This window comes from Chitinophaga solisilvae (genome assembly GCF_009928525.1).
GTDB lineage: Bacteria > Bacteroidota > Bacteroidia > Chitinophagales > Chitinophagaceae > Chitinophaga > Chitinophaga solisilvae.
Genome location: NZ_JAABOK010000003.1, coordinates 461,372 through 576,714, shown reverse-complemented (window position 1 = coordinate 576,714; position 115,343 = coordinate 461,372). Strand labels below are relative to the sequence as shown.

Here is a 115,343-nt window from a genome sequence, read left to right as displayed (position 1 = left end):
GTAAAACAGAGCCATATATACAATAATAATATATTTGCCACAGTACCCAAAACAGGAACCCGCTCTATTATATGCGAAATTAACCTTTTCTGTGAAAGATTAGTCCGAATCAGGCCCCGCAGGTCAGTTAATTGTGTATTTTTGCCGCTGTTTAAAAGCCAAGCGTAAAAGCATCAGGAATGAAGACTTTCAAGCGGTTACTCGGATACGCCACACCATTACATCATTATATTCCGGAATATGTTATCTATACACTCGTAGGTATCATCTTTGGCATGGTCAATTTTGCCATGCTGATTCCCCTGTTAAACGTGATTTTCAACCAGGTAGGAGATTCTCCGCCAACACTTACCCAACCTACCTTTTCACTGACGATCACTTATTTCATTGATCTGTTTAACTACTACTTTTACTATTTCATCAAAGCCAGCGGCACCAAACAGAGCGCCCTCTATTTTGTATGCGCCGTTATCGGCGTGTGTATCACTATTGCCAACCTCGGCAGGTATATGAGCACCCGCGTGGTAACCCGCATGAAAATGACCATGCTGGCCAGGTTGCGGTCAGACATCTACCGAAAGTTCACCACACAGTCCCTGAAATTCTACAGCGAGAAACAAAAGGGAGACCTGCTTTCTGTCATGACCAACGATGTACAGGAGATAGAAGGCAACGTGGTCAATGCCATTCAGATATTACTGCGCGATCCTTTTATCATTATCGGCTATTTCGCCGCCCTGTTTTATCTATCGGTTAAACTGACGCTGTTTACCATCGTATTTTTTCCGTTGTCAGGATTTATTATTTCGTATATCTCCAAAAAATTAAAACAGAAAGGCTGGTACAGCCAGGAATTATTAGGTAAGATTTTAAATGTTACTGAAGAAACCCTGGGCGGTATCCGTATCATACAATCCTTTACAGCAGCACGTTTCATGCAGGGAAAATTCGGCGAGGTGAACCAGCGCTTTGTAAAGGTGAGCAAGTCTATGTTCAATCAGCGTGAACTGGCATCCCCGGTATCTGAAATACTGGGCGTAGTAGTGGTTATTGTGCTCGTCATCTATGGCGGCACGCTGGTACTAAACGGCAGCGATCTGCTTACAGGGGCCACTTTCATGACTTATCTCGTTTTTTATTCACAGATCATGCAGCCGGCCAAAAATATTTCTACTGCGATCACTACCATGCAACGCGGTATGGTGGCCAGCGAGCGCATCTTCAATATACTGGATGCCCCGGTGGAAATCAGGGAAAAAGCGGCTGCTGTAGCGTTAACCGGCTTCCAGGATAAAATTACGTATAACCATGTTTCCTTCAGATATGAACAGCAGTATGTACTGAAAGATATTAATCTCACTATCAGCAAAGGCCAGATGATAGCCCTGGTAGGGCGCAGCGGCGCAGGTAAATCGACCATGGCAGATATACTTCCGCGGTTCTATGATGTGAATGAAGGTAATATTCGTATAGACGGCACCGATATACGCGATGTAAAACTTGATGACCTCAGAGGGTTGATAGGCGTGGTTTCGCAGGAAGCCGTATTGTTCAATGATACCGTATTCAACAACATCGCATTTGGTCATCCGCAGGCCGACCGCGATGCCGTTATACGCGCTGCGAAAATTGCCAACGCGCATGAATTCATTGAGCAACTGGAAAACGGTTATGATACGCCCATTGGCGACCGCGGCCTGAAACTCAGTGGTGGCCAGCGTCAGCGCCTCACCATCGCAAGAGCGATCTTTAAAAATCCACCTATACTTATCCTGGATGAAGCAACATCTGCACTGGATACTGAATCAGAAAAACTGGTACAGGCAGCATTGGATAAACTGATGCAACACCGCACCACTATTGTTATTGCACACCGGCTGAGCACCATTCAGCACGCCAATGAAATCATTGTGATGGATCAGGGAGAGATTAAAGAACGTGGCACACACGATCACCTGCTCGCGCAGCAAGGCATCTACCATAAACTGGTTGAGATGCAGGAGTTTAAGTAAATCTGCTGTGGTACTGTTTTTGTTAAGGGGTTCATGATAAATGCCAACCAGCTCTTTGTATTCATTAACCTTTTAACATAGCGAACTCCTATGATTTCTGTCGTAATTCCGGTATTAAACGAAGGGGCAACCATACGCCAGGTAATAAAGACCGTAAAGAAAACAACCCGCAAAATTGAAATTATCATTGTAGATGATAACTCTACGGATAATACCGTAGAAGAGGCGATGAAGGAAGATGTGCGGGTGATTACCAGCAGCCAGCGCGGCAAGGGAATATCTATGCGCGAGGGCATGATGGCGGCCAAACACGAGATCATCGCCTATGTAGACGGCGACATCCTTACATATCCTGATAATATTATTGACTTACTCACTGGTCCTATTGAACGCGGCGAAGCAGACTTCGTCAAATCCTACTTTGAAAGGCAGGCAGGCAGGGTCACACAATTAGTGGCCAAGCCGCTGCTGAGTATTTTATTTCCTGAACTGGCGCATTTTCAGCAGCCGCTCAGTGGCATGATTGCGGGCCGTAAATCACTGTTGTCAAAAGTATACTTTGAGAATGATTACGGCGTGGATATCGGCCTGCTGATAGATATGCACCAGCAGGGCGCACGCATTACGGAAGCCAATATCGGCAAAGTAGAAAATGCTATGCAGACGTGGGAGCAGCTGAGTAAAATGTCCAGGGAAGTATCCCGGACTATTCTTAAAAAAGCAGAAAACATTCCGCAGGAAAACCTGGAAACACTGGGGAATATCAATATGATCCGGGAACAGATGGAATATTCCATCCTGGAGTCGATTGACAAACTGCAGAAGATGGTCATCTTCAACCTGGACCATGCCGTATTTACACAAAACTATCTGCAGTGGGCAGCCATTGCATTCGACCGCGAAGCGGAACTGCAGCGTATCATGGCTGATGAAACGGATATGGTGAGCCGCATACAGCAGACAGCCGCCATATTTGAAGGCCGCAATATTGCCGAATTACTCGAGGTAGCAGATGCTATTCCACTGGTACCAGGCATCCGGGAAGTGATACAGGAATTAAAGAAACGTGGTTACGCATGCGGACTGATTACAGATGGTTCCGGCATGGTAGCCCGTCATATTAAAAACAAGCTGGGAATGGACTTCGTATTTGCGAATAAACTACACCTGGTGAACAGTGTAGCAACCGGGGAAGTAACCATTGCGGATTATTTCCTGAAAGATGGCAAATACTGTAAAAGTTGCGTGCTGCCATACATTGCGGAGCAATACAAGGTAAATGCGCAGAATATTATCTATGTGGGCGATGGCAAGCTGGATACCGCACTGCTGACGGCTGCCGGGATAGGTGTAGCTTTTTGTCCACAGTATCAGCGGGCATATGTAGAAAAGGTTGCCGATAAAATTATAACAGGCCTTTCTCTGGCGCCACTGCTGGATATTGCACCGGTTGGGCCTTCTAAAAAATTCAGTATTAAATTGCCGCCCATCAGTAAAAAACAGGCCAGGAAAATAGGTATCGGCAGCCTGATCGGGCTGGCAGGAGCGGGGTTGGTTTATTATGCGGTGAAGCAGATGCGTAATAAACAGCAGGCCTCCTGTTAAAAAAAATTGGGATTCAGTTGTATAACTGAATCCCAAAAAATTTTATCCTGAAAGGTACTATTTGCTTTTTGCCAGTTTGGCTTCGATGCTCAGTGTAGCGTGAGGTACAGCTCTGAGACGTGCTTTATCTATCAGTTTACCGGTTACGCGGCAAATACCGTAGGTTTTGTTTTCGATACGCATCATGGCTTTTTCCAGGTGGTCAATAAATTGTATCTGGCGGCTGGCCATCTGGTTCAGCTGTTCCCTTTCCTGGGAGCCGCTGCCATCTTCCATGCTCATGTATTTATTTTCGGTATCGTCGGTACCCGCTTCATCTTTACGGGTGATCAGTCCCTGCAGGTAAATTAATTCTTTCTTGGCTGACTCCAGTTTTTTCTGGATCAGCTCCCGGAATTCCTGTAAATCTGCATCGCTATATCTGTAAACCGGACCTGCAGAGGCTTCGGGTTGGTCCAGTACTGATTTTGTGAATTCGGGCTGATAAGTTACCAGGGCAGACTTACCGCCTTTCTTTTCGGATTTTTCAGTTTTTTCGGGTTTTTCAGATTTCTCAGACTTAGCTGATTTCTCTGCCTTAACAACAGGTTTTTCGGCTGCTTTTTTAGTGGATTCTTTCTCCTTAGCAACTTGTTCCTTTGTATCTGCTTTCTTTACTGCCATCGTTTTAAGTTCTTTTTCTTCTGACTTAGAAATTAATGGTTTCTCTTTAACAGCGGAAACACTTTTCGTTACCACTTGCTGCTTTACAGCAGGCTCTTTTTTAACGGTCGATTTTGCAGGTACAGCAACTTTCGGGACGGACGATGTTTTACTGTTTTTTGCGGCTGGAACCTTTTTAACTATGGGTTTTACGACTGGAGCCGGCTTTTTGGCTGCGGCGGGCTTTGCTGCCCTGGTAACAGAAGCTACCACGGCTTTTTTGGCTGCTGGCTTTGCTGCTGCCACTGCTTTTTTTGCCGGCGCTTTTTTAGGAGCGGGCGCGGCCTTTTTGGCCGGTGCAGGTTTAGCGGCACTTTTAGCAGTCGCTGCCTTTTTCACCACAGTTGTTTTTTTAGCCTGAGCTGCCTTTTGGGTCGATTTACTAGCAACCTTCTTTTTTGTTGCCATGGGGGATTAGCTTTTTTTGTTAACTAATACGTTAAGTTTAAGGTCGTTCACCTCTATCTCTGTTCCGCCCTGTAATTGCTCCACTAAATCCAAGCTATCTGCCAAAATTTCCGTGCAAATATAGTCATTAAAGTTTATAATCGCCGATTTGAGGGTCGCTACATCCTCTACTGCCACGTTAATTCTGTCAGTTAATTCAAACCCGCTGTCCTTGCGGATTTTCTGGATTCTGTTCACCAGTTCCCTGGCGTTTCCTTCATCCTGCAAAGCTGGTGTAATAGTAATATCGAGCGCTACCGTTAAAGCACCTTTATTTGCAACTGTCCAACCGGGAATATCTTCGGAAATGATCTCAACATCAGAGAGTTGTATTTGCAACTGCTCGTCTTCCACATTCAGATTGAAATGTCCATCACGCTCAATAGCTGCGATGTCTGCCTCTGTAAACGCATTGATGAGGGCGGCAACGGCCTTCATTTTAGCTCCCATTTTGCTTCCGAGCGACTTGAAGTTCGGTTTGATCTTTTTCTTGATAAAACCTTCCGTTTCGGTAAGATAATCAATCCCTTTGACATTTACCTCACTTTTTATCAGGTCTGCTACTTTTTCAATCTGTTCCTGCATGTGCGGGTTGGAAACCGGAATCAGTATTTTCTGTAACGGCTGACGCACCTTAATATTCACCTTCTTACGCAAGGATAATACCAGTGATGAGATATCCTGTGCCAGTTGCATCCTTTCTTCCAGGTCGGTATCGACCGCAGCCGCACTGACAGCAGGAAAATCGGTATGGTGGATGGACGCGGCGGCAGAACGCCCGGTTACCTTGTTGAGGTTACTGAACATCCAATCGGTGAAAAATGGCGACACCGGGGCCATCAATTGTATAACTTTTTCCAGACATTCGTAAAGTGTCTGGTAAGCACTTATTTTGTCATGCGCATATTCACCTTTCCAGAACCGGCGACGGCAGAGACGCACGTACCAGTTGCTCAGGTGCTCATCCACAAAGCGTTCAATAGCCCTGCCTGCCTGCGTAGGCTCATAATCGTCAAAATTGGCCGTTACGTCCTTTATCAGGGAGTTGAGCACAGAAATGATCCAACGGTCAATTTCCGGCCTTTCTTCCAGCGGAATGTATGCTTCACTGAATGTAAACTTATCCAGATTGGCGTACATCGCGAAGAAGTTATAGGTGTTGTACAGGGTACCAAACAGCTTGCGCTGCGCTTCACCGATACCTTTTATATCGAATTTCAGGCTGTCCCATGGGGAAGCGTTGGTGATGAGGTACCAACGGGTGGGGTCGGCGCCATACTGCTCAATGGTTTCGAATGGGTTCACCACGTTTCCGAGGCGCTTACTCATCTTATTTCCCTGGCTATCCAGTACTAATCCATTAGAAACCACTGTTTTATAAGCCACGCTATCAAACAGCATCACACCTAATACGTGCAAGGTATAGAACCAGCCACGGGTCTGATCCACGCCTTCTGCAATGAAATCGGCCGGGAATGCCTTACCGGACTCGATCATTTCCTTATTCTCAAACGGATAATGCCATTGTGCATAAGGCATAGCGCCGCTGTCAAACCAAACGTCCACCAGATCCGGCTCACGACGCATGGGTTTTCCGGAATCGCTCACCAGGATAATATCATCCACATAAGGCTTGTGCAGATCCAGGATACCTTCATGTAAATAAGAAGTATTCACATCTCCTCCCAGTACTTCATTAGCCCTGCGGATTTCCCTGTTCAGCTCTTCTATGCTTCCGATACATTTTTCCTCAGTACCATCTTCCGTGCGCCATATCGGCAGGGGAGTACCCCAGTAACGGCTACGGCTCAGGTTCCAGTCAACCATGTTTTCCAGCCAGTTGCCAAATCTGCCGGTTCCGGTAAAGGCAGGTTTCCAGTTAATGGTTTTATTCAGTTCTACCATCCTGTCTTTCAGTGCAGTAGTCTTAATAAACCAGGCATCCAGCGGGTAATATAAAACAGGCTTATCAGTACGCCAGCAATGCGGATAAGTATGTTCATACTTTTCTACCCTGAAGGCGCGGTTCTCTTTTTTCAGCTTCACCGCGATGTCCACATCTACGTCTTTGTAGTCCGGATCATCTTTATAGTTCTTAACAAATCTTCCGGAAAACTCTCCTACATTATCCGTGAACTTACCTTCTCTGTCCACCAGCGTCAGGATACCTATGCCATTTTTCTTACCCACGCGGTTATCATCCGCGCCGAATGCCGGAGCGGTGTGAACAATACCGGTACCATCTTCAGTGGTAACAAAGTCGCCGAGGATTACGCGGAACGGATCACCTTCTTCAGGCTGCGCGTATGGCAGCAGCTGCTCATAGCGGATATTCTCCAGCTGGCTTCCCTTGAAGCTGGTTACAATTTTCCAGGGGATGATCTTCTCACCGTCCTTATAATTTTCAAAGTCTCCGTTTTCTCCTTCTGCTTTAAAGTATTTGCCAAGTAATACTTTCGCCATCACCACGTTAACCGGAAGATGGGTATATTGATTGAAAGTCTTTACCAGTACATATTCTATATTAGCGCCAACTGTCAGACCCAGATTGGAAGGCAGGGTCCAGGGAGTGGTGGTCCAGGCCAGGAAAAATACCTCTTCATTTCCGGCAGCGTCAAACAGGAAACGGGATTTTTCAGACTGTTGCGCCTTGAACATGGCTACTACAGTGGTATCTTTCACATTCTTATACGTACCCGGCTGATTCAGTTCAGCAGAGCTGAGGCCGGTACCGGCAGCGGGAGAATAGGGCTGGATACTGACACTTTTATATAAGTATCCTTTTTTATATAATGTTTGCAGACACCACCAGAGTGTTTCAATATAGTTATTGTCAAAGGTGATATAAGGATTCTTCAGGTCAACCCAGTAGCCCATTTTACGGGTCAGGTCATCCCATTTATCCTTATATTTCAATACTTCCTTTCTACAGGTTTCGTTATAGTCTGCAATGGATATTTTGGTGCCGATATCTTTCTTGGTAATGCCCAGGCTCTTTTCCACGCCCAGTTCTACCGGCAGGCCATGGGTATCCCAGCCACCCTTGCGTTTCACCTGGAAACCGCGCATGGTTTTATAACGGCACACCAGATCCTTCAGGGTACGCGAAATAACGTGGTGAATACCTGGCAGACCATTGGCACTTGGAGGACCTTCATAAAAGACAAAAGGAGTAGCGCCTTCGCGCACTTCCACGCTCTTTTCAAAAGCCTGGTGAAGCTCCCATTGCTGCAGTATATCTTTCTCGATCTGAGGTAAATTCAGTTGGTTGTATTCCTGATATTTGCTGGACATAAAACAATTCCCCGCCCTTTGATGTTATTTAGACAATAATTGATTAAAATTGTGCGAAGTTAAGAAAATACGCCGGCACCTGAGAAGTGAACTTTTTCAAAAAGCAGTTTTAAATAATTTCTCTAAATTTTTTTAGTAATTTGCAATAAAGAGCTTTTATTTTACGTTTTTGGCATTGTTTTAGCTCTTTGCCGATGAAGATTTAGAAAAACCTAGTAATTAATTTTAACCCAACACGGATAAACCATATCTGATTATGAAAAAGTTGACGTTAATTTTTTGTGCGGTACTATTCACTTCCGGCATAACTTTTGCACAGCAAAAAAAATCAGTTAAAAAAACAAAAGTGGTTGCAAAAAAGGTGGAAGCACCTGCAACTGTAAAGAGTTCTTTTGATCAGAATTTTGCTGGTACGACTGACGCGAAATGGACGAAAACAAGCGCCGGACACTGGAACGTAAGTTTTACCAAAGAAAATATAAAAACAGTTGCAGCATACGATGCTGATGGTAAATGGATTTCTACCAAAAGCGCATATGATGCACAAACACTGCCGGAATCAGTGGCTGGTACACTGAAAACAAAATATCCGGCTGCCACCATAAAAGATGGCTGGAAAATTGAAAGAGCAGATGTAGCTGCTTATTACAAAGTAAATATTCAGGACAATGGTGCAGATAAAGCAGTGCTGTTAAATGAGGCTGGCACCGTCACTGAGTAACACAAATTAGTATTTCATAGGTATAGGGATAAATAGGACAGACCCTGCTCTTTTGGGCGGGGTTTTTCTTTGCCCCTAAGCGAAGCATCAGCCGGGTATACCCCAATAAAAATCGCCCCGCAGATGCGAGGCGACTTTATAAAATCTGGTAGAAAACTTTTCTGGCAATTTGCACTTTGTTCAATTGGTGTTTGATAAAGAACGAAAGTTATTTTTTTATGGCTTTACTTACTATTGCCAGCCAAGCATCTCCCATGGTCAAATCTAATAAGGAAGCTTATAGGATCTACAGATAGATATCTGCCCATCGTGATACAAAGAAACGACGATATTTTTTCCTGCATTTCTCAATTCGGGAAAAGAAATGATCGAAAAAGGAAAACCCCTCCGTCATCCTGGCCTACACACAAGCAGGCGCTGCCAGCCATTCTGACAGAAATGACTAAAAGACAATTATTTACAGATAATAAACTTATCGAAGGAGTAATTCACAAGGCTTCAACCCTGTATGCTTCTTGAAAGCAGTGGAAAAATGAGAGATACAGGAATATCCCATCAGCATGGCTACCTCAGATACAGACATCCCCTTTTCGTACAGCAACCCTTTAGCCTTTTCCATTCTTTCCTTCTGGAAATAGTCATAAATAGTGGTACCATACATAGCTTTGAAGCCTTTCTTCAGGTAACACTCATTCATAGCTACTTTACGGGCCAGATCACGGATGGTAATAGGTGAATCAAGCTGTTCGAGCAGGATGCTGCGGGCCTTTTCAATTTTTTCACGGTCTTCCAGGTGGGTCAGGAAGCGGCAGCCGTAGCGCTCGTCCGTGTCATTCTGCATAAACTGGTCAGAACTGTACAATAACAGATCCAGTGCCCGGCTTTGCAGGAATATGTTTTTCAGCATGCCTTCATAATCGTGATGCACCATTGTTTCCAGCACAGACTTAGATTTTGTGCAGGGCTGGATGGTTTTCACAAAAGGCTTGCGGGATTGATTCTCAAAAATGGAAAAACTGGTGGTATTCTTCTGAAGTGACTGAATAAAGGCAGGCTGGAAACGCACGGTAATCAGATCTACAGAAGGCACCCGGTCAATGCAGGCTTCCTTGTTTCCTTCAGCACACAACTGATCTGTACAGGAAGGATTTTTACAGTATTTGCTGCCGGCCACGCAATAACGCAGCTCAATAGCAGCAGATTGCCCCCTTTTGGCAGGCTGGTACACCACCATTGCCACATCCTCCACAGGAAGCGGCTTGTCATAAACAAAACGCTGCAACGTAAAGTCCAGACAGTCCGGAACAATTACACTATCCTCCTCCGCCAGCCGTAACTGGTCGCTCATCGCGGGTTGCGGAATGGCCAATGCTAATATTTCCTGAACTTCTTTCACCTTTCGCTATAATTTTGTTAAAACAGGACAAATTTAGTCATTCGTAATTAAACGAAATACATTTTGACAATACACTTACAAAGCATTCCTAACATAAGCATTAATCTCTACATGTGTGATTGCAACCAATTGGTATAAATTTCGTTTATTCATAGACGATGGAAAAGAGAACATTCAACTTCCGCAGACTGGCCAGGATTGTTTTGTCCGTAATCGCTGTACTTATTATGGCAGTCCTCTGTACCGGATGGTACCTTAACCGGCACTGGAACAAGATGTTACGACAGGAATTACAGGGATACGTAGCCGACCTGTCCGACAGCCTCTATACGGTACAGTTCAGCGATCTGCAACTGAACGTGCTTTCAGGCAGCGTTACGCTCACCAAAGCCTCCATGACACTGGATTCTGCCGTATATCAGCGGATGCGGAACTCCCACCGCGCGCCCTCCAGTATTTATCTTGTCAGCGTGGAAAAGCTGCAGCTCCGCTACTTCAAACCCTGGCGCTACTTCATGAAAAAGGAACTCAACGCCGGCGCCCTTGTGGTAACTGCCCCCAGCATTGTTATGCTGCAGGATGCCACCGTGAAAGATACCACCCACCCACGCACAGCTTATGAAAATATCTCCACAAAAATGAAATCCATTTTCATTGGCCGGTTTCAGCTGGACAGTACCAACTTCAAATATATTTTCACAAGAAAAGATTCTTCCCGGGTCATCCACCAGTTCCGCGACCTACGGGTACGGGTAAACGATTTTCTGATAGACTCCCTGGCACTCAAAGACCCCAGCCGCTTTTTATATGCCCGTAACTATGAAATAGGGATGAAAGATTATCTGCACCGGACCAAAGACAGCCTGTACTGGATGCACCTGCGGCGTATCAGCTACGATGCGGCGGAACAGACATTCAATATCGGGCAGTTTGAAATTGAACCCCGGTATGATAAAGCTACCTTCCAGCAAAAAACCGGGTATCAGCAGGACAGATATGATGTGACCTTTAACGACATTAAGGTACATCACCTGAATCCCCGGCTGCTGCTGCAGGAGCAGCAGATATGGGCGCAGCAGGTGACGATCCGCGGAGGCAAGGTGAATATTTACCGTGACCGCACGCTCCCCATGCCACCCGGCAATAAACTGGGGCAATTCCCCAACCAGCAGCTGGAAAAGGTGCAGGTGCCCCTGAAAATAGACACGCTGACCGGTAGTAATATAGGTATCACCTATACCGAGTTAAGCCCGGTTTCCGGGCAGACAGGCACCATCAGCTTCAGCAATGTTTTCGGGCGGTTCAGGAATATTACCAATATAGACAGCCTGGTCCGGAAAAACGGGCATTGTACAGCCGATCTGGACGCCATATTCATGCAAAGCGGCAAGCTCAGGGCCCGTTTTGATTTTATGCTGCATAATAAGGCCGGGCAGTTTGCCGTATCCGGCGATCTGAAAAATATGAACGGACGGGACCTGAATGCAGTCACCCAGCCACTGGGCAAGGTAGAAATCAAATCCTGCAATATCCGGCACCTGTCTTTTAATATTAAAGGAGATGAACGAAAAGCTGCCGGCAAGGTTACCCTGTTGTACGACAACCTCAAAATTGCCCTGCTGAAGCAGGACAAGGACCACAAAGGCTTTACCCGTAAGGGGCTGGTCAGCTTTGTAGCCAATATCCTGGTCATTAAAGACAGTAACCCGTTAAAAGGAGAGGCTGTCAGGGTAGCTAATCCAACCTATAGCAGGGATATTCAGAAGTCATTTTTTAACCTGGTGTGGAAAACATTATTTACCGGCGTAAAGGAAACGGCGGGGGCGGGGAATATATAGACTAAAAAACGCGGATCCATCCCATTGAAAAACCCGGTTTCTTTTATGGAAATAAGGCTTATTTTTCGTATTTTTGCATGATTGTCTACCATTTTTATTTCTAATAGATTTTACACCAACATATGAGCGAAGAATTAGTGCAAGCACCCAGCCCCAGCAACAGTTATGATGCGGGGAGTATTCAGATATTGGAAGGACTGGAAGCCGTGCGCAAGCGTCCGGCCATGTATATTGGCGACATTGGCATCAAAGGGCTTCACCACCTGGTATATGAGGTTGTAGATAACTCGATAGATGAGGCGCTGGCAGGGTATTGTAAAAATATTGAAGTGACCATCTGCGAAGACAACTCCATCCGTGTGCAGGATGACGGACGTGGCATTCCCACCGGTATCATCCCCAAGGAAGGACGCTCTGCACTGGAAGTGGTAATGACCGTACTGCATGCCGGCGGTAAATTTGACAAGAATACCTATAAGGTATCAGGTGGTTTGCATGGTGTGGGTGTGAGCTGCGTGAACGCGCTCAGCGACCGACTGCATGTAACCGTTCAGCGCGAAGGCAAACAGTTTGAACAGGAATACCACCGCGGGATACCCCAGTATGCCGTGCGTGAAATCGGCGTGAGCGATACCACCGGTACCACCACGCACTTTAAACCGGATGGCGAAATTTTCAAGGAAACTACCTATAACAGGGAAATCCTGGCCGGTCGTTTAAGAGAGCTTTCCTACCTGAACCGTAAAATTAAGATCACTTTATCCGACGAGCGCGAGAAAGACGAAGCTGGCAACATCTTCTCTGAAACTTTCTACAGCGAAGGCGGTATTAAGGAATTTATCCAGATGCTGGATAAAAGCGGCCGCCGTAACCCGTTGTTACCGGCGCCTATTTATGTGGAAACACATGACTCCGCTTCCAATGTAGCCGTGGAAGTAGCGCTGGTATATAATGATGCTTTCTCTGAAAACATCTTCTCTTATGTAAATAATATCAACACCATAGAAGGAGGTACACACGTAGCAGGTTTCCGCCGCGCTATCACCCGTGTATTCAAATCCTATGGCGATAAAAATAAACTGTTTGAAAAATCGAAGGTAGAAGTTACCGGAGATGACTTCCGCGAAGGGCTGAGCGCAATCATCAGCGTTAAAGTACCGGAGCCTCAGTTTGAAGGACAGACCAAAACCAAACTCGGTAACTCCGATGTGATGGGGGTGGTAGACAGCTCCGTAGCTGCCGTGCTGGATGCCTTCCTGGAAGAAAATCCGCGTGAAGCGAAAACAGTTATCAACAAGGTAGTATTGGCAGCGCAGGCCCGTGAGGCCGCCCGCAAGGCGCGCCAGCTGGTACAGCGCAAAAGCGTGATGACCGGCAGCGGTTTACCCGGTAAGCTGGCAGACTGCTCCGATAATGATCCTTCAAAATGTGAACTGTACCTGGTAGAGGGTGACTCCGCGGGTGGTACCGCCAAACAAGGCCGTAACCGTAACTTCCAGGCCATTCTGCCGCTGCGCGGTAAGATCCTGAACGTGGAAAAAGCCATGGAGCACAAGATCTACGAGGATAATGAAATCAAGAACATCTTTACGGCACTGGGCGTAACCATTGGTACAGAAGAAGATGACAAAGCGCTGAACCTGTCCAAACTGCGTTACCACAAGCTGATTATCATGACGGATGCCGACGTGGACGGCAGCCATATCGCTACACTTATCCTGACCTTCATATTCCGCTACATGAAAGCCATGGTGGAACAGGGTTATGTATACATTGCACAACCACCGCTGTACCTCGTGAAAAAAGGCAAGGAACAGATCTATGCCTGGACAGAAGAGCAGCGTAAAGCCGCCATTGCCAAACTGGCTGCGGGCGGAAAGGAAGACAACGTCAATGTTCAGCGTTATAAGGGTCTTGGTGAGATGAACGCAGAGCAGCTGTGGGATACTACCATGGATCCTGAAACACGTACACTGAAACAGGTGACCATTGAAAGCGCTGCGGAAGCAGACCGTGTGTTCAGCATGCTGATGGGCGATGAAGTACCTCCGCGCAGGGCCTTCATTGAATCCCATGCGAAGTATGCGAAAATCGATGCATAATAAGCAATACCATTCTATAAAAAGCGAAGCCCGGAGAAATATCTCCGGGCTTCGCTTTTTTAAAACAGATGAAATACCAGGTCAAAAACGGCCCCTATACATAAAATGGGAATCAGTCCCGTCAACAGGAAGAATATCAGGAATACCCGGTGACGATATCTCTTTACAATAGTCAGCACCCCAAAAATGCAGCATAACAGTACTGATGCCAGAAAGCCGGTTAAATAAGGTTCCGCAACAACTACATAAGTGTCATGCATATGGATATCTACCAACTTCGTATCCATAAAAACAGCCAGCCCCACCCATACAAGAAGTACGCTGGCAACACATATTATCAGGGCAATTTTAAGCGCCTGTTTAACAGACATTGCAGATAATTTCATACCCAATAATGAATGTTTCAGATAAAGACTATTTCATTATTCTTTAGAGATCACATAATTCGCCAGGAACTGGTACAGAAATACGCCGATCAGCATAACGGTAACGAATATATTAAACGGATCGCCGGTTACAATAGTAAAGGTAATACCTGCCAGTCCCATTACGGCAAGAGACAGCGTATAGATCAGGAATATCCGGCGGCCTTTCGGCGATTCCGGCGCATACATACTGGATACCGGCAGCAGCAGCACACCTGCACAGATACAGGTACTCAGCAGCGCAGGAATACCGGTGAGCCAGAATACACCTGCTGCCAGCAATGCTATCAGCAGCAGGATACCTATGAGGTTGGATATTTTTGTCTGCTCCCGCGTAAGTGCGTAGCGGCCGTAAGGATTCAGGCGCAGGAAAAGGTTGCTTACCGGCACTATCAGCCAGGTAGACAATGCCAGCAGCGCCAGTAGTACGTATACGGGGAAAAACACTCTGCTGGCAATCTGTGTCAGCACAAATATGGAAATGATGATGATCCATTGTGTACGGGCTTTCTGGCGGCCCATAAAGAATGCGTAGTTCAGGAACTGCCGGTAGAGCCAGTACCTGGCTTTCATGGCTTGTACCATACCGCTTTTAGCCCATTGCTGGTTAGGATCTATTTTCAGGGATTCGCGGAAATGTTCCAGTGACTTACGGTGATCGCCCGCCTCGAGCCATTTCCAGCCGAGGTTGGCATGCGTATAGGCGTTCTCCGGATTATGTTCCAGCGCTTCGTGCAGGTCTGAAAATGCTTCTTCCTTTTTACCGAGGTTGAACAGGGCATTGGAGCGGAGATTGAGGCATACCAGGTTCTCCGGATCTATTGCCAGCCCTTCTTCCGCTTTATGCAGGGCTTCCTGGTAGTCTTTTTTAAAGAGGAGTATCTGGCTCCACATGCCGAAGTAGTCCGCATGATGCGGGTTGATGGCTACCGCTTCCCTGATGGCTTCCAGTGCCGTGTTCAGCTGGTTTTTATTGAGTGCCACGCGGGCGCGCAGGTAGAAGAAGCGGTCATCATCCGGAGCCAGGCTCAGGGCGTTGCTGATAACTGCTTCCGCATCGTCCTGGCGGTCCAGTTCCATATAGCAGATAGCCAGGAGGAAAAGCGCATCCGGGTCGTTGGCGCTGGTATGGAGATATTGCCGCAGTGCAGTAAGCGCATCCTGAAAACGGCCCTGTTGCAGTAGCAGCTGGGCGCGCTGAATAAGTACAGCCATAAATTATTTCTTAATATCCAGGTATTTCAACACATCGTCATACAGGCCGGCGTCGTTTGCATAGAGGGCGTAGTTGCGGGCAGTATTAAACCATTCCCTGGTAGTAGGTTTATGTGATTTGATGGCTTTCACCAGTTCTTTCTGTGATACCGGCTGCGGAACGCCTTTCTGCAGCGCTTCCATCAGTTTATCTTCCACGGCCATGTCAACGATGGCCTTGATGTCTGCGCCGGAATATCCTGCAGTGGCTTTTGCCAGTGCCTTATAATCCAGGTCGGCCAGTGGTTTATTGCGGAGCTGCAGTTTCAGTATTTCCTCGCGCCCTTCTGTATCCGGGGGCGCCACGAAAATAATGCGGTCGAAACGGCCGGGGCGGCGAAAAGCCGGATCCAGGCTCCAGGGCGCGTTGGTAGCGCCGATAATGAGTACGTTTTCATTGTTGGCAGCGATGCCATCCATTTCAGCGAGAAACTGATTAATCAGGTGACTGGCGCCGCTGTTGCGCATAGAGTTACGGTTAGCGCCCAGTGCATCCACTTCATCAAAAAACAGTACGCATGGTTTACGCTGACGGGCCAGTTCGAACAGGCTGTGCAGGTTCTTTTCACTGTTGCCTATCCACATGTCCAGTACGTCGTGAATGCCGACATTAATAAACTCCGCCTGTATCTGTCCGGCAGTGGCGCGGGCCAGGTAGGTTTTACCACAACCCGGAGGGCCGTATAATAATATACCACCGCCAGCTTTTTTCCCGTAGGCTTTATAGAGATCGGGGAACTGCAGTGGTTTAATTATTTTCAGGTCTATTTCCTGTTTTTCTCTTTCCATGCCACCTACATCGGAGAAGTTGATATCCGGTTTCTCCATAGAGAAGATTCCTTCCTGGTCTTCTTCTTCCAGATCATCTTCAGCAGAAAGGGATGACTGCTGTGGCATGCGGAACTGAGCGTCCAGTGCTTCATCACGGAAGCCGGGGTTCAGCTGCAGCAGGTGCTGATAGATATCCCTGGCTGCCTGCAGGGAGTTTTCCTTCACCAGGATGCGGCAGTGGAGCAGCAATCCATCGAAATGATCGGGTTCATGATGTTCCAGTTGTTCCAGCACCACGATGGCGGCAGAATATTTTTGCTGATGATAGAAGGTACGGGCTAATCCCAGTTGTGCGGCGGCATTATCCGGCGATAGCTCCAATACCTTGCGGTATTGTTCTTCTGCCTGTGTGTATTGATAATCCTGCAGCAGCACCTGGGCGAGATGCAGACGTAACGGCACATTTTCCGGCGAAAACTGCACGGCTTCCTGTAATTGTTTTACTACTTCCGATGACATAAATGTGCTTTAATGTTAAAACTCACAAAGGGTAATAATACGGAATGCCCCACAAAAATATTGTTAATATTAGTATTTCCGCCCGCTGCCGGCCCTTCTGCGGTGTTAACTTTTGTTCATACTTATTATTATTTTATTTAATTTAAAATTATAAACATATATTGCACCTGATTTTATCCCTATGCCAACAAACAACCTGGTAAATCTTTGCAATGCGGCCGGCCGGGGGAATTGTTTCCGGGCCGGCGCGGGTTGTTGATAAATATAATGGCAGGACCTATACCTAAAAAACCAATAAGAATATGCGTTTAAGACATGTAGTGCTTGCCGTTATTGCAGTATTAACGGGCCTTACAGCATGTAATAAAAAAGATAAAGAAGTAACGCCGGAAGGCTACTTTTCCTTCAAACTGGATAATGTGGAATATAAATCCAATTCCACCCAGGGTTATATCACCGATACCATTATTAAGGGGAAGAAAACACTGATTGTAGATGGTGTTACCAACAATTTCGGTAAGCATATGGAATTGCTGGTTACTTTCCCGGACGGCGTAAAAGCGGGTCAGTATGCAGAGAACATTGAAATGTCTCTGATGGATATCCAGCAGAAAGAGCCCGGTTATTTCGGGCGCGCCGTCACTGTCAAAATTTCGAGCATTAATAGTAAAGATGCGGAGGGTACATTCTCCGGCACATTAACCAGTGGTGAAATAGAAAAACCTTTAACGGACGGAACTTTCAAAGTAAATTTTTAAAACGGGAGACCCCGTTTTCATTTCGAAATTAACTGCACCCTGTCTGTTCAGACAGGGTTTTCTTTTCGTATATACGTTAAGGTTACTTTAAATCGATTATTGTTCATCTTCAGTTAACAATCATTTTCTAGCTCATTTACTGCAAACTCTTAACATTGTTTTCATACAACTTCATGAACATAATATTATTTTAACCCATAAAACTCCATTTAACATAAGTTTAAGGCAGTTTTAAGCAGTCCTTAACAATTTCGTAATGATCTGTTAACATTCTGGTTGTTTTGGAGTGCGTGCTTTGCACCTGTAAATACTTACAGGCTTTATGAAATCTTTTGTCACGCTAATAGCGAGCTTTATTGTCATTTTATTTTTTAATGCTGCCCAGGCGCAGGTCACAACCTCGGTTATATCCGGAAAGGTGGCTGATCCGGGTGGCCAGGCCATTCCTGGTGTTACCGTAGTAATTGTAAACACCAGCACCGGTACCAGAAGCGGTACACAAACCAACGAAGACGGCCGTTATATTCTGCCGAACCTCAATCCCGGTGGTCCTTATACCATCACTGTATCTTTTATCGGATACAAGAAAGAAATTAAAGATAATGTTAACCTGGGATTAGGTGCTACCAGCTTCAACTTTAAATTACAGGAAGAATCCACTGCATTAAGTGAAATAGTTGTTACCGGTAATACCGGCAGCAAAACGGGTGGTACCAAGATAGGACAGGAGCAGATCAAAGCCTTGCCTACACTGAGCCGTAGCCTGCAGGACCTCACCAAGGTTACTCCGCAGAGCAACAACAACTCCTTCCTCGGTACCAACTACCGTTATAACAACGTAACCCTGGATGGCGCCATCAACAATGATGCGATCGGCTTCAGCCCGTCTCTCGGTGGCCAGAGCAGCACCAGCGGTCAGCCGGGAAGCAGCACCCGTACCAACCCCGTATCGCTTGATGCGATCCAGGATGTACAGGTATTACTGGCTCCGTTCGATGTGAAAGTAGGTAACTTCCTGGGAGGCAGCATCAACGCTGTAACACGCAGCGGTACCAACGAAGTACACGGTTCCGTTTATGGTTATGGCCGTAACGCCTCTATGATCGGTAAAAACAAAGCCGGCGACGGTTCCAAACTGCCCAGCGACTTCCACGAATATCAGACTGGCGCACGCATTGGCTTCCCTATCATCAAAAACAAACTGTTCTTCTTCTCCAACGCAGAAATCACCCGTCGTGTGGATCCTGTTATCCTTGCTGCTGGTTCTGCTGATGGCGGCGGTATCCTTACAGAAAAAGATGCAGCAGATATCACTGCCCTGATGAAGAGCTATGGTGTAGACGCAGGCACAGCCGGCAACACCAGCATCTACTCCAACTCCAACAAATTCTTCAACAGAATTGACTGGCATATCAACGACAAACACCAGTTGTCTGTTCGTAATAACACCATCACCTCCGAAGCAACCAACCTGGAACGCGATCAGCAGAACTTCCGTTTCAAAGGCATCGACTTTAAACAGGTAAATAACCAGACTTCTACCGTTGCTGAACTGAAAAGTAACTTCAACAACAGGATTTCCAACAACCTGATCCTGGGTTACTCCAATGTTCATGACTACAGAGATCCGCTGTCTGACCCCGCTGTTCCTCAGATTCAGATCGGTGGCCGCGCTCCGGGTTCTACCATCTTCCTTGGTACTGACCGTGAAGCCAGTATCTTCAACATGAAACAGAAAACCTTTGAGATAACCGATAACGTGACCATCTTCAAAGGCAAACATACCATCACCCTGGGAACACACAACGAGTTCTATAACATCACCTACGGTTTTGTGAACTCCTGGAACGGCCGTCTGGACTACAAAAACATTGACTCCTTCCTGGCTAACAAACCATCACGTGTTCGCGGTAACTTTAACTACGCCAACAACTCCCGTGATTTCATCATGAACAATCCTCCTGCACAGTTCAGAGCTAACCTGCTGAGCGTATATGCACAGGATGAAATTCAGCTGACAGACCGTTTCAAAATCACACCGGGTATCCGCGTTGATTACACTGGTATACCTAACAAACAACCGCTGAGCGACAAGACTATCAAAGCACCGGTAGATCCGAACTACGGTAACACCTATACGTACACTAAACCACAGGATATCAAAAACGACTTCCTGAACAATGTACAGATCTCTCCGAGATTAGGTTTCAACTGGGATATTCAGGGTGATAACAGCCTGGTATTACGCGGTGGTACCGGTTTCTTCACCGGCCGTATTCCTTTCGCCTGGTTAGGTTATGCCTATTACAACAATGGTGTTAACTACGGCGCTTACGATCAGCGTTCTACCACGCCTTTTGTTAACGGTCCTAACCCTGCTGCCAAACCATCTCCGAATGGTATCGCCGATTTCGCACAGCAGAACGGCGTAGATGTACACAATGCAGGTGGCGCTACCCAGGTGGATCTGATCGATAACAACTTCAAAATGCCACAGGTATGGAGAAGCAGCCTGGCACTGGAATACAGCACCCGCGACCAGTGGAAATTCAGCATCGAAGGTATCTATACCAAAGTGATCAAAGACCTGATGTTCCAGCAGATTAACCTGGTTGATAACCCAACCTACTATGCATATGATGTGAACAAACAACAGCCTATCTGGTCCGGTAAAAAGATCAATCCTTTATATACCAACGCGTACTTGCTGTCTAACACCGACAAGGGTTACCGTTACAGCATCACTGCACAGGTTTCCAAAACCTTCCCGTTTGGTCTGAACTTCATGGCAGCCTACACTTACGGTCAGGCAAAAGATATCACCAATGGTATCCGCAACTCCATGGAATCCAACTGGCAGCTGAACCAGGCGCTGAATCCGAACAACCCAGCACTGGCTTATTCCAACTTCGATGTACGTAATCGTATAGTGGCTACCGTTAGCTACAAACAGGACTGGGGTTCCAAAGGTAAATTTGTATCTACCTTCTCCGCATTCTTCAACACTTCTTCCGGTCTGCCTTACAGCTATGGCTTCGTAAATAGCACTGTTCAGGGAACACCTCAGCAGGTGAGCCTGGCTTACATCCCGAAAGATGTGACTGAAGCTGCCAACTTCTTCACCGACATCGCTGGTGGCAAAACCGCTGCACAGCAGGCCGCTGAATTCATGGGCTTCATTGACAGCGACAAATACCTGAACGGACGTAAAGGCAACTTTACTGAACGTAACGGCGGCCGCACTCCATGGAACACACAGGCTGACTTCCGCTTCGCACAGGACTTCAACTTCAGAGGCGCCGGCAGCAAAAAAACACTGCACACCATCACCCTCACCTACGATATCGTAAACATCACCAACCTGCTGAACAAAGACTGGGGTATTCAGTACTTCACACCAAATACCTTCAACTCTTCTGCCAGCGTAGGTCTGACACCAACCGGAAAAGTAGTGAACAACTATCCTACTTATACCTTTAACAGACCAGGTTCTCCGTATTCAAAAGATTTCTTCGCATCCAGATATCAGATGCAGCTGGGACTGAGATACAGTTTCTAGTTTAATTGCGAATTACGAATTGCGAATTACGAATGTGAGCGAAGATTAAGAGCGAAGATCAATCACGATTATAAAAGCGAAGAACCCGTTTGGAGTAATACCAAACGGGTTCTTCGCTTTTATAATCGTGATTAATCTTCGCTCACATTCGTAATTCGCAATTCGTAATTCGTAATTACTTAATCTGAAACACTGTTCTCACCTCAGCCCTTACCTTAATGGTTTTCACATCGAGGTCAGCGGCTGCGCTGTCTGATTCAACGGCGCCTTTGTACATCGCGTTGGCGTACATAGGGCGAACATCGCTGAAGTTATCGGTAGGTATCTCCTGAATTTCCAGGATACCTTCGATGGAGTTACCCAGTGCTGCCACCATGTATTCAGCTTTTACCTTAGCGGCTTTCAGCGCCTTGATTTTTGCTTCTTTACGGTATTCGTCCATTTTGCTGGAAGAGAAAGAGGCAATGTTGGTGGATTCAATACCTTCTGCATCTACTGCGCTGAGGATAGTGTTGATTTTATCCAGTTTGGTTAATTTCAGGCGGTACTGCTTGCGGGCCATGAATTCAGACGGATCTTTCTTCTTGCGCTGAATTTCGTAGTTGTAGCCATTTACGTTTTCGATGGTCAGGCTTTCTTTCGGCAGGCCTGCTCCTGCTACAGCTTTCACCAGCTGGTTTTCCAGGGTGGTGATATCTACCTTGGTTTTGTTCTTCAGGTATTCACGGAGAGAAATGTTGAGGTATATTTCATCCGGTGTGATTTCAATTTCGGCGGAACCTGTCACTTCAATTTTCTTCACTGTTTTGTCTGTAGCCTGCTGCGCAAATGTGCTGATAGCTAAAAATAATCCGGCTGCTAATAACATTACCTTTTTCATGATGCTTGATTTTTCTTATTTAAAAAATTTGTTTTCGTTTTTAATTACACCCTCATGATGCGTTGTAATATTCCTATTCCATAAAACCGTAGATTTTTTTTAAAAAAAATCAGGGAGATGCAGAAATATTGTTTCATTTATATATGAAACGATTATGGAATCAATATGTTACAGGAGAACTATTTACGACTATCGGTTATTCCTTTCAGGAAAGCATGGAGGTCGTTCATATGGCGGATACGGGAAGCCACCAGCATAAAGTTTTTGCCGACCTGTTTCAGTTTGGCGTTGTTGGTACGGGTCTGGATATACGTTAATATATGATTGAAGGTAGGGGATTCAAAGTAAGGGGAATCCGGGTTATTGATAAAGTAGCAGCGCAGGGTTTCTTCCTTGAGCATCATTTTCTCGAAGCCCAGCTGAATGGCCATCCAGCGGCAGCGGATCATGGTGAGGAGGTCTTTTACCGGATCAGGCATAGGCCCGAAGCGGTCTGCCAGTTCAGCTTCAAAAGCCTGCAGGCGTGTTTCTTCGGTGATATTATCCAGTTCCTGATAGAGGTTCAGACGTTCCTGGATACTTTCGATATAGGTATCCGGGATTAATATTTCGAGGTCTGTATCAATGGTACAGTCGCTCACGAAGTCTTTTTTCTCTTCCAGCTGTTCCTTGAACAGGTCGCGGAATTCGTTTTGTTTCAGTTCGCGGATAGCTTCGTCCAGGATTTTCTGGTACATATCGAAGCCTATTTCCGCCATGAAGCCGCTTTGCTCGCCACCGAGGAGGTTACCGGCGCCACGGATGTCGAGGTCGCGCATGGCAATCTGGAAGCCGCTTCCCAGCTCACTGTGCTGTTCCAGTGTCTGGAGGCGTTTACGGCTATCGGCGGGCAGCGTGCTCATAGGCGGCGCCAGCAGGTAGCAGAAGGCCTTTTTATTGCTGCGTCCTACACGGCCGCGCAGCTGGTGCAGATCACTTAATCCGAAGTGATGCGCGTTGTTGATAATGATGGTATTGGCATTGGGTATATCCACACCGCTTTCCACGATGTTGGTACATACCAGCACATCGTATTTGCGGTCAATGAAATCCATGATTACTTCTTCCAGCTGATGGCCTTCCAGCTGGCCGTGGGCCGTGGCAATGGAGAGGTCCGGGCAAAGTCCCTGGATAAGCCCGGCCATTTCAGCGAGGCCCTTCACGCGGTTATGTACGAAGTATACCTGTCCGCCACGTTCTGTTTCATAGTAGATCGCTTCGCGGATAGCATCCTGGTTAAATACCTGCACCTCTGTTTCAATAGGCTGACGGTTAGGCGGCGGCGTATTGATGATAGAGAGGTCGCGGGCGCCCATCAGGGAGAACTGCAGTGTTCTCGGTATAGGCGTTGCCGTTAGTGTGAGGGTATCTACGTTATGTTTGATCTGCTTTAGTTTTTCCTTGGCAGAAACACCGAATTTCTGTTCTTCATCCACTACCAGCACGCCCAGGTCTTTGAACTTCACTTCTTTGCCCAGCAGTGCGTGTGTACCGATGATGATATCGATCTTACCTTCTTCCAGGCGTTTGAGTGTTTCCTTTTTTTCTTTGGAAGATTTGAAGCGGTTGAGATAATCAACGGTGCAGGGGAAATCCTTCAGGCGTTCCGAGAAAGTTTTATAGTGCTGGAAAGCCAGGATGGTGGTGGGTACCAGCACAGCGGCCTGTTTGCCGTCCACGATAGATTTGAAGGCGGCCCTGATAGCTACTTCCGTTTTTCCGAAGCCTACGTCACCGCATACGAGGCGGTCCATCGGCGAGGGAGCTTCCATATCGCGTTTTACATCGGCGGTAGCCTTGCTTTGATCAGGCGTATCCTCGTATATGAAGGAGGCTTCCAGCTCTGTCTGCAGATACGTATCGGGGCTGTGCGTAAAGCCTTGCTGGGCTTTGCGTACAGCGTATAATTTAATCAGGTCCTTGGCAATATCCTTAACCTGTGTTTTGGCTTTTTCCTTCAGCTTATCCCATGCATCGCTGCCGAGCTTGTTCACACGCGGCTCTACGCCTTCCTTGCCGGTATATTTGCTGATCTTATGCAGGGAGTTGATATTTACATACAACAGGTCGTTGTTTTTGTAAATAATGCGGATGGCTTCCTGCATTTTCCCGCCGGATTCTATCTTCTGCAATCCGCTGTATACGCCCACGCCATGATCAATATGCGTTACGTAATCACCGGGTTGTAGTTCCCGCAGGGTTTTCATGGTAATAGCCTTATTCTTGTTATAGGCCTGTTTTACCCTTGATTTATGAAAACGCTGGAAAATCTGGTGATCCGTGTAGCACGCCAGCTTCAGCGAGTGATCGATAAAACCGTGACTGATGGCTACAGGGATGGGATAGAAAACAAAATCTGCTTTCAGGTCTTCGAAGATACTACGCAGGCGTTCGAGCTGGCGTGGGTTATCCGCGAATATGAAAAGGGAGTATTTACTGTTGTTGTGTTGCGCCAGATCTTTTATCAGGAGATCGAACTGCCTGTTGAATACGGGCTGCTCCTGCGTATCGAAGGTGATGGATTCCGCAGTGAACCCATTTTCTGCGAGGTATTCCTTATTACCGAAAACGATGGTGGTTCTTTTCAGCAGCTGTTCCAGCAGGGGAGCGGCTTTCACGAAGTCGGACTCTTTGAGCACCATTTCTTCATCTTCATTGACTCTTACCTTTTGTCCGGTCTGCAGCCAGTCGTCCAGGCGCTGCTCCATTTGTTCCACTACGCCCTGTATATAGGCGGGATCTTTCATCCACACCACGGTATTTTCCGGGAGAAATTCCGCCAGCGAGGTTTTGGTATGATCTACCGTATGGGTATCCATATTGGCGATCAGGGTTACCTGTGTCAGTTTTCTTTCGCTGAGCTGGGTTTCCGGATCAAATAATCTGATGGAGTCAATATCTTCCCCGAAAAGCTCTATACGGTAAGGTTTTTCATTACCGAAAGAGTAAATATCCAGGATACCGCCTCTCAGCGCATACTGGCCGGGTTCATATACAAAGTCGGTATAGCTGAAGCCCCATTCCACCAGCTTTTCCAGCAGGGGATCTACTTTCAGCACATCGCCCACCTTGAGCTGCACCATATTGGTATTAAAGGCGGCACTACCGGCTACCTTCTCCCAGAGGGCTTCCGGGTAGGTTACCAGTACCTTCTTCCGCACATTTCCGCCGGAAAATTTCATGAGCGCTTCTGTCCGCAGCATACTATGGCTGCCGTTCAGCTCATGAAACATACCTGTTTTCTTAAAGGAATCGGGGAAGTAAAAGATATCCAGCGCCTGGCTGAGTTCTTCCAGATCGTTCTGGAAATAGGCTGCCTCCTCTTTATCATTTAATATAAAGAGATGGTTCGCATCTGCATGAGCCCAGGAAGACACTGCCACAAAATTTATTGCACTTCCGCTCAGGGAAGAAAGCTGAAAGTATTGTGGGGTGGGTGATTGCATCCCCTTCACCAGCGACTGCAGGCGCGCATCACGTTGAAACAATTGTAATACAGCCTGTAAATTCATGAAGGATGCAAAGATACGAACAATTTGGTCATTTGAGATTTGATCATTTGAGATTTTACGGTAAAAAATTATGCCGACTGAAGACAGGAGGGGCCTTATCAACAATAAAATCTCAAATGAACAAATCTCAAATAACCAAATTTTCATTATATTCATTGAGACCAAAATCATTTCCCATGCAGGAGATATGGCATACTGGCATCGTAACCCGATTATTGGATGAAACCTACAATACACGGCGGTTCTGGATTCGTATTCCTGATATGGAACGGTTTGATTTCAGGCCGGGGCAGTTTGTTACGCTGGATCTTCCCATTCATGAGAAAAAGAACAAGCGCTGGCGTAGTTACTCCATTGCCTCGCATCCTGACGGCAGTAATGAAATTGAGCTGGTGATTGTATTGCTGGAGGGAGGCGCCGGAAGCACTTACCTTTTCAATGAAATCAGGGAGGGGAGCGAGTTACAGGTGCGTGGACCGCTGGGAATGTTCACCCTGCCGGAGAATATGGAAAAGGAGCTGTTTCTGATATGCACCGGTACCGGTATTGCACCGTTCAGGTCTATGGCAAAATATATTCAACTGCATAATATACCGCACCCGAATATTCATCTTATCTTCGGATGCCGGCAGCAGCGGGACCTCCTGTATGCTGAAGAAATGCGGAAGCTGGCGGCAGAGATGCCCGGTTTTAATTATATCCCTACCCTGAGCCGTGAAGACGACTCCTGGACAGGCAGAAAGGGATATGTTCACGGTATTTATGAAGAAATGCTGAATGGCAGCAAACGGCCGGCGTACTTTTACCTGTGTGGCTGGAAAGCTATGATAGACGAGGCGCGGCAGCGGATTACCGGTATGGGATACGACCGGCATGATATTCACCTGGAACTTTACGGATAACGTCTTTCGCACACATTTTCTCTATAAAAAAAGCGCTACAGCTATGATGGCTGTAGCGCTGACGTTTTTATGCAGTCCGTTTAAGATTACATGATCTTATTCAGCACGATGTTTCTTACTTCAGACAGCGGAACACGTTCCTGCTCCATGCTATCGCGGTGACGGATAGTGACAGTGCCATCTTCTTTTGTCTGATGATCGATGGTTACGCAGAAAGGCGTACCAATGGCATCCTGGCGACGATAACGTCTGCCAATAGCATCTTTTTCCTCATAGAAGCAGTGGAAATAAGGTTTACAGCCATCCATCAGTTCACGTGCTATTTCCGGCAGGCCATCCTTCTTCGTAAGCGGGAATACCGCCAGCTTAACCGGCGCCAGTTTAGCAGGCAGTTTCAGTACCACGCGGCTGTCCTGTTTTTCCGGAGTGCTCAGGTCCTGCTCTTCATATGCATTGCAGATAGTGAGCAGGAACATACGATCCAGACCAATAGAGGTTTCTATCACGTATGGTACATAATTCTGATTGATTTCCGTATCGAAATACTGGATTTTCTTCTTGCTGTACTCCTGGTGCTGCTTCAGATCGAAGTCAGTACGGGAGTGGATACCTTCCACTTCCTTGAAGCCGAACGGAAACTCATATTCAATATCCACAGCCGCATCCGCATAGTGCGCCAGTTTAATATGATCCTTGAAATGATATTTAGCAGGGTCAGTACCCAGGCTCAGGTGCCACTGCATACGCTCTTCCTTCCATTTCTCGTACCACTCCTGCTGCGTGCCGGGGCGTACAAAGAACTGCATCTCCATCTGTTCAAATTCACGCATACGGAAGATGAACTGACGCGCCACAATTTCATTACGGAAAGCTTTACCAATCTGCGCGATACCAAAAGGCACCTTCATCCTGCCGGTTTTCTGCACATTCAGGAAGTTCACGAAAATACCCTGAGCCGTTTCCGGACGCAGGAATATTTCACTGGCTTCTTCCGTAACGCTGCCCAGCTGGGTAGAAAACATCAGGTTGAACTGACGTACTTCTGTCCAGTTAACAGTACCGCTGACGGAACATTTTATTTTATTCTCTTCTATCAGTGATTTTAATCCTGCAAAGTCATTTTCTTTCAGGAGTTCATCCATTTGGGCCAGCAGGGCATTACCTGCTGCTTCAGGCAGGGTTTCGGCATGGCCTTCAATCAGATGATCCACCCGGTAGCGTTTGTTGCTATCCCTGTTGTCGATCATCGGATCGCTGAAGTTATCCACATGCCCGGAAGCTTTCCAGGTGGTAGGATGCATGAAAATAGCAGCGTCTATACCCACGATGTTTTCGTGCAGCTGCGTCATGCTTTTCCACCAGTAGTCCTTGATATTTTTTTTCAGCTCAGCCCCGTACTGACCGTAGTCATATACAGCACTGAGTCCATCGTATATTTCGCTGGACTGAAAAACAAAACCGTATTCTTTACAATGCGATATAATCGCCTGGAATTTATTCTGATCTGTAGACATAGTGGCGCAAAGATAAATGCCAAATTTGAAAATTAGGATGTAATTATTTTTATATCTATATTAATTTGATTTCAATAAACTAACCTTCTCCGGGTGCGGAATTTGTTTCATGAGGCACTTCTATCTGTTTGATCCAGACCGCATATTCATTGGGGTATATCTGCGCGCCGAAATACTGCACATGCACGCGGGTAAATACTGCCCCGAAATACAGGATGGCTGCGGAATAGTATACCCATAGCAGGATGATAACGATAGATCCTGCGGCGCCGTAGGTGGAGCTGACTTTGCTGGCCCCCAGGTAGTAGCCGATACCGAATTTTCCCAGCATGAACAGGATAGCTGTGGTGATAGCGCCTACAATCACATCCTTCCATTTGATGCGGGCATCCGGCAGCACCTTGAAAATGATGGCGAACAGGATAGTGATGACCACAAAGGGCACTACCAGGTCGGCCACATAGATAATAATATCAGATGTTAGCTTGGTAGGGATCAGCCTGACCAGCACGGTCTGGAACAGCTCCACCAGGCCGTTGATAGCCAGCGATACCAGGAGAATGAAGCCCATACTCACTACCAGCGAGAAAGAGAGCAGGCGGTTGAGCAGCATGCGCAGCAGCCCGTTTTTCTTGGGTTTGGATTTCAGCCGCCATATATAATTGATGGAGTCCTGGATTTCGGCAAACACCCCGGTGGCGCCAATGATAAGCGTTACAAACCCTACCATGGTGGCCCAGCTCATATCTCCGGACAGCGTAGCGTTGCGGATCATAGCCTGTATCTGTATCGCAGCCTCGCTGCCAACCAGGCCCTGTATCTGCCCGTAGATATTACCTTCAATCGCTTCCTTACCTAGAAAGAGATCGCATAAAAAAATGATAATAATGAGCATGGGCGCTACTGAAAAGATGGTGTAATAGGCCAGTGCAGCGCTTAGCTTGAGGACTTTATCATCGATAAAATCGCTGCCGGACTGCTTCAGCACCTCCCAGTACATTTTTACTTTTCCTTTTTTCTTCATGAGGTATGTTTTTACATGCAGGAAGCAAAAAGCGTGCACCAGCCTTTTGCTTCCTGTAGTTACAGAGATAGGGGAACTTATTTCAGCTTAGGGTTGTTGATATGCCTGCCGGCATCACGTATGTTCTTTTTGTCGAAATTCTTTTCCAGGGCTACCGTCATGTCAATACCCGTCTGATTGGCAATACAGAGCAGCACCCACATGACATCGGCCAGTTCGTCGGCCAGTTCTCTTTTCTGATCACTTTCTTTGGATGACTGATCTCCGTACCGGCGGGCCATTACGCGGGCCACTTCTCCCACCTCTTCCGTGAGGATGGCCATGTTGGTGAGTTCGCTGAAATAACGGACACCGGTAGTGTTGATCCAGTTATCTATTTTTTCCTGTGCTTCCTGAATGGTCATGTTGTATTGATTAATATCTAAAGATAACAGATTTAACTACTCCCTGTTCTGCGTATCGATGACGATGGTAACCGGTCCGTCATTCAGCAGCGCCACTTTCATATCGGCCCCGAAGATACCCCGCCGGATGGGAGCGCCAAGGTCCTGTTCCAGCTGTGCAATCATCTTTTCGTACATCGGTACGGCCACCTCCGGCTTACTGGCACGGATATACGAAGGCCGGTTGCCCTTTTTCGTAGAGGCGTGCAGGGTAAACTGGCTTACCAGCAGGATATCCCCGTGTACGTCTTTTACCGAAACATTCATCACACCTGCCTCATCATTGAAAATGCGGAGGTTCACGATTTTACTGCTCAGCCAACTGATATCCTCTGTGGTGTCTGCATCTTCGATGCCCAGCAGCACCAGCAGCCCCAGCTGAATTTCGCCGGTAACCACCCCGTCTACCGTAACAGATGCCTGCGTTACGCGTTGTATTACTGCCTTCATGTTGTATCCCTTTCGGGCAAATGTAAAAAATCCATCTCTCCGTCCCAATTTCCCTCATAAACCCAACCATTCTGACACGGTTTACGGGAGATTTTAATAAATTGCTTTCTGATTTTTATTTTCATATTAAAAGAATACGCAATGAATATAGATGTTACACCTGAACTCACCTTCCGTACAGCCCGCAGCGGCGGCGCAGGCGGACAGCATGTGAACAAGGTGGAAACAATGGTGGAGGCTTATTTCAACATCCAGGACTCTGCCCTGTTAACCCCGGAACAAAAACAGGTATTACAGGAAAAGCTGGCCAACCGCATCAATGCGGAAGGCGTACTGCTCGTGAAATCGCAGACACATCGCACCCAGCTGGGTAACAAGCATGAGGTTATCTTTAAAATCAATGATCTCATTAATAAAGCGTTGATCCCCCGCAAAAAACGGGTGCCTACAAAGCCCTCCAAAGCCGTTATAGAAAAGAGGATTCAGTTTAAAAAGCGGCTTTCGGAGAAGAAACAGAACAGGAGGGATCAGTTCTGACAATTACGAATTACAAATTACGAATTACGAATGTTAAGCGAAGATTTTAGCGAATATCTAAGCGAAGGTCTAAGCAGATCTGAAAATATCTGTTCGCTCACATTTGCTTAAATCTTCGCTTAACATTCGTAATTCGCCATTCGTAATTCGTAATTACTTACTTTGCATCAGACTTTGCATTAAACTTTAAGTATTGAGTATCAAGAAACTGGCAGGACAAACGGTTTACTACGGGTTGAGTAACATTATGAGCAAACTGCTCAATTATTTCCTCACACCCTTTTACCTGAGCATATTAACGACAGCTACTTTCGGGGAGATGTCTAACGTATATGCCTATATTCCGTTTGCCAATATTGTACTCACTTATGGCATGGAAACGGCTTTCTTCCGTTTTGCCAAAAAGGATAATGAGGCGCATGTGCTGGGCACATCTACTATTTCCCTGCTGATTTCCACCTTGTCTATTACCGTACTGCTGCTGTTGCTGAGGGGTACGGTGATTAATTCCTATGCAGGGGAGCTGGCAGGGCTGGCGGGGCATCCGGCCTTTTACACCTATGTGGTGTTCATCATGGCTTTTGATGCGCTGACGGCCATTCCCTATGCCCAGTTAAGGCTGGAGGGGCGGCCGGTACGCTATGCCATTATCCGTTCGGTGAATATCCTGGCCAATATAGGGTTCAATGTTTTCTTCCTGGTGATATGTCCGAAGCTATATGCGGCCGGTCACCACTGGGTACCCGATGTAAAGAACGGCGGGGACCAGACGGGGTACATCTACCTCAGTAATATGCTGAGCAGCGGGCTTACCCTGCTGATGTTTCTTCCGCAGATATTCCGGATTGAATGGAAATTTGACGCTGCCCTATGGAAAAGGATGCTGCAATATGCGCTGCCGCTGATTATTGTGGGGATGGCCGGTATGGTTAACGAAACTTTTGACCGGGCCTGGTTTTTACCACAGTTTCTGCCGGGAAATGACATGGGAGCCAAAAAGGAGATCATCGGACTGTACAGTGCCAATTACAAACTGGCTATCCTGATTACCATGTTCATACAGGCGTTCCGGTTAGGCGCCGAACCTTTCTTCTTTAAACAGGCCGAAGGCGCTAATCCGCAGCGGGTTTATGCCCGCATCATGAAATTGTTTGTGGTGATGCTGTGTATTATGTTCCTTTTTGTAAGCCTTTATCTTAACATTTGGAAATGGTTCCTGCGGGCGCCCTACTATTACCAGGGCATGAAAATAGTTCCCGTTCTGCTGCTGGCCAATATGTTCCTGGGGATTTACTATAACCTTACCATCTGGTTCAAACTTACCGACCGTACCAGAACCGGTGCGGTGATCACGCTGATAACCGCTGTACTGGCCTTCCTTCTCAACTGGTGGTGGATACCGGTGATGGGCTACTACGGCGCAGCCCTGGCCACCATGGTATGTTACTTTGTGCAGATGGTTATCTGTTATAAGTGGGGACAGAAACATTATCCTATCCCTTACCATCTGCCCAAGCTCATTACCTACGTGACCCTGGCTGTTATCACCTACTATATCTTCAACTGGCTGAATGTAAAATGGCTCTCGCCCAGGGACATCTACGCCCTGAAGCCGTCTTCCCTGATAGTGGCCACTATTATGTTTGCCGGCTATTGCTGGTTTATCTTCCGTATGGAGAAGAAGGAATTTGCCAGACTGCCATTTATCGGGAAGTATATCAGATAGCCTATTCCGTCAGGAATGGATTGTACTTCTTCTCAAAACCTACCGTGGTGGCGGGACCGTGGCCGGGGAATACCCGTACGTCGTCCGGCAGTACAAACAACTGTTCCCGGATGCTGCGCAGCAGCGTCATATGGCTGCCGCCGGGCAGGTCGGTACGGCCTATGCTCTGATAGAAAAGCACATCGCCGCCAATCACGAAACGCTGATCTGCACAGTAAAACGATACGCTTCCGGGGGAGTGGCCGGGTGTAAACAACACCTCCAGCTCATGTTCGCCGAAAGCGATCTTCTCGCCTTCCTGCAGGTAGCGACCCGGCATAGGAGAGGGGTCGAACGGCAGATTATACATGACGCCTACAGCCTGCGAATTATCCAGCACAACCTGATCTTTCTCATGAATCTCCGGACGAACATTATAGGTATCCGCTACCAGCTTGTTTCCGAAGATGTGATCAAAGTGACAGTGCGTATTCAGCAATCTTGTAACATTTAATCCTTCCGTTTGTATATATTGTAATAATTCTTTTCTTTCGTCCTGAAAATAACATCCCGGGTCTATAATTATACATTCCTTTTTTCCGTTAATAAGCAGGTAGGTGTTTTCCTGCAGGGGGCCAAAAGTGAATTGTTGGATTTCGATCATTGTTACCTGATTTTTACCTAATTTTAAACAGATCACAATATTATCAATACTTTCTGTATGAACAGATTTTTTACCAGGTTATTATTCCGCGGTACCCTATCACTTGGAACGATCCTATTACTCGGAACGATAGTTTCGCAAGCCCAAACCAATACAGTCGAGTTCGGCCAAAATCGTGTACAGTTCAAGAATTTCAAGTGGAGATATTACCAAAGCCGCCATTTTAATACCTATTTCAGCCAGAACGGAATGGAACTTGGTAAATATGTGCTGCAGGTAGCGGAAAAAGAGCTGCCGCAGATAGAACAGTTCATGGAAACAAATCCCCGCCAGCGTATTAATATTGTGGTCTATAACAGCTTCGGGGAAATGAAACAGTCCAATATCGGGATCGGTGTTGACTGGCAGAACACCGGCGGCGTTACCAAACTGGTAGGTAACAAAATGATCGTTTACTTTGATGGCAACCACGAAAACCTGCACCGGCAGATACGCCAGGGTATTGCCCGCATTCTGCTGGAAACCCTGTTGTTCGGGGAAGATATAGGTGAATTTGCCGGTAATGCCGCACTGATAGATTTCCCCAAATGGTTTACAGACGGATTTATCGGCTATGCTGCTGAAAACTGGAACGCTAAAAAAGATGAAGAACTGAAATCCATCATCATGTCCGGTAAATACAGCAACTTCAACCAGCTGGCCTACGATAAGCCACTGCTGGCCGGAGAAGCCTTCTGGTACTATGTGGAGAGCAAATACGGAAAAGATGCGGTGCCCTACCTCATGTATATCACCCGTATTAACCGCGGCCTCAAAAAAGGATTTGAACAGGTGCTGAACCAGACGCCGAAAAAAGCCACCCAGGACTTCTTTGTATTTTATCAGAAAAGATTTTCAGAAGATAACCGCAGAAGAAAGACTTCTGCAAAAGGCCGCACCATTGTGGCACAGGAAATCGGAAAATCCGACTACTACCGCTTCAATGCCAACCCGAAAAATAACTCCTACGCCGTTGTTGAATTCAAAAAGGGCGTATACCGCGTACAGATACAGCTGGGATGGAATAAACCCAAAGTACTGCTGCGCAGCGGCGTTATGCAGCTCGCCAACCAGGTTGATCCCAACTATCCGCTCATGGCCTGGAATACCAAAGGTAACCGCCTCGCCGTGGTATATGAGCACGAAGGCAAAACCAAACTGCTCATCTACGATCTGGTAACCCGCACGACTATACGTCAGGACCTTCATCAGTTTGACCGTGTGGTGGACTTCAAATACATGCCTGTACAGGAAAACACCCTGCTGCTGTCTGCTATCAAAAATGGCCATACAGACATTTTCACCTACAGCATCAGCAACTCCAAAACAGAACAGATCACCAACGATGTGTATGATGACCTGGATCCTTCCTTTGCTGCATTCCCCGGAAAAAGCGGCATCATCTACTCCTCTAACAGACCCGGCCCTAAAGGCAGAGGCTCCGATACCTCCCTGCCCAACCGGCCGTTCAATATCTTCATGGTGGATAACTGGAACAAGTCCAGTGAAAAACAGATCACACAGCTGACCAGTATGAAATATGGCGACGCACGGCTCCCTATGCAGTATAACACCACCCATTTCACTTTCGTGTCTGATGCCAACGGTATCCGTAACCGTTATGCAGGCTTCTTCCATTCTCAGAATGCAGGGGTAGACTCCCTCTTCTTCGTAGGATCTGAAATACTGCATAATCCTGAAAAAGAAGAACTGGATTCCGCACTGGCCGCCTATGGCTCCACCGCGCCGGACTCCGTGCAGGCGGTTGTCATCACCAACGACTCCACCTATACTTTCCCGATCTCCAACTACCCTTACGGTATACAGGAATCCCGGATCACCGGAGAACAGGGCGAAGTATCTGAAGTAGTGGCCTATGCAGACATCAAACGACTGATGAAACTGAAGGTAGATACCAACGTGCTCAAGAAAAGAAATGTGACCGCGCGCCCCACCAATTTCAGAAAGGCCGAAATGCGGGCTGACAGCCTCCGGATGGGCATTCCTACCTATAATACCATACCAAAGGATACTTCCACCACACCCAACTTCTTTCAGAATGAATTTGGTAATGAACCGGCAGATACCAGCAGCCATGCGGTAACCGGCAATATGCCGTCCTCTTTCTTTGAGAAAAAGAAAGAAGAACCCGTGCTGAAGAAATCCAAACTGTTCCCGTATAAATGGAAATTCCAGTCAGACTACCTGATCCTGCAACTCGATAACTCGGTACTGATTAACAGGTACCAGCCGTTTACCGGTCAGCCGACTGCTCCCATACGCCTCACCGACCCGGTAAACGGGTTAATCCGTATAGGCGTCAGCGATCTGTTTGAAGACATCAAATTCAGCGGCGGCTTCCGTATTCCGTCTTCCCTGCAGGGATCTGAGTACTTCTTCAGCACTTCTTACCTGAAGAAACGTTTCGACTATAAATTCACGTACTACCGCAAAGTGGATAAAAACCTCACGCTGACCGTACGTGATACGCTCACCGGCGATTTCACCGCACCGGTGAAACTGATTACCAACCTGTATCAGGGAGAAATACGTTATCCTTTTGACCAGGTCAGAAGCATCCGTTTACAGGCAGGTATCCGTACGGATAAAGCCTATGCGCAGGCCTGGAACAAGCCATCGCTCATGAGCAGAACCTACAGCGAAACCTATGCACTCGGCCGCCTGGAATATGTATATGATAACACCATCAATCCGGCTATCAATATCTGGAATGGTACACGCTATAAGATCTACGGAGAAATCAATGCACAGCTCACCAACGGCGGACTGAACGAACTCACCAACCCTAATGCCGCTGCGGCCAACGGACGCTTTACCTACAACATGGGTATCGATGTACGTCACTACAAAAAAATATACCGCAACTTCATCTGGGCTACCCGCTTCTCCGCAGACCTGTCCTGGGGTTCCCGCAAGCTGATCTACTTCCTCGGTGGTGTAGACAACTGGCTGAATCCGCAGATTAATACAGCTACCAAAGTAAACCTGAATACCAACTATGCATTCCAGACATTATCCGAAAACCTGCGTGGTTACAAACAGAACGCCAGGAACGGTAACAATGTGATGCTCCTGAATACGGAACTGCGTTTACCGGTATTCGCCACCTTCATAGACAAACCCATTAACTCCGCCTTCCTGCGTAACTTCCAGGTAACCTCCTTCATCGATATCGGTACAGCCTGGAACGAAAAGCTGCGGTTTAAAGATGCCAACTACGGCGAATACAACGACAACGACATCGTAACTACCCGCATCAAAGAAGGTATACTCGGACCTTTCCTTGGCGGGTACGGCTTCGGCGCACGCACCACCATAGCTGGCTACTTCCTCCGCGTAGACGCCGGCTGGCCTGCAGTAGCGTTCTTCCGCGGCAGCCCGATATGGTATTTTGGAATGGGGGTTGATTTTTAATTACGAATTACAAATTGCGAATTACGAATGTAACCCGAAGATAAAAGCGAAGATCAATCACTATTTATAAAAGCGAAGGACCCGTTTGGAGTAATACCAAACGGGTTCTTCGCTTTTATCTTCGGGTTACATTCGCAATTCGTAATTCGCAATTCGTAATTAAAGATTAAAATTTAATCTTTCCCAACCTGTACCTTCACCAACGGGTACATCAGGCTCAAAAATATGCCCATGCAGATGGTGAAGGCCCAGGCGCTTTTATTTTCTATGGGGTGTAGCAGAATATCTCTCATATCTCCCAGGAGGGTAAGCGGGTCTTTTACTACGTCCCAGCTGTTATAGCGGAGGTATCTTCCGATATATACGCCCATACCGCATAGTAGCATTACCGGGAAGGTGAAGAGCCATGCGGGCCAGCGGGTATGACGGGTGCGCCAGAGGTTTTCCATGCTGCGGATAGAAATGTATCCCAGCATCATGCCGTTCCAGGCGAAAGAGAAGATAACAAACAAATCGAACCAGAGCGGTACGCCGCCGTCGAACAGGTGAAAGAGATCAGTGAGAATATAGGGTGAGTTGGGGATGAAGAGCAGCCATACGATGAAGTAGCTGTACCAGGTATACCGGTTTTTTATTTCGGCAGGATTCCTTTCCATTCTGCGGGTGATGGCGAAGGGGATGTAAGCCAGGAAAAGATTCCATACCAGGGATATACGGAGGTAACTACCGGTATGGGCTATACGAACGGCCAGGAGGGACAGGCTGAACAATACAGAGGCATAGAGTGTATAGTCTTGCTGGTGGCGGCTTATGCGTTGCCGCATTAAACGAATGATACTCTTCAGGCGCATGGTGCTTCTTGTTTTTAAGTGTGTAAAGGCATAGGAATAAAAGTTAATTACAGGATATGCGGAATAAATATGATGGCGCCTGTGATGGCGGCTGCGATGGCGGCAATCAGCACTGCACCGGCGGCTACGTCTTTGATCCACTTCACTTTCGGGTGATGATCAGGTGAGAGGTGGTCCATTATTTTTTCAACAACGGTGTTCATCATTTCAGTAATCCACACCAGGGTAATCACCATGATGATACCTGTCCATTCCGGTGCAGATAATTTATACCAGCAGCCGGCAGCCACTACTATCACTGTTGCCAGTGCGTGTATGCGTGCATGTGGTTCGCTGCGGAGAAATGCGGCTATTCCGCTGAAAGCATATCCGAAGCTGGCTATCCGTCTGCTGATATATGAGTTTCCCATGATGGATATTAGTTTTCTGTTTTCGCGTTAGATAATCTATCCCATTTGATATTGCGGCTGAAGTACATGATAGCCGCCAGTATCAGGAAGAGGCCCAGACTACCCATCAGGAGTGACTGATCTTCGGCGCTGATGATTACATAAATAAATCCGTACAGCAGTGCCAAGGTACCACCTATTCCTGCAGCTATACGGCTGCTCTTATAGGCGCTGGCGGCGTACAGCGAAATCAGCCCGATGGTCAGTACACTGGAGATAATGTAGGCCGTCATAAAGTTAAGCTGTTCTGAAATGGATAACAGCAGTGAATAAAAAATACAGAGCGCCAACCCGATGAGGGCATACTGCAATGGATGAATAGACCGGCGTTGTGACAGTTCTATAAAGTAAAAGATGATAAAAGTTAATCCGATAACGAGGATAGCATATTTGATGGCACGGGTAGATTGCTGGTATCCTCCGGCAGGCATGAAAAGTTTAATGCCGAAGTCTGCACTGTGAATATTGTATTTGTTACCTGACCAGCATTGCGGGTAATTGCGGTTCAGGTCCTGAATTTCCCAGAAGGCGCTGAATCCTTTGGCATCTACGCGGCGTTTTTTGGGGGGAAATGCCTCATCGAAGCTGGGATCTGTCCAGCTGGAGCTGAGATTCACCATAGTGGTTTTTCCTACCGGGGAGAAGCTGATTCTTCCTGATCCTTTCAGTCCCAGCTGTACGGAGAAGGTACCTGCCAGCGCGTTAGTGTCTGCCGGGTTAATGGATACCGGCGATTGTATACCGCTTTTAAACAGGTCTTCGCTGACAACACCGGGGCTGAACGGATATGATTTGCCGTTCCATTGCATCTGTACCTGGTTGTCGATACCGCGCAGGTCGGATATACCGATAAGAATGGCCGCCTGGTCCCACTTCAGGTCGGATGGCGGTACGCCTGATTTGGTAAGGGCGGCCATAGAGAAGGAGCCGCTCAGCTGCAGTTTGGCATCGTATACGGCTACGCTGAAGATGCTCCGCTTCAATTGTTCAGGTAACAGTTCGCCGTTTACTTTCAGCTGCTCCGGAAGCAGGTAGAGGTAGGAGGTGGAAGCGCTGTACTCGGACCGGTAGGGGATGGCCAGTACAGGCCCGGTCAACACCTGTTCACGGCTCCAGCGGTTGCTGACTTCTTCCGTCACTTCCTGCTGACGGCCTTTTCGTTCGTATATCATCTCCTGGATCATCGTCGTAGGAATCAGTAATACCAGTGTCATGATGATAATGATGATGGCTTTGATTGCGTAGCCATAGCGCTCCAGAAAAGAAGGGTGGTTGGGAGTGGATGTTTCCATTTTGTTATTTTTAAAAGTACTTTGTATTTCAAAGTATAAAGACAAAAAAAATTATTTTGTGAATCTGATCATATGCTCCAGTGCCGTGAGATGCCCTTTGAAAGCTTTCTCGCCGGAAGTGGTAATAGCATAGGTAGTATTGGTTTTACGACCGATAAAACCCTTGTAAACCTTGATATAGCCGTTTTCTTCGAGGGTATTGAGGTGAGAAGCCAGGTTACCGTCTGTCACTTCCAGCATTTGCTTCAGGTCGTTGAAGTTGACCTCGCTGTTCACCATCAGTATACTCATAACGCCCAGGCGTATACGACTTTCAAAAATCTTGTTTAAGTTCCCGATTGGATTCATGTTATCTATTGAAAACTTCCTTTTCTTTCATATTTCCACCACATTAATACGCCGTAAATGATATGCAGCACACCAAACCCCACAGCCCAAAAATAAATGCCTTTACGCAAAAAGAAAAGATTAACTATCCCCAACACTGTTTCACAGATTCCCAGGTAACGTACGTCAGGCAATGTATACTTGCTGCCATTGATCAGCGCCAGGCCATAAAACACCAGACAGGTAGGAGCCACCAGCGTTTCCAGATGATTATACAGCAACCCGGCAATGAAAGCGCCTCCTGCAGCCAGCGGGATACATACATTCACCAGTACATTACGGCTGGTTACATCCCAGATGGGCAGATGATTGCGCCGCGCCCTGCGCCAGGTAAAAAACAAGCCGCCGGCCAGCGCCGCCGCCATCACACAAAACGCCAGTATTATCAGCCTGAATTTTAACTGTACAAAAGCGCCCTCATCAAACACCCCTGATGCATTCCAGCTGTTGTAATAGCCCACAATCCAGCTGTGCGCCAGCCACGCGCCGGCCAGCGCGCTGATGCCCGCCGATACCCCACTCAGTCCGCTGAGGGAAATGAACCGGCTGCTGCGTTCCATCATTCGCTTGATGTCAGTTAATGTCTGCAGATGTTGTTGGTCTGTCATACTAAAAAAGCACTTTGCAATACAAAGCTACTAAAATTAATTTCATTTCAAAATATAATTTTTTGTTATAACTGCGTTACCTACAGGAAACCGGATATACAGATTAGGCGTAAATAATCTAATATTGTTGTCAGATATGTTTGGCTGGAAAAGAATATTAGCAATCATTATAGGCGTAAGCGTTAGTTGCACAACATTGAAAGCGCAGCAGTTCAAGATAAGCGGAATAGTCCGGGATGCGCACTCACAGGAAATCATACCTTTCGCCACACTTCAGTTTGACCGTACCCAGACGGGCATGGTCAGCAACGCTGAAGGAAAATTTTTATTCGAATTAAATGTCATCCCTGCAGATTCATTACTGGTAAGGGTAATGGGATATACCATTCTCAAAATGCCGGTTGACAGGACCCTGAAAGAACAGGTAATCAACTTTGAAGTAACCCGCTCAGACGTTTCCCTGAAAACATACGAAATCAAGGCCAATGTTAACTGGGCGCTCATTCTCCTGAAACAGATCGTTAAACGTAAACCCGAAAATAACTACAACCGCCTCGACAATTACAAGTATGAGGTATACAACAAACTGGAGCTGGATATGAAAAACCTGAACCGGGAAAAATTATCCAGGAACAGATTTACCAAGCCCTTTGCCTTCATACTGAATAATATAGACAGCACTTCGGAAGATAAACCCTTTCTGCCCATCTTCCTGACAGAATCTTTATCCGATTACTACTTCCAGTCAAGTCCGCGCAAAACAAAGGAAATCATCAAAGCCGCCCGCACCTCCGGTATTGATAACGAAAGCGTGACCAAATTCCTGGGAGGCATGTATCAGAACATAAATGTGTACAATAACTTCATCCCTGTTTTCGATAAACAGTTTGTAAGCCCGATACACAACAACGGCGCCTTCTATTACGATTATAAAATTGCAGATACCCAGTACGTCAGCGGGCAACGGTTTATAAAGCTAAACTTTACGCCTAAACGGAGAGGAGAAAATACCTTTATCGGCGACATATGGGTGCATGACACCACCTACGCCGTACAGAAAACTACGTTATCAGTTCCCAGAGATGCTAACCTGAACTTCGTACACCGGGTAAGCATGGTACAGGAATTTCATCAGCTGCCGGACAGCAGCTGGTTCCTTTACAAGGATAAGTTTATTGCCGACTTCTGGGCGCCCAGTCCGCGTCCCGGCAAAACATTCGAATTCATAGGCCGTAAGACCACTGCTTACGATAACGTTCTCACCAACGATACCGCTGTTACCAACATCTTCAGCAATAAAAAATATCCTGAAGCAGTAGTGGTGATGGATAGCGCCCGGATACGCAAGGAGTCCTTCTGGCAGGACAACCGCCCGGATACCCTCAGCAAAAATGAGCTGGGCATCTACAAAATGGTGGACACCCTGCAAAGGATGCCCCTGTTCCAGAAATATTCCAATACCATCCGCTTCCTCGCCACCGGTTACAAACCTTTCGGACCCATAGAGTGGGGGCCTTACTATTACCTGTTTTCCCAAAACCGGCTGGAAGGATTCAGGCTGCGCCTCGATCTCGGAACAACACCCAAATTCAATAAAGACCTGTACCTCTACGGCTACCTTGCCTACGGGTTCAAAGACCAGGTATATAAAGGCAAAATGTCGGCCCTGTGGCTCCTGAAAAGACATCCGCGCATGTATGTCTACGGCGCCTATACGAAAGACCTGGATAACGGCTCCCACTACTACGATGAAGTAGGTACAGACAACATCTTCACACTCGCGATCCGTAAAAACGGTATTCCGCAGAAGTTCCTCATGATAGAGGAACAACGCGTGGAATTTTATAAAGAATATTACAGCGGCTTCTCTCACCAGGTGTCACTGATACATAAGAAGGCGAGGCCCTACGAACCATTGCCGCAGGCAGATATGTTCCCGAAGGAATCCAACGGCCGCGATCCGCTTACTACTACCGAAGTAGAACTGAAGCTGCGCTGGGCTTTCCAGGAACAGTTCCTGGAAGGTAACTATTACCGCATCAGCCTGGGCAGCAAGTTCCCTATTGCAGAACTCAAGCTGGCAGCAGGTATTCCCGGTATCGGCAACAGTGGCCAGACTTATCAGCGGGCTTCCCTCAGCGTATCCGACTACGTCAAAATTCCGCCCTTCGGCTCCCTCTACTACAACGTATTTGGCGGCAAGATTTTCGGCACCGTTCCCTACACTTCCCTGGAAGTGCACCCCGGCAACGAAATCTACTACTACAACAAATACGCGTTCAATATGATGAACCGTTTCGAATTCCTCAGCGACCAATACGCAGGATTCAACGTAGAACACACCATCGGCAACGGTATCTTCGGCTACATTCCGCTGATCAAAAAGCTGAAATGGCGCCAGTTCTGGACAGCCAAAGGCGTGGTCGGCTCCCTTTCACCCGCCAATCAGACACTTAATCTCAATAAAGGATATACTTTCAGAACCCTGGAAGGCAACCCGTACCTGGAAGTAGGTACCGGTATAGAAAACATCTTCAAATTCCTGCGTGTAGACTTCATCTGGCGCGTAGCACCGGACGTACTGCCGGAAGATCCGTTTAGTAAACGTTTTGGTGTTTTTGGCAGCTTTAAACTACAATTTTAGGCTGCGAATTACGAATTACGAATTGCGAATTACGAATGAGGAGCGAAGACATAAGCGAAGAAGTAAATTCTTTATCCGCCTATATCTTCGCTCCTCATTCGTAATTCGCAATTCGCAATTCGTAATTATTTCTACCCTTTATCAAGTCCGTCACAAATCACCTTACACGCTTTGATAATTTCTTCCGCTGTAATTATCAATGGCGGCGCAATACGCATACATTCCGGAGCAAACAGGAACCAGTCTGTTAATATGCCGTGTTCAATGCAGTAGTCTATTGTTTTTTTGTTGACAGCAAAATTCTCCAGTTCTACGGCCATCATCAGGCCTTTAGAGCGCACCGCCTTGATGGCGGGATGTTTGAGATGCTGCAGGAACAGCTGTTCTTTTGATTTTACGTCTTTAATGATGTCTGCTTCCAGCAAGGCATTGAAGCCTGCCAGGCCGGCTGCGCAGTTCACCGGATGGCCGCCGAAGGTAGTGATATGTCCCAGAACGGGATTGTTGGTCAGCGACCACATAATATCATGGGAAGAGATAAATGCACCTAACGGCATGCCACCGCCCAGCGCCTTACCCAGCAATAAAATATCGGGTATAATGCCCAGCTGCTCAAATGCCCACAGCGTGCCGTTTCTGCCAAGTCCGCACTGGATTTCATCAAGTATCAGCAGGGTGCCGGTGGCAGTACATTTTTCCCGCAGGGCGTGTATCCATTCCGGTTGGGGTACAATAACACCGCCTTCTCCCTGAATGCTTTCAGCAATAACGGCTGCGGTTTTATCAGTAATGGCATCCAGGGAACGGAAGTCGTTATATTCCAGGTGGTGAATGCCCGGCAACAGTGGCCGGTAGGCATTGCGCCAGTACTCGTCGCCGAGGATGCTGAGTGCCCCCTGAGTAGAACCATGATAGGCGCGGTTAAAGGCGGCTATTTCAGTTCTTCCCGTATATCTTTTGGCCAGTTTCATGGCGCCTTCTACAGCTTCCGCGCCGGAATTGGTGAAATATACCGTACTCAGATTTTCCGGAAGATGCCCGGACAAGGCAGTAGCAAAAGCTACCTGCGGAGACTGCACAAATTCCCCATATACCAGCAGGTGCATGTATTGCTGCGCCTGCTCCTGAATGGCCTTTACCACTGCAGGATGACAATGCCCTACATTACATACGCTGATACCTGCAATCAGGTCCAGGTATTGTTTACCGCCTGCATCCCACATATACATGCCTTCCGCTTTCACTATCTCCAATGCGAGCGGTGCATCGGAAGTCTGCGCTACGTGCTGCAGAAAAAGTTGCCTGTTATTCATATCACTTGCTGCTCTGTTCTTTGCGAAGTTAGAAAACAACTGCTAATTAGTAATTGTTATATTTGTAAACACTAGTATCTAAAACAAACTGTTATGCCGCATATCATACCTTTAAGAGGAATTACTCCACAAATCGCCGATGACTGTTTTATTGCACCCAACGCTACTATTGTAGGCGATGTGGTGATGGGCAAAGGATGCACCGTTTGGTTCAATGCTGTGGTGCGTGGCGATGTAAACAGCATCCGTCTGGGCGACAATGTTAATGTGCAGGATGGCGCCGTTATCCACTGTACCTACCAAAAATCCAAAACTATTGTGGGCAATAACGTATCTATCGGCCACAACGCTATACTGCACGGCTGCACTATTGACGACGATGTACTGATAGGTATGGGCGCTATTGTTATGGACAATGCACATGTGAGCAGCAACAGCATTATTGCTGCAGGCGCAGTGGTACTGAGCGAAACCCATGTTGAACCCGGCAGTATTTATGCAGGCGTTCCCGCTAAAAAAGTGAAAGATATTGATGTAGCGCTGATTAAGGGAGAAATCAACCGCATCTCCAAAAACTACAACATGTATGCTTCCTGGTACGGTGAAGATGGGGGAGAAACGAAGTAATTCGCGTTAAGAAAAAAGATTATATTGCAGGCAAATATCCCTTCTATGAAAACGTTTATTTGCCTGCTCCTCCTGGGCTGTATCCTGTTGCCGGGGTGCGCTTCCCAGAAAACCGGCTGTCCGGCCACCAGTTACAACAAGAAAGACCTCAACAAATCTAACCGCCGTGCCGGAAAACAAATGACCCGTTTATTCTAAAACCCTGTGCCATGCGCAAATACATTGCTGTAGCAGCATTGCTCGCTGCCCTGTGCCTGACTGCCTGCCGCACCCAGAAAAAAGGATGCCCGCAACCCCGCCGCAACTGGGGCGCAGAAAAAGTCCTGGACGAACTGGGGAAACCGAAAAACTAAATCAATATTGCTCCTCCTGGATAGTATCCAGCATGGCTGCATAGCTCACGTACCTGTCCACGTCAATGTCACCGGCTTCTACCGCCGCTTTTACGGCGCATCCCGGCTCATTGAGGTGCAGACAGTTATTGAACTGACATTCGGAGATATAAGGCTGCATCTCCAGGAAATAGTGGGATAATTCTGTTTTGGGAATATCTACAATACCAAACTCCCGCACACCAGGAGTATCTATCAGCTGGCCGCCATCCGGCAGGTCATACATCTCAGCAAAGGTGGTAGTATGCAACCCTTTGCCGCTCCAGCCGCTGACCGCGGTGGTCTTCAGGTCCAGCCCCGGTAACAAATCATTTATCAGGGAAGATTTACCTACCCCCGAATGACCGGACATCAGCGTGGTTTTATCTTTCAGGGCTTCCTTCACCTCTTCCACCCCTTCGCTGGTACTGGCGGACACCAGCATCACCCTGTAACCGATACTGCTGTATAAGGCAGCTACCTCTTCATACTTTTCCATCTCCTTATCCCGGTACAAATCCTTTTTATTGAATACCAGTATCACCGGAATATGATAGGCTGCAGCAGTAACCAGAAAACGGTCTATAAAGCCCAGGGAAGTACGTGGGTCCTTAATGGTACACACCAATACCGCCTGGTCCAGATTCGCCGCTACAATATGCTTCTTGTTTTTTCCATGAGGAGAGCTACGCACAATATAATTCCTGCGCTCTCCAATACCAGTAATCATGGCATTCTTGGCGCTGGCATCGCTGTCATCCGGCTCTATCTCTACAAAATCCCCTACAGCAATAGGATTGGTGGAGGTAATATCTTCATTCTTCTTGAATATACCCTTCATCCTCGCCTGAAAAGTTTCACCAGTGGCTGTTTTCACCACATACCAGCTGCCCGTTGATTTATATACTGTTGCTTGCAATAGTCCGGATATTTAATCCCACCAAAGATAACACCATTTCATTTAATCATTTGGTTATTTGAGATTTGGTTATTTGATTGACGGATTTGGAATTTTGGATTTTGGAATTTTGAGATTTTGGAATTTATTAAATGCAGCGAAGAGATACGCGAAGATCTTTGCTGCATTTAATAAATTCCAAAATCCCAAAATCAATCAATCAAATCTCAAATAACAAAATAATAAAATAACCAAATTAAGGAAGGCTTCTGAAGAGGGAGTAGCGCAGCACTACTTCCAGGAGGATGCAGCCCAGGGCTATCATGGCCAGGAGGAAGAAGTGTTCGGCAAAGCGTTTATAGGAGGTGATTTCTACTTTTGTTTTTTCCAGTTTATCGATTTCGCTGTAGACATTCTTCAGGTCGCTGGTGCTGGTAGCACGGAAGTACTGACCGCCGGTTTCCTTGGATATTTTCTTCATCAGGGGCTCATCGATCTGAACGTCCTGCATGACTGTCTGTACGCTGCCATCAGGCATAGGCATGGGGAAAGGCGCTTTCCCGATGGTACCGACACCGATCGTATACACACGTATTTTGAATGCTTTGGCTATTTCCAGCGCGGTGAGCGGATCTACCAGGCCGGTATTGTTAACGCCGTCTGTCAGTAAGATGATTACTTTACTTTTAGCGTGGCTGTTACGCAGGCGATCCACCGAAGTGGCGAGGCCCATACCGATGGCGGTACCGTCCTGCAGCATACCGCTTTTCACCTGCATGATCTGATTTTTCAGTACGGCATGATCGGTGGTGATAGGGCATTGGGTGAAGCTTTCGCCGGAAAACACGACCAGCCCGATGCGGTCGCTGATACGTTTGTCCACGAATTCCATGGCTACTTTTTTGGCAGCCTCCATCCTGTTGGGTTGCAGGTCTTCTGCGAGCATACTACCGGAAATATCTATGGCCATCACAATGTCTATCCCTTCGCTGTCGATATTTTCGGAGGTGTTGGAGGTCTGTGGTCTTGCCAGGGCGGTGATGAGCGCTGCCATGGCCAGGAAGCGCAGCGCCAGCAGTAGTGGCCGGAAACGCACTTTCCAGGATACGGGCAGGCCTTTCAGCCCTTCTATGGATGATACCATCATTACGCTCTGCACCCGTTTACGCCGGGCAAAGTGCCAGTATATCATCACCGGTATCAGCAATAACAGCCAGAAGAAAACCGGGTAGGCAAATTCAATATTTTTCCACGCTGAAAAATCCATTACTTAATTACTGGTTACGAATAATAAATCACGAAATCCTGCTATACGGCAGGCTTTTCGTTTGCTGATGCATTGGCTGGTTCTTCCTTCGGTCTTGTCCACTCCAGGATTTCTTCCGCTTTCTGCATACAGTCCTCATGCTCATCAGCAGTGGGCTGCAGTTTGGCGAATTTTGCCAGGTCGGCTATAGCCAGTAAGGCGCGCAGCTTATCGCGTTGCTGATTTAATTTGGTTACCGGTTTAATATTCTGCAGCAGCTCTTCTGAAGTTTGTTCCAGGGCGGCAATGCCGAACTGATGTTCAAAGTAGGCACGCAGGATATCGGTAAGCCGGGTATAATATTGTTTGATATCACCCTGTTGCCAGAGTTTTTCTTCCTTTAATGCTTTCAGTTGCTGCCGGGCCAGGTCGTAAGGCGTAACCAGCGGCAGTTTCACTTCAGGTACTTTCTTCGGCCGCTTGCGGAAATAGAGCCACAGGCCCAGCGCAAGCAATACTACCGCGGCGCCGCCGGCAATATACATCCAGTAATCCCAGATATTCCAGGGAACGGTCTGTACGGTTTTAATCGGCTTAAAGGCTTTGGTGGTATCTACGGCTACGGTATTCACATCTATGCCGAGCGGGTAGGTGGTCAGGGTATCGAAGCTGCTGGCGTCGGTAGCACCATACACCTCTACTTTCATGGGCGGAAATTCCCAATGGCCGGAATCGAAGCTGGTAACGGTAAATGTCTGACGAAGAATTTTAAGGTCCTGTTGGGTGGTGGTATCTACAGCGCTGCGTGCTATTACTTCAAAATGTTCCAGGGAGTCAGATAATACGGGAAACAGTATCCTGAATGCCGGTTTATTGAACTGTGCGGCCGGGATGGTGGCGCGCAGCTGTACTTTCACCTGCTCGCCGATTCTGATACTGGTGGTATCAGCGCCTGCCACGGCTTCTATCTTCTGCTGTGCCAGCAGGGATATTGGCAGCAATAGCACAATAAAAAAACATAAAAATATACGCCTTATAACTTGCTGTTTATACATGTTAATTTTGCTCTCCTTTAATACTTATGCCCTGTTCAGGAAAAATGTCTGCAAGGCTTTTACATAGTCTTCGTCCGTACGGATGGTGACCAGTTCTGCTCCGCTTTTCATAAAAGCATTTTTGCAGTATTGCGCATGCTGCAGGAACTGTTGTTCATAATATTGCCTTACTCTGCGATCGGCGGTATCCACCCATTGTGTGGCGCCGGTTTCCGCATCAGCTACCTGTATAAGCCCTACCGGCGGCAGTTCCCGGTCGCGCTGGTCATATACCTGTACCCCCACCACATCGTGCCGTTTGGCGGCGATGTTCAGGGCATCCTGGTAGTTGGCGGACAGGAAATCACTCAGTACAAATACAATGCTGCGTTTCTTCGTGGCATTATTGAAGAAGCGCAGTGTTTCCTTGATATTTGTTCCTTTTCGTTTAGGCGTATACGATAGCAGCTCCCTGATGATAAACAGGATGTGTGACTTACCTTTTTTCGGTGGAATGTATTTTTCCATGCCGTCGCTGAAGAAGATAACACCTACCTTATCGTTATTTTTGATGGCAGAAAAAGCCAGCACAGCACACAATTCGGTAATCAGGCTGCGCTTGTCCTGCTTTTTGGTACCGAAAGCGGATGATTCGCTCATATCTACCAGCAGCATTACCGTCAGTTCTCTTTCTTCTTCAAAAACCTTTACAAACGGGTGATTGAAACGTGCAGTCACGTTCCAGTCGATAGAACGTACATCGTCCCCGAAATGATAATCCCTCACTTCGCTGAACGACATACCACGGCCTTTGAAGGCGCTATGATATTCGCCCGCAAAAATATGATTGGTAAGCCCTTTCGTCTTGATTTCTATCTGTCTTACCTTTTTTAATATTTCAGCAGTATCCATCATAAATTTAGCTCTTATGGTACTTCAACGGCGTTCAGGATTTCGCTGAGTATGTTTTCGCTGGTTACGTTTTCAGCTTCTGCTTCGTAGGTCAGGCCCACACGGTGGCGCATAACGTCAAAGCATATACTGCGTACATCTTCCGGAATCACATAGCCTCTGCGTTTCATGAAGGCGTATGCTTTGGCTGCCAGCGCCAGGTTGATGCTGGCCCTTGGCGAGCCGCCGTAGGAGATAAGTGGTTTCAGTTTCTGCAGTTTGTATTCTTCCGGATTACGGGTAGCAAAAACGATATCGATGATATATTTTTCAATTTTCTCATCCATGTATACTTCGCGTACCAGTTTCCGGGCCTCAATAATATCGGACGGCTGGATAATGGGACGGATAGGTGAAGAAGCCTCCGGATTGAGGTTCTGACGGATGATATGTCTTTCTTCTTCCCTAGTAGGGTAGCCGATCACCACTTTCAGCATGAAACGGTCTACCTGCGCTTCGGGCAGGGTATAGGTTCCTTCCTGTTCAATCGGGTTCTGTGTAGCCAGTACCAGGAACGGATCATCCAGTTTGAAGGTACTGTCGCCAATGGTGATTTGTCTTTCCTGCATAGCCTCCAGCAGGGCGCTCTGTACTTTGGCCGGGGCACGGTTGATCTCATCTGCCAGGATAAAGTTGGCGAAGATAGGCCCTCTGCGTACTACAAATTCATTCTTCTGCTGATTGTAAATCATGGTACCTACCACATCCGCCGGTAATAAGTCGGGCGTAAACTGAATACGGCTGAATTTAGCGTTAATAGCTGAAGACAGCGATTTGATAGATAATGTTTTTGCCAGACCGGGCACCCCTTCCAACAGTACGTGACCCTGTGCCAGCAAGCCGATGAGCAATCTTTCCACCATGTATTTCTGCCCCACAATCACTTTTCCCAGCTCCATACTCAGGAGATCTACGAAAGCACTTGCCTGGTGAATTTTTTCATTTAGTTGCCGGATATCGGACGATGTATTTTCCATGCTGTTTGTTTTTCAAGTGTGCTAAAATAAACATTCTCTTGTCAAATAAAACTTATCAATATGTGAAAGCCCGTTAAAATGCTGTTAAACTTGCTACCGTGGCTCATCTTCAGACAATTACCGCATAAAGATGAAACCCAAAATAAGAAAGCCCCGCTTATTTATATAATATTTTTCCGTATAACGTACATTTGCCGGGCAGTTACAGCTGCAATTATCTGTTTACAATAATTTAAAACCACATATACCATGGATGATTTTGAGAAGAGATGGAAGCCGGTAGAAGCCATGCTTACCGAACGCTTTGGAAAAACGCCCAATATGGAAGCAATACTTTTCCTGATCGGCGTTAATGAACTCAACAACCTGAAGAAAAAATATACCAAAGAACAGAAACAGGACCTCATGCATATAGCCGTATGCACCCTGCTCAGCCAGAGCGGTTACTACGAGCTGGATGGCTATGATGCAGACGGATGGCCCCATTTCAAAGAACTGCAGCCGGTGCCTAAATTTGGCCTGGCAGAACAGGAACAGTTCCTCAAGGAACATGTTATTGCTTACTTTACTGACGACGAAGAAGCCTGATTACCCTATGAAAAAAATACTACTCCTGGGCACATTACTGCTGACGATCGCCGTGGTGGCCGCTGCCAAAAACAGAAAGATAAAAGTGATCACCCCCTACGGAGTAATGGTGATCCGCCTGTATGACCAGACGCCCCTGCATCGTGATAACTTTGTTAAACTCAGTCGCCGGCATTTCTTTGACAGCACCCTGTTTCACCGTGTTATCAAACAGTTTATGATACAGGGCGGCGATCCGGATTCCAGGCGCGCCAAACCAGGAGATACACTGGGTAACGGCGAGGTAGGGTATACCATTCCGGCTGAATTCCGGCTGGATCTATATCATCGCAAAGGCGCACTGGGCGCGGCACGGGATGACAACCCCACAAAAGCCTCTTCCGGATGCCAGTTCTATATTGTACAGGGTAAGGTTTTTACTGATGAACAACTCGATGTAGTGGAGCAGACAAGGCTTGGCGGCCGCAAAATCCCCGTGGATCAACGGGAGGTCTACAAAACCGTTGGCGGCTCCCCGCACCTGGATCAGCGCTATACCGTATTCGGACAGGTCATCAAAGGGCTGGAGGTGATTGATAAAATCGCCGCCATGAAAACAGACTCCCGTGACAGGCCCCTGCAGGATGTACCCATGAAAATAAGAGTAGTAAGAAAATGGTTATTTTTCTAGCAAAGGAAATTAATTGAAAATCAGGAATTAACTAAATGATTTGTATTTTTACGGCTCAAAACCAAACTTATATGAATTTTCCGTCAAATCTGCGTTACACCAAAGACCACGAATGGGTTTTATTAGAGGGTAACACAGCAACCATCGGTATAACTGAATTTGCTCAGCGCGAATTAGGCGACATCGTTTTTGTTGATATTCCTACTGTCGGCAAATCCCTGGAAGCAGAAGAAGTATTCGGCACCGTAGAGGCTGTGAAAACAGTATCTGACCTGTTCCTTCCCGTTGCCGGTACCATCAAGGAAATTAACCCGGAACTGGAAGGCTCTCCGGAACTGGTAAACGAAGATCCATATGGCGAAGGCTGGATGGTAAAAATGACCGTTAAGAATCCGGCTGACGTTAACGCACTGTTAGATGCTGCAGCATACCAGAAGCTGATAGCCGAATAATTACGCCAACAATCTTCCCAAATATATTACAAGGACAATAGGCTGCTTGATAAATGGCACGCCTGTTGTCCTTTTTACTGAAAGGACGTTTTCAGCGGAACCATATTAAACAATATAACGGCAGGATGATGAAAATCTGGAAATATTATATCCCCGCAACTATTTGGGTCATATTGATCTTTATACTCTGTACTTTACCCGGTAAAGATGTTCCTACCACTTCTTTTCTGCAGAAAATCCACTTCGATAAAATTGTACATTTCGGATTGTTTGGCGGTATTGTATTGCTGATGAGCCTGGGGGTCTACTGGCAACGGAAATATATTTCCGGACTTACCCTGTTCATGTTTGTACTGATGGCTGCCTGCTACGGCCTGGCCATTGAATATATTCAGAAGTACTGGGCTATTGACCGCAGCTTTGATATGATGGATGTGCTGGCGGATACCCTGGGCGCCATTGCAGGTGTTATTGCATTCAAAGTGGCTGTACGCCTGTTCTTTAAGAAAGATGATGCATAAAAAATCCCCCCTGGAACCAGGGGGGAATATATATCTGCTTATGAGAAATATGTACTAAATATTTTATTGCTGACCTGCTTCTTTCCTCGCATCAACCTTCATTTTGTCGTTGGCGAAAATAGAGAATTCAACACGACGGTTTTTAGCACGGCCTTCTTCTGTTTCGTTGGTGTATCTGGGCTGGCTTTCACCATACCAGAAACCCTGGATACGATTGGCTGCAACACCCTGTCCTTTCAGGAATGCCACTACAGCATTGGTTCTTCTTTCAGATAAACCCATGTTGTAAGCATCTGTACCTCTGTCGTCTGTATGGCCTTCCACACGTACATAAGTGTCAGGATATTTATTCAGCACCTGTGCCAGCTGAGAAATAGCCTGCTGTGAAGTAGCAGATAAATCAGATTTGTCAAACCCGAATAATACGTTGGCATCAAAAGTTACATTGATACCTTCACCCACACGTTCTACAGTTGCATTCGGAATTTCATTTTTGATTTCCTGCGCCTGTTTATCCATTTTCTTACCGATCAAAGCACCACCGGCACCACCTAAAGCCGCACCGATAATTGCACCTAATGCAGTGTTACCTGCTACTTTACCAATAACGGCGCCCGCAGCAGCTCCACCACCTACGCCGATGGCAGCTCCTTTTTTAGTATTATCCATGCTCTGCCAGGTGCTACAGCTGAATAACATGGTTGCTGACAAAACCAGGGCTACCAGAACGTTCAATCTTTTCATCTTAATAATTTTAAACATGAAGGTTATTATATAATAATTGGGATGACAAAAGTAATTGAAAACTGGTAAACAAATATTTTGCCAGTTTCATTTTTATTCCATAACTACTTGATTAGTACAAATAAACAGAAGATAAAAAATTCTTATCAACCACCTTACATTCATCATATTATATATATGACTACTGTACTGGTATGCATAGAACAACTGTTTAGCCTAAAAGGTTTTTCAGCATACCACCGATACCGCCTTCTGCTTCGCGGTCTTTTTGCTGCTGCTGTGCTCCGTTGGATAAAAGACTTTTAAGATCATTGAGGTCCACATCCCCGTCGCCGTCTTTATCAAGGCCGCCGCCCAGTTTTCCCAGAATACCGTTCAGGTTGAGGCCCTGTGCGGAGCCGCCTGTCAGGGAATTGAGAATATTGTTCAGGCTGAAGCTGCTGTTTCCGGGATCAGCCGTTTTACTGCCCAGGGAGCTTAAAACCGTTGGAATCAGCGATGATGCCAGCTGTGTGGCAGTAGCTTTATCCAGATTGAATTTCTGTAAAAGTGTGTCGATGAAATTGCCGGAAATATTTCCTACCAGGGCATTGCCCTGCGGAGAACCGCCACTGTTAACGCCGCCGCCGAGTAAGGCCAGCACGCCTTCAGTATTTCCGTTGGCCAGTTCCTGCTGCAGCCCGCCGGCAATAGATTCCGTAGCGGCAGAGATAACAGCTTCATTCTTTTCATTGGGCACCGCAGGGTTGTTAACAACTGTTTCCTGTGCATTTTCCCGAACAAGTTCCATTAATTGCTCTAACATAATTGATATGGATTTTAAAGGAAGGATTATTGTAGTGGTCGTAATTAAATGTAGGATTATTTGAGGAAATTCCGCGTTACGGATTTGTAAAGCACAAAAAAAGGAAAGCGTTGCCGCTTCCCTTTTCTATGCAATTATATGAACTGATTAGTTGCCTTGTTTCAGCTTTTCCGCATTCTCTGCAAACTGCAGCGCATCCACCATATCCTTGATCTCTCCGTTCATAAAGGCATCCAGGTTATAAACCGTCATCCCGATGCGGTGATCTGTTACACGTCCCTGCGGGTAGTTGTAGGTGCGTATTTTAGCGGAGCGGTCGCCGGTAGATACCAGACTCTTACGCTTGGAAGCGATGGCGTCTTCATGCTTACGCACAGCCGCTTCGTATATGCGTGTACGTAACATCTTCATGGCTATTTCACGGTTAGAGTGCTGGCTGCGGCCTTCCTGACACTCCACTACCACGCCGGTAGGGATGTGCGTGAGCCTCACCGCGGACTCTGTTTTGTTTACGTGCTGGCCCCCTGCACCGGAAGAGCGGAAGGTATCCATTTTAATATCTGCTTCGCGGACATCCACATCCACGTCGTCGGCTTCCGGCAGCACGGCCACCGTAGCGGCAGAAGTATGCACCCTTCCGGAGGCTTCCGTTGCCGGCACACGTTGTACGCGGTGTACGCCTGATTCAAACTTCAGGGTACCGTATACATCATCGCCGCTTACCTCAATCACCACCTCCTTGAAACCGCCGGCAGAACCTGGGTTTTCGCTGAGCAGGCTGGTAGACCAGCCTTTCAGCTCGCAATAGCGGAGATACATACGCATCAGATCGCCGGCGAAGAGACTGGCCTCGTCGCCACCGGTACCGGCGCGGATCTCCAGGATCGCATTCTTTTCATCCTGCGGATCCTTTGGTATCAGCAGATTGCGGATAGCTTCTTCCTGTTCGGCTTTCTGCTCCTGCAATGCTTCTGTTTCAGATTTTGCCAGCTCGCGCATTTCTTCATCGCCGCTGTCAAGCACTTCTTTGTTAAATGCAATATTGTCCAGCAGGTTGCGGTAGGCGTCGTACGCCTTTACAATCTTCTCCAGCTGCCGGTATTCTTTGCTAAGCTGACCAAATTTTTTGTTATCACTTACCACTTCGGGGTTGGTAAGGGCCAGCGATACCTGTTCAAAACGGCCTTTTATAGCTTCCAGTTTGTCTATCATAATTATCTTTGACTTTTGAGTATCCTCCCTCACCGGGATATGATACTGCTAATCGGGTTGCAAAATTAACTAAATATCAGGTTATTGAAACAGTTCAAATTAAAAGGAAAGGATATATTCGACGGCGAACGGCTTCTTGGCCCCGGAAAAGTGCTTACAACCAGCGCTGATGGCGTCATTACGGAGATTACCGATTACCACCCCGGCGACGAGGTACAGGAACTGGACGGGATTCTGTGTCCCGGCTTTGTGAATACCCACTGCCACCTGGAATTATCCCATATGAAAGGCGTTATTGCTGAAAAAACGGGGCTGCCGGCCTTTCTCACACAGGTTATGCAGTCCCGCAACGCCGATGACCACCTGATCCGTACCGCCATGGCGGCAGCAGAGCAGGCCATGTGGGAATCCGGTATTGCAGCGGTGGGCGACATCAGTAACAGCACCGTTTCCCTGACGCAGAAACAGCAGCAGCGGCTTTATTACCACACTTTTGTGGAATGTATGGGCTTTGTGGATGCCGGCGCTACGGCCAGGTATAATTACAGTATGGAGGTGCTCCGCGCCTTCCAGGCGGCCAACGGCCCTTTCCATCAGTCCAGCATTGTACCGCACGCTCCCTATTCGGTCAGCAAAACATTGTTCGGCATGCTGGCGGAAACACCGGACAATACCCCCTTCAGCATACATAACCAGGAATGTGCGGCGGAAAACGAGCTATATACGGCTAAAACAGGCGATTTCCTGCAGTTTTACCAGCAGTTTGGGATAGACATCAGCAGCTTCAGCGCTCCGGGGACTAACAGCCTGGAAGCCTACCTGCCGGTCTTCTCCCGGAATAAAATCCTGCTGGTGCATAACACCTATTCTTATGCTGCAGATATACGCTTTGTGCAGCAGCAGCCGGTAGAAGCCTGGTGGTGCCTTTGTCCGCAGGCTAACCTGTACATCGAAAACCGTTTACCTGATATTCAACTCTTCCGGCAATCCGGGTGTAATATTACTCTGGGCACAGATAGCCTGGCCTCTAACCACCAGCTGTCTGTCTGGGATGAAATTAAAACCATCCGCGCGCACTACCCGGATATTCCGCTGGAAGAAATGCTGCGCTGGGCTACTGCCAACGGCGCCCGCGCCCTGGGCATACAGGACAGATACGGCAGCTTCCGGCCGGGAACCACGCCGGGGATTGTATTGATAAACCACAACAGCAAAAGAATAATTTAGTCATATGAATGAATTTTTAAACAAAGTAATCCTCGACAACCCTGTAAAGGATTACCTGATACTGATCGGCGTACTGTTATTTGTTTCCTTTATCAAGCGGTTTATATCCAAAGGCGTGGCGGCAGTGCTGTTCCGGCTTGTAAAGCATTGGTCGCCCCAGATAGCCGAAAAGGATTTTGTTAATCTCCTGCTTCGTCCGCTGGAATATTTCCTGCTCCTGGTCACCTTTATGCTGACCATCGACCAGTTTACTTTCCCCGGCATACTCAATATCCACATCTATAACAAGGCTACCCTGCAGGATATCACCAATACGTTGCTGGCACTGGCTTTCAGCATGAGCATTATATGGATCATGTTACGTCTGATTGACTTTATTGCCCTGGTGCTGGAGAAGAAGGCAGACCTGACAGAAGATAAAACGGACAATCAGTTCATCATCTTCTTCCGGGATTTTTTCAAGGCTATTGTATTCATTATGGGGGCTATAGCCTTTATACGCATCCTGTTTGGTCCGTCGCTGGTAGAAAAGATTATCGCTGGTCTTGGTATCGGTGCGGCAGCCCTTGCCCTCGCCGCCAAAGAGAGTATAGAGAACCTGATCGGCTCTTTCATTATCTTCTTCGACAAGCCATTTCGTGTAGGTGATAACGTTAAGGTGGATTCCTGGCAGGGTACCGTGGAGAAAATCGGGTTGCGCAGCACCCGCATACGCACACTGGAAAAAACATATGTTACGGTTCCTAACAAAAAGATGGTAGACAGCATCCTGGATAACCTGTCTCTCCGCACCCAGCAGAGAGTATCGCTCCGGCTGGAGCTAGGCGGTGATACGCCCGCAGACAAGCTCCTGCAGGCCCTTCAGGATATGAGAAAGCTGATTGGCTCCAACCAGAATATCCTGGAAGGCTTCGTGGTCAACCTGAATGAATTCACTAAAGACACCTTCGTTATACAAATCATTTTCAACACTTACATCATTGAAGGCAGCCAGTACAACGCGCTGCGGGAAGCCGTTTCATTGGGCATCATAAAAGTACTGGCGGATCATAATATTAAAATGCCGGGAACGTCGACGAATGTGGTGTTAACAGACATGAGGAACTAAATTAATTACGAATTGCGAATTACGAATGAGGAGCGAAGACATAAGCGGATAAAGAATTTACTTCTTTGCTTATGTCTTCGCTCCTCATTCGTAATTCGCAATTCGTAATTCGTAATTTTTATCAATCCGTTCCTCCATTCTCCTTCTTACTCGTATTCAGGATAATGCGGGAAAGATCGCCTTCGATGGATTCTTTGGGTTCACCCACGATGCGGCCTACTTCTTTACCTTCTCTGAAAACGATAACGGTAGGTACTTTTTTCACTTTATAATCGGTGGGGGAGTCTGTCTGCATTTTTTCATCAGCGCCGAAGAGGAGTACCTGTTCATCGGGGCTGCCTGCGGTGATCATTACTTTATAGAGTTCAGGTACTACTTTGCGGCTGGTTTCATCCCAGGTGCCCATTACTACCACCAGGTTGAAGTTGCTGCGGTTTGCTTTCAGGTAGTTCAGCATCCGGTCGTTGGGCTGGTAGTTGTTCACACCTTTGTAGAACCAGGCGGTAGACTCGTCCTGCATCAGGGTTTTCATCTCTATTTTCCCTTTCAGCACTTTATCATTGCCATTTTGTGCCCAGGCCATAGCAGAAAACAGCAGGCTGCCTCCCAGGAGTAATGTTTTCAATCGCATAATCATTTTTTTATAATTGATCTTTCAGTTCGGTTAAAAAACCCCGTACTTTCAGCAAAGCTTGTACCATTTCGAAATTACGTGCTGCCAGTTTATGATCTTCTTTCAATTTTTGTTTGGCGCCTTCTATTGTATATTTTCTTTCACGTAACAGATGATAAATAAGTTTCAGATGATGGATATCTTCCTGGCGGAAGAGCCGGTCGCCTTTCCGGTTTTTTTTGGGCTGCAGAATATCAAACTCATTCTCCCAATAGCGGATGAGCGAAGTATTTACCCTAAACATGGCAGCTACTTCACTGATGGAATAGTATTGTTTTTCTAAGACTAATTTATCCAGTTCCATAATCAAGTCAGGGTCCTCTGATATTTCTTTCAATGATTTACGTCCCCGCTTTTTGCCGGTAACCGGCTTGGGCGGTGCTATGGTTACAGCCTTTTTCACTTTTGCTTTGACGGAGCTTCCTTTTTTCGGCGATGCCGGAGGGGGTGTTCCTGATGGCGAAAAGAGGTCTAACTGTTGCATGATCGTAAAAAACGGTGAAAAAATATTCTTTACGGGAATGAAGTTACGCTTTTAGCGCATAGCATCCTCCGGAAAAATATTATTAAACCAATGATAACTCTCTAACAGCTAACCAGTAAAGTTAGTCAAACGACTGGTTACCGGAGCGGGCCATCTTCAGCATCCGGTCAAATTGTTCAGGGGTAAGGTCGTTGAAAAAGAAGTAAACCGGGTCCACTTTATCCCCGTTTTTAATGACTTCGTAGTGGCAGTGCGGGCCGGTAGATTTACCGGTGCTGCCTACCCAACCGAGTACATCGCCGCGTTTTACGGACTGGCCGCCTTTCACTTTCATGCGGAGCATGTGCCCGTAAAGGGTTTTATACCCGTAGCCGTGGCGGATAATTACGTGGTTACCGTATCCGACATCGCTCAGGCTGGCTTCTTCTACTACGCCATCGCCGGTAGCATAGATAGGCGTTCCGCTGGGAGCGGCGAAGTCGAGGCCGGCGTGGTACTTCATGGTTTTATAGATAGGATCGATACGGTAGCCGAAACCGGAGGCAATATGCTTCAGGTCTTTGTTGGCCACCGGCTGGATAGCCGGGATGGAAGCCAGCATCTGCTGTTTGTTCTTCACCAGGTTATCGATTTCTTCGTATGATTTTTCCTGTATTTTGATGCGGTTGGTCAGTTCTTTCAGCAATACGCCGGTAGAAGCGATGATTTCACTGCTGGCAAAAGACTGCAGCTGGGAGGCTTCTTCGTCGCGATTGATTTTACCCTGGCGGGTGCTGTCAGGGATAGGAGAGGCCTCAAAAATGACGCGGTAAATTTCATTGTCCCGGTCTTCCAGCTCTGCCAGCTTGCCTTTCACTTCCTTCATACGGCCCTGGAGGGCTTCGTATTTTTCCTTCATACCTTCCAGATCACGGCGCAGGGACTTTTCCTTCGGGGAATCCACCACGCGGTAGGCAACGGAGAGGAAAATGGCTCCGGTTACAATAGCTGCAGACACAAACCCCAGAATCCTCAGGATCTTTACCCGCAGGGATACTACGAGCTTCTCATATTTTAAAGTCTGGGTGTTGTAAAAATATTTAACCTTCTTCATGCACCGGGTTGTACTTTAGTAGTCATAGTGCACACAAACGCTATGACCGCAGATTTATTTCATGGGTACAAACAGCTGGATGGAGGTAGCACTATTTTCTGTCCACATTAACTTTTTTGCCAGGTAACACAACCTGTTTTGCATAATCCTACAGGTTTCAATATTTTTGCACTCCCTGTAAACACCGCGGGAAAATAAGGCGCACAAACCTAATGTAATTAGATTAAAACGTCAACCTTTTGAATGTCAATTTTCTAACTACTTCATAATAGCTTGAAAAACAATTAAAAGCTATATGCCGGGAAGTGCAATTATAACACTTAAAATACATATTAATTCGTATCAATATTTATGACAGCCTCTGAGATAAGACAGCAATTCCTGGATTTTTTTGCGTCCAAAGGGCACCAGATCGTGCCATCTGCCCCGATTGTTATCAAAAACGACCCTACCCTGATGTTTACCAACGCGGGTATGAACCAGTTTAAGGACTATTTTCTGGGTAATAAGGTACCAGCGCACACCAGGGTGGCGGATACACAGAAATGTCTGCGCGTCAGCGGCAAACACAATGATCTGGAAGAAGTAGGTATTGATACTTATCACCATACCATGTTTGAAATGCTCGGCAACTGGAGCTTTGGCGATTATTTCAAGAAAGAAGCCATTGCCTGGAGCTGGGAACTGCTGACCGAAGTATATAAAATCCCCAAAGACAAGCTGTATGTGACCGTCTTCGAAGGCGACGCATCCGAGAACCTGCCGAAAGACGAAGAAGCCTATAACTTCTGGAAGGAACATATTGCGGAAGACCGCATCCTGCTGGGTAACAAGAAAGATAATTTCTGGGAGATGGGCGATACCGGCCCCTGCGGCCCCTGCTCTGAAATACACGTAGATTGCAGAACAGCGGAAGAAAGAAAGGCCGTAGATGGTAAAACCCTCGTAAACACCGACCACCCGCAGGTGATAGAAATATGGAACAACGTATTCATGCAGTTCAACCGCCTCAAGGACAAATCCCTGGAACCACTGCCCGCAAAGCATGTGGACACCGGTATGGGTCTGGAGCGCCTTGTACGCGTATTGCAGGGTAAAACCTCCAACTACGATACCGACCTGTTCATGGGTACCATCCACACCACCGAAAGCCTGACCGGAAAAAAATATGAAGGCACCGATGACAAGAAAGATGTGGCATTCCGCGTAATCGCCGACCATATCCGCGCTATCTCCTTCACCATCGCCGACGGCCAGCTGCCTTCCAACACCGGCGCCGGCTACGTCATCCGCCGTATCCTGCGCAGAGCCGTGCGTTACTACTTCTCCTTCCTGGATGTAAAGAAACCGTTGCTGCACGACCTCATACCGGTACTGGCCGCACAGTTCTCACACGTATTCCCGGAACTGCAGCAGCAGGTGGACTTTGTAAAGAAAGTAATATTTGAAGAAGAAAATAACTTCCTGCGTACCCTCGACAGCGGTATCCGCCGCATCGAAGACTTCATGCAGCAGGCTGCCGGCAAAGCAATTGACGGTAAAACAGCCTTCGAACTGTACGATACATACGGCTTCCCTTATGACCTCACCACGCTGATCGCTGCTGAAAACAGCTTTACTGTAGATGAGAAAGGTTTTGAGGCTGCCATGAAACAGCAGAAAGACCGCTCCCGCGCCGCCACAGAAATGGATACCGGCGACTGGGTAGTGCTGGATGAAACCCCGGACTCTGTATTCGTGGGCTACGAGCAGCTGGAAAGCAGTACCAAACTACTGAAATACCGCACCGTAAAAGCCAAAGGCAAGGAACAGTATCAGCTGGTTCTCGGCCAGACGCCTTTCTACGCAGAAAGCGGCGGCCAGGTAGGCGATACCGGTACCCTGCACTTCGGCGATGAAATCATCCACATCACGGATACCAAAAAAGAAAACAACCTGACCATTCACTTTGCGGATAAACTGCCTTCCACTCCCAACGCTCCGGTAAAAGCCACCGTAGCCAGGGAAAAACGCAGAGATACTGCCCGCCACCACTCCGCTACCCACCTGCTGCACGCAGCACTGCGTCAGATACTGGGAACGCACGTGGCACAGAAAGGATCCCTGGTGAATGCTGACAACCTCCGCTTCGACTTCTCTCACTTTGCAAAAGTGACTGATGAAGAACTGGCACAGATAGAAACCATCGTCAACGAAAAAATCCGTCAGAATATCCCGGTAGTCATCCGGGAACTGCCTAAGGAAGAAGCACTGAAACTAGGAGCAATGGCCCTTTTCGGCGAAAAATACGGCGACGTGGTACGCGTAGTGATGATAGATCCGGCCTACAGCGTGGAGCTGTGCGGCGGTACCCACGTAGGGGCCACCGGAGAGCTGGGCATGTTCAAATTTGTATCTGAAAGCGCCGTAGCAGCAGGCGTTCGCCGCGTGGAAGCCGTTACCGGCGCCCAGGCGGAAGCCTTTATCAACGAGCAGCTGCAGCAGCTGAAAGAGGTAAAGAACACCCTGAAGAATCCTAAAGAGCTGGTGAAAGCAGTAGAAACACTGGCGGCCGACAAAGCAGCACTGGAAAAACAGGTAGATGCCCTGGAACTCGAAAAAGTACGCCAGCTGGCAGGTACCCTGCGCAGCCAGGCACAGGACATCAACGGCATCAACTTCCTCGGAAAAGTAGTGTCCGTGAGCAATGCGGAAGGCCTGAAGCAGCTGTCTGCCCAGCTGAAAAATGATATTCCCAACCACGTACTGCTCTTCGCCGCCAACATCGGCGGGAAAGCAGGCATCGCCCTGACGATCGATGAAAAACTGGTTACCGAAAAAGGCTGGGAAGCGCCAAAGATTATCAAGGAACACATCGCTCCGCTGATTAAAGGCGGCGGCGGCGGCCAGAAATCTTTCGCCACAGCCGGCGGCCAGGAAACCGATAAACTGGAACAGGTGATTTTAGCGGTGAAGGCAATGATTGGGTAGTTTCGTTTTAATTACGAATTACGAATTGCGAATTACGAATGTAGAAGCGAAGACCTGAGCGAAGAAATAAATTTTTATCCGCTCAGGTCTTCGCTTTTACATTCGTAATTCGTAATTATTTTAACTTTTCCTTGCCTCCCGGGTCTTTTAATTTTGCACCATTACTTGTAACAACTAAACAAGGACACCCATGAAGAATTCAATAAAAACCTTGACACTGGTAAGTTTCAGCTGTCTGGCACTGGGCGTGGCAAACGCGCAGGAAAAGAATGCTGCCAAAGGGAAAATGGGCGAATTTGATGAAATTGTCATCAAACGCAAAAGTGGAAAAGACGGGAAGATAACGGTTGAAATCAAAGATGATAATATCCTTATTGATGGCAGGAAATTAGAGCAGTTCAGCAATCCCGATATTTCAGTATTCCGCCGCCATATTACCCCCATGAACGGGAATAACTTCAGCTTTAATGATGGTAGCGGCCGCAGTTTCGACTTCCTCAATGATAATGATGATGAAGAAAATGTAATACCTGCGCCGGTCAATAAAGCTATGCTGGGTGTAATCACCGAAAAAACCACTGCCACCGGCGCTACTGTGAAAACTGTAGCCAAAGGCAGCGCAGCCGAAAAAGCAGGCATCAGGCCCGGCGATATCATCACGAAGGTAGATAATGATGTCATCAACGAACCGGCGGAACTGTTTGAAACCATCGGCAATCACGAGCCCGGCGACAAAGTAACGGTAACATACCTACGCAATAAAAAGGAGAACAAGGCCATCGTTAAACTGGAAGAGCGTAAAATCAGTGACAGCGATGCCGGTATCAGTCCGCTCCCGATGCCACGTAACCGCGGTGAAATGTTCCTGTTCCCTCCCGTACCCCGCGGCAGACAAGGATTTGACGACCGTGGATGGTTCAGCAACGCTGAAGAAGGCGTAAAACTGGGCATCCAGGTACAGGATACCGACAACGGAGACGGCGCACTGGTCATCAACATTTCTCCGGACTCCCCCGGAGAAAAAGCCGGATTTAAAATAGATGACCTCATCACCTCCATGGCCGGCAACCCGGTGAAATCCGCCCATGACGTAGCCGTTGCCTACCGTACCCACCGCAGCAAAGGCACCATAACAGCCACGATTAAACGTAACGGACAGGAACAAACCGTGGAGATAAAGGTGCCGAAGAGGCTTAATAAAGCAGACCTGTAAATAATTAATTACGAATTGCGAATTGCGAATTACGAATGAGAGAGCGAAGATTAAAACGAAGATTAAAGGTGATAACTATTAGATATTCCCTTTAATCTTCGTTTTAATCTTCGCTCTCTCATTCGTAATTCGCAATTCGTAATTCGTAATTATTTCATAATTAGCTTGACCATTTTCATTTTATTCTTAAACGGCGGGTATTTTACCGGAACATCCAGCCAGGTGCCGGTTTTGAGCATGCCTTTGGGGTGGGTGAAGGTTTCAAAGCTGTAGCGGCCGTGGTACTGGCCCATACCACTGAATCCTGCCCCGCCGAAGGGTAATTCCGGGTTGGTCAGATGTACCAGCGCGTTGTTGACACATCCTCCGCCGAAGCGCACCTGTTCTATCAGTGCTTTTTCTGTTTTTCCGCTTTTGGTAAAGACATACAGCGCCAGCGGATAAGGATGGCGTTTAATGGTTTGTATGGCCTGTGGCAAGTCCTTAAAGGTCAGAATGGGGAGTACGGGGCCGAAAATTTCTTCCTGCATAACAGGGTCATCGAATTCTACATCGTCCAGCAGGGTGGGGGCTATATAGAGCTGATTCCGGTCGGATTGGCCGCCATGTATAACATGTCCTTCTTTCAGGTAAGCCACCACCGTATCGAAGCGTTTAGCATTGATCATGCGCGCATAGTCGCCGCTGCCGGCCGGATCTTCCCCAAAAAACTCCACTATGGCGGCTTTCAGCGCAACCACCAGTTCTTCCTTCACCCGGTGGTGTACCAGCAGGTAATCGGGGGCAACGCAGGTTTGTCCGGCGTTCCAGAACTTCCCCCAGACAATGCGTTTAGCCGCCACCGTTATATTCACTTTTTCATCCACCACACAGGGGGATTTACCGCCCAGCTCCAGGGTAACGGGTGTCAGGTGCGGTACCGCCATCTCCATAATCTTTTTCCCTACGGGGATACTGCCGGTGAAAAACACGTGATCAAAGCGGAAAGCCATCAGCGCCGGGATAACCGCCGCACCGTCGCCTTCCACCACGGCAATATATTGAGGATCGAAGGTTTCCTTTACCAGTGCTGCAATCACGGCAGCAGTATGCGGCGCCAGCTCCGAAGGCTTCAGGATGGCACAGTTACCACCTGCCATAGCGCCTATCAGCGGGCTTATCTGCAGCATAAACGGGTAGTTCCACGGCGCTATGATGAGGGTCAGCCCCAGGGGTACGCGGTAGATACGGCTACTGCTGGGGTAGGTCACAAATGGCGACGTAACTACCTCCGGCTCCATCCACTGTTTCAGGTTAGCCAGCATAAAATCAATCTCCTCATACAGGAAGGCTACTTCGCTGCTGTAAGCCTCCAGCACATGTTTATGCAGGTCCTGGTGCAGCGCCTCCAGTATACGGGCTTCATATTGCACGATCGCTTTCCTGAGTCGCTTGAGCTGCGCCTTTCTGAAGGCATATGACAGGGTAGCCCCGGAATCAAAGTAATCGTGCTGGGACTGATAAAGCTGGCTTGCCTGGGCATTGCTTATCATAGGTGAAAATATTTTAAAATGATCTACACCGAATTTAGCGATTTCCTGGCATGAATTAGACCGAAATCCCGGCATTATTTGAATATATTTGCGGTAATCAGTATGGATTATGAGCGATATCTACAGCAAATATGAAACGGTGATAGGGCTGGAAGTACATGCCCAACTGCTCACAGAGAGTAAGTTATTCTGCAGCGACAGCGCGGCCTTTGGCGGTGCGCCCAATACGCATATCAGCGCCATTACGCTGGCGCATCCCGGCACCTTGCCGCGGATGAACCGCAAGGCGGCCGAATATGCCATTAAACTGGGCCTGGCGTGCCACTGTGAAATTGAAAAAGATAATTATTTCGCCCGTAAGAATTATTTCTACCCCGACCTTCCCAAGGGTTACCAGGTATCGCAGCATACTGCGCCCATCTGTAAGGGCGGTTACGTAAGCATCTCTACAGATGCAGGCAACAGAGATATTCAGCTGAACCGTATTCACCTGGAAGAAGATGCCGGCAAACTGCTGCACGACCAGGATCCGGCCAACAGCTACGTAGATTATAACCGTGCCGGCGTACCGCTGGTGGAGATAGTAAGTGAACCTGATCTTCATACCAGCGATGAAGCCTACGCCTACCTGACCGAATTACGCCGCCTGGTACGTTACCTGGGTGTTTGCGACGGTAATATGGAAGAAGGCAGCATGCGTTGTGATGCCAATGTCTCCGTAAGGCTGAAAGGCGTAACCACACTGGGAACCAAGGTGGAAGTAAAAAATATGAACTCCATCCGTAACGTAAAGCGGGCTATTGACAATGAAGTAAAAAGACAGATAGATATACTGGAAGCCGGCGGCTCCCTTATACAGGAAACCCGCAGCTTCGATGCCTCCAATGGCAGCTCCTTCTCCCTGCGCTCGAAGGAAGAAGCCAACGATTACAGGTACTTCCCGGAACCGGACCTGGCGCCCTTCAGGCTCACAGACGCGTTCATTGACGCTGTGCGAGCCACCCTGCCCGCCCTCCCGGAAGAACTGATCCGCAAATACACCCAGGAATTCGGCCTGCCGGAGTATGATGCCCGCGTCATCTGCGATGACAAAGCAACGGCAGATTATTTCGAAGCACTGATAGCCGTTACCACTCAATATAAAGCCGCTGCCAACTGGATACTGGGGCCCGTGAAATCGCACCTGAATGAGATTTCAGCGGACATCACCCGGTTCACCGTTACACCGGCGGCACTGGCGGCGCTCATCCACCTGACCGACAGCGGTAAGGTGAGCTTCTCCATTGCCTCTTCCAGGATATTACCTGAAATGATCCAATCACCGGAAGACCCACTGTCTATTGCCACCCGCCTTAATCTGCTGCAGGATAACAACGCAGACAATATCTCACCGATCATCGATGAGGTGCTGGCTAAATATCCTGACAAAGTAGCCGCCTTCAAAGGTGGTAAAAAAGGATTAATGGCACTATTTGTGGGAGAGGTGATGAAATTATCCAAGGGGAAGGCTGATCCACGGCTCACCAATGAGCTGCTGGCCCGGAAACTCAATGCATAATCTGATTAATAATAGCTGATCCGTCAGACAAAAGAAAAAAACTGCAGCATGAAAAAGTATTTATTGTGGATGTCCGTAGGAGCTTTCCTGGCCGGATGCGCCGGACAACAGGAAAAGGGGGAATTTAAAATAGATGGTCATTTTACCAACCTGCCGCTTGGTCCGGTAGTACTGGAAGAACTGACGCTCGATAATCTGAAAGTAGTAGATTCTGCTAACGTAAAAGATGCCGGTGGCAAGTTCACCCTGAAAGGTATGGTACCGGAGCAGGGCTTATACCGTATCCGTTTTCAGAACGGGAAATTTGTACTGCTGGCGCTGGACGCAGGCAACATGAAACTGGACGGAGATCTGGATAACCTCGAAGCCATGAAGGTTACCGGCTCAGAAGCCACTTCAGAACTGCAGCAGTTCCTGGCAGATATCAGCAAAAAATCCATTTCACTCACCAACGAAATGCGTGAACTGGATAGCCTGCACAGCACCAATATCCCGGACAGCGTATTCCAGCCCAAGCTGAAAGCTATCCAGGAAAAAGAGAAAGCATTTGAACAAGGCTTTTTTGATATGGCCGCACAGACAAAAAACCCTGCCAATGCAGTATTTGCCATCAGCCAGGTAAGAAGCTCAGAAGAAATCACGGCTCATAAGCAGGTGATTTCCGGCCTGGCTACCCGCTTCCCTAAAAACACGCTGGTAAAAAGCATGACGGAGAAAATTTCTGCCATGGAAAGCGCGCAGGCAGCAGGAGCAGGCAGCGATGCCGCCGGCGGGGAACAGGCTGCATCAACCGTACATGTAGGCCAGATAGCGCCGGATTTCACCTTACCTGATCCATCCGGAAAAATGGTTAGCCTGAAATCCTTCCGTGGTAAATATGTGCTGGTAGACTTCTGGGCCAGCTGGTGCGGGCCCTGCCGCCAGGAAAATCCGAACGTAGTAAAAGCATATCAGCAGTTCAAAAATAAAAACTTCACCATCCTGGGTGTTTCTCTCGATAAAACGAAAGAACAATGGCTGGCTGCTATCAAACAGGATGGCCTGGCCTGGAATCATGTCAGCGATCTGAAATTCTGGGATTCTGCGGTAGTGCCTATCTATGGCATCAATGCCATCCCTACCAATTTCCTGCTGGACCCGCAAGGTAAAATTATTGCTGCCGATCTCCGCGGAGACGCGCTGACAGCGAAATTGCAGGAAATAATTAAGTAGGGAATTGTGAATTACGAATTACGAATTACGAATTGCGAATGTGCGCGAAGATATCAGCGAAACATACGTAAGAAGATAAAAGCGAAGAAGCCGTCTGGAATGTACCAGACGGCTTCTTCGCTTTTATATCTGTTTGATTTCTATCTAATCTTCGCTATCACGCACACATTCGTAATTCGTAATTGACAATTCGTAATTCCCGTAAAAATGGTTGTCCCGGGAATAGTCCCGGGACATGGTTAACTGAATATATATTACTCATCATCTATCTCGAAAAGAGTGGCTTCAGATTTACTAGTAGCCAGGGTTCTGGGCATCTCTCAGCGTTGGATTGGATGATATTTCCGTTGCAGGGAGCGGCCAGAGGAATTTGAATGATTTGTATTCGAATGACACCAGGCTTGGTTCTACTTTAGGTCTGGTGGTAATGTTATAATCGCTGCCATCAGCTTTCAGATCACTCAGCAGTACTTTCGCAGGAATACCGCCGGTACTGTATTTCGGATCCAGGGCCAGGCGGTGGATATCTGGCCAGCGGCGGCCTTCTGCCAGGAATTCAATACGGCGTTCGTTGAGAACAGCCAGCACCAGATCAGCAGGAGGAACCGTGAACCGGCTCTTGCTGTCTGCAGGCAGGGAACGGTTACGTACAGCATTCAGTAACAGGAATGCCTGGGCATTATTACCGGTACGCGCATATGCTTCCGCAGCATTCAGCAGTACTTCAGCATACCTGATGATCGGAGCCCAGTCAGACTTGTTTACAAAATCGCGGTATTTGTAGGTGTACACGAATTTAGTAGTACCACTCAGCTGTTTAATTGTCAGCAGAGAACGGCGCAGGTCATCATTTACCCAGAATTCTGCATTGTAAAGCACGGGGCTTATAGCAACCAGGGAGCGTCCGCCGATATCGGCAGGTCCGAGCATATAAGCCAGCGCCGCATTATTGCCAGGATTGGTGGCTGCTGTATGGGCGATGGAGAAAATGGATTCACCGTTATTATCAAACTTCACAAACGCTTCATCCGGGCTGGGGAGCAGTTTGTAGCCATTCACAGGACTGGAAAAGTCGGCAGCCTTATCAGTTCCCAGCTTAGCGCCTTCTGTGATAACACCCGGCCAGTCGCCCATGTGTTGTTTCACCCTCATCTTAATAGCAATAGCCGCACCTTTACCAGCTCTGGCAATAGCATTAACTTTAGGTGTGGCAGGCAGATTGGCCTCTGCAAAATCCAGGTCTGCCAGGATTTTAGTGTAATCCTGCGCTACCGTACCACGGCCCACCTTCATGGCTGCCTGAATTTGTTCCGGTGTATTTACCGGCATATCTCTGTAAGGAACACCTACCTGGGAGCCATTTCCATCAGCATACGGACGGCTGAAGTTAATGACAGCTTCGTGGTGTGCAAGCGCACGCAGGAAACGGGCTTCGCCTTCCAGCTGAGCAGCTTTTCCGGCACTGATAATACCTTTTGCAGCCGCATTGCGCACCCCTTCAATGAAGGTATTTGCCTGATTGACCAGTGCATACAGGTTTACCCACATGTTCACGTTATTCGCAGAGGTGGGGCTGATGTTTGCCCTGTAGGTAACGTCATAGAAGGTAGCGAGGTTCACCATATCTTCTCCGCGCATCTCGCCCTGCTCAATGGAAGCAGCGCCAAAAGGATAACCACGGCCGGCGGTGTAACTGCCTTCATAGCTGCCTATTGCGGCGGCGTTATATACGCCGTTCATCGCTACTTCGATATTGGAGGAATCGCTGAAAGTAATATCCGGCGGCATGGCGTTCTGAGGCGCCAGCTCTGTGAATTTGGAACAGGAAGCAGCGCTCATACCAATTACCAGGAGACCTGCCATGGCTGCTTTCAGGCTTTTATTATATGTATATGCGAATGTGTTTTTCATGCTCGTTAGTTTTAAAATCCTACGTTAATACCTACAGTATAAGTGCGTGGAACAGGGTTGGTATTCCAATCCAGACCTGGCTCTGTGTTAGCTCTTGAATCAACATAAGTATTTAATTCAGGATCCAGACCTTTATACTTTGTAATCACGAATGCATTCTGCACCTGTGCATAAATACGGAAGGTTCTCAGCTTCATTCTATCCAGGAGGTTTTTAGGCAGTGAATAGCCCAGGCCGATATTCTGTGCACGGATAAAGCTGCCATCTTCCAGGAAACGGCTGTTCAGGTTACCATTCTGCAACATGAAGTTATCAGAACCGGCATACAGTTTAGGCACGTCGGTTACCTGACCGGGAGTAGTCCATCTGTTCAGGATTTCTCTTCCGTTGTTCTGGAATTTCTGATTGTTCAGTGCTTCCTGGCGGGTTACGTTGTATACCTTGTTACCACCGGAGAAGGAGAGGAAGATGTTAAAATCGAATCCTTTATAGGTAACGGTATTGTTCAGACCACCATAGTAGGTAGGTGTTGCCTGACCCAGGATTTTCTTGTCTTTGGAAGCAGAGAGTGCAGGTACCTGCTGGCTCAGATCATCTGGCTTGTCAGGATTGTAAGCATAGTACAACCCGCTTTTCTTATCTTGTTTATCACCCTGGTAACCCTGGATAATGCTTCCGTCACCTCTTACCCACAGCGGATTACCGTTGGCAGGGTTTACGCCGGCATATTCAAAACCATAGAAAGCGCCGATGGATTCTCCAACTCTGGCAATGTTATACACGTAGTTGATATCGGCATTATCTACCAGGGCAGTAATGCGGTTTTTGATAAAGGAGATGTTGAAGGAGGTAGTCCAGCTCAGGTCTTTTGTTTCCAGGTTAGTGCTGTTCACAGTAAACTCCCATCCTTTGTTATACATTTTACCCACGTTGGAATAGAATACGTTTGGTTTACCCACAGCAGGCACACCTAAGGAAGGAGGCAGCGGGGAAGCCAGGATCATATTATCGATATCATTTTTGAAGTAGTCTGCCGTGAGGGTAATCCTGTCTTTCAGGAAGCTCACATCGATACCTATATTTGTTTTCTTACTTGTTTCAAAAGTCAGATTCGGATTGTAGATCTGGTTGAAGGCAAGCCCCAGCATGGAGCCGTACAGTACGGGTTTATAGCTGCCGGCATAAGGATAGGCGCCGATTTCCACGTTACCTACTTTAGCCCAGCCGCCACGTACTTTCAGGTTGCTGATGACATTGGCAATACCTGAGTTCTGGAAGAAATCTTCCTGAGAAGCGCGCCATGCAAGGGATACGCCCGGCAGTGTAACATTCTGTTTGCCGATAGGCAGGGATGAAATAGCGTCTCTGCGCAATGTTGCCGAAAGCAGGTAGCGTTCTTTGTAGCCGTAGTTTGCTCTGGCAAAATAAGACTGGAAGGCGCGTTCTACAATGTTACCACCGGAAACGAAAGTACTGAAGCTGTTATCGATCAGGCCATTGGGAGCGAAGTAGATACTGGACAGGTTGGTACCCTGACCATAGTAACTTCTCTCTCTTGTTTTCTGGTTTTCAATACCAACAACTGCGTTGATATTGTGGGCGCCGAAAGTTTTGTTATAGCTCAGTGTGTTCACCCAGTTGTAACGGAAGCTGGGTATTGACTGCTGATACAGGTAACCGTTGGTACTGCGGCCATCGCCGTGTACCGGGTTCCAGTAAACATAGTCCTCTCCGTTGAGGTAGTTAATACCGATTTGTGTTCTCAGGTCAAAATCCTTCAGGATTTTTGCGTTTGCGAAAGCGTTACCGGTGAGGTTCAGATTCTGGTTGCGATAAATATTGTGATCCAGTACGTATTTGATGTTAGGATAGTTATCACCGATTACATCCAGGTTTGCACCGCTACCCAGGGTGTTGGTCAGGCTCAGGTTATATTTCCCGTCATTCCATTGTGCAGGAACGTTAGGTAAGGCACGCATGGAGTTCGTCAGATTGCTGGATAAACCGGACTGGCTGGTATTCAGACCATTGTTGGTTACATGGGAAACGCCCATGTTAACGCCTACGGTTATCACATCAAAAGCCTTCTGTTCAATTTTCATGCGGGCCTGATATTTTTTCTGATCGTTACCTACCAGGATACCTTTCATATCGGCATAGCCAACGGAGAGATAGTAGTTGGTCTGGTCGGTTGCGCCGCTGAGGGACAGGGCATGATTCTGCTGAAAACCTGTTCTGGTTACAATTTTCCACCAGTCGGTATCATAAAATCCGCCATCAGGGTTGGGTGTTAAGTTGGCCAGTTTTTTATCTGCCTTATCGAAGTTGAGTTTCTTCTCGTTGGCAATCATAACAAATTCTTCCGCATTCAGGAGGTCCAGACGTTTGGAAGGAGAGGCAGAAGCAAACCAGGCATCATAGCTTACGCGTGGCTTACCGGATTTACCTCTTTTGGTAGTTACGAGGATAACGCCATTGGAAGCGCGGGAGCCATAGATAGCAGTAGCAGCGCCATCTTTCAGTACTTCCATGCTTTCGATATCATTCGGGTTGATATCGCCCAACGGGTTGTTTGGAGTAGCGCCGCTCTGGTTACCGGCGATGTAAGGTACTCCATCAATAACATACAGCGGATCTGCGCCGCTGGTGATACTGTTTGTACCGCGGATACGAATGCGGGCAGGCTGGCCGAGCATACCGCTGGAAACAGTTGCCTGTACACCCGCTACCTGACCTGCCAGCTGGCGGTCGATACTGGGAGAGGCAACGTTTTTGAGGTCGGCGCCTTTAATACTGGCTACTGAAGCCGTGATATTTTTACGTTCAACGGTACCGTAACCTACTACCACTACTTCGCTCAGACCTTTCTGATCCAGTTCCAGTTTAACGTTCACAGTTGTTTTACCGGTAATGCCTACGGTCTGTGCGGCATAACCTACAAAAGAAAATTCGAGTGATGATGCCTTGTCGGCTACATTCAGTTTAAATTCACCGTTGGCGATGGTCATGGTGCCATTAGGGGTGCCAACTACCTTAACAGTAACCCCGGGAAGCGGGCTACCATCTTTTGCATCCGTTACCTTACCGGTAATGGTGCGTGTTTGTCCCAGCGCCTGCAAAGCACTGATGGCTGCGAATAGCCAGAGGAGCAATCCTTTCTTCATAAGCGATTTTGATTTGAAAAATAAACGTTACAGGCATAGCAATGCTGTTAGCATTCCTGCTTCAGTATAACAATGATGAATAAACGAAAAGTAAGGTATGATGACCACTGGCGTCATACACCTGATGCTGCTTCTAAAAAACTACCTCATAAGCGATTCAAGTTAGATCAGTTGTGTCACTGCAGGAGCATGCAGGCATGATATTGCCACCAGCATTTCAGCTGCAGTATAACGGTAATGAATAAACGAAAAATAAGCATATGACGATAGGGCGTCATACTGTTGATGCTACATCTACAAAACGATTCCCCTCATAAGCGATATACAGTTAAATCAAACGTGCTTCTGCACAGTGTTTCAGGAAGCAATAAGCTACCGGGCACACTGTAGTATATATACAACGTTAATCTTAAAATCTCCCTCTATGATTTCAGAAAAAATATTTCTTATGGCATAATCAGGTGTGAGAAAATGAAAAGGAAAACGGAGAAAGTAGGCTGACCACATCTTTCATAAGCAAATTCGTTTCCTGATACCTCTCTTTAATAAGCAAAAACTATCCTTGAAAAAACTTTGTTGTTCAGTTGAAAACTTAAAATGATTCTGATTTCGGTACGTGATAATTTCACGATGGGAACAAATATAATCAAAAAACGAGAAAAACAAACAGTAACATCTTCATGTGATAAAAAAGCAAAGGGCCGCCCGAGGGCAGCCCTTTGTTTTCAGTTATCTGGTAATTAAACATTGCTATTCTTTACCACCAGCCCACCAGATTTTGTCTTTGAACACGCTGATTTTAGGCATATTCTGACTGTTGGCGCTTTCTTCGCTGGTTGGATAAGGGAGTCTTTGTACAAAACCATAAGCTGCATCAATATTCTTAGGGTTCTGCATCTGAGGATATCCTGTTCTGCGATAGTCATTATACGCTTCAATAGATTCCGCTTCATAGAAGGCGATATACTTCTGCGTGATAATTTCTTTGACATTATCTGCTACAACGTTACCTAACAGTGGTAATACATGACTATCAAAATATGCTTCACCGCCTGTAAGTTTATGATATTCAAAACCTGCTACTACAGCAGCTTTTAATGCTGGTTTAAAGTCAGCACCTTTTTTAGCCAACAGTTCAGCTTCAATAAACTTCAGTTCATGATAAGTCATTAATGGAGTAGGTTCCAATGCTGAAGTAGCAGGAGTTTTCCTGTTGGAGAACTTGGACTGTGAGTAGTTTGCCTGACCAGTTGTGGCAGTGCCGCTCGGAGCAGGCTTTACAACTCCGTTCAGGAGCGTAAAGTAGGCTGACACACGTGGGTCCTGACGTGCCATCATGAGATCATACAGGGTTTTACCGGCGCAAAGCAGGTTTCTGTCTACAGCGAACTGGAACCAGGGATTCTGTCCGATAGCAGACGAGTTATATACTCTGAAAACCATGCCATCATCTGTAGAAGCAAAGCCTTTCTCAATTGCTGCTGCTGCTGCATCGGCAGATGCAGGGTCAACATTGATCAGGTGCAGGTTATAACGGGCTTTCAGGCTCCATGCAGATTTAGTCCACAAGTCAATATCGCCGTGAAACAGCAGATCTTTGGTTGCAAGACCTTGTTCGATATCACCGGATACTGGCTTGGCAAAGTTTGCAATTGCCTGATCCAGTAATGGAAGGATGACTTTCTTATAGATATCCTGTTGTTTATCATACTTAGGCTGAGGAATTTCAAGTCCTCTCAATGCTTCAGAATAAGGAACCTGTCCCCATACGTCTGTAACAACAGCAAGGTTATAGGCCATTAATACCTGTGCCATACCTAAAACAGCAGCATTCTTTGGCTCTGTTCCGCTCGGAGAACATTTTTTAATCATGTCCGCCAGGATCATCAGGTTGTCATACGCAGAGTTCCAGTTATTATTTCCGAGTGAGGAAGAGGTAACACCAACACGGGTATCTGCATCCTGCATCTGGCCCCAGGTACCTACGTTATGCTCAATGAAAACGGAAGCATACCATGCAATATCAGTACCTGCGGTACCTACTGCTGTTTCTACGAGTACGCTAGGTAATTCATTGATAGCGGTAACATCTTTCGGATCATTCAGATTCTCATTGATGTCATCCATTATTTTATTTGAACAAGCCGTCAGAGAGAATGCAATAAATGCTCCGGCTATATATTTCCAACGTTTCATAATCATTCAGCTTTTACAAATTAAAAAGTAAGGTTAAGACCAGCACCAAAACTACGGGTTTGTGGCAGTGACATATAGTCGAAACCACCCTGCATATTACCATTACCCTGAGAAGATTCAGGATCAAAGTTTGGTAATTCTGTCCACAGCAAAATGTTACGTGCAGAGATATTAAGTGTAGCGGATTTAATCACTTTGGTACGACGAAGGATTTCTTTAGGCAGATCTATACCTAAAGCAACTTCTCTCAGTTTCAGGAAAGAGGTATTATAGATATGCGCTTCTGCAATGTTACCCAGTGTATTGTACAGTGTCTGGAATCCTGCAATAGTATTGATATGTTTTGTATTGGGCTCACCACCTGTGTTATCAGGTTTAACAGTAGCAGCACTTACACCTTCGTATAATTTATCACCAGTACGCTCCATAGTTCTTTCAGAAGCACCATACAGATCCATCAGCCTGTTAGCGCCACTGTACATCTGTCCACCACTCTTCCATGCCAGCAGGGCACTCAGGCGGAGGAACTTGTATCTGAATGCTGTATTGAAGTCTGCCAGGAAATCAGGCGTAACAGTACCAATAACTGCTTCAGGACCTGCAATAGGAATACCATTACCATCAAGAATGAGTTTACCTTCTTTCGTACGGGCAAATGTGCTGCCGTAGATAGCTGGATAAGTATATCCGATAGCGGCACGAACCTGCGGAGTAGTAAATCCACCCAGATAGATGCTTTCAACACCAGGAGCGAGAGATTTTACGTCGTTCTTGATTTTGGTATAAGATGCACCAACAGTCCATTCGAAGTCCTTCGTTCTTACTGGAATCAGTTTCAGAGAAACTTCATGTACATTGCTCAGCATCTGTCCGCCGTTCTTAACAACAGCAGCATAACCTGTTGAACCAGCCAATGGAATTCTGAAAATCTGATCAATAGTATTCTGTCTGGTGTAAGTATACTCCAGGCTGATACGATTTTTTATGAATCCAAGTTCAGCACCAAATTCAACAGATTTTGTATTCTGAGGTCTGAGATTCGGATCATAGAGTGTTCCTTCTGGTCTGTATCCTACTACATCATTGAATGGGAAGGATATACCATCAGTCAGGAAGCCGCCACCGGAAGAGTGCGTAACATATACGCGCTGTTTGTAGGTACCGGCAGAACCCACTTGTGCAATGGATGCACGGAATTTCGCAAAGATATCTTTGTCACGCAGTACAGGTAATTCGCTCGCTACCCAGGCGAGAGAGGCTGATGGGTAGAAGAATGATCTGTTAGCGCTTGGCATAGTAGAAACATACTCGTTACGTGCAGACACGTTTAAGTATAACATTTTATTCCAGTCCAGACCAACACTTCCGAAGAATCCAACTCTTCTGTCGTTGAATTTAGTTTCAGAAGTAGTCTGTACAGAGGTGTTAGCCATATTGTGATAACCGCCAATAATAAATTCACTGCCTTCACCTCTGATAAATCTGCTGGTATTATCATTTACCTCATTACCCAACATAGCATTCAGGTTAAACTGGTCGCTGAGTTTTTTGAAGTACGTGATGTTTAACAGGGAGTTAAAGGTGCGGTTCATCATTGATCTGTTAATGATATTACCTCCGCTTGGCAGATCCTGAGAAGGATACTCACCATCACCAGGAACAGTAGAACCACCTGTTGGCGCAGACCCCATTTCATAAATTTCTTCCATGTCAGTGGTATAAATATCTGTACCTAACTGATAACGGATGTTCAGATCCTTGATAGGCTCATAGTTTACAAATGCATTACCGAAGAAACGTCTTGTTCTTTCGCTGAAGCTGTTATGAGCATTAGACCAGTATGGGTTATCGAAGCTACCTGCACGATAAGAAATCTGCTGATAAGGGTTCAATGGTTCGCCATAAGGCATACCTTTCATATCCACGCTGGCAGGGGCTCCGTATATTTCGAACAGAATACTGTTGTTACCTGTAGGGAGCTTGTCAATTTTAACTGTAGAGAGATTCAGGCTGGTTCCTACTTTAACTTTCGGGCTTACATCAAAGCTACCGGCAAATTTCGCATTGCTACGTTTCATACCGGTAACAGGTACAATACCTTTCTGATTGGTAGTACCGAAACCAAAGGAATAGTTACCAGCATTAAATGCCTGAGACATATTCAGAGAGAGGTTTGTAGTAGATCCGTTCTCAAAGAATTCTTTAGCATTGTTATGTGCCTGAGGTAACAGCCATGCCTGATGCTGAGGGCTCCAGTAGCGGCCTTTGGTAGCATCAGTAGGATTATTATTGTTAAAGGCGTTTGGAACGTTACCTCCAAATTTCGGGTCGTTGGGCAGTGTACTGATTTCAGGTCCGAAAGCCAGTGAACCAACGTTGGTATAGGTAGGTTTACCATTTCCATCAACCTGTCCCTGTGCAAAAGTGTTCTGCACTTTAGGCAGTCTGGAAATCTGATCCTGTTGATAGTTAGTTGAAACTGAAATTACCGGTTTACCCTTAGCGTTATTTTTTCCGCTTTTGGTGGTGATCATGATAACACCATTGGAAGCGCGCATACCATACAATGCAGATGCAGCCTGGCCTTTCAGTACGCTCATAGACTCGATATCATTAGGATCGATATCGATGGAACGACCGGCAAAGTCTGTACCTGTAACACCATTACCACCTACTACGTAGTCAGAGTTACTGTTGATAGGCATACCGTCCACTACATACAGTGGTGTGTTGTTGCTATCAAAGAAACGTGCACCACGGATCAGGATCTGTGCAGACGCACCAGGCATACCGCTGGAAGGTCTTACTTCCACACCGGATACCTTACCCTGAATAGCCGTAGCCAGGTTGGGGTTAGCCGCGCGTACCAGCTCATCTGATTTAATGGTACCTACTGCATAACCCAGCGCTTTCTTTTCGCGGGTTACACCCAACGCAGTTACTACATACTCACTCAGTTGCTTACTATCTGCACTCAGCTGAATGTTGATTACTTCCTTGTTCGCAGGAGCATTAGAAGACAGGTAACCTACAAAGGAAAATACAAGCGTAGCATTGGCAGGAGCATCCAGTTTGTAGCCACCGTCGTGCCCCGTAACGGTTCCTGTTGAAGTACCTTTAATGGAAACGGTAACCCCGGGTAACGCGCTACCGTCCTTGGAATCGGTAACCTTACCTTTAATTGTCCGTGTTTGCGCAAACGTCTGCATGACGCTGATGGCAACGAACAGCCATAAGAGTAGTCCTCTTTTCATAAGCAACTTAGATTTGATTTATTACACAGTTAACCTAAAACACACATGGATTAATGAACACTCCGCCGTGCCGGGCAGCCGGGAAAACTAACGAATCACAGGTATACTGTCGATGAGAAACCTTATTGGCATCAGGTCCTGTTTCTTACAGTAAGTAAAACAAACGCACAGTCATAAGCAAAACATAACAAGCCGGGGACGGAACATCAGTTGTTTATTGATTCAGATTTTGATACTTTGTTAAATATTGTTTAAATAGCGAATGCAATATAGGAAAATTAAAAAATAATTCCCTGCACCGTTTGTGTAATATTTTTATATAGACAAGATTACGTAATTACACGCTAGATAAGTTCATAAAAGCGATCAGGCCGGCACCTTGCGGAACCAGCCTGATCATTATCTGATAGTATATGCGATGACGTTAGTTAAGGTGTAATCGTCACATCCGTCTGCCCATATCCCTTCTCCGCAGAACTATTCGTCAGCTTCAGTGAAATAGCCTTATCACAGGTAGCAAAATCACCCGCACCCTTTACCGTCCATTTGGTACCGGTATACCCCGGAATACTGTTGGCATACGTCTGCGATGCTACTGCCGCTGTCAGCTGCTGCACATCCGCCTTTACCTTTATCACCGCGCCAGGTACCTGCTGCCAGTCGGTTAAAATCAATACTGATGTATCCGCAGGATCCAGCGCTGCCTTCACCGTATAGGTAGCCTTTGCAAAACCAGGATCCTTCACCTGCAGCGTACCGCTGGCTACAAAATCCTTCATGAACAAAGGACATACCTTCTGATACACCATACTGATATTAGCGCCCGGATTGGTCTGCGGGTCGGTGCCGTATGGCGCTATATCGAACGTATCGGCGCCATTTATGCCATAATTAAACCCGGGTAATACCTTTCCCTCACTGTTGGTGATATTGGCCCTTATTTCGAATTTTGTGTCTGCAGGAATATCTGCTACATCCAGGTTAAACAGCTGCGCCAGCTGTGCTCCTGTAACATTGATCTTGGCAGGGAAAGAAGTAATATTGGATTGCAACGTTCTCACCAGCGTAAAACCGTCGTTCATTCTGACTACTATATCCATCTTCTGCGGCTTGGGAGCCTCAGGAAAATACAGCCCTACCGTAAAACTGGTTTTAAAATTCTGACCCAGCTGAATAACAACATCCCCGCCATCATCCTGCGTCAGTACCGGCAGCACTCCTTTGGAAATACCATCCGGCAGCTTGGGGTTATCATTCTTACGACACGCATAAAAAATACATAACCCTGTGAATATGATAAATAAGCTTTTTAACGTCTTCATACATTCATTTTTTTAATGGCTTAATGCTGATTCTATTTATCCCAGAATACCGGAGATGTATCCGGCGCTTTCTGCGCTGGTGCATTAGGATTTACGTTCAGTTCATTGGTAGGCCACGGCAACGATAACGGATACCGTCTTCCCAATATCACCTTTACTGCCGGCTGCGGCCCGCCCAGAGACGGATCTCCGGTAAGTGGCGGCTGAAAGAACCCTCCCGGCGCCTGCGCTGCATTATTGGGATCAAACAGCACCGGATAACCGGTACGACGGTAATCACTATACTGATCACCACTGAAACCAAAACTTTGTATCCACTTCTCTGTCATGATTACTTCCAGCTTAGCCGCTGCCGTAGGACGACTGTCATAATAAGCCATTATACTGTTGATATAACCGGTTGCTGAGGCCGTTCCTGCCAGCGCCGGAATATTCTGCGACCCCTTCGCCAGATTCACCACAAAATCGACCTGTGCAAAAGAAGCATCCAGCGCCTGCTGCAGCGTTGCCCGCGCATCGCCGGCTACTATCCCCGCATTCTGCAGCTCCGCCTTAATGTAAAGTACATCTGCATATGTCAGCAAACGCAGCGGCGCAGCACCGGTTCCACTACCACCATTTACCACCAGCGCATTCCGGTCGTCGTAACGGCCGCCTACCGGATAAATACCAAACACCGTCATACTGTTATCCTGCGATTTATCACGGTTCGGACCCACTGATCCGAACAGGATGGAGATAAAAGCTGAATCCCGGTAATCTGTACCATTCTGCGCAGCGGTCAGTGGCTTATTCTGATTAAAGAAATAGTAAGGAATCCTCGGATCACGGATACCCGTAAACAAGCGCTTATTCAGCCCTTTCAGAATTTCGTAAAACCAGGGACTCTGATAATGCGATTTCTGCGTTGCGTAATACTCACTGTAACCAGGATTTCTATCATCAGGAGATGTACCGGAACGGTACCGGATCATAAAACCTTCCTCCAGACTGCTGATAAGATTACCGCCGTTAATCAGTTCATTAACCTTTGCAGAAACGTTGGTGGTAAGCCTGATCTGATTGTACAGCTTCAGTTTAATGGAATTGGCTGCCTTGATCCACAGATCAGGGTCTCCGCCATAAAAAACATCATCTGCCGCGGGCTTCAGACTATTCCCTCCGGTTGCCTGCAGCTCGCCGATGGCACTGTCCAGCTGCACCAGCAACTGCGGATAAATATCCTGCCCCTTGTCAAACTTCGGATAACGGATACCCGCAGAGGCAAATTTGTTCGCCTCTGAATAAGGTACATCTGCAAAGGCATCTACAAACTGACTCACTCCATATGCCTTCAGAATACGCCCGATGGCTGTATAGATATAGTTATTACCCGCCCTGGCTTCATCTATCAGCACCTGCAGATTTTCCAGCACACCGATGTAATCAGGCGTGGGCTGCGCTGACTGGGCACTGTAGAAATCAGACCAGGAGTTGTTGATATCAAACTGGCTGCCGGTAGCCCCATACTGATCCTGCGATTCACGTACGGTTACCTGATGCATGTATACAGACAATACTTCCGTAAGACCACGGGCGCCACGCGCATCGTTTGTGAACCCCATCGCATATCCCAGCCCCTGCTCGGAAGCAGGCAGCAGCTGATTCAGCGTCACTTTCGTGGGATTGTTCGGGTCCGTATTAATATCCAGGAAACCTTTAGTACAGCCGGCCATTGCTGCCAACGTGACTAAAAATATATAGCTTGCTCTTTTCATCGGTTCAATTGTTTTTCGTGATTACTAGAAGGTCACTTTCAGGTTCACACCATAACGGCGCGTGGTAGGCGCACCTGATAATTCAATACCCTGCGTATTGGTGGAACCGAAGCTGCCAACCTCAGGATTGAAGTGCGTATACTTAGGCATGCCTGGCGCATAGAACCACAGGTTACGACCAGTCAGTGTCAGGGTCAGTCCGCCGATAGGCGTTTTGCTGAAAATGCTTTTCGGGAAATCATAACCCAGCGTCACCTCACGGAATGTCCATACGGTAGCATCATACACATTCCATTCTGTTGCGGAGTTGATAGCGAAAGTTTCACCGAAGTAATTTTCAAAAAGACTGATCTGCGTTGTATTAGGTATACGCTGTCCTTTTGAATCCAGCAGCGGCGTTCCCGGAGAGTTCAGGTCGCCGTAGTAACCCGGAATGATGTATACATTCTCCCGGTCCCTGGTATCCAGCGTTACACCACGGCCCAGCAGCGAGCTCACGGTTACTGAGTAAATATCGCCGCCGCGTGTCAGGTCAAACAACGCATTCAGAAATATACCCTTATAGTTCAGGGTGGTACTTAAACCGGTTTTGAAATCAGGGTTAGGATTGCCTACCATTCCCTGATCCAGGTTTCTGATGAGGAATCCGGTGTTGGGATCAATCAGCAGCGCACCATCCTTATCACGCGCATCAGTAGTACCGCGCAGGTAACCATAAGGCATACCCGGCTCCAGGTACGGACTCATTTCGTCCAGCACCCCGGCCAGCGGCAGACGCAGCACGCCTTCCTTCAGTTCTTTTACAATACTTCTGTTTCTGGTAAATACCCAGTGCAAACTCCAGGTAAGGTCTTTCGTTCTTACCGGTATCACATTCAGGTCTACTTCTATACCCTTGTTGGTCAGCTTGCCATAGTTGTCAAACACCTGACCGTAACCGGAAGAAGGAGGAAGCGTAAGTGGTGCAATCTGGTTGGTAGACAAACGGGAATACCACGCAAAATCCAGGGCAATACGCCTGTCAAAAAACTCCAGGGTAGTTCCCACTTCAAAGTCCTGCGTAAACTCCGGTTTCAGCTTGTTATTGCCCGCTGTGGGGAATTGCATTACCCCCGGCTGCCCCAGGAATGCACTGTTTACGTTAAAGATGCTGGCCAGGGAATACGGATTGGCATCGCGGCCTACCTTCGCCCAGCTGGCTCTCAGTTTACCAAAGGTGAGCACTTTGCTGTTCATCTTCAACGCATCCGTAAAGATGAAGGAAGCAGCTGCGCTGGGATAGAAATAACTGCGGTTATCTTTCGGCAGCGTAGATGACCAGTCGTTACGTCCTGTTAATATCAGGTATAACCACTTCTTATAATCCAGGTCAATTTCTGCAAAAACACCCCACAATCTTCTTCTGATAAAATCATCTGACTGCGGTAACAGATTCTTGGTGTTATTCAGATTATAGATACCGGGAACAATGATGGTTTTTCCCAGCACTACCTGCGACACTGTCGTACGTTGGTTCACGTTATGCCCCACGATAGCCTTGAATCCGAAATCTTCATTACGGAGTTTCGGCGTAAAGGTTCCTATCAGGTTGGACTCAATCTCCTGGAAGCGGTAACGCTGACGGGTAATCTGCCCTACAGATTCCGCACCCCTGGAGCCTATATCAATGGTTTCCTTTCTGTCCAGCACATTGGTATTGGTACCTATCTGGTAACTGGCACTGAACCAGGGAAGAATGTCATAGTTGAATTTGATACCCGCCACATACCTGTCTGTACTGGTGTTAACGGTATTATGAGCAAAGGCCCACAACGGATTATCGTACTGGGAACTGTTGGTGGACACCGGTTTGCCGCTGGCATCTGTATTAGGCAGCCCCGCCAGATTCCAGGTTCTTCCGAGGAAGAGGTTACGGGCAAAGGATGATGCCGCACCGGATACCTGGTTTTCCCCGAATACGCTACCTGCCTGGTTGGAGGTACTGTAAGCGAAGTTGGCATTTACGGTAAGCCCGTTGGTCAGCCGTGTAATACCGCCTACGGATAAGTTACCGCGGTTGAAGAAGGAGTGGGGCACATAACCATCCTGGCTCAGATAAGATGCCGTTGCACTGATGGAAGATTTTTCATTTCCGCCATTTACGCCGATAGAGTTTTCAGAAATAAAACCTGTTCTGAAAAGATCTTTCACGTTGTTAGGTACTGCCTGGTACTTCATTTTGCCGGAAGCCGGAAATAGCCCCGGAAATGCCTGCAGGTAGTTAGGCCATACCGGAATGGAATCCAGGGTACCGAACTTGGGCCCCCAGGAACCATTGGCATTGGCGTAGGTAAAGGCGTTACCGGTACCGTAATCATTCTGATACTTAGGGTAGCTGGAAATAGTTTCAAATGAAACGGAAGTGGAATAGGTTACTTCCAGCTTGCGTTTCGATAACGATGCGCTACCAGATTTGGTAGTGATGATGACCGCACCGTTAGAAGCTCTTGATCCGTAGAGTGCAGCGGCGGCGGCACCCTTCAGCACGGTCATGGAAGCAATGTCATTGGGGTCCAGAGACGAAAGGCCGCTCGAATAGGCGCCACCTCCGGAAGTCTGGCTGGAGGTTGTTACCTGGTCATTATTGTAAGGAATCCCATCAACTACAATCAACGGTTCGTTGTTGCCGAAGAAGGAAGTATTACCGCGGATATTGATACGTGTGGCGGCGCCAGGCGTACCCTGCGATGTTCTGATATCTACGCCTGCTACTTTACCCTGCAGCCCCTTGAGCATGTCCGGCTCTGATTTCTGTAGTATCTGATCGGGTTTTACGGAGGCCACCGAGTATCCGAGTGCCGCTTCATTCCGCTTCAGGCCTACTGCTGTCACCACTACTTCGCCGAGCTGTTTTTTGTCGGCTTCCAGGGTCACATCTACAACATTATCTGCCCCTACTGCCACCTCCTTGTTAAGGTATCCTACAAAGGAAAATACGAGTGTGGTACCGCTTCCTACGTTGTTCAGCTTGTAAGTTCCATCCCCCGATGTAAACACACCTTTGGTGGTACCTTTTATTACTACTGTTACACCGGGAAGTGCAGAGCCATCTTTTGCGTCAGTAACTTTTCCGCTGATCGTTCGTGACTGGGCTACCGCGTTGAGTACGCTGCTGCACACGAACAGCCATAGTAGTAGCTCTTTTTTCATAAGCGACTTGGTTTTGATTGACTAAATAAGAAGTTAACTAAATCAAATTACAACAAAATAAGCATATATAATATCAGGAATGGTTAAAATAATATCAGATGATTATGGTTATTTTGCTATATGACAATCACTAAATATTTGTTAAATAACACGTAGATAACATCAGAAGTATGGGAATTGTTGACAAACAAGGTCAGGAAGGCTAACATTTTTTTTCAGCAGAAATAAAGCGGGGATAACAAAAGATTTTTTCAACACCTGTTTTCCGGTAAGATGAACTACAGGTATTGCCCGACAAACGGCAGCAGATACACGATAAAAAACAACACATAAAAGCGAAGGCGTAAACAGATTTGTGCTGTTTACGCCTTCGCTTTATATTAAGCCGCAGACAAACTATTTAAAGTTTGCGCTCTGCGCCATATTTGGATTTGCATCGATCTCAGCCTGCGGAATCGGGAAGTAGATTCTTTTGTTGTTGATATCGATATCTGGTGTCTGTGGCAGAATAGCATCCTTATCTTTGATGCTGCGGATCAGACCTTTTCTGAAAACATCCGTCATACCATGCCCTTCACCTACCAGTTCCAGTCTTCTCTGCTTAACAATTTCAGCTCTGAGTGCATCCTTGGTAGTCTCTGTAAATGCCTTCAGACCACGGCTGGTACGAAGTGCATTCACATCATTGAGTGCCAGCTGCGCCTGTCCGTCTTCGTTATAGGCTTCTGCACGGTTCAGCAGCACTTCACTTATTCTCAGCACTTTCACGTTTACCATACCGGTAAAGCCCTGCGCATTGCCCTGCCATTTAATCAGGTAGTTAGCGCCGGCAAATTCCCGGGTAACAGATTTACGTTTGTCGCCATCTTCCAGCAGTTTCATAAAGTTGTCTGTCAGACGGATATCTCCGTAACCACCGGCAGTGCCACCATCAGCAGGCAGATAAATGTAACCGAAGTTATTGGAACCGCGGTTTTCATTGCTCACGAACCGCAGCGAGAAGATATCCTCTGAAGTTTTGGTATCTCCGGTAAAGTTGCTCAGATAGCTGTCGCTGTTCCACAGCGGATAATTGGTAATCAGATCCTTTGCTTCTGCAATAACATTTTTCCAGTCGCCGGTATACAGGTAAGCACGTGTCAGTAAAGCCGTAGCTGCGTCTTTGGAACCTCTGAAGAAATCTTTAGTCTGCGCAATTTTCTGCGCTTCTTTCAGATCTGCAATGATGGCTGCATAAGATGCTGCCAGTGTTGCACGGCTTGGCTTGTAAGTGCCTGGATTTTCCACTGCATTGGTGATCAGTGCGATACCGGTGTTGGCAGCAGTCATATCGTAAGCGGAACCTCCGCCTGGTTTCAGCAGGTAAGGCTGCGTATATCTTCTCACCAGATCAAAGTGAGCCAGCGCACGCATGAAATACGCTTCTCCCTTGTAAGGAGCTGTATTGCTGTTGGTTGGCAGCTTGTCGATGATTACGCTGGCCTGGTTGGCAACGCGGTAGGCATTCTGCCAGGTTTTCACCTGGGACGCTATCAGCGGCAGAAAAGTATACTGGAACTCGTTTAAGAAACGGCCGGAGTTGGAGGCGGTAATTTTCATGTCATTACCGGCAACATCCGTTACTACCATGAAATCACGGCCATAGTATTCCAGTTCCTGGGCGCGCTCATACATACCGTTGGCCAGGATACGCACGTTGGATTCGTTGATGGCAGCTTTGTCGTCCAGCGAATTTGCAGGGCTCTGATCCAGCTTGCTGTTACAGGCTGAGAATACAGTTGCTGCAGATAATGCCAGTATAGAAAGTCTTATATTTCTCATAATTGAACTAACATTTTTTGATAAACACTTCTTCGTTTACAGTCCTACGTTTATACCAAACGTGAATACACGGGAAGTAGGATAGCGGTAAAAGTCCATACCGGCATTCTGCGTAGCAGATGCTGTGCTGGTTGGAGGCAGCGGGTTGGTATTGATATCCGGATCCCATCCTTTGTAGCTGGTGAGGGTGTACAGGTTTTCTGCCTGTGCATACACACGGAGAGACTGCATTTTACCCAGCATACGTTTAGGGAAGTTGTAACCCAGCGTCAGGTTTCTGATTCTGGCATAGGAAACATCTTCCAGGTAACGGGTAGATGAGTTGGAGGAAGTAGTTCCACCGAATATCACTTTAGGTCTGTCGGACACATCGCCTGGTTTCTGCCAGCGATCCAGCGCATCTTTTGCCTGGTTGCGGGTTACATAACCATCGCTTTCCAGGTTCATGCGGTTGTAGTTATATGCTTTGTTGCCGGCGCTGAAAGTAATCAGCATAGACAGGTCAAAGTTTTTGTAGTTGATTCTGTTGGTAAAACCACCGGTGATTTTAGGTAACGCCTGACCTGCGAATTGTCTTGGCGCATCCGCGTAAATTTTGGTAGTACCGCCTTTTCCGTCTTCCCATGTAGCAGCGCCATCAGCAGGATCTACACCTGCCCAAACCGGCATGTACCAGGAACCGAACGTACGGCCTACTTCAATACGCTGTCTGGAACCGGCAGGAATACCTGACAGGTCGCCCAGGGATAATACCCTGTTACGCAGTGTAGCAAAGTTCAGGTCGGTTGTCCAGGTAAAGTCTTTGGTCTGTACCGGAATAGCGCCGATCGTGATCTCGAAGCCCTGGTTCAGCATCTGACCAACGTTCATGTTCATTGTTTCATAACCGGTAGTCTGAGACAGCGGCAATTGCAGTAACAATGCGGAAGAACGTTTATCGTAGAAACCGATGCTACCGTATACACGCTTTTTGAAAACACTGAAGTCCAGTCCAACGTCGAACAGGTTCTGCTTTTCCCAACCCAGCAGCGGGTTACCCGGCTGGCTGGCAAATGCAGCAGTTTCGCCATTGTAGTTACCTGCAAGAGAGTAGGAAGCCTGGAACGGATAATCCGGAGTAGTACCCAGACCTTCCGCGTTACCCATGATACCATAGCTGGCACGGAGTTTCAGGTCATTCAGCCAGGAAATGGATTTGGTGAATTCTTCTTCTGTAATGCGCCATGCAGCAGCAGCAGAGTAGAAGGAACCATAACGGCTGTCTCTCGGGAAACGGGAAGAACCGTCTCTTCTGAAGCTACCGCTCAGGAAATACTTAGCTTTATAATCGTAGTCAGCTTTTGCGAGTACGCCATGGAAAGCATAGGCAGTTTCGTTACCATCTACAGAAGTCGGTACCGCACCTACGCCAGGCACTTGCAGCTGGCCGCCGGGGAAATTGTTTTTAGTACCCAGGGACCAGATTCTGTTCTGATAGGAATACTCGTTACCTGCCAGTAAACGGAAGCTGTGGTCTTTACCCAGGTTGAAGTTGTAAGTCAACAACTGCTGTGTAGTGTATAACGCAAAGTTGCTGTTTACAGAAGTCAGGGAACCTCCGTTATTACGGCCATCATAGCTGGTAGGAGAGGTCCATGATTTTTCACGGATATTGCTCAGCTCTGCATTTCCTTTAACTACGAAACGCAGGCCGTCAATGATATTGTATCCCAGTGCAGCATTGAAGATGGTCTGGGTGTTGTTGTTCTTACCATAGTTCTGGGCAACGGTGTTCAGGAAGTTACCGCCCTGCAGGGTTGGTCTCCATGCCTGCGGAATATCTTTAAATCCAGCCCAGGTGCTGGAACCCGGCTGGCCAGCCAGGTAACCGTTGTAAGGCACGCCGTTCTCATCATAGGCAGGAATCCAGGGAACCTGCGTCAATGCGCCGGATAAAGGAGAAGAGTAGTTGGAACCACTGGCAGCGCTGCGCTGATCGGTGTAAGATCCGCTCATTTTCACGCTCAGGTCAAACTTCTCATTGAATTTATGATCTACGTTCAGACGGCCCGCGTAGCGGCTGAAGTTACTACCTATCAGGATACCTTCCTGGTTGAAGTAATCACCGGAAGCGTAGAAGGTAGTTTTTTCGTTACCGCCGCTGGCGTTCACACCATACTGCTGGGTTTTACCTGTGCGGAAAGCCAGGTCCATCCAGTCGGTGTTGATGTTAGCCAGGTAATCCGGGCGATACAGTTTGATGTCGGCATCAGAGTAACCTGCATTTTTCAGGCCTTCGCGCTGATAGCTCAGTAACTCGGAGGAGTTCATCATCGGGATGCTTTTCGCCAGGTTCTGGAAACCATACTTACCGTTGAAGTTGATTCTGCTCTGACCTTTCTTACCGCTTTTGGTAGTGATAACCACCACGCCGTTAGAACCGCGGGAACCATACAGTGCAGTAGCGGCTGCATCTTTCAGGATGTTTACGGTTTCAATGTCGGCAGGGTTCAGGTTGGCAAGAATGTCCTGCGTAGCAGTGTTCTGGGTAAAATCGCCGGAAGACATCACCACACCATCCAGTACATACAGCGGGCTGTTGCTGGCGGAGATGGAACCGATACCACGGATTCTCACTTCCGTTCTGGCGCCTGGCTGTCCGGAGTTGGTAGATACTGCGATACCGGGAGCATTACCCTGCAGCATCTGGTTTACGTCAGGCAGTGCGATGTTGTTCACTTTAGCACCGCTGATGCTGGAAGCTGCGATAGTGGATACCGCCTTTTTTTCCACGGTGTAACCTGTTACTACCACTTCCTCCAGGCTTTTGGAATCCACCTGCAGTTTTACATTAATGGTAGCATTGGCGCCAACGGGCACCTGTTGTGTTTCATAACCCAGGAATGATACTACTAATACATCTGTGGGTGATACCTGCAGGGTGAAAGCACCGTCAGGATTGGTGGAGGCGCCTTTGGAGGTGCCTTTGATCTGGATCGTTACGCCAGGAATAGGAGAGCCGTCCTTTCCGTCGGTAACTTTCCCCGTTACAGTGCGACTCTGCGCGAAAGCTTGTCCGGCAAGGAAATACAAGGACAAGAGGAGAAATAATACTTTCCTCATAAGCATGATTTTGTTTCCTAATTTTTAACCTTCAAAAAATAAAAATCTGATCAAGGTCTAAGCCTTGATAACTTTGGTTCCGTTTAATAAAAAGCTGGCATCGGACTACATGGGTAGTCTTAAATCCTTATTGGTTTCCGCTAAAAAAATGATGATTAAAACGTTTGTAGTGGAGACTTCTCTAATGGTTAGCTATCACTCTAGTAAATTAGTAGAATAATGAAAAATTAACGCATTCCCTTGCAATTCATTCAATAAATCACATCAGGAAGTAATTAACTTCTTCCTCATAAGCAGTTTCCTTAGCAAATTTTCAACCAGCCGTAAATATATGAAATTATTAACAAAAAATTAAGCTCGCAAACTTGGCGATAACATTTAGATAACGTCTTTTTAACGTTTCATTAACTTATTACAAATATAGTGAAGTTGTAGAAGATTGAAAATAAACAAGCGGCAAGAATACCACCTGCGTTCATCAACCAAAATCTAAATCGAGATTAATGTTACCCCATCTAAATCGGGGAAATATTTTTATCAGGATAAGGTAAGCGGATACGTTTTTAGCAATTCAAGCAGTACCGCAAACAGGTCTTCATTTCTATGGTTAAACCTGTATTCGCACTCTTTCAGATGCAGATAGGCCGTATTACGGTTCAGCCCCTTGAACTTCGCCAGCCGGTGCTTCGTAAGCCCCCAGAAAGCGTCTACATCATCCATAAGCGGGTTTCCGTTTAACGTATCGGTAATACTGTTACCCAATCTGTATAAACGGTACTGACCCAGATCAACAACCCCGTTAAACCGGCGCAAACGTTCCGTCGTATCCAGCGTTTCCAGCACGGAACGGCCCCGTGTGGCGGCATGGATCATAGGTCTGCTTACATCTGGTAAAATTTCGGTGTATAACCGGTCAGGTAATCTGCAGATGCCAAATATCACCGGCTTGACTATACGGTCAACTTCCGGCTTTACAGCCACCAGCGTGTCACCGCCGTCGTGGTCTGCATGGACTTCTGCGTGTCGGCTGTCGTAGGCAACGACCGGAGCGGACACTGGGTGCTGCGATTCGCAATAACGCGCGATCTGGTGTCGTAGCTTCTTCAGGTAGCTGTTAATAGTCACCCGGCTTACACCGCTGATGTTGGCGATCTGCGTCGCAGTGAGATCATCGGCAAATAGCCGCAAAATCTCCTTAAACTTGCGCTCAGATAAGTGAGCACCTTTTAAGTACTTGTTTTTCATGAACTAGTGGTTAGAATGGCATTATAAACCTCTTATTTTTTTATGGGTATACCCGCAGCTTTTATACGAGCGGTGATAAGGGTATTTGAATGCTGTCCACTAGATTAATTCATATCGTTTTTTTGTCCATTTTAGCTAAAATATGCACATAGTTTAGCATAAATAAAGAGCCTTCAGATGCTTGCTGCCACTGAATAACAACAAATACCTGAAGGCTCACCGCAATAATTTATCTACTATTCTTTATCGTCTACTCCCAGTTTAGACATTTCAATGTCTTCTTCTTCGTCCAGCGGCTTCCACAATTCCTGCTTCCTTGCCTTCTTCAGCAACGCCTTTTCCATCCATAACAACAACGCCGGCAGAATCGTCAGGTTGGTAATCATTGCTACTATCAGCGTCAGCGAAGTAAGCCAGCCTAATGCCTTGGTACCGCCAAATTCTGAAAAACTGAAAATCATGAACCCGGCAAACAATATCAGCGAAGTATAAATAATACTCAGCCCCGTTTCATGAATCGTCTGCTTCACCGTTGCTGATATATCCAGGTTATGATGCGGCAGCTCCTGCTTGAAATTCACCAGGAAACGGATGGTTACATCAATGGCTATACCCAGCGCCACGCTGAATACCAGCACTGTAGACGGCTTCAGCGCAACCCCGATCCAACCCATCACTCCGGCTGTTACTACCAGCGGAATTATATTCGGTATCAGCGAAATAATCAGCATCCGCCAGGAACGGAACAGGTACAGCATACAGAACATAATCAGTACAAACGCCAGCAGAATGCTTTCTGTCAGCCCGTTGATAATAAACCGGGTGCCCTCCTGGAAAATGATACTGGTTCCGGTAAATGTTACTTTATAATGCGCAGTATCAAAAATCTCAGCTACTTTAGGTTGCAGCGAATCCATCAGCAACGGCAGCCGCTGTGATCCCACATCCTTCATATTCACACTCACCCTCGCCACCTGCTTGGTACTGTCCATAAATGACGCTACCAGCTTTGAAAACGTTGTATTGGCGCCTGTAGCAGCCGCTCCCTTCATACGCAGGTAAGGCGCCAGGAAACCCAGGTCAAACTGATTAGGCACTGCATAGTTGGCACTGTCGCCATTGTAATACGCCTGCTTCGCAAATTTAATCCCTTCCACTACCGACAACGGCCGCGCGAAATCTGGTTGCGATGATATCAGCTGCGTCAGTTCATCCAGCTTATTCAGCGTCTGCAGATTAACAACTCCGTTCTTCTTCTTCGTATCTACAGCTATTTCCAGCGGCATCACCCCCTTGAAATTCGATTCAAAAAATTTCAGGTCCATGAACAGCTTATCCGTTTTCGGAATATCGTCCAGCATATATCCTACAGACTTCAGCCTGGTCATGCCCACCAGTGAAAGCCCTACCAGTACAATACTTACCAGATAAACACTCTTGCGGTATTTAAACACCAGCGTTGTCAGGAAGTCCAGCACCTTGCCAAAGAAACCGCTATCCAGATAATTGGTATGCTTTGTTTTCGGCGGTGGCAGATAACTCAGTACGGAAGGCAGAAAAATAAAAGAGATCAGGAAGATGAACATGATGTTCAAACCCGCCACTACACCAAATTCCTTCAGGATGGCACTGTTGGTAAAACAGAACACCCCGAAGCCGATGGCTGCTGTCAGGTTGGTGAACAGCGTTACAATACCCATGCGTTGTATCATGCGTACCAGCGCCCTGGTTTTGTTGGCATGCCGGGCATACTCAGTATGATATTTACTCAGGAAGTATACACAGTTGGGAATGCCTATTACCACAATCAACGATGGAATCAGTCCTGTCAGCAACGTGATCTTATATCCCATCATTACAATGGTGGCCACTGACCATACCACCCCGATAGCCACTACTATCATAGACATCAGCACGGCGCCGAAGGAACGGAAAAATAAAAACAGAATCAGACCGGTCAGCAAAAAGGAAATTTTCAGGAACAGCTTCAGTTCATCTGCTACCTTAACGGCCATGACGGTACGAATCAGCGGCAGCCCGCTCAGATGCACATCTGTATAGTGTTTCTCTTCAAATGCCTTTGCCAGTTTCGTTATTTCAGCTACTACCTTAGTACGGGCAGGAGAATTGAATACATCCTTGTTAACATATATGGCCATCAGGTAGGCCTTCGTTTCCGGATTGTACAGCAGCCCTTTATAGAACAACAGCGTTTTAAACACATCAGCCAGACTATCAATCTGTGCCTGACCTGTAATACTGTCTTTAAACAGCAATCCGGCCTCCAGCTTCTGTGTGCTGTCATTCTTCACCAGGTTGATAGCCATCGGAACACTCAGGATATTTTCCACAGCCGAGATCTTCTTCAGATCCCTGTTCAGCTGCATATAGTCCCTGAAAAAATCTTCGGTAAAAAACTTATCTGTCTGCACGCCCAGCACCAGCATATTTCCATCTCCCCCGAATTTCTTTTTGAATTCCTGGTATTCAAGATACTTTGGATTGTCGTGCGGTATGGTGGCTACATAGTCGTAAGACATCTGTACCTTACTGGCGAAATAGGCCATCACCCCCGTGCCGGCCAGTAATAATAGAAGAAGCGGTAATCGGAATTTTAGCACAAAACCTGCTAAGCGTTGCCACATAAGGATTTTTCAATTTAGTAAAGGCGTAAAGGTAGTCAAAGATTGCTATTTTTGCTTGCGTTAAATCTTTTACCTGAAAGCGAATCCTTGCTACATAAAACACGCGGCATAGTATTACGTACCGTGAAATATGGCGACACCAGCCTGATCGTCAGCATCTTCACTGAATTGTTTGGCCAGCAGTCATACATAGTGAACGGCGTGCGTTCTGCCAAACCCAAAGCGGCCAAAGGCAACCTGCTGCAGCCCGGTAATATCCTGGAGCTGGTGGTGTATCACAATGAAATCAAGAACCTGCAGCGTATCTCAGAATTCAAACTGGGGTATATTTATCAGTCCCTGCATTACAATGTAGTCAAAAACACTGTTGCGCTATACATTATTGAACTGTTGCAGAAGAGTCTGAAACAGCCGGAACAGCACCTGGATCTCTATTATTTCACGGAAAACACCCTGCAGCTGCTGGATGGTTCTGCGCTGACGGTTACGGCTAACCTGCCGCTTTATTTCACGCTTAAACTGGCAGGCCACCTGGGCTTCCATCTCAATGGCCGTTTCTCGGAATATACGCCTTACCTGGATTTGCAGGAGGGCACCTTTACGGATCTGCCTCCCCATCATCCGGACCATCTTGACCCGGAGAACAGTGAAACCACAGACCGCCTTTTTCAGTGCACGGCAGTGCAGCACCTGGCAGGTATTAATATGACAAAGGAAAAGAGAAGAAAACTGATGTATGCTTACCTGGACTTCTTCCGGCTGCATATGCCCGACTTCCAGGAAATGCAGTCGCCGCCCATTTTACACGAAATTCTTGACGCCTGATTTTGCGGCTTTCTCGCCGGCTTCTGTATAAAACTTCAGGGTAGTATCCTGTCCGTCAAAAACAGCATAGGAGAAATAATTCAGCCAGTCTCCCAGGTTGATATAGCGGCTGTTATCACTTACTTTAATATCCAGGGGAAGATGGCGATGCCCGAAGATGAAATAATCGAAATGCTCCTGCTGCAGTACTTCTTTACTGTAGATAGCCAGCCATTCGTTTTCATCGCCCAGGAATTTCTCCAGCTCCTGCCCGGTAGCAGAACGGCTTTTACGGCTGAAGTAATTGGCCAGGGAGATGCCCCACACGGGATGTATAGCGGAAAAGAGCCAGCGGCAAACAGGATTCCTGAATATCTTCTTCAGAAATTTATATCCGTGATCGCCGGGGCCGAGGCCGTCGCCATGCCCGATATAAAATCGTTTATCTCCCAGGGTATAGGTCTGCGGCTCATAGTAAACCGGAATATTCAGCTCTTCTTCAAAATAGCCGTTCATCCACATATCATGATTCCCGATAAACACAGAAATACCGATGCCTTTATCTGACAGGCCAGCCAGCTTGCCTAATATCCGCGTATAGCCTTTAGGGATAACATGCTTGTATTCAAACCAGAAATCAAAAATATCCCCTACCAGAAAAATATGCTGCGCATCCTTTTCCACCTCTTCCAGCCATTGCAGGATGAGTTTTTCGCGCTCCCTGCTGGCAGCAGCATCGGGCGCTCCAAGATGAAAATCGGAAGCGAAATATATTTTCTTATTGGCGGGTAAAGGAATGTGCATGATACTTGGCTTAAAAAATTACGAATTACGAATTGCGAATTACGAATGTAGAAGCGAAGATTTAAACGAAGATGAAAGAGGATTTACAATAGCTATCTCCTTTCATCTTCGTTTAAATCTTCGCTTCTACATTCGTAATTCGCAATTCGTAATTCGTAATTTACTAAAAGAGCTATTTATTACTCATCTACTAAAAATACATATACTTCTTTAGGCCCATGAATACCGACTACCAGCGTTTTTTCAATATCCGCGGTACGGCTGGGTCCTGTGGCGAAAGAAACGGCAGAAGGCAGGTCATTGCCGTATTTATCTTTCAGTTTATTGAATGCATCCTTCAGATCAAACACCAGCTGATGCGTATAGGCAACCATGATATGTACCGGAGCGTATACCGGCAAAGCCCTGCCGCTGGGTTGAGCGGCGCTCAGCACGATTGTACCGGTGCGGGCTACGAGGTATTCACAGTCCGTGATAGCGGCATCTGCTTCATGTATGCTTCCCTGGTTCAGGAAAGGCAGTTCCTCTTTGTGCAGCACCTTCATAATGGCAGGCGTCTGACAGTACAGATTATGCCATTCCTTGTTTTCTGCCAGTACCCGCAGGTTTTCTATCATCTCTGCCTTGCTGGTACAAAAAACAAACTTCCCCTGTAACCTGGTAAATTCTTCTGCAAACTTTAATTCAAGTCCCTCGTTCTCCGCTCTGAAAACGGAAGAGTTGCCCTCCGAATTGGGGAAGGGCAACTGTACCGGTTGACTTAAAGCATTCCGTACTCTCTTCAGAATATTTTCCTTGGCAGGAGAAATCTTCATATAATTAATTACGCATTAGCGGGTGATGGGGAAGGGTTGATGATATCTGACGGATGAACGCCATCAGTTGTCATGCCTTCTTTTCCCAGGTGATGATCCTTGTGAGTATCGAACGGACGTTTACCGATCAGTCTTTCCAGATCAGATTGGTACAACACCTCTTTCTGCAGCAGTTCCTGCGCCAGGATTTTTACCTGGTCCATTTTTTCTGTCAGCAGGTTCTTGGTTCTTACGTAAGCGGCTTCAATCAGTTTTCTTACTTCTTCGTCGATCAGACGGGAGGTTTCCTCGGAGTAAGGTTTGGTAAATGACTGATCGCTGTTAGGATCATAGAAGGATACGTTACCCACTTTATCATTCATACCGTATACGGTCACCATGGCATAAGCCATCCGGGTAATTACCTGCAGATCGTTCTGGGCGCCGGTGGAGATTTTACCGAATACCAGTTCTTCTACCGCGCGGCCGCCAAGGGTCATGCAGATATCGTCCAGCAGTTGTTCGGTATTGTACAGGTATTGTTCTTTCGGAAGATACTGAGCGTAACCGAGTGCTGCCACGCCGCGGGGAACGATGGTTACTTTCACCAGCGGATTAGCATGTTCCAGGTGCCAGCCGCAGATAGCGTGACCGGCTTCGTGGTAAGCGATAACTTCTTTTTCTTCCGGAGAGATGATTTTGTTTTTCTTTTCCAGACCACCGATTACACGGTCAATTGCATCGTTGAAGTCGTCCATTTCCACCTGTGTTTTACCTTTACGGGCGGCAATCAGGGCTGCTTCGTTACATACGTTGGCGATATCGGCGCCGGCAAATCCGGGCGTCATGGAGGCCAGTTTTTCCACGTCCAGGTTAGGAGAGGTTTTGATAGGCTTTAAGTGCACTTCAAAAATTGTTTTCCTTCCTGCCAGGTCTGGCTTATCGATAGAGATCTGACGGTCAAAACGGCCCGGGCGCAGTAACGCGCTGTCCAGTACATCGGGGCGGTTGGTGGCAGCCAGGATAATGATACCGCTGTCTGTTCCGAAACCATCCATTTCCACCAGCAACTGGTTCAGGGTGTTTTCACGTTCGTCGTTACTCATCATAACGTTCTTTCCTCTGGCACGGCCAATAGCATCAATTTCATCGATGAAGATGATACAAGGCGCTTTCTCACGTGCCTGTTTAAACAGGTCGCGTACACGGCTGGCGCCCACACCCACAAACAGTTCCACGAAGTCGGAACCTGACATGGAGAAGAAAGGCACCTGCGCTTCGCCCGCCATTGCTTTCGCGAGCAGGGTTTTACCGGTTCCCGGAGGGCCTACCAGCAATGCGCCTTTCGGTATTTTACCACCGAGAGAGGTATATTTTTTAGGATTCTTGAGGAAATCCACAATTTCCATTACTTCCACCTTCGCTTCGTCCAGGCCGGCAACATCATTGAAGGTGATGTTTACGCGGGTACCTTTGTCGAACAGCGTGGCTTTGGATTTACCGATATTGAAGATGCCTCCGGGACCGCCGCTGCCGCCGGCAGGACCACCCATTTTACGCATCAGCAGTATCCACAGACCGATAATCAGGATAATAGGCAGGAGTAACTGGAAGATAGGCTCAAACCAGCTTTGACGCTCGTCATAAGAGATTTTAACCTGGTTTTCCATGGGCACGTCTGCCTGTGCCTTATCAATATCCTTCTTGAAACTTTCTTCACTACCAATAGAGAAACGGTAATGAGGACCGGGATTCAGGCCGCCGAATTTACTTTTGGCCACCTCGGTGAATTTGGGCAGTTTCAGACTGTCCTGTTTTATGTAGACTTCTACATATTTCTTATTTACAACAACCAATTTATCTACGTCCCCAGGTTTCAAATAATTTACCTGAAATTCCTGGAAGCTGAGCTCCTTGGTCGGGGACCGGAAATCGAAGAAGTTCATTGCCAGCAGCGCTACGCCTATGAAGGCATACACCCAGTATATATTGAACTTCGGTCCTTTCTTAGGTGATTTCTCTGAACCCTTGTTGAAGTTATTGCCTCCTTTTTCCATAATCTTACGCTCCTTTACGGATGTTTATTGCAATCAGAATAATATAATTACTAATACTTTACTGACTGATTTGTTCAGTCTTCATTGTGTTCCTGCCTGTCGGCGTCGCTCCACATCTCTTCGAGATTATAGAATCCCCTTGTCTCCGGCTGGAAAACATGTACCACTATATTCACATAATCAACCAGGATCCATTGCTGTGCAGTAAAGCCTTCATGTTTATAGGGCGTTTCACCCAGCTGCTTCTCTACTTCATGTGACACAAAATCAGCGATGGCTCTTACCTGGGTATTGGAATTGGCTTCACATAATACAAAGAAATCGGCCACGGCTTCAGGAATCTGGCGCAGATCCAGGGATACGATATTTTCCCCCTTCTTCTCCTGTATGGCCTTTATGATGGTGGTAAAAATTTCACTTTCTCTGGTAAGACGCGTTTGCGCTTTTTTCCTCGTGCTCAGAACGGTTAAGGGTGCCAATAAATCTCGTTTTTGTTAAAAATAAACTTTAATTGTCAAAGTTACTAAACAAGCAGTAATATAACACGTAGAAATATCACGCTGAGCGCCCTAGAATTGTTAAGAAAATAATAAAATGAATTACTTTTCGGGCCGAAAATCAGACTAAAAAGGATTCATGTGGTAGGACACCCGTTTTATATTTTAGACGAAATAGACAGCACCAATAACTATGCCATGGAGCAGGTAAATTCGGCCTATGTGACACCCGGCACAGCCTGGTTCGCCAGCTATCAGACAGCCGGAAAAGGTACCCGTGGTAAACAATGGCATGCGCAACCCGGCGATATCGTCGCCCTGTCCGTAGCCCTGCAACCTGCTATGTTGCCGCTTTCCAGACAATTCATGCTCAGCGTCACCGTGGCCCTCGGCGTATGGGATTTCCTCTCCTCACATGCCGGCGATGAAACCATTATCAAGTGGCCCAATGATATTTACTGGCGTGACAGAAAGGCAGGAGGCATCCTTATTGAGAATGTACTTCGTGGCAATTCGTGGCATTATGCCATAGTAGGTATCGGATTGAATATCAATCAGGCCAGGTTTCCGGAACACCTGCCCAATGCCGTTTCCCTCCGGCAGATTACCGGTAAGACATGGGACGCCGTTACCCTGGCGCAGGAACTCTGCAAATACCTGGATAAACGCCTGAAACAACTCATCCCCGCCAATTACGAACAACTGCTGGAAGAATACCGGTCAAAGCTGTTCCGCTGGCAACAACCGGCGCTTTACCGGAAAGATGAAGAGATTTTTGAGGGCATCATCCGGAACGTACTCCCGGACGGCCACCTGTGCCTCGAAAAAGACGGCAAGATGCTGCAACTCGGATTCGGAGAGGTGGAATTCATCCTTTCCCGGTAATCAGGGGAATAGATAATTACGAATTACAAATTGCGAATTACGAATGAGGGCGAAGATTTAAGCGGATATTAAGTTTTACCTATCCGCTTAAATCTTCGCCCTCATTCGTAATTCGCAATTTGTAATTCGTAATTACCTGAGCCCTCTGTAGTCCTGCTGCCGCTGCTGCACCCTTTTCCGCAGCAGCTGCGGCACCTGAGGCGAGAGATCCGAGAGGATATATACCGCACTGCCGTATTCCCGCGACAGCGTTTCTTTTACACTGCCAATCTCCGTTACTTTCCCGATCAGGGGCATGACCTCCTTTTCCGGCGCGCGGCCTATCTTAATGATATAACGGATGGTATCCATCTGCGGAAACCAGAAAACATAATCTGCATCCATACAAACCGCTGCCGGCATCTTCCCCAGGTTATAAAAATTGACAGCACTGGCATGACCGTAATTATCACCGATGATCAGCGTATTTTTCTGCTGATCTGCCGGTATCTGCTGCCATGCCTTCAGCGTAAGCCCGGCAAACTCCCTCCAGCCCAGCATATCGGCAAAGTCCTGCGGCAGCTCATGATCCTTGCCATCTTCCCAGCGCAGTAAGCCCAGCGCGCTGAATTTACGCGCCTTCTGCTGTATCTGGTCAGGTGTTAAAACAGGAAATATAGCATTTACAATCAGTGCAAAAGGAACAATCACCAATCCCAGCCATACCAATCGCAGGTTTTTAGTCCAGCCGCCCTGAAAAATCCGCTCCCAGTACACACAGCCGAAAGCGATTAATACCGGGTATATCCCCAGTGAATAGTAGCTTTTGCCCCGCAGGTAGAGATACAGCAATATGATAATGATATAGGCCAGCAGAAAGACCCGGTACGGGCGGAAGGGCCTGAAAAACAGCAGGCCCACCAAAGCAGCCATCATCAGGAAGGCCCCGCCAATGAAAAAAATAAACTGATCTGCCACAAAGGCCATTCTGTCTACATTCACGAGCTGGGTTTCTGTCAGCTCCTTCATATGATGCAACACCGGAAACCCGTACCGTACCTGCCAGATAAGGTTGGGCGCCGCTATGGCCAGCGCAATGAGCCCACCTATATAGAGATGCCTATCTTTAAAAATTTTCCTGTGGGAAGATAACAGCAACGCCCCCAGCAGACCCGCTACCAGGAAACCGATGTTGTATTTATTCAATACTCCCAGACCGGTGATTACTCCCATCCAGAGCAACCACCTGCCCCCGGAAGTATGCAGATACTCCAGCAGACACCAGCAAACGGCCGCCCAGGCCAGTATATCAAATGAATTGGGCTGATACAGTAAGTTCACCCTCGACATGGCCGAACAGATGAACATGGCAGCAGCCAGCGTCTGGGCGTACCAGCGCCCGCCCAGCATATCTATCATCTTCCAGATGATGATCATTGTCAGCATGCCATACAGCGCCGGGAAAAAATGCACCCAGAAGATGCCGTTGCCCAGCCATTTTATCACCAGGGAGTTAACGGCGGTATACGGTGGTACTGACAGGTATCCGGCAGACAAATGATTGGCCAGGTCCAGGTGCAGGAATTCATCCCGGTGCAGGTCATATACCGGGTTCAATACAGCATACTGGAAAAAGAGCTTGATCAGGAGGAATAACAGGAGTAAAAGTGGCGAGGTAAGTGGCTTATTGGTTCTCATGTTGTGATGAATATTACCGCTTTCATTCAACCGTAAATTAAAAAGCGGAAATACCTGCGTGTAAGCATTGTATTTCCGCCCGGAAAATTTAAAATATCTTGTTCATAGTCTTATACGGCAGGCCGCTCTGCATAAGCACTCACCAGGAACTGGCGATAACAAGATTTTGGTTGATAAAGGCGTTAACAAATTGTGAAATTTTTATAAAAATAGCAAAAAACAATTTGCATCATAGTTGCATTAATTTGCTTTATTCAATAGAGACAAGGATTTGAGAGCGTCGGGTGGAAGTAAAACTTAACATTTCACCAGAGGATCTTCCGGAAAAATTATCAGGATTCAGTAAATTTGGATATGCCTACTCATAAAATTACTTCCATAGGTCTGCAGACAATGGAGGACTTCCATGACAAGCTTCAACTTTATTCAAAAACCCGCATGATACCCAAAGTGCCCGTGAAAGGCAGTTTTGCAGTACATGCCCGCTCTGAATACCCTTGCATGGATGAAGTAACCGCCAGCAGACGGGATTATTACAAAATCAGTTTCTTCACCAAAGGCTCAGGGATATTTACCATGGGAGAGGACCGCTTTGAAATAAACGGCCCTACACTCTTCTTTCTGAATCCGCGTGAAATTAAAACATGGAAGCCCACCAGCAGTCCGCAGGAAGGCTACTACTGCTTGTTTACCGATCTGCTGTTTGAGGATTCCCGCACCCTCCAGGATGATATTATGCTTCATCCGCTGTTCCAGGTAGGCGCCAGGGCCATCTTCACGCTCACCCCGGAACAGAACAGTTATCTGGAATCCATTTTCCGGCAGTTATTGCGGGAATACAATGACAACGCCGCCTTTAAACAGGAAGCACTGCTTATTTACCTGAAACTGTTAATGCTGGAAGGAAAACGCATCGCTTCCCAGACGCTGATGCCGGAACGGCCGCAGACGGCGGCACAAACGCTCGCACACCGGTTTACGGACAAGCTGGAAAAGCAGTTTCCGATAGAATATCCGAATTATCAGATTACGCTGAAGACAGCGAAAGAATTTGCACAGGTGCTGAACACGCATCCCAATCATCTCAATGCCTGCGTAAAACAGGCTACCGGCCGTACCGTCAGTGAGCACATCCGTCAAAGAATGCTGCTGGAAGCCAAACTATTGCTCATACATACCGACTGGCAGATCGCTGAAATAGGCTGGTGTCTTGGCTTTGAAGAACCTGGCAACTTCACCCACTTCTTTAAGAACCACAGCGGACAATCACCGCATATCTTCCGGGCGCAGTAATACTTTGATTTTAACAATTATTACTTTGACAGATACAATTGCCTTCCATTCACCTGTATGTAATTTTGTGTTACTAAAAACAAATACATTATGCAGTACAGAAAACTGGGAAAAACAGGTGAATCAATTTCCGCTATAGGGCTGGGTTGCATGGGCATGTCATTCGCCTACGGCGATACGCAGGAACATAACGGACAGGAATCACTGGATACATTGGAACTTGCACTTGACCTCGGCATCAACTTCTGGGATACCGCCGATATGTACGGCCAGGGCGCCAACGAAACATTGCTCTCAAACATACTTACCAAAAAAAGAGATAAAATATTTCTGGCTACCAAATTCGGATTCAGGTTTCATGACGACGGCAGCTATTATTTTGATGGCTCTCCCGCTTATATGAAACAAGCCGTGGAAGCAAGTTTAAAAAGACTGAAGGTAGATGTGATTGACCTTTATTACGCGCACCGGGTAGATGAAAATGTACCGGTAGAAGAAATGGTTGGCGCTATGGCCGACCTGGTAAAAGAAGGGAAAGTCCGTTATCTCGGCCTCTCAGAAGCCAGCGCGGCCTCTGTCAGGAAAGCACATGCCATACACCCGATAGCTGCGCTGCAAAGCGAATACTCTTTATTTACCCGCGACGTGGAAGGAAGCATCCTGGATACTACGCGCGAACTCGGCATCACCCTCGTAGCTTACAGCCCCCTGGGCAGGGGCCTGACAACCGGCACTATTGCCAGCACCGCTACGCTGAGTGATAACGATTTCCGCAAAGGCCTTCCCCGCTTCCAGGATGGTAACTTTGAACAGAATTTACAGACCGTCACAGCACTGGAAAATTTTGCCAGAGAAAAGGGTATTACCGTAGCGCAACTCTCTCTTGCATGGCTCCTCGCGCAAGGCGAAGATATCGTTCCCATCCCCGGCACCAAACGCCCCAAATATCTGCGTGAAAACGCTGCAGCCGCTGACGTGCACTTCAGCCAGGCAGACATCAATACCATACAGCAGATACTGGATCAGCAGGCGGTAGCGGGCTCCCGTTATACAGATGCGGGATTGAAACTGGTAAATAGATAAGCTTTGCTTAATTGCGAATTACGAATTGCGAATTACGAATGCAGAAGCGAAGATTAAAGCGTAGATAGAAGAGAATTAATCATTGAGTGTCCTCTTCTATCTACGCTTTAATCTTCGCTTCTGCATTCGTAATTCGCAATTCGTAATTCGCAATTATTTATTATTTCGTCTTCTTATAACCCCAATCCAGCAACCACTTCACCACCTTGTCCTTATAGTCTCCCTGAATGAGTATCTGGTGGTTTTTAACGCTGCCGCCGGTGCCGCATTTCGTTTTTAGTTCTTTACCGAGTTTCTCCACATCTTCTTCCTTACCGATGAAACCGTCTATCAGGGTAACTACTTTTCCTGCGCGTTGTTTGGTATCCAGTTTCACGCGTAGTTGCTGACTGGCAGGAGCGAGGGTATCCTGTTCTTCTGTCTGTTCCGGTTCCGGAGAGAAATTGGGATCAGTAGAATAAACGATTCCGCCGGAGGTATTTTTCTTTTTAGACATCTTGCAACAATTTAAGGTTATTCATTCACCACTACTTTAATGGCTTCCGGCAAAACTTTGAGGCGTACCATACCGTTGCCGGTGAGTGGTACCGCATCGCCATCAACCTGGAGGAATTGCAGCGACTGGCTGCTGATGGTGATTTCCTTGCCGGTGAAATGCTTCATAAAGCGTGTTTTATCAATATTTCCCAACAACGAGTAAATGCTGACAGGCAGCAGGTGATAAAAGCGCACAGGTGGCATGATACAGAGATCCAGTTTGCCGTCGAACACGTTGGCGGAGGGCGCCAGTTTGAATTCATATCCGAACTGGTTGCCGTTGGCTACGGTGAGCAGAAATGCTTTTTCATCCAGTTTTTTTCCGTCGATAGTGATATCGTATGCTTCCGGGTTATAACTGCTGAAGCTTTTAAGTACGAGCCTGGCGTAGCCCATGAGGCCGCGCTTCCTGGTGTGCTTAAACTGTTCGGCGATGAGTGCATCGAAGCCAACACCGGCATTGCTGAGGAACAGGTGTTCGTTGGCGTAACCGACATCGATAGCACGTTGTTTGTCTGCCACGATCAGCTGCAATGCCTTGTTGACATCCAGCGGTATTTTAAGGGCGCGTGCCAGTCCGTTGCCGCTGCCCAGCGGCAGTATGGCCATAGCGGTGTTGCTGCCAACGAGGCCCTGTGCTATTTCGTTGATGGAGCCGTCGCCACCCACGGCCACGACGATATCCACCTGGTTATTAACCGCTTCCTTCGCCAGGTCTGCGCCATGGCCGAGGTACTGCAGGTGTGTGATCTCCACGGCATACTGGTTTGCCGGCAGATGTCTGCCGATAGCATCTTCCAGTCGTTTTTCACGATCAGTCCCCGCTTTGCGGTTTATGATAAAAAGGATCTTCTTCAAAATGATTGTTTATGATGTAATCGCTTTCAGGCTCAAATCCAGGCTCACTGCGTGATGTATGATAGCGCCCACTGAAATAAAGTCTACGCCGGTTTTAGCGTAGTCCTGCAGCGTCAGGAGGGTGATACCACCGGATGCTTCCGTTTCAAAACGGCCGTTGATCAGTGTCATAGCGGCTGCTATCTGGTCCGGAGTAAAATTATCCAGCATGATACGGTCTATCCGCCCTACAGCCAGCACTTCCTTTACATCTTCCAGGTTGCGGGTTTCCACTTCAATTTTCAGCGGCAGGTTGCGTTCCTTCAGGTAAGCAACTGTTTTGTTGACAGCAGCGGTGATACCGCCGGCAAAATCGATATGATTATCTTTCAGCATTACCATATCATACAGGCCCATCCGGTGATTAACGCCACCGCCTATACGAACGGCTTCCTTCTCCAGCATGCGGAAGTTGGGAGTAGTTTTGCGGGTATCGAGCACGCGTGTGTGGTAGCCTTTGAGCTTTTCCACGTACTGATGCGTAAGCGTGGCGATGCCGCTCATGCGTTGCATACAGTTCAGTACCAGCCGTTCCCCCATGAGAAGGGTATGTACAGCTGCTTCCACTTCAAAGGCAGCTTCACCTGCTTTCATGGCATCACCGTCTTTCTTCGCGGGTTTGAATACGGTGTACATATCCAGCCATTTAAAGATGGCTTCCGCCACCTGCATACCGGCCAGTATGCCGTCTTCCTTTATTTTCAACAGGGCTTTCCCCTTAGCGGTAGGCGGGATGCACGCCAGTGTGGAGTGGTCGCCATTCCCGATATCTTCTGCCAATGCACTTCTGATAAACGCATTCAACGCTGCTTCGTCTAACATATAAGGATTCGTTTTATTGGGATTTCAGCTATACAGCAGCCTTGCGGGCTTTATACTGAAACTGGTGCAAAAATAAAAAGTGCCCCGCAATTAATGACGGAGCACCTGGCTTTTTCAATTAAATTTATGCTTACACTTTTACTTGTTTTCAAATCGCAATTCGTTTAGTACAAACGAACCTCCTTTTTTCTGCAGGAAGAAGGACAGGCGAAAAGTGCCGCCGGACGTGGCCAGCGTACCAATACCATACCTGGAATTATCGCCTCCCTGATGTAACAGTTCAAAGGATTTTACCTGGTTTTTTGAGAAGAAATCCTTGAGAATGATTTCAGCCTGTGCTTTACTGTAGGAGTTTGCTTTGCCACTGATATTGATTTCCACGTTGTTATCGAGGTAACGGGATAATGCATTTACATCACCTTGTTTAATGGCGCCAACCACATCTTCAAAAGGACCGGCGAATGTGTGATCATCTTCCATAGAGCCTGCCGACACCGCAAATGCTGAAATAAATCCTCCCAACAATACCACCAGCACAATCAATAGCTTCTTCATTGTCAGTTTTTTTATTAAAAATGTTGTGTTTTTCCAACTTAAATTAAATGCTAAAACTATGCCAAACACCTTGTAATTCAACAAAATCACATCATCGTGGTAGCAATGAAGGCGTAAATAATAATCATTAAATAATATGTGATCCAAATTGAATAATTGATTATCAAATCTGTTAAAACACCTCCGCCGTTTGTATTTTTCCTATTAGCTTTATTTTTGTAAAATATTTAGAAAGTATTCAGCAGCATAATAAGTACTTTCACCCCGACTTGAAAAAAAATATTTAACCTTAACCAGACAGGATATGGAAAAGAAAAGAGCCATTCTCGTGATTATGGACGGATGGGGCGAAGGCAAAGTTCCTACAGCCGATGCCATTGCACACGCTAAAACACCCTTTGTAAGCAGCCTATACCAACAATATCCGCATAGCAACCTGATTACCTGCGGGGAAGACGTAGGCTTACCCGACGGGCAGATGGGCAACTCTGAAGTAGGACACCTGAATATAGGCGCCGGCAGAATTGTATACCAGGAACTGCAACGCATCAACGTTGCCATCAGAGACGGAGAACTGGCGGCCAATCAGGTTTTGCTGGACACTTTTGCACACGCTAAAAACAACGGCAAACCATTACATCTCATCGGTCTTGTCAGCGACGGCGGCGTACACTCCCACATCGAACACCTGAAAGCCTTAACCACTCTGGCTAAAGCACACGGCCTCGAAAAAGTGTTCATCCACGCCTTCACCGATGGCCGCGATACCGATCCTAAAAGCGGACTCGGTTACCTCGAAGATCTCAGCGCCCACCTCGCCGCTACCACCGGCCAGATAGCCTCCGTAACCGGCCGCTATTACGCCATGGACCGCGATAAACGCTGGGAACGCGTAAAACTCGCCTACGATGCCATGGTACACGGAACAGGTACCGGCACCCACGACCTCCTTACCGCTATCAAGGCATCTTACGCAGAAGGTGTGACAGACGAATTCATCAAACCTATCATTGTACAGGATGCGCAGAATAATCCGGTAGCCACCATACAGAACGATGATGCCGTACTTTGCTTCAACTTCCGCACGGACCGCTGCCGCGAAATTTCACAGGCACTCACCCAGGAAGCATTCCCTGATTTCGGGATGAAACCGCTGCAGGTATACTACACCACCATGACCGAATACGACAAAACCTATAAAAACGTACACGTTATCTTCGAAAACGATAACCTGAACATGACCATAGGTGAAGTAATCGCGCGGGATGGCTATACCCAGGTACGCATCGCGGAAACAGAGAAATATCCGCACGTATCCTTCTTCTTCTCCGGCGGCCGCGAGAAAGAATTCGAAGGCGAACGCAGAATCATGGTGCCTTCTCCTAAAGTAGCCACCTATGACCTGCAACCAGAAATGAGCGCCAACGAAGTAACAGACGCCATTGTTCCCGTACTGGAAAGCAAATCAGCCGACTTCATTGCACTCAACTTCGCCAACGCCGACATGGTGGGCCATACCGGCGTATTCTCCGCAGCCATCAAAGCCGTTGAAACCGTTGACCATTGCGTTCAACGCGTTGTTACCGCAGCCCTGGCAAGCGATTACACCGTATTCCTCACCGCAGACCACGGCAACGCCGACTATATGATTAACGAAGACGGTAGCCCCAACACCGCACATACCAAAAACCTGGTGCCGTTCTTCATCATCAATAAAGACTTCAAAGGACCCGTTAAAGATGGTAAACTCGGCGACATCGCCCCTACCATCCTGCATTTTATGGGACTGCCGGTTCCGAAGGAAATGACGGGCAACCTACTGGTGTAGAACCTGTGGTTCAATTACGAATTGCGAATTACGAATTACGAATGTAGAAGCGAAGAGTTAATCGAAGATTAAAGGTGATATTTAATACTTATTACCTTTAATCTTCGATTAACTCTTCGCTTCTACATTCGTAATTCGCCATTCGTAATTCGTAATTTCTTTTTTAATTACCTGTAACTTTTCCCTCTCCCTTCCCGTTTAACAGGGAACAAACTGAAACAATCTCAGTCTGACTGACTGATTTTCATATTTTTAGTGCTCTCGACAGATTTGCTCATGCATCGATGCGCCGTTTTTACGGCGCATTTTTTCTTCCCCGTATTTAAGTAGTAATTTCGCAGTATGAAACATTACCGCTACGCAACGGTACTATTAACCATATTGGGTTTTATAGCCTGCAAACAGGACAATAACCACGGGGGAACCGGTGTAAATAAATTTGAGCCGCTGCCGGCCTACTTCAACGGAGAAAAAATGTTTATACGCAATGCCGGAGTAGATCTGCATAAAACCGTGGTGCTCAACGGCGTTACGGATACCTCCGTTATCTCCGGTACCGACAGCACAGCAGTGCAGGATCTCCTGAAACCTTTTACGGATATAGACCTGAACAAACCATCTCTCCGGGATGAATATGATTCCTCCAGTTTATACGATCCGTTCTCCGGCAGAAAATCTGTGATTTATACTTCCAGAGGAAAACAAACCTTCCCTTCAGAAATCACAATGGAACTAGATAAGAATGGCGTAATCCAGCAGGTGAACATTCACGGATACAACACCAACATGGTGTATGAATTCCGGCAGGACCTGCTGTATCAGCGCAATCAGCATATACGCATCGCCACATACCAGAAAATAGCTTTCCTGGCGCCCAAGCAAATTGAGATCAATGTGGCGATGACGCCTAAAACCAGGATGTAAAACATGACAGCAGCCGAGTTTCAGCAAATATCACATACCATTCCTGTAGAAGCAGGCATTTACAAATACTACGATGAAAGCGGACAACTCCTGTACGTAGGCAAGGCGAAAAGCCTGCGTAAACGGGTCAGTTCCTATTTTGTGAAAAATCATGACAGCTACAAAACACGTAAGCTGGTTGAACATATTCACCACATAGAATTTACCATCGTAGATTCCGAACAGGATGCCTTCCTGCTGGAAAATTCCCTCATCAAGCAGTTTCAGCCCAGGTACAACATCAACCTGAAAGATGATAAAACCTACCCTTATATTGTTATCAAGCACGAGCCTTTTCCCAGGGTATTCTTTACCCGCAATGTGATTAAAGACGGCTCTGATTACCTCGGTCCCTTCACCTCTGTAGGGCGTGTCCGGGAAATCCTGGATGTGATTAAATACAATATCCCCCTGCGTACCTGTAATCTCAACCTGAGTGAACAGAATATCAAAAAAGGGAAATTCAGGGTGTGTCTCGAATATCATCTGGGCAACTGCAAAGGACCATGTGAAGGATTACAGACAGAAGAAGACTACCGCGAAGGATTACAGCAGGTAAAAAATGTGCTGAAAGGCAATCTTTCTCCCGTAGTTAATCTCTTTAAAGAGCAGATGCAGCAGCATGCCGCACAGATGGAGTTTGAAAAGGCAGAGATCATGCGCAAGAAGATCGCCAGCCTGGAAGATTATTCTGCCAAATCTACCATCGTCAATAACCGTGTGGGCAATCTCGATGTATTCTCCATCATCAGCGACGGCAACCACGCGTATGTGAATTATCTCCGTATTCTCAACGGCACCATTGCGGATACCAAAACCGTGACACTGGAAAAGCAGCTGGAAGAAGGCGATGAAGAGGTGCTGACATATGCAATAGCCTATCTGCGCGATGTGTTTAAAAGCGTTAACCGGGAAATCGTAGTGCCGTTCCCGGTAGAGTATCCGGAGAGCAATGTCACTGTTACAGTGCCTAAAGGCGGCGATAAAAAGAAGTTGCTGGAGCTCTCGGAAAAGAACGTAAACTACTTCAGGGAAGAACTTTACCGTAAAAAAATACTGCACCTGGAAGGAAAGAGCGATATGGAAAGAAAGCAGGTGCTTTACCAGCTGCAGGCCGACCTGGAGCTGCCTGCACTGCCGGTGCATATCGAATGTTTCGATAACTCCAACTTCCAGGGCGCCTATCCTGTAGCCGCCTGCGTGGTATTCAAAGACGGCGTGTCTTCCAACAAGGATTACCGTCATTTCAATATTAAAACGGTAGAAGGCATCAACGACTTCGCCTCCATGAAGGAAGTGGTATACCGCCGCTATAGCCGCCTGCTGGCAGAACAGCAGCCATTACCACAGCTTGTTATCATCGATGGTGGCAAAGGGCAGCTGGGTTCTGCCATGGAAAGCATCCGGGAGCTGGACCTTATCGGCAGCATGACGGTAGTGGGGCTGGCCAAAAATGAAGAAGAAATATTTTTCCCCGGAGACTCAGAGAGTATCAAGCTGCCGTTCAACAGCGAGAGCCTGAAGCTGATACGCCGCGTACGTGACGAGGTACACCGCTTCGGTATTACCTTCCACCGGCAAAAGCGCAGTAAAGGCACTTTTAAGAATGAACTGGAAAGCATAAAGGGAATAGGTCAGAATACGGCTACCCAATTATTAAAAACCTTCCGTTCGGTAGCAAAAATAAAACTGCTGTCTGAAGAAGATATTGCCAAAGAAATAGGCGCCTCCAAAGCGCGGCTCGTATATAACCACTTTCACAACAACCAGCGTTAAACCGCTTCATTCACAGGGCGGAAGGCGCGGATAGCTTTCTCTGCCTGTAATACATGCCGGTTGATATGTGCTGTCAGGAAGCTGAAAGTATCTCCGGCAGACATACGTATAAAACGGGAGAGGGAAGTGGTCACTTTCACTTTTTGTATATCAACTTTCTCCGCAAGTTGCAGCAGTGCTATGAGAGTTTCCTGCTGGCGTATAAATTCCGGCAATACCATCTCAGCATCTGGCTGTATCACCGGCCGGTGGTCTTTCGGCGATTTCATGCGGGAAGACAGTGCTCCGTCTGGTCCGGGTTGCATCATACGGGTAAATTTAGCGCCGATCCAGCTGGGGCTGAATACTTCTCCCGGACTGCTTCCTTCCTCTATGGCGCGGGTGATGGCTTTATCCAGTGCAGGCAGGTAAAATTTTCCGTAGGAGTTTAAGTGATCCAGGCATTGCATGGCGCTCCAGCTGCCGGGTACAGGGGCATGTAGCAAGGCTGCAGCAGGATGGTTTCCGAAACGGTTTTCTGCTTTCATTTGTACCGTTAGCACCTGTTTACAGAGTTGTTCCAGCAGTATCCTGGTATTGATGCGGGTCATGGTGAAGTATTTATTACAAAGCTAGGATGGTTGTTTCCGGAAAATGTTGGTGCAGGCAAAGATTTTATAACTTGACTGAATGCAGCAGTTTACTGAAGGTAGCCGGATCGATGCCCAGGTAAGAGGCCAGGTATTTTTGCGGTATCAGCTGTAACACATGCGGGCTGCGGGTGAGCAGCACGCGGAATTTCTGTTCCGCGGTAAAGGTCAGCAGTTCCCGATGCCTGTCCAGCAATCCGCTCAGTGCCGCTACGGTACCCAATCTTACAAATCTTTCGATGACCGGATATTGCAGGGTGAGCTGGTCAAAGTCTGTATAGCTGATGCGTAACATGCTGCTGGGCGTGAGGGTTTCCAGGAACCAGGAGGTAGGGCGTTGCAGCTGGAAGGAGTCCATGATACCGGAAAAGGAGCCGGTGTAGGTAAACAGGAGCGTGGCTTCCGTATCACCGTCCAGCGAGAAGATGCGTTGTACGCCTTCGTTAACAAAATAAAGGTAGCGTTCAGTTTCGCCGGCAGTGGTGATGATTTGTTTTCGTTTATACGTTACCGGGAGCCAGCAGGCCGCAAAGGCCGTCCAGGCGTCTGCCGGGAGCGGCATGAAATCAAACACTGCTTTACGTAACATTTCCACTGACATGAATGCAATTTAAGTATTTAATTATTTGAGATTTGTATAAAATCAGAAAGCCCCCTGAGAGTTCAGGGGGCTTTCTGATTTTATACAAATCTCAAATAATCAAATAATCAAATGACTATGGTCTAGTACTGCCAGAGATCCTGCTCTTTGTTGAAGATGCGGTCTTTGATGGCCTGACCTTCGAGGAGGCGCATAACGCCGTCTTTCATGTAGTCTTTGATCTCGCGGTTGTAGGTATTATTTTCCTTGATCACATAGCTGCCGAAGAAGCGCATTTCGAAGAGGTCTTCCCAGCTGATAGTGGAGGCGTCGTTATTCTGGTTATACACATCGTATTTGGCCAGTGTAGCGCGCAGGTCAGGATAATACACCCAGAACAGCGGGATGGATGCGCGGACGCTGCCATCTTCGTTGAAGCGGGAAACCATGGGAGCAATACCGAGTATACGTACTTTCAGGGCAGAGGCTTCTTTATCGAACACCCATACTTCCTTGACTTTGTACTGTCTGATAGTACGCGGGTCGAAGTCGTCGCGGGTAGTCACCATTTTTTCTTCGCCTGTAACCGGATCGATGCTGCGTACAGTTCTTTCTTCACCGGCGATCTTTGTCTGGATCTCGTTGTAAGGCATCACTGTGGTGAAGCGGTCATCGATAGGGTTGAAGGCTTCCACCTCTTTATTCTTGATAGCGTTCAGCAGAATATTGATAAACAGTTGATTGATACCGCTTTCATCTTCTACGTTGTACTGGAAGGGAAGGTTAATTTTTTCCCTTACATCGATTACCTGCCAGACACGTTTTTCCCAGAAACGGTCATCCTCGCGGATGTAGTCGTAAACGATGGGAACGCGTTCTCTTGCAAGGTTTCTTTCCACTACTCCGTCCACACGCAATGATTTGCGGGGGGTATCGGAAACTGGTGAAGAAAGACCATCGGGGCGCAAAGATGCTGGCTGAGCAGGGGGCGGTGTCACAGCATTACCTGTTGCGGGGTTTACTACCGGCGCATTCGGATCCTGTTGTGGAGCGGCTTCAGTCGCAGTTCTGCGGCGGGTAGTACCGCCGCGGCGCTGTGCTTCAGCAGCGGTTGCCAGCATAACCAGCAACATGGTGCACCAACCAATTCTGTTAAATATTACTGCTCGCATAATTCAGTAATTTATGACCTGTTAGTTTAATTTAAAAATTGTGCTTGGCATGGTACGAACAATGCCATCCGGGCCTTTCACTTTTACGTTTTCGAAGTATACTTCGTCGCCTGGGCGCAGTGAGCGTACAGAGGCAGCGATGCTACCCGGGAAGTAAGCGGAATTGGCCTCGCCTTCCTGGTATTCTTTACCTTTTGCAGATACACCGATACGGTAACCTACTACTTCGTATTTAACACCTTCAAATTCGAAATCTTCGAGAACGGCGCCAAGACCCTGCTGCACTTTAAAGTCAGCAGCTTTCATGTTGCCGCCTTTGTTGAATCCCACTTTCAGTACCGGATCCGGAACACGTTTTACACGGAATTCTTTCTGACCCAGTGTTTTTACCTTACCATCTACGTTGGCTACTACGTTGATAACAGCTTTACCAGGCTGGCTAACGGTTACAGTGTATTCGCCGGCGCCGCGTTTGGAGATGTTACCACCGCTGATGGAAGCAGATACTGATTCAGCAGGTACGCCTGCCGCAGAGATAGAGATCGGGTTTTGCAGACCAATGTACAGTACGTTCATTTTATCTGCAGAGATGGAGGTGGTAGAAGCACCTACATTATAAGTTTCTTCAAAGTGCTGGGAAATAGGATCACCACCGGTTGGATTCGGCAATGTGATAGTACCGGAGATGGTTCTTTCACCGATACCGCTAACTGGTATGGAATAAGTACCTAAACCTTCCACTGCATTTACCGGAGTACCGTTTACAACGATAGTAGGGTTTACAGTGCTGCTGTAGGCGCCTACTGCGATTTGTGCAGTTAAGGTCTGGCCGGCCATCAGGTTTTTGGAATTCAGGGAGATAAACGGTCTGATTTTATCGAATTTAAAGTTCTGTGCATCGATCTGGCGATACAGGTCATCGATAATGGCAGACTCGGAGTTTTTGATATCATTCTGGAATTTACCCAGGATGGTTACCGCTGCGATGGTAGGCACCATGTTGAAATGATAGGTAGTCCATGTTTTAGGACCGCCGCCATGATCATTGGAAGATTTACCTACTTCTATTTTCAGGGGTAAAGTTTTTGCAAATTTGTCTTTGTTTTTAGGTTCAACAAAGCCGAGTAATTGATTACGCAGTGCAACCAGTTTACCTTCCAGTTCAGGACCTTTTTTCATGTTCTCCATCACGCGGGTAGGAGCGTCGAGGTCAGACTGGCCTTTAAGTTCGCCTTTATCATCTTTTCCACCGGATTCGGTGATGATGAGGTTCTTTAAAGTTTCAACATAGTTGTACATATCTGCAGAAAGTTTTTTCACCTCTTCCGCTTTGGCTTTCAGAGGGGCTACTTTTGCAGCGTTATCCTTCATTTGTTCCGCGAACTGTGCATAGATCAGATTGTTTTTATCTGTCAGGGAGTTATTGGAAGTATTGATGGAATTATTAACAATATTAAAAGCGTTCAGTATTTCAGCAGAGACGTTCAACGCGAGCATGGCCGTCAAGACCAGGTACATGATGTTGATCATCTTCTGCCTAGGATCTTTAGGTAGTGCCATAGTTTTTTTTCAGATTTAATTTAGTGGTTGTTAACTCAAAACTATCAGCATTACCTTATCTTCCACCGCCCATGGCAGACAGCATGTTACCATAGATGGAATTCAGGTTGCTCAGGTTTTTCGCCAGCAGGGAAATCTGTTCCTGAGTTTTCTTGGCATCATCGATGCTGCCACTCATGGCTGCGGAAGCATTCTGCAGGTTGCTGTAGAATGAGTTCATCGCTTTCAGGTGGTTGTTGGTGTCCTGTAATTCCAGTTCATAGATAG

89 protein-coding genes (1 of these 89 cut by a window edge) are annotated in these 115,343 nt (G+C 47.2%); 33 read left to right on the top strand and 56 right to left on the bottom strand.

Going from position 1 to position 115,343, the window contains the following annotated elements:
• Nucleotides 1–179: 179 nt before the first annotated feature.
• Nucleotides 180–2,012: an ABC transporter ATP-binding protein gene (locus tag GWG06_RS08255; protein ID WP_160712501.1), complete on the top strand. Its 1,833-nt coding sequence runs from the start codon at nucleotides 180–182 to the stop codon at nucleotides 2,010–2,012.
• A 90-nt stretch (nucleotides 2,013–2,102) separates the two neighbouring features.
• The gene (locus GWG06_RS08250; RefSeq protein ID WP_160712499.1) at nucleotides 2,103–3,617 is read left to right on the top strand and encodes an HAD-IB family phosphatase; all 1,515 of its coding nucleotides are present in this window, start codon (nucleotides 2,103–2,105) and stop codon (nucleotides 3,615–3,617) included.
• A gap of 57 nt (nucleotides 3,618–3,674) precedes the next feature.
• On the opposite strand, the gene GWG06_RS30565 is transcribed toward GWG06_RS08250, so the two are convergent.
• The gene (locus tag GWG06_RS30565; RefSeq protein WP_235938219.1) at nucleotides 3,675–4,280 is read right to left on the bottom strand and encodes a TraR/DksA C4-type zinc finger protein; all 606 of its coding nucleotides are present in this window, start codon (nucleotides 4,278–4,280) and stop codon (nucleotides 3,675–3,677) included.
• Here GWG06_RS30565 and GWG06_RS30560 point away from each other — a divergent pair.
• Entirely contained in the window at nucleotides 4,225–4,680 is a 456-nt protein-coding gene (locus GWG06_RS30560) for a hypothetical protein (protein ID WP_235938217.1), read from the top strand. The two genes, GWG06_RS30565 and GWG06_RS30560, sit on opposite strands and share 56 nt — an antisense overlap.
• A 53-nt stretch (nucleotides 4,681–4,733) precedes the next feature.
• Here GWG06_RS30560 and ileS read toward each other — a convergent pair whose 3' ends face one another.
• Entirely contained in the window at nucleotides 4,734–8,060 is a 3,327-nt protein-coding gene (gene ileS / locus GWG06_RS08240) for an isoleucine--tRNA ligase (protein ID WP_160712497.1), read from the bottom strand.
• Between the two features lie 256 nt (nucleotides 8,061–8,316).
• On the opposite strand from ileS, the gene GWG06_RS08235 reads away from it, so the two are divergent.
• On the top strand, nucleotides 8,317–8,781 hold the full coding sequence (locus tag GWG06_RS08235; protein ID WP_127034959.1) for a PepSY-like domain-containing protein: 465 nt from the start codon (nucleotides 8,317–8,319) through the stop codon (nucleotides 8,779–8,781).
• Between the two features lie 472 nt (nucleotides 8,782–9,253).
• Here GWG06_RS08235 and GWG06_RS08230 read toward each other — a convergent pair whose 3' ends face one another.
• Complete coding sequence (locus GWG06_RS08230) at nucleotides 9,254–10,177, bottom strand: helix-turn-helix domain-containing protein (RefSeq protein ID WP_160712495.1); 924 nt, start codon at nucleotides 10,175–10,177, stop codon at nucleotides 9,254–9,256.
• Between the two features lie 158 nt (nucleotides 10,178–10,335).
• Here GWG06_RS08230 and GWG06_RS08225 point away from each other — a divergent pair, with 158 nt between their 5' ends.
• Both GWG06_RS08225 and gyrB read left to right on the top strand, forming a co-directional pair.
• Nucleotides 10,336–12,015 carry an AsmA family protein gene (locus GWG06_RS08225; RefSeq protein ID WP_160712493.1) on the top strand — a complete coding sequence of 560 codons (1,680 nt, stop codon included), beginning with the start codon at nucleotides 10,336–10,338 and terminating at the stop codon, nucleotides 12,013–12,015.
• A 122-nt stretch (nucleotides 12,016–12,137) separates the two neighbouring features.
• Nucleotides 12,138–14,117, top strand: a complete 1,980-nt coding sequence (gene gyrB, locus GWG06_RS08220) for a DNA topoisomerase (ATP-hydrolyzing) subunit B (protein ID WP_127034965.1) — start codon at nucleotides 12,138–12,140, stop codon at nucleotides 14,115–14,117.
• Nucleotides 14,118–14,176: 59 nt separating this feature from the next.
• Here gyrB and GWG06_RS08215 read toward each other — a convergent pair whose 3' ends face one another.
• Genes GWG06_RS08215 through GWG06_RS08205 form a run of 3 tightly spaced genes read right to left on the bottom strand, consistent with a single transcriptional unit; the run spans nucleotide 14,177 to nucleotide 17,086 of the window.
• Complete coding sequence (locus GWG06_RS08215) at nucleotides 14,177–14,503, bottom strand: hypothetical protein (protein ID WP_160712492.1); 327 nt, start codon at nucleotides 14,501–14,503, stop codon at nucleotides 14,177–14,179.
• 36 nt (nucleotides 14,504–14,539) lie between these two features.
• Nucleotides 14,540–15,757: a tetratricopeptide repeat protein gene (locus GWG06_RS08210; RefSeq protein WP_160712490.1), complete on the bottom strand. Its 1,218-nt coding sequence runs from the start codon at nucleotides 15,755–15,757 to the stop codon at nucleotides 14,540–14,542.
• Between the two features lie 3 nt (nucleotides 15,758–15,760).
• Nucleotides 15,761–17,086, bottom strand: coding sequence for an ATP-binding protein (locus GWG06_RS08205; RefSeq protein WP_127034971.1), 1,326 nt, complete (start codon nucleotides 17,084–17,086; stop codon nucleotides 15,761–15,763).
• Nucleotides 17,087–17,388: 302 nt separating this feature from the next.
• Here GWG06_RS08205 and GWG06_RS08200 point away from each other — a divergent pair, with 302 nt between their 5' ends.
• Together GWG06_RS08200 and GWG06_RS08195 are read left to right on the top strand one after the other, a co-directional pair.
• The gene (locus GWG06_RS08200; RefSeq protein WP_127034973.1) at nucleotides 17,389–17,844 is read left to right on the top strand and encodes a hypothetical protein; all 456 of its coding nucleotides are present in this window, start codon (nucleotides 17,389–17,391) and stop codon (nucleotides 17,842–17,844) included.
• 322 nt (nucleotides 17,845–18,166) lie between these two features.
• Nucleotides 18,167–21,403, top strand: a complete 3,237-nt coding sequence (locus tag GWG06_RS08195; protein WP_160712488.1) for a TonB-dependent receptor — start codon at nucleotides 18,167–18,169, stop codon at nucleotides 21,401–21,403.
• A 175-nt stretch (nucleotides 21,404–21,578) separates the two neighbouring features.
• On the opposite strand, the gene GWG06_RS08190 is transcribed toward GWG06_RS08195, so the two are convergent.
• Both GWG06_RS08190 and mfd read right to left on the bottom strand, forming a co-directional pair.
• Entirely contained in the window at nucleotides 21,579–22,283 is a 705-nt protein-coding gene (locus GWG06_RS08190) for an SIMPL domain-containing protein (protein ID WP_160712486.1), read from the bottom strand.
• Nucleotides 22,284–22,462: 179 nt separating this feature from the next.
• Entirely contained in the window at nucleotides 22,463–25,834 is a 3,372-nt protein-coding gene (gene mfd / locus GWG06_RS08185) for a transcription-repair coupling factor (RefSeq protein ID WP_160712484.1), read from the bottom strand.
• A gap of 176 nt (nucleotides 25,835–26,010) precedes the next feature.
• On the opposite strand from mfd, the gene GWG06_RS08180 reads away from it, so the two are divergent.
• Nucleotides 26,011–26,736 carry a ferredoxin--NADP reductase gene (locus GWG06_RS08180; RefSeq protein WP_160712482.1) on the top strand — a complete coding sequence of 242 codons (726 nt, stop codon included), beginning with the start codon at nucleotides 26,011–26,013 and terminating at the stop codon, nucleotides 26,734–26,736.
• A gap of 86 nt (nucleotides 26,737–26,822) precedes the next feature.
• Here GWG06_RS08180 and GWG06_RS08175 read toward each other — a convergent pair whose 3' ends face one another.
• The 4 genes from GWG06_RS08175 to dtd form a co-directional block, all read right to left on the bottom strand.
• Nucleotides 26,823–28,250, bottom strand: coding sequence for a glycine--tRNA ligase (locus tag GWG06_RS08175; protein WP_160712480.1), 1,428 nt, complete (start codon nucleotides 28,248–28,250; stop codon nucleotides 26,823–26,825).
• Nucleotides 28,251–28,329: 79 nt separating this feature from the next.
• Entirely contained in the window at nucleotides 28,330–29,274 is a 945-nt protein-coding gene (locus GWG06_RS08170) for a YihY/virulence factor BrkB family protein (protein ID WP_127034985.1), read from the bottom strand.
• A gap of 77 nt (nucleotides 29,275–29,351) precedes the next feature.
• Complete coding sequence (locus GWG06_RS08165) at nucleotides 29,352–29,678, bottom strand: nucleotide pyrophosphohydrolase (RefSeq protein ID WP_127034987.1); 327 nt, start codon at nucleotides 29,676–29,678, stop codon at nucleotides 29,352–29,354.
• Nucleotides 29,679–29,714: 36 nt separating this feature from the next.
• Nucleotides 29,715–30,167, bottom strand: a complete 453-nt coding sequence (gene dtd / locus GWG06_RS08160) for a D-aminoacyl-tRNA deacylase (protein ID WP_127034989.1) — start codon at nucleotides 30,165–30,167, stop codon at nucleotides 29,715–29,717.
• A 141-nt stretch (nucleotides 30,168–30,308) separates the two neighbouring features.
• On the opposite strand from dtd, the gene arfB reads away from it, so the two are divergent.
• Nucleotides 30,309–30,704 carry an alternative ribosome rescue aminoacyl-tRNA hydrolase ArfB gene (gene arfB, locus GWG06_RS08155; RefSeq protein WP_127034991.1) on the top strand — a complete coding sequence of 132 codons (396 nt, stop codon included), beginning with the start codon at nucleotides 30,309–30,311 and terminating at the stop codon, nucleotides 30,702–30,704.
• 193 nt (nucleotides 30,705–30,897) lie between these two features.
• Nucleotides 30,898–32,430 (top strand): MATE family efflux transporter, encoded by a 1,533-nt coding sequence (locus GWG06_RS08150; RefSeq protein ID WP_160712478.1) that lies wholly within the window; start codon nucleotides 30,898–30,900, stop codon nucleotides 32,428–32,430.
• 1 nt (nucleotide 32,431) lies between these two features.
• Here the strand turns inward: GWG06_RS08150 and GWG06_RS08145 are convergent, their stop codons facing one another.
• Complete coding sequence (locus tag GWG06_RS08145; protein WP_160712476.1) at nucleotides 32,432–33,073, bottom strand: MBL fold metallo-hydrolase; 642 nt, start codon at nucleotides 33,071–33,073, stop codon at nucleotides 32,432–32,434.
• A gap of 249 nt (nucleotides 33,074–33,322) precedes the next feature.
• On the opposite strand from GWG06_RS08145, the gene GWG06_RS08140 reads away from it, so the two are divergent.
• On the top strand, nucleotides 33,323–36,547 hold the full coding sequence (locus tag GWG06_RS08140; RefSeq protein ID WP_235938215.1) for a hypothetical protein: 3,225 nt from the start codon (nucleotides 33,323–33,325) through the stop codon (nucleotides 36,545–36,547).
• 173 nt (nucleotides 36,548–36,720) lie between these two features.
• Here GWG06_RS08140 and GWG06_RS08135 read toward each other — a convergent pair whose 3' ends face one another.
• The 5 genes from GWG06_RS08135 to GWG06_RS08115 are packed head-to-tail and all read right to left on the bottom strand — an operon-like array spanning nucleotide 36,721 to nucleotide 40,134.
• The gene (locus tag GWG06_RS08135; protein WP_127034997.1) at nucleotides 36,721–37,398 is read right to left on the bottom strand and encodes a DUF1361 domain-containing protein; all 678 of its coding nucleotides are present in this window, start codon (nucleotides 37,396–37,398) and stop codon (nucleotides 36,721–36,723) included.
• Between the two features lie 47 nt (nucleotides 37,399–37,445).
• The gene (locus tag GWG06_RS08130; RefSeq protein ID WP_160712474.1) at nucleotides 37,446–37,808 is read right to left on the bottom strand and encodes a diacylglycerol kinase family protein; all 363 of its coding nucleotides are present in this window, start codon (nucleotides 37,806–37,808) and stop codon (nucleotides 37,446–37,448) included.
• Nucleotides 37,809–37,816: 8 nt separating this feature from the next.
• Complete coding sequence (gene creD / locus GWG06_RS08125; RefSeq protein WP_160712472.1) at nucleotides 37,817–39,139, bottom strand: cell envelope integrity protein CreD; 1,323 nt, start codon at nucleotides 39,137–39,139, stop codon at nucleotides 37,817–37,819.
• A gap of 51 nt (nucleotides 39,140–39,190) precedes the next feature.
• Complete coding sequence (locus GWG06_RS08120) at nucleotides 39,191–39,487, bottom strand: winged helix-turn-helix domain-containing protein (protein WP_127035003.1); 297 nt, start codon at nucleotides 39,485–39,487, stop codon at nucleotides 39,191–39,193.
• 5 nt (nucleotides 39,488–39,492) lie between these two features.
• The gene (locus GWG06_RS08115; protein WP_160712470.1) at nucleotides 39,493–40,134 is read right to left on the bottom strand and encodes a hypothetical protein; all 642 of its coding nucleotides are present in this window, start codon (nucleotides 40,132–40,134) and stop codon (nucleotides 39,493–39,495) included.
• A 136-nt stretch (nucleotides 40,135–40,270) separates the two neighbouring features.
• On the opposite strand from GWG06_RS08115, the gene GWG06_RS08110 reads away from it, so the two are divergent.
• Nucleotides 40,271–42,778, top strand: coding sequence for a DUF5686 family protein (locus GWG06_RS08110; protein WP_235938242.1), 2,508 nt, complete (start codon nucleotides 40,271–40,273; stop codon nucleotides 42,776–42,778).
• Nucleotides 42,779–42,909: 131 nt separating this feature from the next.
• Here the strand turns inward: GWG06_RS08110 and GWG06_RS08105 are convergent, their stop codons facing one another.
• Nucleotides 42,910–44,091, bottom strand: a complete 1,182-nt coding sequence (locus GWG06_RS08105; RefSeq protein ID WP_160712468.1) for an aspartate aminotransferase family protein — start codon at nucleotides 44,089–44,091, stop codon at nucleotides 42,910–42,912.
• A gap of 93 nt (nucleotides 44,092–44,184) precedes the next feature.
• Here GWG06_RS08105 and GWG06_RS08100 point away from each other — a divergent pair, with 93 nt between their 5' ends.
• The 3 genes from GWG06_RS08100 to GWG06_RS08090 are packed head-to-tail and all read left to right on the top strand — an operon-like array spanning nucleotide 44,185 to nucleotide 45,071.
• Nucleotides 44,185–44,718, top strand: a complete 534-nt coding sequence (locus GWG06_RS08100) for a gamma carbonic anhydrase family protein (protein WP_127035011.1) — start codon at nucleotides 44,185–44,187, stop codon at nucleotides 44,716–44,718.
• A 45-nt stretch (nucleotides 44,719–44,763) separates the two neighbouring features.
• Complete coding sequence (locus tag GWG06_RS08095) at nucleotides 44,764–44,916, top strand: hypothetical protein (RefSeq protein ID WP_158631324.1); 153 nt, start codon at nucleotides 44,764–44,766, stop codon at nucleotides 44,914–44,916.
• An 11-nt stretch (nucleotides 44,917–44,927) separates the two neighbouring features.
• A complete protein-coding gene (locus tag GWG06_RS08090) occupies nucleotides 44,928–45,071 on the top strand; it encodes a hypothetical protein (protein WP_158631325.1) in 144 nt (47 codons plus the stop codon).
• Nucleotide 45,072: 1 nt separating this feature from the next.
• Here GWG06_RS08090 and rsgA read toward each other — a convergent pair whose 3' ends face one another.
• The 5 genes from rsgA to GWG06_RS08065 form a co-directional block, all read right to left on the bottom strand.
• Entirely contained in the window at nucleotides 45,073–46,008 is a 936-nt protein-coding gene (gene rsgA, locus GWG06_RS08085; protein WP_160712466.1) for a ribosome small subunit-dependent GTPase A, read from the bottom strand.
• A gap of 235 nt (nucleotides 46,009–46,243) precedes the next feature.
• Entirely contained in the window at nucleotides 46,244–47,254 is a 1,011-nt protein-coding gene (locus GWG06_RS08080) for a vWA domain-containing protein (RefSeq protein ID WP_202182975.1), read from the bottom strand.
• 41 nt (nucleotides 47,255–47,295) lie between these two features.
• On the bottom strand, nucleotides 47,296–48,240 hold the full coding sequence (locus GWG06_RS08075) for a hypothetical protein (RefSeq protein WP_160712464.1): 945 nt from the start codon (nucleotides 48,238–48,240) through the stop codon (nucleotides 47,296–47,298).
• Nucleotides 48,241–48,312: 72 nt separating this feature from the next.
• Nucleotides 48,313–49,182: a DUF58 domain-containing protein gene (locus GWG06_RS08070; protein WP_235938212.1), complete on the bottom strand. Its 870-nt coding sequence runs from the start codon at nucleotides 49,180–49,182 to the stop codon at nucleotides 48,313–48,315.
• Nucleotides 49,183–49,193: 11 nt separating this feature from the next.
• Nucleotides 49,194–50,195, bottom strand: coding sequence for an AAA family ATPase (locus tag GWG06_RS08065; protein WP_127035017.1), 1,002 nt, complete (start codon nucleotides 50,193–50,195; stop codon nucleotides 49,194–49,196).
• A 249-nt stretch (nucleotides 50,196–50,444) separates the two neighbouring features.
• Between GWG06_RS08065 and GWG06_RS08060 the strand changes: the two genes are divergently transcribed.
• From GWG06_RS08060 to GWG06_RS08045, 4 genes are all read left to right on the top strand, one after another.
• Nucleotides 50,445–50,783: a hypothetical protein gene (locus tag GWG06_RS08060; RefSeq protein WP_127035019.1), complete on the top strand. Its 339-nt coding sequence runs from the start codon at nucleotides 50,445–50,447 to the stop codon at nucleotides 50,781–50,783.
• A 7-nt stretch (nucleotides 50,784–50,790) separates the two neighbouring features.
• The gene (locus GWG06_RS08055; RefSeq protein WP_160712462.1) at nucleotides 50,791–51,453 is read left to right on the top strand and encodes a peptidylprolyl isomerase; all 663 of its coding nucleotides are present in this window, start codon (nucleotides 50,791–50,793) and stop codon (nucleotides 51,451–51,453) included.
• Nucleotides 51,454–51,524: 71 nt separating this feature from the next.
• A complete protein-coding gene (gcvH, locus tag GWG06_RS08050) occupies nucleotides 51,525–51,905 on the top strand; it encodes a glycine cleavage system protein GcvH (RefSeq protein ID WP_160712460.1) in 381 nt (126 codons plus the stop codon).
• Between the two features lie 125 nt (nucleotides 51,906–52,030).
• Nucleotides 52,031–52,426 carry a VanZ family protein gene (locus tag GWG06_RS08045; RefSeq protein WP_158631326.1) on the top strand — a complete coding sequence of 132 codons (396 nt, stop codon included), beginning with the start codon at nucleotides 52,031–52,033 and terminating at the stop codon, nucleotides 52,424–52,426.
• 63 nt (nucleotides 52,427–52,489) lie between these two features.
• Here GWG06_RS08045 and GWG06_RS08040 read toward each other — a convergent pair whose 3' ends face one another.
• The 3 genes from GWG06_RS08040 to prfA form a co-directional block, all read right to left on the bottom strand.
• Entirely contained in the window at nucleotides 52,490–53,170 is a 681-nt protein-coding gene (locus GWG06_RS08040) for a YiaD family glycine zipper/OmpA-like lipoprotein (RefSeq protein ID WP_160712458.1), read from the bottom strand.
• A gap of 211 nt (nucleotides 53,171–53,381) precedes the next feature.
• Nucleotides 53,382–53,975 carry a hypothetical protein gene (locus GWG06_RS08035; protein ID WP_160712456.1) on the bottom strand — a complete coding sequence of 198 codons (594 nt, stop codon included), beginning with the start codon at nucleotides 53,973–53,975 and terminating at the stop codon, nucleotides 53,382–53,384.
• A gap of 147 nt (nucleotides 53,976–54,122) precedes the next feature.
• On the bottom strand, nucleotides 54,123–55,187 hold the full coding sequence (gene prfA / locus GWG06_RS08030) for a peptide chain release factor 1 (protein ID WP_127038192.1): 1,065 nt from the start codon (nucleotides 55,185–55,187) through the stop codon (nucleotides 54,123–54,125).
• Between the two features lie 84 nt (nucleotides 55,188–55,271).
• Between prfA and GWG06_RS08025 the strand changes: the two genes are divergently transcribed.
• Together GWG06_RS08025 and GWG06_RS08020 are read left to right on the top strand one after the other, a co-directional pair.
• Nucleotides 55,272–56,414, top strand: coding sequence for an amidohydrolase family protein (locus GWG06_RS08025; protein WP_160712454.1), 1,143 nt, complete (start codon nucleotides 55,272–55,274; stop codon nucleotides 56,412–56,414).
• Between the two features lie 4 nt (nucleotides 56,415–56,418).
• Entirely contained in the window at nucleotides 56,419–57,522 is a 1,104-nt protein-coding gene (locus GWG06_RS08020; RefSeq protein ID WP_160712452.1) for a mechanosensitive ion channel family protein, read from the top strand.
• A gap of 121 nt (nucleotides 57,523–57,643) precedes the next feature.
• Here the strand turns inward: GWG06_RS08020 and GWG06_RS08015 are convergent, their stop codons facing one another.
• From GWG06_RS08015 to GWG06_RS08005, 3 genes are all read right to left on the bottom strand, one after another.
• Nucleotides 57,644–58,153 carry a thioredoxin family protein gene (locus GWG06_RS08015; RefSeq protein ID WP_158631454.1) on the bottom strand — a complete coding sequence of 170 codons (510 nt, stop codon included), beginning with the start codon at nucleotides 58,151–58,153 and terminating at the stop codon, nucleotides 57,644–57,646.
• A 10-nt stretch (nucleotides 58,154–58,163) separates the two neighbouring features.
• Complete coding sequence (locus GWG06_RS08010) at nucleotides 58,164–58,679, bottom strand: MerR family transcriptional regulator (protein WP_235938211.1); 516 nt, start codon at nucleotides 58,677–58,679, stop codon at nucleotides 58,164–58,166.
• 121 nt (nucleotides 58,680–58,800) lie between these two features.
• Complete coding sequence (locus GWG06_RS08005) at nucleotides 58,801–59,772, bottom strand: peptidoglycan DD-metalloendopeptidase family protein (protein ID WP_127038184.1); 972 nt, start codon at nucleotides 59,770–59,772, stop codon at nucleotides 58,801–58,803.
• 351 nt (nucleotides 59,773–60,123) lie between these two features.
• On the opposite strand from GWG06_RS08005, the gene alaS reads away from it, so the two are divergent.
• The gene (gene alaS / locus GWG06_RS08000) at nucleotides 60,124–62,742 is read left to right on the top strand and encodes an alanine--tRNA ligase (protein WP_160712450.1); all 2,619 of its coding nucleotides are present in this window, start codon (nucleotides 60,124–60,126) and stop codon (nucleotides 62,740–62,742) included.
• A 190-nt stretch (nucleotides 62,743–62,932) separates the two neighbouring features.
• Nucleotides 62,933–63,955 carry a PDZ domain-containing protein gene (locus GWG06_RS07995; RefSeq protein ID WP_160712448.1) on the top strand — a complete coding sequence of 341 codons (1,023 nt, stop codon included), beginning with the start codon at nucleotides 62,933–62,935 and terminating at the stop codon, nucleotides 63,953–63,955.
• Between the two features lie 149 nt (nucleotides 63,956–64,104).
• On the opposite strand, the gene GWG06_RS07990 is transcribed toward GWG06_RS07995, so the two are convergent.
• A complete protein-coding gene (locus GWG06_RS07990) occupies nucleotides 64,105–65,487 on the bottom strand; it encodes an aldehyde dehydrogenase (RefSeq protein WP_160712446.1) in 1,383 nt (460 codons plus the stop codon).
• A gap of 109 nt (nucleotides 65,488–65,596) precedes the next feature.
• Here GWG06_RS07990 and gatB point away from each other — a divergent pair, with 109 nt between their 5' ends.
• Nucleotides 65,597–67,045 (top strand): Asp-tRNA(Asn)/Glu-tRNA(Gln) amidotransferase subunit GatB, encoded by a 1,449-nt coding sequence (gatB, locus tag GWG06_RS07985; protein ID WP_160712444.1) that lies wholly within the window; start codon nucleotides 65,597–65,599, stop codon nucleotides 67,043–67,045.
• Nucleotides 67,046–67,093: 48 nt separating this feature from the next.
• Nucleotides 67,094–68,257 (top strand): TlpA disulfide reductase family protein, encoded by a 1,164-nt coding sequence (locus GWG06_RS07980; protein WP_202182974.1) that lies wholly within the window; start codon nucleotides 67,094–67,096, stop codon nucleotides 68,255–68,257.
• A 294-nt stretch (nucleotides 68,258–68,551) separates the two neighbouring features.
• On the opposite strand, the gene GWG06_RS07975 is transcribed toward GWG06_RS07980, so the two are convergent.
• The 11 genes from GWG06_RS07975 to GWG06_RS07925 form a co-directional block, all read right to left on the bottom strand.
• Nucleotides 68,552–70,168, bottom strand: a complete 1,617-nt coding sequence (locus GWG06_RS07975) for a RagB/SusD family nutrient uptake outer membrane protein (RefSeq protein ID WP_127038174.1) — start codon at nucleotides 70,166–70,168, stop codon at nucleotides 68,552–68,554.
• 11 nt (nucleotides 70,169–70,179) lie between these two features.
• Complete coding sequence (locus GWG06_RS07970) at nucleotides 70,180–73,332, bottom strand: SusC/RagA family TonB-linked outer membrane protein (protein ID WP_127038172.1); 3,153 nt, start codon at nucleotides 73,330–73,332, stop codon at nucleotides 70,180–70,182.
• Nucleotides 73,333–74,082: 750 nt separating this feature from the next.
• The gene (locus GWG06_RS07965) at nucleotides 74,083–75,528 is read right to left on the bottom strand and encodes a SusD/RagB family nutrient-binding outer membrane lipoprotein (RefSeq protein WP_160712442.1); all 1,446 of its coding nucleotides are present in this window, start codon (nucleotides 75,526–75,528) and stop codon (nucleotides 74,083–74,085) included.
• A gap of 20 nt (nucleotides 75,529–75,548) precedes the next feature.
• Nucleotides 75,549–78,782: a SusC/RagA family TonB-linked outer membrane protein gene (locus GWG06_RS07960; protein WP_160712440.1), complete on the bottom strand. Its 3,234-nt coding sequence runs from the start codon at nucleotides 78,780–78,782 to the stop codon at nucleotides 75,549–75,551.
• 428 nt (nucleotides 78,783–79,210) lie between these two features.
• Nucleotides 79,211–80,104: a hypothetical protein gene (locus tag GWG06_RS07955; protein ID WP_127038166.1), complete on the bottom strand. Its 894-nt coding sequence runs from the start codon at nucleotides 80,102–80,104 to the stop codon at nucleotides 79,211–79,213.
• 32 nt (nucleotides 80,105–80,136) lie between these two features.
• On the bottom strand, nucleotides 80,137–81,861 hold the full coding sequence (locus tag GWG06_RS07950) for a SusD/RagB family nutrient-binding outer membrane lipoprotein (RefSeq protein ID WP_160712438.1): 1,725 nt from the start codon (nucleotides 81,859–81,861) through the stop codon (nucleotides 80,137–80,139).
• A gap of 24 nt (nucleotides 81,862–81,885) precedes the next feature.
• Nucleotides 81,886–85,050 (bottom strand): SusC/RagA family TonB-linked outer membrane protein, encoded by a 3,165-nt coding sequence (locus tag GWG06_RS07945; RefSeq protein ID WP_127038162.1) that lies wholly within the window; start codon nucleotides 85,048–85,050, stop codon nucleotides 81,886–81,888.
• A gap of 396 nt (nucleotides 85,051–85,446) precedes the next feature.
• A complete protein-coding gene (locus tag GWG06_RS07940; protein WP_160712436.1) occupies nucleotides 85,447–86,871 on the bottom strand; it encodes a RagB/SusD family nutrient uptake outer membrane protein in 1,425 nt (474 codons plus the stop codon).
• 36 nt (nucleotides 86,872–86,907) lie between these two features.
• Nucleotides 86,908–89,973 (bottom strand): SusC/RagA family TonB-linked outer membrane protein, encoded by a 3,066-nt coding sequence (locus tag GWG06_RS07935; protein ID WP_158631650.1) that lies wholly within the window; start codon nucleotides 89,971–89,973, stop codon nucleotides 86,908–86,910.
• Between the two features lie 537 nt (nucleotides 89,974–90,510).
• Nucleotides 90,511–91,161 carry a hypothetical protein gene (locus tag GWG06_RS07930; RefSeq protein WP_160712434.1) on the bottom strand — a complete coding sequence of 217 codons (651 nt, stop codon included), beginning with the start codon at nucleotides 91,159–91,161 and terminating at the stop codon, nucleotides 90,511–90,513.
• A gap of 293 nt (nucleotides 91,162–91,454) precedes the next feature.
• Nucleotides 91,455–93,863 carry an efflux RND transporter permease subunit gene (locus GWG06_RS07925; RefSeq protein WP_127043879.1) on the bottom strand — a complete coding sequence of 803 codons (2,409 nt, stop codon included), beginning with the start codon at nucleotides 93,861–93,863 and terminating at the stop codon, nucleotides 91,455–91,457.
• A gap of 87 nt (nucleotides 93,864–93,950) precedes the next feature.
• Between GWG06_RS07925 and recO the strand changes: the two genes are divergently transcribed.
• Nucleotides 93,951–94,688 carry a DNA repair protein RecO gene (gene recO, locus GWG06_RS07920; RefSeq protein ID WP_127043880.1) on the top strand — a complete coding sequence of 246 codons (738 nt, stop codon included), beginning with the start codon at nucleotides 93,951–93,953 and terminating at the stop codon, nucleotides 94,686–94,688.
• Here the strand turns inward: recO and GWG06_RS07915 are convergent.
• The 4 genes from GWG06_RS07915 to rsfS all read right to left on the bottom strand — a co-directional run bounded on the left by GWG06_RS07915 (nucleotide 94,665) and on the right by rsfS (nucleotide 98,801).
• Nucleotides 94,665–95,471, bottom strand: coding sequence for a UDP-2,3-diacylglucosamine diphosphatase (locus GWG06_RS07915; RefSeq protein WP_160712432.1), 807 nt, complete (start codon nucleotides 95,469–95,471; stop codon nucleotides 94,665–94,667). The two genes, recO and GWG06_RS07915, sit on opposite strands and share 24 nt — an antisense overlap.
• 179 nt (nucleotides 95,472–95,650) lie before the next feature.
• Nucleotides 95,651–96,286, bottom strand: a complete 636-nt coding sequence (locus GWG06_RS07910) for a LutC/YkgG family protein (RefSeq protein ID WP_127043860.1) — start codon at nucleotides 96,284–96,286, stop codon at nucleotides 95,651–95,653.
• 8 nt (nucleotides 96,287–96,294) lie between these two features.
• A complete protein-coding gene (gene ftsH / locus GWG06_RS07905; protein ID WP_127043859.1) occupies nucleotides 96,295–98,322 on the bottom strand; it encodes an ATP-dependent zinc metalloprotease FtsH in 2,028 nt (675 codons plus the stop codon).
• A gap of 74 nt (nucleotides 98,323–98,396) precedes the next feature.
• A complete protein-coding gene (rsfS, locus tag GWG06_RS07900) occupies nucleotides 98,397–98,801 on the bottom strand; it encodes a ribosome silencing factor (protein ID WP_127043858.1) in 405 nt (134 codons plus the stop codon).
• Nucleotides 98,802–98,960: 159 nt separating this feature from the next.
• Here rsfS and GWG06_RS07895 point away from each other — a divergent pair, with 159 nt between their 5' ends.
• Nucleotides 98,961–99,704 (top strand): biotin--[acetyl-CoA-carboxylase] ligase, encoded by a 744-nt coding sequence (locus tag GWG06_RS07895; protein WP_160712430.1) that lies wholly within the window; start codon nucleotides 98,961–98,963, stop codon nucleotides 99,702–99,704.
• Between the two features lie 132 nt (nucleotides 99,705–99,836).
• Here GWG06_RS07895 and GWG06_RS07890 read toward each other — a convergent pair whose 3' ends face one another.
• Nucleotides 99,837–101,381 carry a glycosyltransferase family 39 protein gene (locus GWG06_RS07890; protein ID WP_160712428.1) on the bottom strand — a complete coding sequence of 515 codons (1,545 nt, stop codon included), beginning with the start codon at nucleotides 101,379–101,381 and terminating at the stop codon, nucleotides 99,837–99,839.
• A gap of 354 nt (nucleotides 101,382–101,735) precedes the next feature.
• On the opposite strand from GWG06_RS07890, the gene GWG06_RS07885 reads away from it, so the two are divergent.
• Complete coding sequence (locus GWG06_RS07885) at nucleotides 101,736–102,674, top strand: AraC family transcriptional regulator (protein ID WP_127043855.1); 939 nt, start codon at nucleotides 101,736–101,738, stop codon at nucleotides 102,672–102,674.
• Nucleotides 102,675–102,764: 90 nt separating this feature from the next.
• Nucleotides 102,765–103,757 (top strand): aldo/keto reductase, encoded by a 993-nt coding sequence (locus GWG06_RS07880; protein WP_127043854.1) that lies wholly within the window; start codon nucleotides 102,765–102,767, stop codon nucleotides 103,755–103,757.
• 160 nt (nucleotides 103,758–103,917) lie between these two features.
• Here GWG06_RS07880 and GWG06_RS07875 read toward each other — a convergent pair whose 3' ends face one another.
• From GWG06_RS07875 to GWG06_RS07860, 4 genes are all read right to left on the bottom strand, one after another.
• Complete coding sequence (locus GWG06_RS07875; RefSeq protein WP_127043853.1) at nucleotides 103,918–104,253, bottom strand: translation initiation factor; 336 nt, start codon at nucleotides 104,251–104,253, stop codon at nucleotides 103,918–103,920.
• A 17-nt stretch (nucleotides 104,254–104,270) separates the two neighbouring features.
• Nucleotides 104,271–105,152 (bottom strand): diacylglycerol/lipid kinase family protein, encoded by an 882-nt coding sequence (locus GWG06_RS07870; protein ID WP_160712426.1) that lies wholly within the window; start codon nucleotides 105,150–105,152, stop codon nucleotides 104,271–104,273.
• A gap of 9 nt (nucleotides 105,153–105,161) precedes the next feature.
• Entirely contained in the window at nucleotides 105,162–106,013 is an 852-nt protein-coding gene (gene nadC / locus GWG06_RS07865) for a carboxylating nicotinate-nucleotide diphosphorylase (protein ID WP_160712423.1), read from the bottom strand.
• Nucleotides 106,014–106,151: 138 nt separating this feature from the next.
• Nucleotides 106,152–106,568, bottom strand: a complete 417-nt coding sequence (locus GWG06_RS07860) for a DUF4783 domain-containing protein (RefSeq protein WP_160712421.1) — start codon at nucleotides 106,566–106,568, stop codon at nucleotides 106,152–106,154.
• 304 nt (nucleotides 106,569–106,872) lie between these two features.
• Between GWG06_RS07860 and gpmI the strand changes: the two genes are divergently transcribed.
• From gpmI to uvrC, 3 genes are all read left to right on the top strand, one after another.
• Complete coding sequence (gene gpmI, locus GWG06_RS07855) at nucleotides 106,873–108,396, top strand: 2,3-bisphosphoglycerate-independent phosphoglycerate mutase (RefSeq protein ID WP_160712419.1); 1,524 nt, start codon at nucleotides 106,873–106,875, stop codon at nucleotides 108,394–108,396.
• Nucleotides 108,397–108,738: 342 nt separating this feature from the next.
• Nucleotides 108,739–109,320: a hypothetical protein gene (locus GWG06_RS07850; protein ID WP_160712417.1), complete on the top strand. Its 582-nt coding sequence runs from the start codon at nucleotides 108,739–108,741 to the stop codon at nucleotides 109,318–109,320.
• Between the two features lie 3 nt (nucleotides 109,321–109,323).
• Nucleotides 109,324–111,135, top strand: coding sequence for an excinuclease ABC subunit UvrC (gene uvrC / locus GWG06_RS07845; protein ID WP_160712415.1), 1,812 nt, complete (start codon nucleotides 109,324–109,326; stop codon nucleotides 111,133–111,135).
• Here the strand turns inward: uvrC and GWG06_RS07840 are convergent.
• From GWG06_RS07840 to porL, 5 genes are all read right to left on the bottom strand, one after another.
• Nucleotides 111,132–111,725: a DinB family protein gene (locus GWG06_RS07840; RefSeq protein WP_160712413.1), complete on the bottom strand. Its 594-nt coding sequence runs from the start codon at nucleotides 111,723–111,725 to the stop codon at nucleotides 111,132–111,134. The two genes, uvrC and GWG06_RS07840, sit on opposite strands and share 4 nt — an antisense overlap.
• Before the next feature lie 64 nt (nucleotides 111,726–111,789).
• Complete coding sequence (locus tag GWG06_RS07835) at nucleotides 111,790–112,365, bottom strand: Crp/Fnr family transcriptional regulator (protein ID WP_160712411.1); 576 nt, start codon at nucleotides 112,363–112,365, stop codon at nucleotides 111,790–111,792.
• A 122-nt stretch (nucleotides 112,366–112,487) separates the two neighbouring features.
• Nucleotides 112,488–113,516 (bottom strand): type IX secretion system ring subunit PorN/GldN, encoded by a 1,029-nt coding sequence (porN, locus tag GWG06_RS07830; RefSeq protein ID WP_160712409.1) that lies wholly within the window; start codon nucleotides 113,514–113,516, stop codon nucleotides 112,488–112,490.
• A 21-nt stretch (nucleotides 113,517–113,537) separates the two neighbouring features.
• Nucleotides 113,538–115,076 (bottom strand): type IX secretion system motor protein PorM/GldM, encoded by a 1,539-nt coding sequence (porM, locus tag GWG06_RS07825; protein ID WP_127044403.1) that lies wholly within the window; start codon nucleotides 115,074–115,076, stop codon nucleotides 113,538–113,540.
• Nucleotides 115,077–115,131: 55 nt separating this feature from the next.
• Nucleotides 115,132–115,343, bottom strand: partial view of a type IX secretion system motor protein PorL/GldL gene (gene porL, locus GWG06_RS07820; protein ID WP_127044402.1) — the final stretch only. The gene runs 535 nt beyond the window's last position; the window shows 212 of its 747 coding nt (coding positions 536–747); its start codon lies off the right edge, out of view; it ends in the stop codon at nucleotides 115,132–115,134.

Coding starts and splice junctions, on each gene's coding strand:
- GWG06_RS08255 (WP_160712501.1), top strand. CDS start 180: ATGAAGACTTTCAAGCGGTTACTCGGATACGCCACACCATTACATCAT.
- GWG06_RS08250 (WP_160712499.1), top strand. CDS start 2,103: ATGATTTCTGTCGTAATTCCGGTATTAAACGAAGGGGCAACCATACGC.
- GWG06_RS30565 (WP_235938219.1), bottom strand. CDS start 4,280: ATGGCAGTAAAGAAAGCAGATACAAAGGAACAAGTTGCTAAGGAGAAA.
- ileS (WP_160712497.1), bottom strand. CDS start 8,060: ATGTCCAGCAAATATCAGGAATACAACCAACTGAATTTACCTCAGATC.
- GWG06_RS08235 (WP_127034959.1), top strand. CDS start 8,317: ATGAAAAAGTTGACGTTAATTTTTTGTGCGGTACTATTCACTTCCGGC.
- GWG06_RS08225 (WP_160712493.1), top strand. CDS start 10,336: ATGGAAAAGAGAACATTCAACTTCCGCAGACTGGCCAGGATTGTTTTG.
- gyrB (WP_127034965.1), top strand. CDS start 12,138: ATGAGCGAAGAATTAGTGCAAGCACCCAGCCCCAGCAACAGTTATGAT.
- GWG06_RS08215 (WP_160712492.1), bottom strand. CDS start 14,503: ATGAAATTATCTGCAATGTCTGTTAAACAGGCGCTTAAAATTGCCCTG.
- GWG06_RS08210 (WP_160712490.1), bottom strand. CDS start 15,757: ATGGCTGTACTTATTCAGCGCGCCCAGCTGCTACTGCAACAGGGCCGT.
- GWG06_RS08205 (WP_127034971.1), bottom strand. CDS start 17,086: ATGTCATCGGAAGTAGTAAAACAATTACAGGAAGCCGTGCAGTTTTCG.
- GWG06_RS08200 (WP_127034973.1), top strand. CDS start 17,389: ATGCGTTTAAGACATGTAGTGCTTGCCGTTATTGCAGTATTAACGGGC.
- GWG06_RS08195 (WP_160712488.1), top strand. CDS start 18,167: ATGAAATCTTTTGTCACGCTAATAGCGAGCTTTATTGTCATTTTATTT.
- GWG06_RS08190 (WP_160712486.1), bottom strand. CDS start 22,283: ATGAAAAAGGTAATGTTATTAGCAGCCGGATTATTTTTAGCTATCAGC.
- mfd (WP_160712484.1), bottom strand. CDS start 25,834: ATGAATTTACAGGCTGTATTACAATTGTTTCAACGTGATGCGCGCCTG.
- GWG06_RS08180 (WP_160712482.1), top strand. CDS start 26,011: ATGCAGGAGATATGGCATACTGGCATCGTAACCCGATTATTGGATGAA.
- GWG06_RS08175 (WP_160712480.1), bottom strand. CDS start 28,250: ATGTCTACAGATCAGAATAAATTCCAGGCGATTATATCGCATTGTAAA.
- GWG06_RS08170 (WP_127034985.1), bottom strand. CDS start 29,274: ATGAAGAAAAAAGGAAAAGTAAAAATGTACTGGGAGGTGCTGAAGCAG.
- GWG06_RS08165 (WP_127034987.1), bottom strand. CDS start 29,678: ATGACCATTCAGGAAGCACAGGAAAAAATAGATAACTGGATCAACACT.
- dtd (WP_127034989.1), bottom strand. CDS start 30,167: ATGAAGGCAGTAATACAACGCGTAACGCAGGCATCTGTTACGGTAGAC.
- arfB (WP_127034991.1), top strand. CDS start 30,309: ATGAATATAGATGTTACACCTGAACTCACCTTCCGTACAGCCCGCAGC.
- GWG06_RS08145 (WP_160712476.1), bottom strand. CDS start 33,073: ATGATCGAAATCCAACAATTCACTTTTGGCCCCCTGCAGGAAAACACC.
- GWG06_RS08140 (WP_235938215.1), top strand. CDS start 33,323: ATGGAACTTGGTAAATATGTGCTGCAGGTAGCGGAAAAAGAGCTGCCG.
- GWG06_RS08135 (WP_127034997.1), bottom strand. CDS start 37,398: ATGCGCCTGAAGAGTATCATTCGTTTAATGCGGCAACGCATAAGCCGC.
- GWG06_RS08130 (WP_160712474.1), bottom strand. CDS start 37,808: ATGGGAAACTCATATATCAGCAGACGGATAGCCAGCTTCGGATATGCT.
- creD (WP_160712472.1), bottom strand. CDS start 39,139: ATGGAAACATCCACTCCCAACCACCCTTCTTTTCTGGAGCGCTATGGC.
- GWG06_RS08120 (WP_127035003.1), bottom strand. CDS start 39,487: ATGAATCCAATCGGGAACTTAAACAAGATTTTTGAAAGTCGTATACGC.
- GWG06_RS08115 (WP_160712470.1), bottom strand. CDS start 40,134: ATGACAGACCAACAACATCTGCAGACATTAACTGACATCAAGCGAATG.
- GWG06_RS08110 (WP_235938242.1), top strand. CDS start 40,271: ATGTTTGGCTGGAAAAGAATATTAGCAATCATTATAGGCGTAAGCGTT.
- GWG06_RS08105 (WP_160712468.1), bottom strand. CDS start 44,091: ATGAATAACAGGCAACTTTTTCTGCAGCACGTAGCGCAGACTTCCGAT.
- GWG06_RS08100 (WP_127035011.1), top strand. CDS start 44,185: ATGCCGCATATCATACCTTTAAGAGGAATTACTCCACAAATCGCCGAT.
- GWG06_RS08095 (WP_158631324.1), top strand. CDS start 44,764: ATGAAAACGTTTATTTGCCTGCTCCTCCTGGGCTGTATCCTGTTGCCG.
- GWG06_RS08090 (WP_158631325.1), top strand. CDS start 44,928: ATGCGCAAATACATTGCTGTAGCAGCATTGCTCGCTGCCCTGTGCCTG.
- GWG06_RS08080 (WP_202182975.1), bottom strand. CDS start 47,254: ATGGATTTTTCAGCGTGGAAAAATATTGAATTTGCCTACCCGGTTTTC.
- GWG06_RS08070 (WP_235938212.1), bottom strand. CDS start 49,182: ATGATGGATACTGCTGAAATATTAAAAAAGGTAAGACAGATAGAAATC.
- GWG06_RS08065 (WP_127035017.1), bottom strand. CDS start 50,195: ATGGAAAATACATCGTCCGATATCCGGCAACTAAATGAAAAAATTCAC.
- GWG06_RS08060 (WP_127035019.1), top strand. CDS start 50,445: ATGGATGATTTTGAGAAGAGATGGAAGCCGGTAGAAGCCATGCTTACC.
- GWG06_RS08055 (WP_160712462.1), top strand. CDS start 50,791: ATGAAAAAAATACTACTCCTGGGCACATTACTGCTGACGATCGCCGTG.
- gcvH (WP_160712460.1), top strand. CDS start 51,525: ATGAATTTTCCGTCAAATCTGCGTTACACCAAAGACCACGAATGGGTT.
- GWG06_RS08045 (WP_158631326.1), top strand. CDS start 52,031: ATGATGAAAATCTGGAAATATTATATCCCCGCAACTATTTGGGTCATA.
- GWG06_RS08040 (WP_160712458.1), bottom strand. CDS start 53,170: ATGAAAAGATTGAACGTTCTGGTAGCCCTGGTTTTGTCAGCAACCATG.
- GWG06_RS08035 (WP_160712456.1), bottom strand. CDS start 53,975: ATGTTAGAGCAATTAATGGAACTTGTTCGGGAAAATGCACAGGAAACA.
- prfA (WP_127038192.1), bottom strand. CDS start 55,187: ATGATAGACAAACTGGAAGCTATAAAAGGCCGTTTTGAACAGGTATCG.
- GWG06_RS08020 (WP_160712452.1), top strand. CDS start 56,419: ATGAATGAATTTTTAAACAAAGTAATCCTCGACAACCCTGTAAAGGAT.
- GWG06_RS08015 (WP_158631454.1), bottom strand. CDS start 58,153: ATGCGATTGAAAACATTACTCCTGGGAGGCAGCCTGCTGTTTTCTGCT.
- GWG06_RS08010 (WP_235938211.1), bottom strand. CDS start 58,679: ATGCAACAGTTAGACCTCTTTTCGCCATCAGGAACACCCCCTCCGGCA.
- GWG06_RS08005 (WP_127038184.1), bottom strand. CDS start 59,772: ATGAAGAAGGTTAAATATTTTTACAACACCCAGACTTTAAAATATGAG.
- alaS (WP_160712450.1), top strand. CDS start 60,124: ATGACAGCCTCTGAGATAAGACAGCAATTCCTGGATTTTTTTGCGTCC.
- GWG06_RS07995 (WP_160712448.1), top strand. CDS start 62,933: ATGAAGAATTCAATAAAAACCTTGACACTGGTAAGTTTCAGCTGTCTG.
- GWG06_RS07990 (WP_160712446.1), bottom strand. CDS start 65,487: ATGATAAGCAATGCCCAGGCAAGCCAGCTTTATCAGTCCCAGCACGAT.
- gatB (WP_160712444.1), top strand. CDS start 65,597: ATGAGCGATATCTACAGCAAATATGAAACGGTGATAGGGCTGGAAGTA.
- GWG06_RS07980 (WP_202182974.1), top strand. CDS start 67,094: ATGAAAAAGTATTTATTGTGGATGTCCGTAGGAGCTTTCCTGGCCGGA.
- GWG06_RS07975 (WP_127038174.1), bottom strand. CDS start 70,168: ATGAAAAACACATTCGCATATACATATAATAAAAGCCTGAAAGCAGCC.
- GWG06_RS07970 (WP_127038172.1), bottom strand. CDS start 73,332: ATGAAGAAAGGATTGCTCCTCTGGCTATTCGCAGCCATCAGTGCTTTG.
- GWG06_RS07965 (WP_160712442.1), bottom strand. CDS start 75,528: ATGAAACGTTGGAAATATATAGCCGGAGCATTTATTGCATTCTCTCTG.
- GWG06_RS07960 (WP_160712440.1), bottom strand. CDS start 78,782: ATGAAAAGAGGACTACTCTTATGGCTGTTCGTTGCCATCAGCGTCATG.
- GWG06_RS07955 (WP_127038166.1), bottom strand. CDS start 80,104: ATGAAGACGTTAAAAAGCTTATTTATCATATTCACAGGGTTATGTATT.
- GWG06_RS07950 (WP_160712438.1), bottom strand. CDS start 81,861: ATGAAAAGAGCAAGCTATATATTTTTAGTCACGTTGGCAGCAATGGCC.
- GWG06_RS07945 (WP_127038162.1), bottom strand. CDS start 85,050: ATGAAAAAAGAGCTACTACTATGGCTGTTCGTGTGCAGCAGCGTACTC.
- GWG06_RS07940 (WP_160712436.1), bottom strand. CDS start 86,871: ATGAGAAATATAAGACTTTCTATACTGGCATTATCTGCAGCAACTGTA.
- GWG06_RS07935 (WP_158631650.1), bottom strand. CDS start 89,973: ATGAGGAAAGTATTATTTCTCCTCTTGTCCTTGTATTTCCTTGCCGGA.
- GWG06_RS07925 (WP_127043879.1), bottom strand. CDS start 93,863: ATGTGGCAACGCTTAGCAGGTTTTGTGCTAAAATTCCGATTACCGCTT.
- GWG06_RS07915 (WP_160712432.1), bottom strand. CDS start 95,471: ATGCACATTCCTTTACCCGCCAATAAGAAAATATATTTCGCTTCCGAT.
- GWG06_RS07910 (WP_127043860.1), bottom strand. CDS start 96,286: ATGAAGATTTCTCCTGCCAAGGAAAATATTCTGAAGAGAGTACGGAAT.
- ftsH (WP_127043859.1), bottom strand. CDS start 98,322: ATGGAAAAAGGAGGCAATAACTTCAACAAGGGTTCAGAGAAATCACCT.
- GWG06_RS07890 (WP_160712428.1), bottom strand. CDS start 101,381: ATGAGAACCAATAAGCCACTTACCTCGCCACTTTTACTCCTGTTATTC.
- GWG06_RS07885 (WP_127043855.1), top strand. CDS start 101,736: ATGCCTACTCATAAAATTACTTCCATAGGTCTGCAGACAATGGAGGAC.
- GWG06_RS07880 (WP_127043854.1), top strand. CDS start 102,765: ATGCAGTACAGAAAACTGGGAAAAACAGGTGAATCAATTTCCGCTATA.
- GWG06_RS07875 (WP_127043853.1), bottom strand. CDS start 104,253: ATGTCTAAAAAGAAAAATACCTCCGGCGGAATCGTTTATTCTACTGAT.
- nadC (WP_160712423.1), bottom strand. CDS start 106,013: ATGTTAGACGAAGCAGCGTTGAATGCGTTTATCAGAAGTGCATTGGCA.
- GWG06_RS07860 (WP_160712421.1), bottom strand. CDS start 106,568: ATGAAGAAGCTATTGATTGTGCTGGTGGTATTGTTGGGAGGATTTATT.
- gpmI (WP_160712419.1), top strand. CDS start 106,873: ATGGAAAAGAAAAGAGCCATTCTCGTGATTATGGACGGATGGGGCGAA.
- GWG06_RS07850 (WP_160712417.1), top strand. CDS start 108,739: ATGAAACATTACCGCTACGCAACGGTACTATTAACCATATTGGGTTTT.
- uvrC (WP_160712415.1), top strand. CDS start 109,324: ATGACAGCAGCCGAGTTTCAGCAAATATCACATACCATTCCTGTAGAA.
- GWG06_RS07840 (WP_160712413.1), bottom strand. CDS start 111,725: ATGACCCGCATCAATACCAGGATACTGCTGGAACAACTCTGTAAACAG.
- GWG06_RS07835 (WP_160712411.1), bottom strand. CDS start 112,365: ATGTCAGTGGAAATGTTACGTAAAGCAGTGTTTGATTTCATGCCGCTC.
- porN (WP_160712409.1), bottom strand. CDS start 113,516: ATGCGAGCAGTAATATTTAACAGAATTGGTTGGTGCACCATGTTGCTG.
- porM (WP_127044403.1), bottom strand. CDS start 115,076: ATGGCACTACCTAAAGATCCTAGGCAGAAGATGATCAACATCATGTAC.